Here is a 110,917-nt window from a genome sequence, read left to right on the forward strand (position 1 = left end):
CGGCGGCCTGGGAACCCTGTTCGGCCCGCGGGTCGGGCTGGCCGTCGTGATGCTTCTCTGGCTCAGCGCCCCGCTCATCGCCGCGTCCTCGCGACTGCGGCAGTGGCGGGACATCCCCACTTTGGAGTGACTACATGACTGAGACGATCGACATCGTCATGACGACCATCGGTTCCGGGTCGTTCCTCAAGCACTTCACCGACACCCTCGCCGAAGACGGTGCACGGCTCGTCGTCATCCCCGACAGGAAGACGCCCGCCGCGTTCTACGAGGCCTGCGAACAGGCGCGCGGCCGGGGCGCCCGGATCGTCTCCCCCGACGTGGCGGAGCAGGACCAATTCCTCGCGAAGCTCGGCGTGCCCGACCTGATTCCCTACGACTCCGACAACCGCCGCAACATCGGCTACCTGTTGTCGTACCTGAACGGCAGCGCCTTCGCCGTGTCCATGGACGACGACAACCTGCCGATCGACAGCCCGTTCCTCGACGAGCACCGCGTCGTCCTGCGGGGCCCCGTGCGGCAGCGCACCGTCTCCGCCGACAACGGCTGGTTCAACGCCTGCGACCTGCTGACCGTCGACCCCTGCCGCGTCTTCCCGCGCGGCTTCCCCTACGGCCCCCGGGAGGCCGCCACCCAGGTCACCCATGCCGAGGAGGTGGCCGACGTGCGCGTCAACGCCGGGCTGTGGCTGGACGACCCCGACGTGGACGCGGTGACCCGCCTCGCGGTCCGGCCCAGGGTCACCGCCTACAACGGCGAGGCCGCCGTGCTGGCCAAGAACACCTGGTGCCCCGTCAATTCGCAGAACACCGCGGTGCACCATGACGCCCTGCCCGCGTACTACTTCCTGCGCATGGGCCAGCCCATCGGCGGCGCGGCGGTCGAGCGCTTCGGTGACATCTTCAGCGGGTACTTCGTCGCCGCCTGCGCCAAGCACCTGGGGCACGCGGTGCGGTTCGGCGGGCCCGTGGTCAACCACGAGCGCAACGAGCACGACCTGCTCGACGACCTCGCCATCGAACTGCCCGCGATCCGCTTCATGGACGAACTCCTCGAATGGCTGCGGGAGTTCACCCAGGAGGGCAGCGACTACATCGAGGCGTACGAATCGCTCAGCCACGGCCTCCAGGACTTCGCCGAGCAGGCCCGGGGCCCCGCCTGGACACAGGAGGCGCGGGCGTTCGTGCACCGCAGCGCCCACCTCATGCGCACCTGGCTGACCGCGGTCCGCCGCATCAACGGCGGCTGACGACAGCGGCCGACGCCGAAGACCGGGGACGGGGGTCGGCGACGGGGGCCGGCAACGGGGCCGAAAAGACATGGGTCCGGCGCGGGACGTCTCCTCGTCCGCGCCGGACCCGGGACCCGTGCCGGGTCGCCCCGGCGGCAGCTTCAGCCCGTCAGCCCTGTCAGCCCGGTCAGCCCTTCGCCAGGATGGCGTCGACCGTCTCGTCCAGCGTCAGCTTCGAGCTGTCGACCCACTCGCCCTCGCCCGCGAGTTCGTCCCGCATCGCCTCGTCGAGGAACGACCAGTCGTCCGCGAGGACCTTGTCCCGGTCGGTGAGCCGCCGGGTGACGACGTCCATCGACGGGGCGAGCACGATCAGACGCAGCGGAAGGTCCTTCAGGTGCTCCAGGTAGAACTCGAGGTGCGCGCGCCGCACGACGACGTCGTCGATGACCGGCACGACACCCGCGGCGTGGAAGCTGCGCGCCAGGACGGCTGCGTTGCGTGCGCGCAGGAGCAGCTGGCGGTCCGCCTCCAGGTCCTCCTCCGGCTTGGGCAGGTGGTTCCCCGACACGATCAGGTCCTGCAAGTGGTCGCCCTCGATGTGCGCGCCGAGCGGGAACCGGCGGGCCAGAGCGTCCGACACGGAACTCTTCCCGGACCCCGGAATGCCGACGACGAGGAATACGTGCGGGGCCGGTTCGGTATCGACGACCTGGCCCTGGAACGAGGTTTCCGGCATGCTTCTTCTACTCCTTTTTTCGCCTTGTCGAACGGCGGTCCGATAGGGCCGACGCGGGGATCGTAGCAACTACCAACTACCTGTCCGACCCCATTTACGGATACAGGAAGTGCCTATGCCATTCACCGACTCATTGTCCTCTCCTCCGCCCTGGTTGCTGATGTTTTCAGCCACCGAGCACGCGGGGTTGGTGGCCGCCGCGAAATCGGCCGCCGAATTGCTGACCGACGGTGCCGGGCCCGAATCGGTGGCGCCCCCGCGGCTCCCCGCGGGCGTGCCCGGCGAGGAACGTCTCGCCGTCACCGCCGCGGACCGGGCGGGCCTGGTCGAGGGACTGACCTCGTTCGCCGAGGACATACCGAGCCCGCGGTGGACGACGGGGCGTGCCGACGGCGGCGCGGCGCGCGCCGCCTGGTGCTTCGGCGGTCACGGCAGCCAGTGGGCGGGCATGGGGCGGGAGTTGCTCGACCGGGTGCCCGTCGCGGCCCGGGTCCTCACCGAACTCGATCCGCTGCTGCCCGGAGGCGTCGTCGAACCGCTGCGGAACGCGGCCGTCGGGGAGGCGGGCGGGCCGGACACGACACAGCCCCTGATCTTCGCCGTGCAGGTGGCGACGGCGCACTGGCTCCTGTCGTCGGGGCTGCGGCCGGAGGCGGTGGTGGGGCACAGCCTCGGCGAGGTCGCCGCCGCCCATGTGTCGGGCGCTCTGACGCTGGCCGAGGCGGCCCGGGTGGTCGCCGTGCGTTCCGGTCTCCTCGCCCGGGCGGCGGGCGGCGGGATGATGGCCACGGTCGGTCTCGACCGGCACACCGTCGCGCGGCGCTGCGCCGAGATCCCCGGGACGGTGGTCGTCGCCGCGCACAGCGCGCCCAGGGAGACGGTGGTCACCGGGGAGAGCGAGGCCACGCGGGCGCTGGTGGAGAAGCTGGAGGCCGAGGGCGCGCGGTGCCGGCTGATCAGGATCAACGCCGCGTCGCACAGCCCGTTCGTCGACAGCGTGCTGCCGCGGATGCGCGCCGAGCTGGCCGGGCTCGCCCCCGCCCCGCCCCGCATCCCGTGGATCTCGACGGTCGACGCGGTGCCGGACCCGGACGACACGGCCACCGCGGCCTACTGGACGCGTAACCTCCGCCAGCCCGTCCGGTACACCCAGGCGGTGTCCGCGCTGGCCCGCCGCGGCGTCCGGACGTTCGTGGAGATCGGCCCGCACCCGGTCCTGATCCGGCCGATCCGGGAGACGCTGCGGGCCGAGCACGTGGCCGATCCGCTCGTCGTCGCCTCCGGACTGCGCAACACCTCCGAGCCGTTGACGCTCCAGCGCCTGCTGGGCGCCCTGCACTGCCGGGGTCTCGATATTCCCGACACACCCCGCGAGCCCGAGAGGGCTCCCGCGGCCGTGCACGCCGCGCCCCACGACCGAGGATGAGAGGCGACCATGTCCGCACGTCCACCCGCCCTCGACCGCTCGGCGACCGTGCTCGTGGCAGGCTCGTCCGGTCTCGTGGGCTCGGCGGTGATGCGCCGTCTCGAAGCCCGGGGTTTCACCTCCGTCGTGGGTGCCCGCTCCACGGACGTCGACCTGACCGACGCGCGGGCCGCCCTCGAGTACGTCGCCTCGGTGCGGCCCGCCGTGGTCGTCGACGCGGCCGCACGGGTCGGCGGCATCGCCGCCAACGACGCGGAGCCGGTGGAGTTCCTCAACGACAACCTCCGGATCCAGACGAACCTGTTCGCCGCGGCGCACGCGGCGGACGTGGACCGGCTCCTCTTCCTCGGCTCCTCGTGCATCTACCCGAAGCACGCGCCGCAGCCGATCCCGGAGTCCGCGCTGCTCACCGGCCCGTTGGAGGAGACCAACGACGCCTACGCCATCGCGAAGATCGCCGGCGTGACGGCGGTGCGCTCCTACCGCAGGCAGTACGGGCGCCGCTGGATCTGCGCGATGCCGACCAACGTCTACGGGCCCGGGGACACCTTCCACCCGGCCCGCTCGCATGTGCTCCCCGCGCTGCTCCAGCGATTCCACGAGGCCCGCGTGTCCGGCGCAGAGGAGGTCGTCGTCTGGGGCACCGGTACGCCGCGGCGGGAGTTCATCCACGTCGACGACCTGGCGGCGGCCTGTCTGCACCTGCTGGACCACTACGACGACCCGACTCCGGTCAACGTCGGTGTGGGCGAGGACCTGTCGATAGCCGAGCTGGCCGGGCTCGTGGCCGAGACGGTCGGCTTCACGGGCCGAATCGCATGGGACACGACGAAGCCGGACGGGACGCCCCGCAAGCTGCTCAACGTCTCCCGGCTGCGCGGTACGGGGTGGCGGCCCACGATCGGACTGCCGCAGGGACTGCGGGACACCCATCGCTGGTACGTGGAGAACGTCACCCCCGCGCCGGGCTGACCGCACAGGCCGGCTCGTCGGCTCGCCCCTACGGGACAACGCGCCGCGTGAACCTGCCGTGGTCCATGACGACACCGCGGTGGGAGCGGACTTCGAAGAGCGCCGTCCCGCCGCGGTCCCAGATGTGCACGGTGAGGTCCTGTCCGGGCAGCACCGGCGAGGTGAAGGAGGCGGACATCGTCCCGAACCTGCCGGGCTCGCCGTCGCAGAGCGCGTGCAGCAGGGCCCTTCCCGCGTATCCGAACGTGCAGAGGCCGTGCAGCAGCGGGCGGCGGAACCCGATCCGGGCGGCGACCTCGGGGTCGGAGTGCAGCGGGTTGCGGTCGCCGCTCAGCCGATAGAGGAGGGCCTGGTTGGCGGCCGTGCGGTAGCCGACGACGTGGTCGGGCTCCCCCGCCGGGCGCTCCCACCCCTCCCCGCCCCCGCTCCCCCTCTGTCTCTCCCCCTTCCGCTCCCTCTCCACGACATCCCCCGCGACGTTCCGCGCGGCCTCCTCATCGCCGAAGCCTCCCTCGCGCCGGATCGTCAGTCCGGTGCGCAGCTCGGCGAGCGGCCGACCGGAGTGGGCGTCCACGCAGGAGGATTCGATGACCGCGAGAGCGCTGCGGCCCCGGTCGAGGAGCGCGGTCAGCCGGGAGGTGGTGGTCGCCGCGCCCTCGGCGGGCAGCGGTCCGTGCAGGGTCACGGACTGCTCGGTGTGCAGCATCTGGGACACGTCGAAGTCGCCGAAGGCCGGCTCGGCATCGCGGGAGACGAGGGTGGCGGCGAAGGTCGGCAGGACGGCGGGTGCCGCTCCCTTGGAATTCTCCGTGGTGAACCGCAGCTCGCACGTGGGATCCTCGGCTCCGGCTCCGACACCGAGCGCGTAGAGAGCGGCATCCTGGAATGCCCAATTCCGCGTGCCGGACCCCCACGTCTTTCCGACCATTTCATGGTAAAGCGCCATTTTCAGAACTCACTGACCCCGGCGTCCACGGCCATGGCGTGCGCGGTGATGTGCCGGGACGCGTCCGACACCAGGAACAGCACGGAGTCGGCCACGTCCTGGGCCGAGATACCCGGCACGGGCAGCATGTTGACCAGCATGCCGCGCAGCCGCGGGTCGGCCATGCTCGCCTTGGCGACCTGGGCCAGCATGGGCTTGCCGCCCATCGTGGTGTCGACACCGGTCGGGTGCACGCTGTTCACGCGTATGCCGAACCGCGCGAGCTCGGCGGCGAAGGCCTTCGCCATCCCGCGCACGGCGAACTTGCTGGTGGTGTACGGAATCATGAACGGCTGCACCTTCAGGCCCGCCGACGAGCTCATCAGCACGATGGAGCCGCCGCCCGCCTCCACCAGGTGCGGCGCGGTCGCCATCACGGTGTTCCAGGTACCGCGTACGTTGATGTCCATCGTGTCGCGGAAGATGTCCTCGGTGACCTCGTCCCAGGCGCAGGGGATGCAGATGCCCGCGTTGGCGACGACGGCATCGAGCCGCCCGAGGGTCTTCACGGCTTGTTCCACCGCGTCCCGCAGGACATCGAGTTCACGGACGTCGGCCACCACGGGGACGGCCCGCTGCCCGGTCTCCTCGACCAGGGCCACGGTCTCGTCCAGGTCGGTCCGCTCCGGCGACGCGTAGGCGACGCCGGGCAGGGTCCCGCAGAGGTCGACGGCGATGACGTCAGCGCCCTCGCGCGCCATCCGCAGGACGTGCTCGCGTCCCTGCCCTCGCGCCGCGCCGGTCACCAGAACGGCCTTTCCCCGCATCAGTCCACTCACCGCGTGCGTCCTTTCCCGATAAATTCACAGCCGCGTCCGCTATTGCCGTGTTGCCGGAACCGGAATTCGACGCGCTCCACGGTAGCGAAAGGTCCTTCGTTGTCCACCTTTCCGGAGTCGGACAGACATTTGTCATGACGGGCACAGCCGATAGAATCGGTGCGTCGACACGGCCGCCGTGGCCCGTCGGGCACCGCATTGCACCGATTCTCTTTTTCCTCTCGCCACGGAAGCGCCATCGGGCGAGTTCTCATTCACCGTCATGCCGATGCACGAGGGGGATCGTTGACCGGACAAGCGCCCGTGGCCCACCGGTCCGGCACCGCGCGCCCGTCGCCGCTGCCGGACCGCCTCAGGTCCGCGCTGGACGACGCGCTCCGTCGCCCCGCCGCCCAGCAGCCGCCGTGGCGCGACGCCGCTGCCGTGCGCCGCGTGCGGGCGGTCCTCGAAGGCGTGGCACCGGTGGTGCGCGTCGAGGAGGTCGACCGGCTGCGGGCACGGCTCGCGGCGGTGGCGGGCGGTGCGTCCTTCCTTCTTCAGGGCGGCGACTGCGCCGAGACCTTCGCCGCCACGACCGAGCGGCACATCGAGCGCACCGTCGGCACGCTCTCCCACATGGCGGCGACGCTGACGTCGGCGGGACGGCTGCCGGTGGTGACGCTGGGCCGGCTGGCCGGCCAGTACGCCAAACCCCGCTCGGCCGCCGTGGACGCGCAGGGTCTGCCGAGCTACCGGGGCGACATCGTCAACGCGCCCGAAGCGACCGCCGAGGCCCGCGTCCCCGACCCCGGCCGGATGCTCCGCGCCTACGTCAACTCCAGCGCCACCATGGCCGCGGTGCGTGCCCTGGCCGCCACCGGGGCGCTCGACGCGGGCCAACCCTGCCTGGGCGACGGGGAGTTGTTCACCAGCCACGAAGCCCTGCTCCTGGACTACGAGCGGGCCATGCTCCGGGCGGACGCCCGCGTCCCGGACGAGCCGGCGCTCTACGACCTCTCGGCGCACTTCCTGTGGATCGGCGAGCGCACCCGGCAGCCGGACGGCGCGCACATCGCGTTCGCCGAGCTCCTGGCCAACCCGGTCGGACTGAAGCTGGGCCCGACGGCCACACCGGAGCAGGCCATCGAGTACGTGGAGCGGCTCGATCCGCACCACGAGCCCGGCAGGCTGACCCTCATCAGCAGGATGGGCAGCGACCGGGTGCGGGAGGCGCTGCCGCCCATCGTGGAGAAGGTCACCGCGTCCGGGCACACGGTGGTCTGGCAGTGCGACCCGATGCACGGCAACACCGAGCAGTCCGGCGCCTTCAAGACCCGGCACTTCGACCGCATCGTGGAGGAAGTGCGGGGGTTCTTCGCGGTGCACCGGGCGCTGGGCACCCACCCGGGCGGCCTCCACCTCGAACTCACCGGCGGCGACGTGACCGAGTGCCTCGGAGGTGCGCAGGGCATAGCGGGAGCCGATCTGCGCCACCGCTACGAGACGGCCTGCGACCCGCGCCTCAACGGCGCCCAGTCTCTTGAGCTCGCCGCCGTGGTCGCCGAGTTGCTGCGCCGGCACAGGTAACGGGCCGGCGAGCCGGGCGGCGGGTCGCCGACGCGGCCCCGCCCCGGGCTGGACGCCGAGGCGATGCGACCGCAACGCGAGGTGACCAGGATCGCTTCACACGGTGCACACATATGGGCACCGCGATCTTTACCCAACGGTTTATTACTGGATCAATTCCCAGTTGAGAGACGCTTATTACTCAACCTTTGGCAGAATTTTGCTCTGTCATCCCACCGTAATGCGATGGCAAAGTGGAGGACACGACAGCCGTACAGGCTGACCGGGGCGCCAGGGTGCCGCCGTCACGGCGGGCCGTGCCGCCCCACTGTCACCATCGACCCGACCACACCGCGTCCCGGCACCGCCGAAGCGACGCAGGAGGCAGGCCACCTTGAAGTCACTGATAGCCAACGCCCGTTCGTTCGCCACGACGCACGTGGCCGACCCCCGGAACGCAGCGGCCTTCCAGGCCCTCGGCGCCGGGCAGTCACCGGAAGCCCTGTTCGTCACATGCTCCGACTCACGCGTCGTCCCGTCCCTGATCACCGGAGCACGCCCGGGCGAACTCTTCGAACTCCGCACGGCGGGCAACATCGTCCCGCCCTACCCCGCCCGCGACACACACCCTGACAGCGGCCCCGCGAGCGAGGCCGCCACCATCGAGTACGCGGTGTGCGTCCTCGGCGTCCGCGACATCGTCATCTGCGGACACTCCCACTGCGGCGCGGTGGGCGCGCTGGTGCGGCGCGAGGACCTGTCGGCCGTGCCCGCGGTGCGCGACTGGCTGGAGCACTCCGTCGCCCCCGACGACGCCCTGCGGTCCCTCGCGCCGGCCTCGGGGGACGTGGCGGAAGCCGTGCAGACCCATGTGCTCGCCCAGGTCGAGAGGTTGCGGGCGTACCCCTGCGTACAGGAGCGCGTCGCCGACGGCTCACTCACACTGCACGCCTGGTACTACGAAGTCCACACGGGCACCGTCTTCGCCCACCGGCCGTCGGACACCGGCCGGCCGTCGTTCAGTCCCCTGTGAGTGGCGCCGCTCTTCCCTGACCGGCCCACCCACACGACAGGACCCCCACCCTCATGTCCTCGCTTCCCCACCCTTCCTCCCCCCTCCGCTCGCCCTTCAGCGCCCTGCGCGAACCGGGCGTGCTGCGTCGGGACGTACTCGCCTCACTCGTCGTCTTCCTCGTCGCCCTGCCCCTGTGCGTCGGCGTGGCGGTCGCCTCCGGTGTGCCGGCCGAACTCGGCCTCGTCACCGGCATCGTCGGCGGAATCGTCGTCGGCTGCCTGCCGGGCAGCGCCTTGCAGGTGAGCGGGCCCGCCGCCGGACTCACCGTGCTGGTCTTCGAAGCCGTGCGCGAGTTCGGGCTCAGCATGCTGGGCGCCATCGTGCTCCTCACCGGAGCGCTCCAGATCGTCCTCGGCCTGCTCCGCTGCGGCCGCTGGTTCCGCGCGATATCCGTCTCCGTCGTGCAGGGCATGCTGGCGGGCATCGGCCTCGTGCTGATCTTCGGCCAGCTGTACACGATGGCCGGTGCGGAGCAGCCGCGCTCCGGCCTCGACAAGATCACCGGTGTGCCCGGGCTGCTCGCCGACACCGTGCAGGACACCACGGCGCTGACCGCCGCCGCCCTCGGCATCGGCACCATCGCCGTCCTGGTCCTGTGGCCGAAGCTGCCCGCCACCGCACGCGTGGTGCCCGCCCCACTGGCCGCCGTCGCCCTCGCCACCGCCGTCACCGCCGGCTTCGGCCTCGACGTGGCCAACGTGTCGGTGCGCGGCATGGTCGACGCCATCCAGCCGCCCGGCCTCGGCGACCTGGCGGACCTGGGCACCGTCGCCGTGCTCGGCACCGTCCTCGCGTTCACCCTGATCGCGTCCGCCGAGTCGCTGTTCAGCGCGGCGGCCGTGGACCGCATGCACGACGGGCCGCGCACGCAGTACGACAAGGAGCTCGTCGCCCAGGGCGTCGGCAACACGGTGTGCGGGGTGCTCGGCGCCCTGCCGATGACCGCGGTCATCGTCCGCAGCTCCGCCAACGTCCAGGCGGGCGCCCGCACCCCGCTCTCCCGCATCCTGCACGGCGTGTGGCTCCTGCTGTTCGCGGTGCTCCTGCCCGCCGCGCTCGGCATCATCCCGCTGGCGGCGCTCGCCGGTGTCCTGGTGCACGCGGGCTGCAAGCTGATCCCCTTCAAGGAGATCGTCCCGCTCGCCCGCGCCCACCGCGGCGAGGCCGTCGTCCTCTCCGTCACGGCGATCGCCATCGTGGTGACCAACATGTTCGAGGGCGTGGTGCTCGGCCTGGTGCTCGCCGTGGTCAAGTCCGCCTGGGAGACCTCCCACATCCACCTGGACGTGAGGGAGCTGACCGACGGCAGGATGGTGGTGACCCTCACCGGGAACGCCACGTTCCTGCGGCTCCCCCGCATCCTGGAGACGCTGGAGGCCCTGCCGCAGGACCGGCCCATCGAGCTGGATCTGACAGGCGTCCGGCACCTGGACCACGCCTGCCGCACGACGCTGGAGAACTGGGCGCTGCGCCACAACGACAGCGGTACGGAAGCCGTCCGGATGACGACACGCCCGGTGGCCGAGGCCGGGGCCTGACGCTCCGCGCACTCCGCCTTCCCCTCACCTTTCCCCCTGCTCCGGGCGGCGAGCGCGGCATGCCCGCCGCCCGGTGTCCCACCCCCTCGGCACAGCGTGCCGGTCAACCATGGAGGTAGCACCGTGGAACAGCTCATCAAGCGCATGACGGAGGAGTCCGTGTGGCAGAAGTGGGTCGCCGCCAACTCCGCCCAGGGCGCCACGCCCGGCGCGAAGGAGGGCTGCATCAGCGCGACGCCGAAGAGCGGCTGCATCAGCGCCACCGGCAAGACCGGCTGTATCTCCTGACGCAGTGACCCGGCGGGGCGGTGGCGGCGGCACCGGCCGCGGCCACCGCCCCGCCCCTCGCTGCCACACCCCTCGCTCCCTCGCCCCCCGGACCGGCCACCCGTCGGCCGCCGCCCGCCCCTGCCCCGTACCGGAGCCCCCTTGAATCGCCTGCCGAGCGCCGACGTCCTGGACCAGGTCCGGGACATCCCCCTCTACCGCGCGTCCGTCGAGCGCGGCGACTTCCCGATCCTGGAGAAGCCGGAGATCGCCCGGGACTTCCCGGCCAACTGGATGACTCCCCGACTGGAGAAGGCCCTGGAGGCCGGCGAGGCGGAGTTCGTGCTGTCCACCGGCACCAATCACGCCCGCATGCAGCTCATCCGGCCGCCGTACTTCCTGCTCCGCTCCTACTACCGGCTGTGGAGCGAACACCCCGACCTCGGCCCTCTCTGGGACGAGGGCGCCCGGCGGATCTCGCTGACCACCGTCCTCGCCACCGAGCACGTGGCGCGCGTCAACGCCCGCAAGCCGGGGGCCACGCCGGGCGAACGCTGGCTGGACGACCGGACGTTGTACCTCAACCGGCGCATGGACCCGGCGGGCTGGGACCGTGCCGAGGTGGAGCGCATGCTCACCGAGATCCGCGAGGTGAGCGCCGCGCACCCGCGGGGTGCGTACCTCCTGGACTGCTCCGGCTACCACCTCGCGCATCTGGTCGCGAAGGTCGACGCATGGGGTCTGTGGGACCGGTTCCCGCGGCCCGCCGGCATCGTCCACGCCTACGAGTACACGCCGCTGAACGTCCGCGCGTATCTGCGCGCCCACTTCGACTGCCCGATCGTCGACCTCTTCGGCAGCACGGAGCTCGGCTACCTCTTCTACAGCGCCGAGGGCGGCCGCTACCGCCCCTATCTGCACGACATGAGCGTGGAGCTGATCCCGGTGGAGCCGGGCAGCATGATCCACAGCCTCATCGTCACCAGCGTCCGCAATCCGTACATGCCGCTGGTCCGCTACCGGTCCGGCGACTGCGTCCGCACCCGGGACGGCAGCACGGACCCGGAGCGGATCGTCTCCTTCTGCGGCCGCGAGAAGGAACTGCTGCCGACGCCCGGCGGCCCCGTCGCGCAGGCCGACCTCGACGCGCGGGTCACGGCCGCCGCACCCCGGGTCTTCCTGCACCAGCTGCTCCTGACGGGCGAGGACCGGTGCCTGCTGCGGTGCACGACCTTCGACGAGAAGCCGCTCTCCCCCACCGAGGAAGCCGAACTCACCGCATCCGTAGGAGAGTTGACGGGCCGCACCTGCCGCGTGGAGCACGTGACCCATGTACCCATCGGGCGTTCCGGCAAGTACGCCTGGCTGACCACGCCCTAGCGCCGAACCGACAGGAAACCCCATGCACGCACCCGCGCCGAACGCGACCGCGCCCACCGCCGAGGAGCTGCTCGGCACCGAGCTGCACGACGAGGTGGTCCGGCACTTCGCGGCGAAGCCCGACGCCCCTGCCGCCTCGTACATCAGGCACCAGGTCCGCGAATGTCTCCGCTATCTCTACCTGGTCTCCCGCCACCCCGACCGGCTCGGCGGACTCTTCCTCCCCGTCGAGCAGGACATCGACGAGATCTGGCACTACCTCATCCTCCAGACCCGCGAGTACCGGGAGCTGTGCGAACAGCGCCTGCCCGGCGGCCATTTCATCCACCACCGGAGCGTGTCCTACGACACCTACCAGCAGGCGCCCGGCCGCGAGACGGCCGCCGAGGAGGCGCTGCGGTGGATTCCCCTCTACACCGCCGCGTTCGGCCCGTACGACGAGGACGCCCTGCCGCACTGGACGGTCGTGCGCTTCCTCCACGAGGAGCTGCGGCTGTCCCTCGCGGAGATCGCGTCGTTGGCGGAGGGCTCGGCAGGCTAGGGGTTGTTCCGGCGCGTGATCTGCGAGTGTTGGTGCACGAACCGCCGACCGCGCTCCGAGAGGATCACCTGGTGCAGATCAACGCCCTCATCATCGACGCCGCCGACCCCGAGCGGCTCGCCGCGTTCTGGTCCGAGCTGCTCGACAGGCCGGTCGTGGGCCGCACGGGACCGTACGTGTGGCTGCGCCGGGAGAACGGCCTGGGCGTGGGGATCCAGCGCAGTGACGACCCCAAGCGCGGCAAGAACCGACTGCACTTCGACCTCGCCTCGCCCGACCCGGCCGCCGAACAGCGGCGGGTCGAGGCGCTCGGCGGACGCAGGCTGGAGGAGTACGCCGACGGCGGCTTCCTGGTGATGGCCGACCCCGAGGGCAATGAGTTCTGCATCATCCCGGACGGCCCCTTCGAGCTCGACGACGACGGGCGTACGAACTATCTCGGCTGACCGGGTTCCCGTTCGGCCGCGGGCGGCCGGCGGCCGAGCAGGGCCGTGCCGGGGAGTTCGACGCCGTGGTCGCGCAGCACCACGACCAGGGCCGCGCCCCGCCCAACCCCGTTGGTTCGATCGGGAGTTGGCGTCACAAAGACACTTCACCATCCCCGCCGCCATAGTAATGTGACATTTTACTGACCGGCCTCTGCGCCCCGCCTCGCGCTGCCTCCAGGGAGTCCCCGTGACCGATCCCGGCACCCACCCGTCCGGCACCCGCCCCGCCCCGCCGCTCAACACCGGCAGTCACGACCTGCCCGTCTCCGCCGAGTTGGCCCGCTTCATGGCCGCGTCCTGGGCCCCGTCCCCCCTGCCCGACTCCACCCGGGTCGCCGCGCACGCCGTCACCCCGGCGCGCCGGGCCCGGCTCTCCGCCCGTTTCCCCGGTGAGCGGCTGATCGTCCCTGCGGGTGAGCTCACCGTCCGTTCGAACGACTGCGACCACCGCTTCCGCCCGCACAGCGCGTACGCCTGGCTGACCGGTCTCACCGGGGAGGACCAGGCGGGCGGTGTGCTGGTCATGGAGCCGACGGGGGCGCACGGGCACGAGGCGGTGCTCCATCTGCGGCCGCGCTCCCCGCGCGTCGACGGGGACGAGGAGTTCTACCGGGACCGGCGCCACGGCGAGTTCTGGGTCGGCCGCCGCCCCGACCTCGCCGAGGCGGAGCGGCTCACCGGCATCCGCTGCGCCCACCTGGACACCCTCGGCTCACCGACAGGGCGCAATGCCGCGACCGACCCTGAACTGGCCGCCGCGCTCTCGGAGTTGCGTCTGGTCAAGGACTTCTGGGAGGTCGAGCAGCTGCAACTGGCCGTCGACCACACCACCGCCGGATTCGAGGACGTGGTGCGCGCCCTGCCGCGCGCTCTCGCGCATCCTCGTGGTGAGCGGTGGGTCGAGGGGATATTCGGCCTGCGCGCCCGCGCCGAGGGCAACGGCACCGGTTACGAGACCATCGCGGCCTCCGGCGCCCACGCCTGTGTACTCCACTGGATCCGCAACGACGGGCGGCTGCACCCCGACGACCTCCTGCTCCTGGACGCGGGCGTCGAGACGGACAGCCTCTACACCGCGGACATCACCCGCACCCTGCCGCTCTCCGGCCGCTTCTCCCCCGTCCAGCGCCAGGTGTACGAACTGGTGCTCGCCGCCCAGGAAGCGGGCATCGCGGCCCTGCGCCCCGGCGCCCGCTTCCGTGACTTCCACCGGGCCGCCATGCGGGTCGTCGCCGAAGGTCTCGCGGACTGGGGTGTGCTCAAGGACGCGGAGGGCGATCTGCACCGCCGCTACACCCTGTGCGGCAGCGGCCACATGCTCGGCCTGGACGTCCACGACTGCGCCCGGGCGCGTGCGGAGACCTACCTGGACGGCGTTCTGGAGGAGGGGCAGGTGCTCACCGTGGAGCCCGGCCTCTACCTCCAGCCGGACGACGAGACGCTCCCCGCCGAGCTGCGCGGCATCGGCGTGCGGATCGAGGACGACCTCGTCATCACGGCGGAGGGCGCCCGCCTGCTGTCGGGCGCCCTGCCGCGTACCGTCGCCGGGGTCGAGGAGTGGATGGGCGCTCTGCTCGACGACCACGCCTGACCTGGCCGAGCGGCCGGTCCCGACACCTTCGCGCGGCGCCCGCCGCCGCTATCGGGCGCCGTCGAACGTCCACACGGCTCCGGCGCCCGGCCCCACCACGAGCGTCGACCGGCCGATCCGCTCCTCGTGGCGCTCTGCCACGGGGTGGTTCAGCGAGAACCGGATCTCGCGCAGGCCCGCCTCCGCGCGGCTCGTCGCGTCGAGCCGGATCGTGGTGCCGCCCCGGCCGGCGACGGCGCCGCCGTCGGGCAGCGCCCGGACGACGAACCCGCCGGCCCGCAGCAACGGCACCGTACTGGCGATGTCGCGCGGGGTGGCCGCGAGGCGCAGGGACGTCACGTCCCGCATCAGGTGCTTGCGGTAGTCGTCGTTCAGATAGCGCTCGCGGCCGACGTCGCCCGGGTGGCCGGGCGGCTCGGTCTTGCCGCGCGGGTCGGCGAAGTACTCCGGCCGGTACTCCATCGCCCAGGTGCCGAAGGAGTCGTACTGGTCGGCCTCGATGACGAAGAACCCGTCGAACCACGGCACCGGGACGCCGTCCCCGAAGTCACGCGTCTGAAGGAAGTCGGCCGGGGTGATCCCCTGCTCCCGCACCCGTTCGCGCGCCGTCGCCAGGTCACCCGCGCGCTCGGCGGAGACGGCCATGCCGGTCGCGCCGAACTCACCGTCCCTTCCGGGCAGATCACCCACGCCGAACAGCTCGACATAGGTCTCCCGGCCCATGAGGTAGCGGCCGGTCCAGGTCTGTCCGCCGGAGCCGGTCGTGGTGCGGACCTGGAAGTTCGCGAACTCCCGCAGATAGGCGGAGTGTTCGATGGCGTCCGCGGTCTCCCGGTCCACGACGCCGTAGGCGTGGTTGTAGAAGAGCAGTTGCCGGCCGGGCGAGGGCTTGTCCTCGCCGGGCGGTGCCGCCCGCGCACTCCCCTCGGCCGTCCAGACGAGAGCGGCGGCGAGCGCCACGACGAGGGCCATGAGCATCCGCAACTTCCGGCGCAGCAGCATGCGGACGATCGTAGGCCGAGCGGGACGATCGGGACAGGCTGTCGCGGCCGGATTTCACTCCGGCCCGGCCGGTGGGGTACAGTCGATCATGTGCTCACCGCCGAACAGACGGTGCCGGGCCCGGCGTTGGTGGTCCAAGGAAAGGCGCCCCACTTCCTGTGGGGAGATGCAGGTGCAAGGCCTGCCCAGCGCTCTTGAGAGAAGGCCCCGGCCTCCGGTGACGGAGACCGGGGCCTTCTGCCGTCGGAGCCCTTCTGCCATTGGGCCGTCGTCGGTCACGGGGCGACACTGGTGGCATGTTCTCCGACCGGCTTCCGCCCCCGACCGTCTACGGCCGTCTCCGCGTCGAGCGGCACGACCTCGCACCCGCCCGCTGGCTGGAGCGGCGCACCCTCGGCACCGCCGCGTTCGGCACGGTCGCCGCGGTGTGCGCCCCCGGCTTCGAGGCGTACGCGCGCGTCCTGCATCCGGCGCGGCTCGGCGCGGCGCCGGTGCGGTGGGACCGGGCCGCCGCCGCGTACGGCGCGACGGTCGACGCGGCGACGCGCTGGCACGAGATGATCGGCGCCGACGACCGTCTCCTGTACCGCAACGACGACACCCCGGCCGTCCCGGGCGTCTGGGACGAGCACCCGCACGAGGGCCCGACCCCCGCCGACGTGGCCCGCACCCTGATCCCCGTCCTGGCCCGGCACACCCGCACCCCCGACCGCTGCTGGTACGGACTGTGGGCGGGGTACGGGCACGTCGAATGGGACGACGTGCCCGTCTTCCAGACGCCGGGCCGCGAGGAGATCCTGCTCGCCGGCCCCCTCGACGACGCCGACTCCCCCGCCCCCGGCACCCACGAAGGCGTGCCGGACCTGCCCGACCTGTGGTGGCCCGAGGACCGGTCGTGGTGCGTGGGCGGGGACGTCGGCCTGGTGAGCACGTACGTCGGCGGCTCGGCGGAGTGCGTCGCGGACATCCTCGCGACCGCGGGCCTGGAGGCGTACGAGGTCGACGAGACATCAGCGGTGGACTGAGACCCTGTCTTCCAACTCCTGCCTGCGCACCGGTCAGCGCGGGAGTCTCGCGCGGGACGACCGTGCCGTGGCGACGAGTTCGGCGACCGTGGCCAGCTTGACCCGCGGGCGTCCCGCGCCGCGCCCGCGGGTGACCTCGGCCCGTTCGATGGCTGCCAGACCGCGCGCGTCGACCACATGACGGTTGCGGCGGCGGGCCAGCCGGTGGAAGGCCCTCGGGGTGTGCCGCGGGGCGGGCAGGGTGCCGGCGACCGCGTCGGCCAGGAGCGTGGAGACCGTCTCGGCGGCGCAGGTGCGGTTGGCGCCGATGCCGCCGGTGGGGCCGCGTTTGATCCAGCCCACGACGTAGGTGCCCGGCTGCCCGGCGACCCGGCCGCCCTCATGGGGCACGGTGCCGTCGGTCTCGTCGAAGGGAAGCCCGGCGACGGGCACGCCGCGGTAGCCGATCGCGCGCAGCAGCAGGCCCGCCGGTATCGTGCGCTCCCCCGCTTTGGCGGCGACGCGCACGGCGTCGACCCGGTCCGTGCCGAGCACTTCGACGGGTTCGCAGTGGAAGCGCAGCACGATCCTGCGGCCGGGCGCCGGGAGCCGCTCCCAGTCCTGCCGGGCGCGCGTGACGTCCCGCAGGACCGCCGCCTTGTCCTTCGGCCCCGCCGTGTCGACGGCGGGCGCGATGCGCGGGTCGTGGTCGTCGACGACCAGGTCCACGCCGGGCAGGTGCTTGAGGGCGAGCAGTTCGGACCTGGTGTACGCGGCGTCCTCGGGGCCGCGCCGGGCGAGCAGGACCACTTCGCGCACCTTGCTCGCGCGCAGGGCCCGCAGGGCGTGGTCGGCGATGTCGGTGCGGGCGAGGGTGTCGGGGTCGGCGAGCAGGATCCGCGCCACGTCCAGCGCCACGTTGCCGTTGCCGACGACGACCACGCGCTCCGCCGACAGGTCGATGCCGTCCGGCGCGGCGTCCGGGTGGGCGTTGTACCAGGCGACGAACGCCCTCGCGGAGACGCTGCCGGGCAGCTCCTCGCCGGGGATCGCCAGCCGCCGGTCGGCCGAGGCGCCCACGGCGTAGACGACCGCGTCGTGGTGGTCGGCGATCTCCTCGGGAGTGACGTCGGTGCCCACGTCGAGGCCCAGGTGCAGCCGTACCCTCGGGTGCGCGTGGAAGCGGGCGAAGGTGTCACCGACCTTCTTGGTCGCGGGGTGGTCCGGTGCCACGCCGTAGCGCACGAGGCCGCCGGCCACCGGCAGCCGGTCGATCAGGGTGATCTCGGCGCTGGTGTGGAGCAGCAGGTCCTGCACGGCGTACATGCCGGCGGGGCCGGTGCCGACGACGGCGACCTTCAGCGGTGCGAAGTCCGCGGGCAGGACGCGCGGGAAGGACGGCTCGCCCCAGGCGTGGAAGTTCGGCCCGTCGGGGGCGGGTTCGGCTTCCCCGTCCGCCGCGGCGTCCTCGTAGTAGGCCGCGTTGATCGCGGCGTACTCCTTCTGTGCGGCGGGCAGGCTGTCCACCGGGAAGATCGCGTCGACGGGGCAGGCGTCGGCGCAGGCGCCGCAGGCTATGCACGTCTTCGGGTCGATGTGCAGCATCTCGGTACTGCCGAACGCCCGCTCCTGCGGCGTGGGGTGGATGCAGTTGACCGGGCAGACGGCGACGCAGGTGGCGTCGTTGCAGCAGGTCTGGGTGATCGCGTAGGTCATGTTCGGCGGCTCGCTCGGCTCAGGTGGGTCGGGTCGGCTCAGATGAGGTGGGCACGCTTGTAGAACACCAGGGCCGGCTTGGTGAGCAGGCCGCACGAGGCGAGGAACTCCATGAGGCCCGAACAGCTGGACCGCATCATGGACTTGTGGTGTTCGTTGGCCTTCGCCTCGGCGACCGCCCGCTCCTCGTCGAGCCCCGCGTTCGCGTACACCTCGCGGTTCACCATGCTGGTGACGATGACGTACGACGCGATGGCGATGATGAGGGAGTTGATCTCGCGGCGCACCCGGCCCGCGCCCGCGAGCCGCTTGCGCGTCTGGTCGCGTGCGAACTTCATGTGCCGCGACTCCTCGACGACATGGATGTTGTTGATGGTGCGGACGAACGGCACGACCCGCTCGTCCCGCATCCAGTCGCGCTGCATGACGTCGAGGACCTCTTCGGCGACGAGGATCGCGGCGTACGCGGCCTCGCCGAAGGCGACCGACTTGAAGACCCTGCCGAGTTCGGTGGCCCAGCGTCGCGGCCGGTAGGCGGGGGCGCCGAGCTTCTGGGCGCCGCGGGCGAACATGATGGAGTGTCGGCACTCCTCGGCTATCTCCGTGAGCGCCCACTGTACGTCGGTGCTGGTCGGGTCCTTGGCGTAGACGTCGCGCAGCACCATCTGCTGCAAAATCATCTCGAACCAGATGCCCGTGCTGGCCACCGAGGCGGCCTCCTGCCGGGTCAGCTCCTTGCGCTGCTCCTCGGTCATCTCCCGCCAGTAGGCGGTGCCGTAGAGCGTGCTCCACTCCGGGCTCGCGCCGTGGAAGTTCCGGTCCAGCGGTGTCTCCCAGTCGACCTCGGCGGCAGGGTCGTACGCCAGCACGGCGGCCGAGTCCAACAGCCGCCGGGCGACATCGCCCTCCGGGGAGTGGTCCTGTGTGCTCGGCCGAACAGTGCTGCTTGCCATCGCTGCGGCTCCTTGACTCGGACGTCCGGGCTGCGGGCACGGCGCCTCGTCGCACGGCAGGCCGCGACCCCCTTGTTAGACGGAATGTATAACAAGGGGGTCGGGTGCGCCTACCCTCCGGTAGGCAGCAGATCGGAATGAGCCGGTCCGCCCGGGAGCGGCGCAGGTTCAGCCGGTCGTCGCGGGCCAGCGGATCCGTGTGCTGCACGCGGAGACGACCAGCGCGGACGCGGCGACGGCGGCGAACCCCCAGACGAGACCACTGGCGTTGGCGATGAACCCGATGAGCGGCGGACCCGCGAGCAGGCCCGTCGTCCCCATGGCCGCGACCAGGGTCAGCGAGTCCGAGCCCTGCCCCGCCGCGGCCACATAGACGCACGGGGTGACGGCCGCGATGCCGAGGCCGACACAGGCGAACCCCAGCAGGGCGGGCACCAGGCCGCCGCTGAGCAGCGCGAGGGCCAGGCCCGCCCCGGCGAGCACGCTGCCGGTCAGGACGATGCGGCCGTCGCCCCAGCGGCTGCGCCAGCCGTCGGCGAAGAGGCGGGCGACGACCATCATTCCGGAGACGACGGCGATGCCGAGGGGCGCGAGTTCGGCGGAGGCCTCGGCCACGTCCTCCAGGTAGAGGGCCGACCAGTCGTTCATGGCGCCCTCGGTCACGGTGCCGAACGCCATGGCGGCGCACATCCACAGCGTCATGCGGGACGGGACGGTCCACTTGCCGCGCTTCTTCTCGGCCTCCTCCGCCCCGGCCTCGTTCTTCTCGGCCTCCTCCTTCTCTGCTTTCTCTACGGCGGGTCGGTCGGTCAGCAGGCCTGGCCGCGCCAGCGCCACCAGCAGGAGCAGGAGCGACGCGGCCGCCGCGAAGTGCACGGCGACCGTCGAGGTCACCGTGTTCATGCCGGAGGCGAACAGCGCGGCGAGCAGGGAACCGCCGCTGAACGTCGCATGCAGCCGGGCCATGGCGTTGCGCTCGTACCGGTTCTCCAGCTCGGCGCCCTGGGCGTTCATCGCGACGTTGAGACAGCCGACGAGTACGCCGTCGACGCACATGACCAGCAGGGCCACGGGGTAGTTGGGCGCCGCGGCCAGGGCGACGAGCAGCAGGGCGAGACAGAGCGCCGACAGGAGCGCGAGGCGCCGCGAGCCGAGGCGCCGCATCAGGACGGCCACGATCGGGAACGACACGGCCGCGCCGATGCCGGCGGCCATCAGGAGCACGCCGACCTCCGCCGCGGTCAGGTCGAGGTCCGCCTTGATGGCGGGGATCCGCGCCGCCCATGTCGCGTACTGGAAGCCGAGCGAGCAGAACAACGCCGCGATCGCCAACTGGCCTCGATGGAAAGGATCACGCACGCGGAGCACCCGCCTCAGCCCACATTTCTGTTTCTTCCGGTGCCGGCACGTCGACCGGCACCGCCTTGGACATGTACACGGCTGTCGGGCCGTAGCCGGCCGGGGGCGGGCCCCCTCGGCGGGCGGTGAAGCCGCGGCCCGCCCAGAACGTCTCGCTGCCGCCGACGGCGACCAGGGAGAGCCGCTCGTACCCGTGCGAGCGGGCGGTCGCGGTGAGGCGCCGCAGAAGGTGCCCCGCAAGACCCCGGTGGCGCAGGTGCTCCGCGACGACGATGTCGTGCAGGTGCAGGTTGCGCGAGCGGAGCGCCGTCGTCGGCTCGGGCCCGCCCAGCTCGGGGTAGGCGGACTCCGGGTAGGGCAGGGCCAGCAGGTAGCCCGCGAGGCGCCGTTCCAGGTCGAGCGCGAAGCACGTGTCCGGTGACGCCCGCATCCGGGACTCCAGGGCGGCGCGGCCCTCCGACAGGCCGAGGGGCGCGTAGGCGCGGGACTCCAGCGCCACGATGCCGTCCCAGTCGGTGTCGGCGATGCGGCGTACCCGTATCTCCTCGGTCATGCGGCCTCGCCGTCGATCCAGGTGTACGGGAGCGGGCTGAAGCCGTTGAAGCCCCGCGTCATGTAGCTGGTGGCGTACGCGCCGCAGGAGAGCACCCAGACCGGGTCGCCGGAGGCGAGCCCTGCGGGCACCTGGACGAGGCCGTCCTCGTGGGAGTAGGCGTCGTCGCTGTCGCAGGTGGGGCCCGCGATCACGGCGGGGACGGACTCGGCGTCGGGGTGCGAGGGGAAGACCATGCGGTACTGCAACTGGTCCATCTCGTAGAGGCCGTTGAACTTGCCGCAGCTCAGGTACAGCCAGTACTGGCGCTCCCCGTCGGGCGTGCGGCGCGCGGAGAGCCGGGAGACGTGCGCACGGATGGCGCCGTGGTCGGCGGTGAGGTAGCGCCCCGGTTCGATGACGAAGCCGAGCCGGTGGCCGGGGATCGCGGCCAGGCGCGCCATGCCCTCGCGGATGACGGCGAAGATCTTGTCCAGCGGCGGGTCGAGGGGCCTGCCGTGCTTGTCGCGGTACCCGAGCGCGGGCAGCCCGCCGCCGAGGTTGACGTGGTCCAGGGAGATCCCGCGATCGGCGAGGGCCGCGAGCACGTCGGCGATGCGGTCCAGGGCGCCGTGCCAGGCGTCGGCCGTCATCTGCTGCGAACCGACGTGCACGGACAGACCGGCGGGCGTGAGACCGAGGTCGCGCGCGGTCCCGAGGAGGGTGACGGCGTCCTCGGGCGAGCAGCCGTACTTGTTGCTGAGCCCCCAGAGCGCGCCTTCGCCGGTGGTCGCGAGCCGGCAGAACACCCGGCTGCCCGGCGCGTGTTCGGCGAGCGCCCGCACGTCCTCCAGGCTGTCGGTCGCGAAGTCCCTGATGCCGAGCCGGAACGCGTCGGCGATGTTCCGGTCGGACTTGACGGTGTTGCCGTAATGCATCCTGCCGATCGGCACGCCCGCCGCCAGCGCCTGCTCCACCTCCTTGGGGCTCGCCGCGTCGACTCCGGAGCCGCGCCGTGCCAGGCGGGCGAGGACCTCGTCCACCGGGCAGGCCTTCATCGCGAAGCGGACGGCCACGCCCGGGAGTTCGCGGCACAGAGTGTCGTAGCGTTCCTCGATGCCGGGCAGGTCGAAGACGATCTGGTCCTCGGCGGCCGCCGCGAGGGCGTCGAGGAGCGGGCCGCCGGCGTGCCCCGGCACCGCGCCGGGCACTTCTCGGGCCGGGTGCGTCGTGGTCATGGTCACGCCGGGGTTCCCGCCGTCAGGAGCGGGCCCGTGGCCTTGCTCGCGCGCACGAGGGCGTCCCATGCCTCGGTGAGCAGGGCGAAGTCCTCGATGTCGCCGCGCGCCTCGTCCAGCAGGCGTTCGCGGCGCGTGGCCAGGTGGTCGGCGAACTGCGCGTATCTGCCGCCGAGTCGCCGGTAGGCGGTGTCCAGGCGCTCCAGCCGCCGGACGTTCCCGGTCTGGTCGAGCCCCGCGCTCTCCCGGGCGAACCCGGCGATGACGGAGGCACGGACGTGTCCGCGGTCGTCGAGCAGCGCCTCGCCGGTGGCGGCCATCCGGTCGTAGATGTGGTTGAAGTAGAGCATCGACAGGAAGAACTTGGCGAAGCGCGTCTGGTACGCGAGGAAGCCGGCGTCGGTCCTGCGTTCCGCGGTGTAGTAGTTGACGATGTTGCGGTTGTGCAGGACGCCGGGGAGCGCGGCGTCGTGGACCAGGTGGATGAGGAAGTAGTCGCTGCCGATGGTGTCGGTGGCGGGCGGCAGCGGCACGCGCTCGTGCACGTCGTGGAAGCTGATGTTGCACATGTCGACGCGCATCGGGTCGACCAGGGTGAGCAGCGCGTGGTCGCGCTCGAACGCGGCGGAGCCCGCGCCCCGGAAGGAGTCGTCGACCAGGTCCCGCTTCTCGGCCTCGGTCCAGTGGTCGGGTGCCCAGAGGCTGACCACGTCGTAGTACACGTCGGGGTCGAGGCGGTGGATCTCGCCGATGTCGACGGAGAGCTCCCCCACGAAGGAGCTGCCGACCATGGCCACCCGCTTGTCCGCGTGGCGGGGGTCGAGAGCGCTCTCGGTGACGCCGTGCGCCGCCTGCCTCGCGGGCTTGCCGAGCGACATGAGCTCGTGGTGGACGGGGAGGACGGGCTCGCCGTCGACACTCTGGTAGCGGCTGTCGGAGTCCCTGCGGTGGACGGACTCGCAGCCCAGCGCGGCGGCGATGAGGAAGGCGCGGTTGGTGCAGGCGCCGTAGGAGAGGCCGTCCGGGAGCATCAGGTCGAGGACGAGCTCGGGCTTGGTGACGTCGGCCTCGCCGATCACCCGGCGCAGGAAGTCGCGCTGTGTCGGCTCGTCCAGGTGGTGCACGACGACGCGCGGCACGTCGGGCAGGGCGCGCACGGCCCGGGTGTGTTCGGCGAACGTGGCCGGGTCGGAGGAGTCCAGGATCAGCAGGTGCGCCTCGACGTCGAAGTGCGCGGCCGCGTACGCCGCTTCCTCGCCGATCGCCGCGATGGTCTGCGGGCAGGCCCGGTTGGTGGGGAGCGTCAGGCAGATTCGGCGCATGCTGCTTCCCCGTTCCAGGACTTGAGGCCGAGCAGCTTGGCGCCCAGGTCGTTGAGTGCGGCGGTGCCGTACCGCAGCGACTCGTGCTTGTGGGCGTCGCCGAGGAGCGTGGCGTTCCAGTCCGGTGTGGAGAGGTTGCTCCAGGAGTCGACGCGGGAGCGGCGGAGCTCGTCGTGGGTCTCCAGGGCGGGCATCATCGAGAGGTACTGGACCGCCCGGACGCCGTCCTTCGAGGTGTTGGGGGCCACGCCGTGCGCCAGCAGGCCGTTCCAGATCAGCAGGTCGCCGGCTTCCAGCTCCGGGCGTACGACGGGCATCTCGTCGCGGTCGATCGCGGGGCGGATGGGGTCGCGGCCGTCGGGCTGGAGGGCCTTCCAGCGGTCGAACTGCCGGAACAGCTCGGGGCAGCACTGGAAGCCGCCGTGGTCCTCGCGGGTGTCGTCCAGGGCGATGATGCCCTGCACGCGCTGGGGCAGCACGCCGAGGGTGGTGTCGACGTCCCAGTGGAGGTTGATGTCGAAGCCGCGCTCGGTGGGGGCGATCAGTGAGCGGGAGCGGTTCTTGACGTTGGGCGGGTTGAGGTTGAGGCGGTCCAGGGTCACCCAGAGCTCCTCGCAGTCCCAGACGTCGACGAAGGCGTCGTAGACCCGCTGCGTCTGGCGGCTGTCCCAGATCAGCTGGTGGTGGTAGGCCTCGACGAAGCCGTAGACGTGGAGCTCGCGGTCGAGGTCCGAGCGGAACTCGCGCTCCTCGTACCAGGTCTCCGGGCGGCCGCGGTCCAGTCCCTGGAACTCCCAGGCGAAGTCCAGGAGGTCCTTCGCGGCCTCGGTGGGTATCGCCTGCTTCACGACGACGTAGCCGTACGTCTGCCAGAAGGCGAAGTCCTCCTCGGAGAGCACACGCAGGGGCCGGGTCTTGCGGAGGTCGCGCAACTGTGTCTGCGCCAGGTACGTCTCACCGTCCGAGCTGAAGTACGGGACGTCGGAGGGGGCGCGATGGAGGTAGCGGTCACTCGCTGGCATGTGGTGCTCCAAGGATCGGTTCTTCCGGCGGCAGGTCTCCACGCCGGATCACCAAAATGGACTAGACCAACTCTCCGTGTCAACAATTGAATTGGGCGCCTTGAGGGTCAAAAGGGCGACATTTACCCCCAGTTCATACGCCCGCCATATGAGGATTCGGCAAAGAACCTGCGTCTCAACTCGCGGCTACTGAGCGGTAGTTGGTCCGGACCAGGACGAAAACACGCACCCGCGCGCATTGACGCGGCAGGGCGCCCGGTTCAGGGTGTTGCACACCTCAGCGCGCCCCCAACCTCACGCACCGTGAACGGCTCCCAGCAGAGGAAGGCTCTTCTCATGCGAAGACGCGTCTTTGTCCGTGGTCTTGCCTGTGGTCTGGCGACAACCGGCACGGGGGCCGCCCTCTCCGTGCCCCTGTCCACAACCGCCGCCGCCCGCCCCGCGGCCGCTTCCGGCACCTGGCGGGAGGTCACCGCGCCCGCCGGACAGCCCGCCGCCCACCTCACCTCCGTGGCCGCCGCGGGACCCGGCCTCGCCTGGGCCGTGGGCGAGCAGGGCCGGTACGGCGGGACCCTCGGCACTCCCCTCTCGCTCAGCTGGGACGGCACCGCCTGGTCCCGGAACGACCTCGCCCACCTCACGTACACAGGCGCCCTGCGCGCCGTCGCCGCCGACCCGGCGGGCGGCGCCGCCTGGGCCGTCGGCACCAACGCCGCGGGCCACGACCAGCTCCTCACCTGGGACGGCGCGACCTGGCGCGAGGCCGGCTTCCCCGGGCGCGGCGCGGCGGGGACGCGGCTGACGGACGTCGCGGCAGGGCCCGACGGCCGGTTCTGGGTGTCCGGGCGGTACCAGGACCGTGCCGGGCTGCTGTGCCGCGACGGCACGACATGGCGCTGGTGCGCACCCCTGCCGGACACGGCGGCGCCGACACCCTCCGGCGTGACCGTGACGCCCGGCGGCGAGGTGTGGGTGTTCGGCGACGTCATCGCCCGCTGGGACGGCGCCTGGACGGTCGTGCCGCACCTGCCCGGCATCCGGGCCACGGTCACGGGACTGCTGCCGGTCGCCCACGACGACATCTGGCTGACCGGTTACGCCTTCGGGCCGGGCGGACCTCCCGGCAAGCCGCCCGGCATCAGCCTGGAGCACTGGGACGGCACACAGTGGACCAGCCCCGGCGCGCCCTTCACCGTCGGCCTGCTGAGCGGCATCTCGGGCGACGGCCAGGGCCGCCCCGACCTGATCTCCGGCTGGGACTTCTGGGACCAGAAACGCGCCCACTACCTGCGCTGGAACGGCACGGCCTGGGCGAGCGAACGCGGCCCCGCGACACCTGACGCCTACCTTCCGGCGGCCCTCACCCCGATCCCCGGAACGGGCGGCGGCTACTGGTCGGTGGGTACGACCTCCTTCTCGCCGTACCCACCGGCCAATCTCCGCGTGGAGCGCTTCGGCTAGGGCCTGTCCGCCGGACGGGCCCCGGCCGGCGGCTACTCGTCGATCGCCGCGCCGAACGCCGCTCCCGTCGCGGGCGCCCCGAGCGAGCCCGCGCCGTACGTCCAGGACCCGGCGCCGGTGACACCGCCGGAGCCCGCCGACAGAACCCAGATCACGCCGTCGCCGGCGTTCTCGCCGGGGGCGGCCGCGAGGAGGCCGAAGCGGCCGTCGCGGTTGGGGTCCGAGAGCCGGACCTGGGCGCCCCACTTGTCGCCCTTCTCGGGCGCGCCGGGGATGTCGGCGGAGTCCTGGTCGAAGGATTTCGCGCCGCTCGCCGTCAGCCCGTTGTCCGAGCCGCGCAGCACCCAGACGGCGCCCGCGTCGGCGACCGTGCCGATGTCCTCGCCCGGGGCGCCGATCGCGACGTCCGCGTAGCCGTCGCCGTCCGTGTCCGCGACGGACAGGTCGGCGCCCCAGCCGTCACCGCGCTCGGCGACGCCGGGCACGCCCTCGGCGTCCTGCGTCCACCACTTGGCCTCCTCCCCGAGGCCGTTCGCGGTGCCGTAGCGCACGCCGACCAGGCCGCCGGTCATCGTCTCGCCGCCGTCGTCGGGCGAGTTGGGCTCGCCGGTCACGAGGTCGTCGTAGCCGTCGTTGTTGATGTCGCCGGAGGCCGCCGCGGGGCCGCCGCGCAGGTCGTTCTTGTACGTGAGGCCGTCGGCGCCGCCCGCGAACTGCACGGACCAGCCGTGACCGGGTTCGTCCCCCTCGGTCGTACCGGCGGCGACGAGGTCGGCGTAGCCGTTGTCGTCGTAGTCGCCGGTGGTCAGCGACTTGGCCACGATCTGGCTCGCGTCGGCCGACCTGCCGAGTTGCTCGGTGGCCTGCCTGCGCAGCGGAGTCTCGCCCCTTCCCTGCGGCGCGGGGTCGTAGGCGAAGAGGTCCACGTTGTCCCGGTCGAGGACGGCGAGGAGGTCGCCGGGCGTGGCCGCGGTGAAGTGTGCCGCGGCCAGGCCGAGGCCGAACTGCTGGCCCGCGGCGGCCTCCCCGCTCTGCAACCAGGTGCTGGCGGAGCCGGTGAGTCCGGACTCGGAGCCCCAGAGGACGGCGACGCCACCGGCGTCGACTCCCTCGTCGAGGTCCTCGCCGGGGATGCCGACGATCGCGTCGTCGTAGCCGTCGCCGTCCAGGTCACCGGTGGCGACGGCCTTGCCGAAGTTGTCGCCGGCCTCGGCGGCGCCGGAGACGCCGGCCGTCGACTGGCTGAACCGGGCGACGTTCGTGGTGCCGATGCCTCTGGTCGAGCCGTACTGGACCGTGACGAGGCCGGCTCCCTTGGCCCCGCTCACCGTGGCGCCCGGGGCACCGACCAGGACGTCCTCGTATCCGTCGCCGTTGAAGTCGCTGTTGCGGTCGTTGGCATGCGTGCCGCCGGGGGTACCGGCGAAGGCGGAGGGGGCGGCGGCGATACCGGCCCCGGTCAGCAGAAGGAACGAGGCCGCGGCGAGGGCGGCCGAACGGTTCTTGCGCACGAGCGGCTCCTGTGGAAGAAGGTGGCCGGGCAGGCGCGGGGGGGTCCGGCAAGGGCCCGTTCCTTGTCCGGCGCCCTGTTCGACAGGGGATGCGGCGGAAGGGTTGTACGAGGTGACGATTCCGGTACGGGCGGGTGAACTCGCGGCGCCCGCGCGTCACTTCCAGCCGTACGCGTACGCGGCCACCCACGTGATCTCCAGCTGGGCGCTGCTGCCGGGCGCCGCCCCCGGCCCCTCCAGGGCGCTCTCGTTCTGGAGGACCCAGGAGAGCGGCCGGTCCGGCACGCCCCTCGTGTCGTGCCCCGTCTCGCGCCCGTCGACGAAGAACCGCACATGGCCGGGGGTCCACTCGGTGGAGACGGTGTGCCACTCGGTCCAGTCGTCGGCGCCCGGGTACGAGCCCTGTTCGCCGCCGCCGCAGGGGTGGTGGAAGGCGTTGAGGGAGCCGGTCCACTCGCCTTCGGGGTGGTCCATCTCGCAGCCGCCGCCGTAGTGCAGCCAGGCCGACTTGTAGCCGGGAGCCTGCTTGGTCACCTTGATCCGGGCGCTGTACTTGCCGTACTTCATCTGCATGACGGCGCGTGGTACCACCGCCGACGCGTGTACGGGCCCTCCGTCGGCGGGCCGCCACATGCGGATGCGCATACGGCCGTCGCCGTCGGCCGCAGGGCCCACGCTGACGGTGTCCTCCGGGTGGTAGACGCCGACGACGTCACGGTCCCGGTCGTTCGCCGTGTCGCGCCAGCCCGTGGGGTACGCCCACCAGTTGTCGCGGTAGGAGCCGTCGAGGCCGGCGCAGTACGCGGCGGAGGTGTCGGCGTGGTGGTCGCAGTCGCTGAACGCGCCGAGCGGCACCCGGTCGCCGTTGAAGTCCTCGGCGAGGACCTGCCAGAACGGCCCGCAGTCCCCGCGCGGCAGCGTGCTGCCCGCGGTGCGGCAGGCGTCGGCCGACAGCGGCGCTCCCCCGGCGCCCGGCACGCACAACAGGGCGCCGAGCACCGTCACGCCGAGCGCACCGGACACGACAGGCCGCCCGCGCCGCCGTCCCGCCGCCGCGTGTCTCCCCATCGCACTGCCTCCGCTCCGCGGACACCCCCGAGGAGGGGTCATCCTCGTGCAGCGCGCACCACACCGCCAGGGTCCTGGCGCCTCTCAGCGGGTCCAGGCGGGCGGCGGGGTCCACCGGCGGCCGGGCGGGACCGTGGTGGAGACGCCGTAGTCCTTCTTGAGCTGTTCCGGGATGGCGTAGTGCATCACGCGTCCGCGGGTGAGGGAGGACAGCTCGAAGACGCTGACGAGGTGGCCGATGCGGTCCAGCGCCCAGGCGCCGTACGGGGAGCGGTCCTCGATACTCTCCAGGACGCCGAGGAGGCGGGGCACCGCCCTGACCGCGGTGTCCCAGGGCGTGCGCGGCACCGCGAGCCAGTCGGCGCAGGTGTCTCCGACGAGGAAGCGGATGAGGGCGGAGACGACGGGGTCGAGCAGGGTTCCCGGCACCACTTCCTCGTAGAGGTCGATGAGCTGCCGGGTCAGGTGCGCGCCCTCGTCGGAGGGGCCCATGTGGCGGAGCATGTACAGATCGAGGAACCGGCGGGCCTCGTCGAGCGTCTTGGGCACCGCCTCCTGGTCGACGCCGAGCATCGCGCCGACCACGCGCCAGGCGTAGTAGTAGGCCTCCGCACCCTCCGTCGACATGTGGATGCCGAGGCGGTGCAGGCTGTCCAGCACGAGCATCGAGAAGAACATCTGCCCGCCGATCATGTCCTCCTGACAGATCGGCGTGCCGAGGGCGGCGGTGTCCCACTGGTTCTCGCGCTCCAGGTGGTGGCGGATGGACGCGTGCAGGAGGCGCACCTTCTGGGCCGCGGGGATGAAGCGGCTGCCGCTCTCGAAGGCGTCGGGCTGCATGAGGTGGACGGTGAACTGCCCGGTCTCCGCCATCCGTTTGGAGGGGTACTTCAGTCCGTGCGTGGCGGACAGGAGCTTCGCCACGTGCGGGACGACGTAACAGGCGGGCATGGAGGCGAAGGACAGGGCGGTGGAGATGTGCACGTTGTTGTCGATGAAGAAGAGCCGGGCCTTCTCCATCTCCCCCCAGTCCACCCAGGACGGTGGGACGCGGGTGGCCTCCAGGTACTCCCGCGCCACGTCGGGCAGCCCGTCCGGCAGCGGGGCGCCGGCGGTGGAGACGTACCGCATCAGGGTGTTGAAGGTGCCCACCTGCCCGCGTTCGAAGAGCGTGGCGACGGTGGCGTCGGCGAGTTCGTCCCCGGCCCGGCGCAGGCCGTCCATCGATGCCTCGGTGCAGGTCATGGCAGGGTTCCTCGTCTTCCGTTGCGGGTCAGGACGGACGGAGCGCGGCCGAGCGCGCCAGCGCGGTGAGCGCGGTGTCCGCGTGCGGGGGCAGGACCAGCTCGCGCAGGGCGTCGAGGGCGTCCTCGACCCGCGCGCCGATCATGTCCTCGACGCGGGCGGGCGCCCCGAGCCGGCGCATCACCTCGCGCACCTCTTCGAGGTTCTCGCCGCCGGGGTCCGGCCGGCCGAGGAGAGTGCGCAGCCGCTCCCGCTCGTCGTCGCCCGCGAGGCGCCAGGTCTCCGCGAGGAGGGCCGTGGGCCGGTGGGCGCGCACGTCGTCGGCGTTGGCCTTGCCGGTGATCTCCGGGTCCCCGAACAGGCCCAGCAGGTCGTCCCGCAGCTGGAACGCCTCGCCCAGCGGCAGCCCGTACGCGCGAAAGCCGTCGCGCAGCCGTGTCCCCGCGCCGGCCAGGGCCCCGCCGATGAGCAGGGGCTGCTCGACGGTGTACTTGGCGGTCTTGTAGCGGATCACCTTCAGCGACGCCTCGGTGTCGGGCACGGCTCCGGTGCGCAGGATCTCCAGGCACTCGCCCGCGATGAGCTCCCTGGCCATCACCGTCCACAGCGGTCTGGCCCGGGCCAGATAGGCGGCGGGCAGGCCGCTCGCGGCGAAGAGCTCCCCGGCCAGGGCCATCAGGAGATCACCCACGAGCATCGCCAGTGACCTGGCGGCGGCGTCGCGGCGGGGCCTGCGCCGTACGGCGCCGCGCAGCGCGAGGTGCGCGGTGGGCCGCCCGTGCCGCAGCGGGCTGTCGTCGATGAGGTCGTCGTGCACGACCGCCGCGGCGTGCACCAGTTCCATGGCGGCCGCCGCCCGTGCCAGCGCGTCGCTGTCGGGCTGCCCCACCGCGCGCCAGCCCCAGTAGCAGAACGCCGCCCGCAGCCGCTTGCCGTCCGCGACCGCCGCCTCCAGCTGCTCGGCCACCGGGCCGAGCAGCGGGTCGACCGCCGCGAACCGGTCCGCCTCCTCGGCCACGAAGCGGTGCAGGACGTCGTCGACGCGGGTCTTGAAGCCGGTCGGCTCCCAAAGGTCATACGTCATCGGCGGCCCGTCGGGCCAGGGCGCGCCGGGCCAGGATCTCCAGGTGGGCCGGGGGCACCGTCGCGTACCGGTCGAGCGCGAGGCGCCCGCGGGCCGTGAGCTCGCGCTCGGCGTCCGCGGCAAGCTCGGCGGTGTCGGAGCGGCGCAGCACTCCGCGCACCGCTCCCAGGGCCGAACTCACCGTGCTCACCGCCAGATCGGCCAGTCCGGCCACCAGGAGCACCGCCTGCCCGTCCGGGCCTCCGTGCGGTCGTGTATCCCGAGTCATGCCGTCTCCCCCGCCCCCTCGCGCGTCCGGACGGCGCCGGTCGCCCGCCGTCCCCGTGAGCATCGCGCCGGAACCGGCCCGGGAGCGGCAGAACTCACGATCGGGTGATCACATCGCTCGGCCGTGCGGATCGCGGCCGCGGCGAGCAGGCCATGCGCCCCGCACTCGCCCTTTGCGGTGCTCTTCGCGGGAGGGCACGGATCGGTTGATCGGCTGCGGACGGCGTTCGTGCAAGCCTCCTCCACGTCGTTCTGTCCCTGTCAGGAGCTGATGTGCACGTGACCGTCCCCTCCCTCTTCCGGTCCGGAATGAGGTATCTCTGTCTCCTCGCCGTCGTGGCGGGAAGCGGCCTGCCGGCCATGCCCGCCGCCGCGCACTCCGCCGCGGCCGCCGCGGCGAAGCCGCTGCCCGGCGGGCTCGGCCCGTGTGTGCCGGGCAACTGCCCGAGCGACGGCTACCCGCCGGTCAACAACGGTGCGATCCAGTACCGCGACAACGCCATCAACATGTACGTGGGCGGGGACTTCCTCGTCCGCGGGAGGGCCGCGGAGGCCGAAGGGCGCGTCGTCGTCCTCGGCGACTTCGACCAGGACAAGGTCGCCGGCGCCAGCAGCGTCTACAACATCGGGGAGGCCGGCGTCGGCTCCCGGGTCGCGCCGCCCGTCGGCGCGGACTGGCTCACCACGGGCGGCGGGGTCAGGGTCGCCGCCGGGGAGCGGCTGCTCGCGGAGGACGGTGTGGTGCGCCACGCCGGTGACACCACCGGCCGGATCGTCGCCACCGTGCGCGAGGACGCCGACGCCGCCGCCCCCTACCGCCCGCTGCGGGACGAACTCACCGCCGCCAGCCAGTGTTACGCCCACCCCGAGGGCGGCACGCGCACGCCGACGGGCACGGCCACGCACGCGGGCGGCGAGACCCTGTTCCGGGGCGACGGCACCTCCGCGCTCCAGGTCTTCAACGTGGACTTCGACCTGATGGGCGGCAGCGGCGGCCAGGAGGGCATCCGCTTCGAGGGCATCCCGGACGGCGCCACGGTGCTGGTCAACATCCTCGGGACCAGGCGCACCATCAACACGTACAGCGGGACGATCGACGACAGCAGCGCGTTCAACAAGCTGCGCGGCCGTCTGCTGTGGAACTTCCCCGACGCCACCTCGGTGGAGATCAAGGGCACCGGACAGTTCCAGGGCAGCGTTCTGATCGGCGACCAGGCATCGTCGTCCACCATCAGCATCCCGGGCATCAACGGCCGCTTCTTCACCACGGGCTCGCTCACCCACACCAGTGCGGCGTCGGGTGGCGGCGGCCAGGAATTCCACAACTACCCCTTCGACGGCGACCTGCCCGACTGCTCCGACACGCCCACCACCGGCGAGGTGAAGGTCGTCAAGACCGACGAGGACGACGGGGAGCCGCTCGCGGGCGCCGAGTTCCAGCTGTGGCAGGAGACCAACGGCGTCGACGGGCTACAGACCCGCGGCGACTACCCGGACACGCAGGTCGGCGGCGCGTGCGTCACCGAGGCGCCGGGCGAGTGCGCCCGGACGGTGCCGCTCGGCACGTACTACTGGCGCGAGACCAGGGCACCGCGCGACTACGACCTGCCCTCGCCGAACGTCTTCGGGCCGCTGGAGCTGACCGAGGCCAACGCCTCCGCGGGCGTGTCGGTGACGGCGGAGAACGAGAAGAAGCCCACCGTCGTGGAGGGCGAGGTCACCGTCGTCAAGAAGGACGAGGACACGGGCAGGCGGCTGCCGGGCGCGGTCTTCCAGCTGTGGCGCGAGACCAACGGCAGGCCCGGCCTCCAGCGGACGGGTTCGGACCCGGACACCCCGACCGGCTCGCCCTGCACGACGGACGCCGTCGGCCGCTGCGAGAGGGAGGTCTCCGTCGGTACCTACTACTGGGTCGAGACGAAGGCCCCCGACGGGTACGAGCTGCCCGACCCGGCGGTCTTCGGCCCCCTCGTCCTCACCGCGGCCGACGCCGCGACGGGAGTCTCCGTCGAGGCGCTGAACAGCGTGCGCGACGAACCGGAGGACACCGGCTCGATCACGGTCGTCAAGAAGGACAAGAAGACGGGCAGGCCGCTGCCGGGCGCCGTCTTCCAGCTGTGGCGCGAGACCAACGGCAGGCCCGGTCTCCAGACCTCGGGCGCGGGCCGGGACACGCTCACCGACGGGGGCTGTGCCACGGACGGCCGCGGCCGGTGCGAGTACCAGGGCCTCGACCTCGGCTCGTACTACCTGCGGGAGACCGCCGTTCCCGACGGATACGTCCTGCCGTCGAGGACGGTCAGCGGCCCGCACAGGGTGACGGCGGGCAACGCGGCCGAGGGCGTCACGGTGACGCTCACCAACGAGCGCGGCGGAGGCAAGAAGAAGAAGTGATCCCCGCCGGATGATTCCGGCCGGGACCGCCGGGCACGGGTGGCGTTCAGTCGTCCGTGCCCGGCTTCGTGCCCCAGAGGTAGAGGCGGTCGCCCTTGAGCAGCAGGTCGTAGAGGCGCTTCGCGTCCTCCAGGGCCAGGTTCACGCAGCCGCCCGAGCCCGACGAGAAGAGGTCCGCACTGGTCCCGTGCAGGGCCTGCCCGCCGTTGAAGAACTGCGCGTACGGCATGGGCACGTGATAGATCGTCGAGTAGTGGTAGCTCTTGCGCAGATAGATCCGCTGCCAGCCGTGCCGGGTCTCCAGGCCGTCCCGGCCGCTGCGGATCGGCACCGGATCGAAGACCAGCCTGCGGCCCGCCTGTGCCCACAGGACCTGTCGGGTCAGGTCCACGCACGTGACCCGGTACGGCTTCACTGGACAGCTCCGCCGTTGCGCGGGGTCGCGCCGGACGGAGTCGGCGACGGCGAAGCGGTACGTCCGCAGGTCGGCGCTGCCGTCCGCAGGGCGGATGCCGAGCCGCTGCTGGAGCCGTCGGATGGCCACGCAGTCGGCGGCGGACTGGCGCCCGTCGACCGGCAGCCGCAGCTCGCGTTCCAGCTCGCGCTGGTAGGGGGCGGTGCCCGCGCGGCACGCGGGCTCGACGAGGGTGGCGGGAGCGGGGACGGCGGCGGCGCCGTGCGAGGCGGGTACGGCCAGCGACAGAGCGGCGAGCGACGAGAGGAACCAGCGCATCGCCCCAGCTTCGGGCGGCCCGCCGCCGCGCCCCGCGCGACACGGCCCGACCATCCCACAATTGCTCCGAACAGCCGCCCGGCGACCGTGCCTCGCAACCCTGTTGCAACGTGCCGCGCGGCAGAGTCGCCCCATGGACCGCCAGGAGACGAAGGGCGCCGATGGCAGCACCCCGCGGGTGGAGCTCACCCCCGCCGCCGCACGGCTCGTACGGCGGCTGCGGGAGCTGCACGGGCCGCTGATGTTCCACCAGTCGGGCGGCTGCTGCGACGGCAGCGCACCCATGTGCTTCCCGGACGGCGACTTCCGTACCGGTGATTCCGACGTGTGCCTCGCGTCGTTGACGGTCGACGGGGTGGCCGAGCCCGTAGCGTTCTGGATGTCGAAGAGCCAGTACGAGGTGTGGAGCCACACCCGGCTGATCGTGGACGTGGTGCCGGGAAGAGGCAGCGGCTTCTCCCTGGAGGCGCCGGAGGGCGTACGTTTCCTCATCCGTTCCCGCCTGGCCGGAACGTAGCAACCCGCGTCTGGTGAACTCCCCTGGCTGCTGCGACAGTTACTTCGCTCACTTCGCCGCCCGGCCGACACCAGGAACCAGGGGGATCTGTGGCACGCCAGAAGCAACGCGGTGGACGGTTCAGAACGGTCTGCACCTTCTTCACGACGCTCGGCATGCTGGCCGGTGCGGCTCTCGCGGGAGCGGCACCGGCCGGCGGTGCTTCCGGCGTCGCCGAGCGCGCCGGCGGCAGGATCGCGCCGGGCGTGGAGTACCGGTACTTCGACGTGGCGGGCTCACGCGGCACGGCCCGCGCGCACGTCCTCGACGTGGATCTGCGCGATCCGCGCACGAGCGTCGGGCTGTTGTATCCGGGCAAGGTCGCCGCGCGTGCGCCCGTCTCGGCGCTCGCGGACGGGGCCGGGGCCGTCGGTGGCATCAACGGCGACTTCTTCAACATAAGCGAGACGCAGCACCCGGGTGTCGCGGCGACCGGCGCGCCCGTCGGCCCGGCGATCGCGCGGGGCCGCGCGCTCAAGGCCGCCGTGCCGAACGGGCAGCGCTTCGGCCCCGCGATGCCGCCGGGCGTGACCACCGAGGCCGTGCTCGGCGTGGGCCAGGACCGCAGGGCCCGCCTGGACAGCCTCGCCCTGGAGGGGCAGATCCGCACCCGGGCCTCTCGCCTCCCGCTGGGCGGCCTCAATCAGTACGCGCTGCCGGTGGGTTCCGTCGGCGCCTTCACCACCGACTGGGGCGCCGTCTCGCGCGTGCGCGCGACCTGCGGCACCGACACGAACCGCGGCGCGCCGTGCAGCACCGACACGCATGAGGTGACGGTCCGTGACGGGCGTGTCGTGGCCTCGGCCGGGACGCCGGGCAGCGGCCCGATCGCCCCGGACGAGACGGTCCTGGTCGGCCGGGAGGCGGGCGCGCAGGAGCTGCGGAAGCTGTCGACGGGCGACCGGGTGCACGTCAGGCACCGCCTGGTGGCGGCCGAGTCACGTATGCCGCTGCGCTTCGCGATCGGCGGTTACCCCGTGCTGCGGGGCGGTGTGCCGCTGCCCGGCCTCGACGCCACGACGGCGGCGGTGCGGACGGCGGCGGGGATCTCCGACGACGGGCGTCGGCTGCTGCTGCTCTCGCTCGACGGCTCCCCGGAGTTCCGTGCGGGGCTGACGATCGCCGAGGTGGCCGAGACGCTGCGGGGCCTCGGCGCGCGGGACGGTTTCAGTCTGGACGGCGGCGGCTCCTCCACCCTGGTCTCCGCGACGTCCACCCTGGTCGCGCGGGCCCCGGGCGCCGATGCCGTGACGGTCCGCAACAACCCGAGCGGCGGGGTCGAGCGGCCGGTGCCGAACGGCATCGGCGTGTTCTCCCGGTGATGACGGCCCGTCACTCCGTGTCGCGTACCGCCACGAGCCCGTTGAAGACGCCCACATAGGCCGTCCCATCGGGTCCGAGCGTCACGGGCGCCCAGTTGTTGTCGTAGGCGACGCCCGTGCCGGCGAGCCGCTTCCAGCGGGTGTCGCCGGTGCGGAAGTCGACCGCGGTGAGGTACCAGGCGTCGACGCCGAGGCTGTTGGGCTCCTTCGTGTAGAAGTACAACAGGCCGTTCGCGGTGGAGAGTTTGGGCACGGTGGAGGGGGCGCGCACGCCGCTCTCCCAGGCCGTGTCGCAGCCGCTGCCGTCCTCGCGCACGTCGATCCTGCTGACGCCGCCGACGACGCTGCGGCCGAGGGTGAGCGAGGTGATGTTCTCGTAGCCGTAGTTGTTCTCGACGACGAGGCTGTCGCCCCAGGTGATCAGCGAGTTGTCGGTCGTCGACGCGCCGGACCGGAAGACGGGGACCTTGCAGACGAGCCGTTCGTCGGCCGGCACGTCGGCGCCGCGCCGGTAGACGAGGACGTTCATGCGGTCGTCGGCGTTGTCGGTGATCGCGACATAGTCGCCGTGCTCGCCGAAGAGGTCGGGGGTGGTGCCCGAACCCTGGTTCACCGAGCCGGGTTTGGTGCCGGTGCCGCGGTCGTACGTCTGGCGCCAGAGGGCCTTGGGTGTGCCGTCGGCGGTGGCACGGAAGCTGTACAGGGCGTGGTCGGAGACGATGGAGACGCCGTCCTCCGCGACGGAGAACGAGTTCTGGATCTCCTCGCCGGAGAGGCGGATCGAGCGGATGTCGCCGGACTTCGGGTCGACGGTCCCGACCCGCCCCTGCCGGGTCACCCACCAGATGCGCCCGTCCCAGTCCGGCATCACCGACGTGACGGGGTCGCACTCACCGCTCGGGTAGAGGTAGGTCCAGCTGACACAGTCGTGCGGGACGTGTGCCGTCAGGTCCCACTCCTTGTCGACGACGAAGCGCCAGCCGCCGTCGGGCGTGCGCTCGTGGGCGAGCCGGACGATGTGCTGACGGGAGTCGGCGAGGACGAGCCTGTCCTCGTTGTCGAGGTACGAATAGGCGCCGCCCGACGTGTCCTTGAAGATCTTCGAGAAGTCGAGCCGGGTGATGGCCTCGACGGTCGAGGGCCGCTGCGGCAGCTTGTACTCGGCGAGCGTGTCCAGCGTCCTCGGGTCGAGCAGCTTGACCAGGAAGCCGGTGAACGTGCCGCACACGGTGATGACGCGCCCGTCGCGGTCGAAGGTGACGGTCGCGCACTCGCCGCCCAGCGCCGCCATCTTCTCGCTGTCGACCGCGGGCCGCTTGCCGAGCGGCCCGCTCCAGGGGTACGTGCCGCTGCCCGCCGCGTCGGCGTGCATGCCGCTGCGGCCGTTGGCGGCGAGGTAGGGGTGCTGGGGCGGCGGGGTGCCGGGCAGGGGGCGGGCGTCGGCGGGCGCGCCCTCGTACTGCTCGACGAGCCGGTGCCCGGGGGCTCTGGGTATGTCGTCGGCGTGGGCGGGGACCGCGAGGGAGACGGTCAGCGCCAGGACACCGGCGGGGACGAGGCGGCGCAGTCTGCTGGACATGCGCCGAAGCTAGAGCGCACCCCTTGAAGTGTCCATGAAACAGCGTCAGTTGTTCATGAACCCGAAAGGAACGGCCTGCCGGGGCAGGTCACGGCCGGATGCCGCTGACGATGTGGGCGGTGGCCGTCAGGCCGTCGTGGATGGTCGGGGCCATGCTCGTGCCCGCCAGGTAGAAACCCAGCAGCAGACAGACGACGGCGTGCGACACCTTCAGCGCCCCATTGCGCAGAAAGACCGCCGCAAGGATCACGAGCAGCAGCACGACAGAGATCGAAACAGCCATGCGAAGTACCTCCTCCGCCACGCGGAACCGCGGCTTCCGGCCGTCAGTGTCGCCTAGCGGAGGAGGCGTTCGGGCGTCTGACCTGTGCTCCGAACGGGTGTTACTCGCGCGAAGGTTGATCCGGTCGGATCATCGGCCGTGCGCGTCGAGGAACGCCTCGAGGCCCGCGAGGTCATCGGTGTTGAGGTGGTCGACACCGGCGGCGAGCAGCTCGCCCCAGACCGCGTCGCGCTGCGGGCCCGGCAGGTCGGGCGTCGCCCAGAAGCGGACGCGCTGCCCGCGCGCGTGGGCGGCGGAGACGATGCCGCGCAGCTTGTCGCGCTCGGCGGCGGGCATCGGCCCCACGCCCTGCCAGCTGAAGTTGAGGGACCAGTTGTCGCTGATCAGCGGGATGAGCGAGGCGGGCGCGGTGCCGCCCAGGTCGGCGAGGCGGCCGTCGTAGAAGGCGTGCCGGACGCGCTGCGCGGCCATGGGGGCGCGGGCCGCGCGGTCACCGGAGACGACGGCCGTGATGGCGCCGCGGCGCACCTTCCCGTAGGCGTACGACGTGAACAGGTGCCGGTAGGGCCGCAGTTGGCGGTGGAGTGCGGCGTACGTCGACGCGCCCTCGGTCTTGATGTCGATGAGCAGCTGGAAGGGGGTGCGGTGGTAACCCCGGTACACGGCACCGTGGTTGGCCCGCACGCGCGCCGCCAGGGGCTTCAGGTAGAGCGATTCGAGGGTGCGGGTGGGGTCGAGGTCGACCGGGTCGTGGGCGACGAGGAGCTGCCCGTCGACGAGGAAGATGTCCGCCTCGACGCTGCCGAACCGGTGGTCGAGGGCGTCGAGGAGGGGCCGGGGGTGTTCGTAGTCGTTGTGGGCGTGGGCCCGGACCAGCGGCCGGGGGCGGGGGTGGCGCCCGCTCGCCTGCGCGTGGGCGGGTATCGCGATGCCGCCCGCGAGGGCCGCGCCGAAGGTGGTGAGGGCTCTGCGACGGGTGGTGAGGGCCATGTCTGCCTCCCGGAGGGACGGGTCGGGGCGCGCCGGTGCACGACGCGCGGATACGACGGTGAGCGGAACCTCAGTGAGTATGCGGCTCGGCCCGGGGCAGGAAACCCTGTCCTTACGGGAGTTGGCGGTATGGATGCCGGGGGTTCACGCCGGAGGCGCGAAAGCCTCCGCCCCGGAGCGGCCCGACACCAGTTCGTCCCAGTGCGTGGTGCGGTCGCACCAGCGTTCCAGGAGGATGCGGTCGTGGCCGACGGCCAGGAGGCCGGCGGCGTGTTCGGTGCGGTACTCCTCGACGACGTGGACCAGGGCCGCCGTCGTCGAGGCGTCCAGCATCGCCGTCATCTCGTCGCAGATCAGCCAGCGCGGGCGCAGGATCAGGGCGCGGGCCAGGCAGGCGCGTTGCAGCTGGCCGTCGCTGACCTCGTGCGGGCGGCGGCCGAGCAGGTCCTTGCCGAGGCCGACGCGGGCCGCGAGGTCAGGGACCGCGGCGGCCGCTTCGGAGCCGCGGCCGACCGCCCGCAGTGGTTCCGCGATCAGGTCGGTGAGGGCAAGGCGGGGGTCGGCGGAGAGCCGCGGCTGCTGGAAGACGACGCCGAAGGCCGTGCGCTGTTCGCGGGGGGCGCGGTGGCGCCAGCCGCGGGCGGTCTCGCCGTCGATGACGACCCGGCCCGCGTCGGGGCGGTGCAGCAGCGCGGCGACCCGCGCGAGGGTGGACTTGCCGCAGCCGCTGGGGCCGAGCAGACCCACGGACTCGCCGGGGGCGATGGTGAGGTCGACGTCCCGGACGACGGGGGCGCGCCGGTCGTAGCCGGCGGTGATGGCGCGCAGTTCAAGCACGGGGGGCCTCCAGCACGTCGGCGTGGGGGTGGTGGCAGGCCGCTCCGTCCGTGAGCGCGGGCAGCGCGCCGCACGCCTCGTCGGCCCGGTCGCAGCGGGCCGCGAACGCGCATCCCGCGGGGAGCGCGGACAGCTCGGGCGGCATGCCGGGGACGGGGGTGAAGGCGCGCTCCGGCAGGGCGTTCAGGAGCCCGCGGGCGTAGGGGTGCCGGGGTCCGGGCGTGCCGAAGAAGTCGGTGGCGTCGGCGACTTCGACGACGCGGCTCGCGTACATCACGGCGACGCGGTCGGCGATCCGTTCGGCGGCGGCCAGGTCGTGGGTGATCAGGAGCAGTGCGCGGTCGTCGCCGACGTGCCGGCGCAGTTCGTCGACGGTGCGGTCCACGAGGTCGCGGTCGAGTCCGGTGGTGGGCTCGTCGGCGAGGAGGAGCGGCGCGTCGCCGATGAGGGCGAGTGCGGTGGCGGCGCGCTGGGCGAGGCCGCCGGAGAGCTCGTGGGGGTAGCGGTCGAGGTGGCCGGAGGGGAACGCGGCGCGCTCGGCGGCCGCTTCGGCGGCGGCCCGCAGCTGCGGCTTCCGCACCCCGGCGAGCTCGCGCAGGGTCTCCTCCAGCTGGGAGCGGACGGTGCGCACCGGCGTCAGATGGGCGGCGGGGCTCTGCGGTACGAGTCCGACGCGCCGCCCCCGCACGGTGCGGGCGAGGGTGCGCTCGTCGGCGGTGAGGAGGTCCAGGCCGCCGATGAGGGCGGACCCGGCGGTCTCGGCGTTCTCGGGGAGCAGGCCGAGCAGCGCGGAGGCGAGCACGGACTTGCCGCAGCCGCTCTCGCCGACCAGGGCGAGGCACTCCCCCGCGGCGAGGTCGAAGGTGGCGTCGGTGACGGCGGAGACGTGGGTGCCGCCGCGCATGCGGAATCGTACGGAGAGACCCTGTACGGACAGGACGGGGGCCGTCACAGCATGAGCTCCGATCGGCGCCGGGGATTGATGCGTTCCCGCCAGGCGCCCGCGAGGCCCGCGATCGCCAGGGTGGGCACGATGATGAACAGGCCGGGGAAGAGGGTCGGCCACCAGTCGCCCGCCAGGAGCGAGCCGCGCGCGCTCTGCACGAGCGTGCCGAGGCTCGCCTGGTGGGAGGGGAGGCCGAGGCCGAGGAAGGAGAGCGCGGACTCGTGCCAGATGGCGTGCGGCACCATCAGGACGGCGGCGAGGCCGGCCTGCGGCAGGACGCCGGGCAGCAGGTGGCGCACGGCGACCCGCAGCCGTGAGGCGCCGCCGGAGATCGCCGCGTCGACGTACGGCCGCGAGCGCAGGGACAGCACCTCGGCGCGCACGATGCGGGCGGTGGAGAGCCAGTGGGTGAGCGCCACGGAAACGACGACCGGCCAGACGCCGGGCCGGAACATCGCGACGATGAAGATGCCGAGCAGCAGGTGCGGCACGGACGAGAAGACGTCGACGAGCCGCATCACGATCCGGTCGACCCAGCCTCCGGAGGCGGCGGCGAGGGCGCCGACCGCCGTGCCGATGACAGTGGCGACGACCGCCGCGACGACGCCCACCAGGAGCGAGACGCGCAGGCCGTAGACGCAGCGCAGCAGCAGGTCGCGGCCGACGTCGTCGGTGCCGAAGGGGTGCGCGAGCGACGGCGGCCGCAGCTTCGCGGCCAGGTCGACGGCCTGCTCGTCGAGGTTGACGAGCGGGGGTACGACGAGGACGGCGAGGACGACCGCGGCGACGATCACCGCGGAGGTGCGCACCCGCCACGCGCGCGTGGAGCGGCGCACACCGCCCCGGGAACGCCAGACGATGTCGGTCATCTCAGCCATCGAATCCCATCCTCGGGTCGGCGAGGCCGTACAGGAGGTCGGCCACGAGGTTGCCCAGGAGGACCGCGGCGGTGGCGAGCGCGGTCAGGGCGGCGAGCAGCGGGAAGTCCACGGAGGTCGCCGCCTGCACGGTGGCGGCGGCGATGCCGGGCCAGCTGAAGACGGTCTCCACCAGGAGCGCCCCGGTGATCAGTTCGGGTACGCGGGAGCCGATGAGCGTGAGCACGGGCAGCATGCCGGAGCGCAGCGCGTGTCCGAGCAGAACGGTCCGTTCGGCGAGGCCCCGCGCGCGTGCCCCGCGCACGGGGTCGTCGCCGAGCGCGTCGCCGACGCCTTGGCGCACGTAGAGGACGAACCAGGGCAGCTGCGAGATCGCGAGCACGGCGGCGGGCAGCACGAGGTGGCTCGCGACCTGCCCCGCCGTCACGGTCGAGCTGGCCGTGTCGGTGAGTCCGCCCGAGGGCAGGACGCCCAGCTTCAGCGCGAACAGCCAGACGGCGAGCAGGCCGAGCCAGAACGGCGGCGCGGCTTCGAGGGTGTACGCGAGGGAGGTCACGGCACGGTCGACCCAGCCGCCGGGGCGGCGGGCGGCGAGGACGCCGAGGGCGGTGCCGAGCAGGATGGCGACGAGGAACGCGGTGGCGGCGAGCAGCACGGACCAGCCGATGCGTTCGCCGATGGCGTCCGCGACGGGCTGCCGCAGCGTGCTGGAGTCGCCGAGGTCACCGGTGAGGGCCGAGGTCAGCCACTCCCACCAGCGGGCGGTCAGCGGCCGGTCGACGCCGAGGTTGGCGCGCAGCTGGTCGAGGTTCTCCTGGGAGGCGGTGAGGCCGGCCGTGCCCGCGTACGCCTTGACGGGGTCGAAGGGCGAGGCGGCGGCGATGGCGAAGACGCCGAAGGTGACGACGAGCAGCACGGGCACGGCGAACAGCAGCCGCCGTGCCGCGAGGCGTGCCATGGGCCCCCAGGGGAGGCGACGCCGCGTCGCCGCCCCCGGTGCCTCGGTTATCGCCGGTGTCACTTCTTCGGCTGCCAGTCCTCGACGTTCCACCAGGGCCCGGACGCCAGGCCGTGGTCGTGCGGCTCGACCTGGGTGGTGAGGTCGCCGAACTTCTTGTCGACGACGTAGAGGTGGTCGATGTGGGTGAGGAAGGTGTAGCCCGGGTTCTTCACGAGCTCGCGCTGGATGGTGTCGTACGCGGCCTGGCGCTTCGCGTGGTCGCCGCTCTTGCGGGCGTCCTCCAGGGCCTTGTCGACCTTGGGGTTGTCGTAGTGCGCCATGTTGTTGAAGCCGTCGCCCGCGAGGGAGGACTTCAGGAGCGTGTACTGGTCGAAGTCGGGGTCGGCCGGGGAGCCGCCGCCGGCGAGGACCGCGTCCTTGGGCATGCGGGGCTCGATCACCTCCCACGTGCCGGACTGCACCTCGACCTTGATGCCGAGCTTCTTGGCGTCGGAGGCGTAGGCGAGGGCGTGGTCCTGGCGGAGCTTGTCGCCGGAGAGGTACCAGAGCGGGAACTTCGCCTGGACTCCGTCCTTCTCGCGGATGCCGTCCTTGCCCGGCTTCCACCCGGCGTCGTCGAGGATCTTCTTCGCCTTGGCGGCGTCGAACTTGCGCTCGGTGCCCTTGGTGAACCAGGGGCTGTCCGTCGGGACGGGCCCGTAGGCCTCCTTGCCCTCGCCGTAGAGGATCGAGTCGACCATGGCCTTGCGGTTCACGCCGACGTCGAGGGCGCGGCGGACGGCGGTGTCGCCTGCGACCTTGTTGCCGGTGGGCAGGGTCACGACGCGGTAGTCGAAGGTCTTGGCGGCGTAGGTGTTCTTGCCGCTGTCGCTCTTGTACTTCTTCGCGAGGTTGGGCGGCAGGATCGCGCCGTCGAGCTCACCGGCGTCGAGCCGGGTGGCGCGGATGTCGTCGTCCTTGATGATCGCCATGGTGAAGTTCTTGACCTTCGGCGCGCCGCCCCAGTAGTCGGGGTTGGCCTTGAAGGTCAGCTTCTCGCCCTTGGACCACTTGACCAGCTCGTACGGGCCCGTGCCGACCGGCTTGGTGGTGAAGGCGCCGGTGTTCACGTCCTGCTTGGCCGCGATGTGCTCGGGCGCGATGGGCAGGACGGTCCGCTCGGCGAACGGCGCGTAGGGGTACTTGAGGTGGAAGACGACGGTGTCGTCGCCCTTGGCCTCGACGCTCTTGACGGCGTCCAGCTCGGTCTTGGAGGCGTTGTTCGTCTTCTTGTCGAGGATCGTCTCGTAGGTGAAGACGACGTCCTTGGCCGAGAAGGGCTTGCCGTCGCTGAACTTGACGCCCTTGCGGAGCTTGTACGTGTAGGTCCTGCCGTCGTCGGTGACCTTGGGCAGCTCGGCAGCGAGGGCGGGCTTGAGCTTCATGTCGGCGTCGTGCGTGAGCAGCCCGTCGAAGATCTTCGAGTTGCCGTCCTTGCCGTAGCCGAGGAGCGGGCTGAGGGTCTCGGGCTCGTACGCGATGCCGACGACCGCCGAGTCCTTCGCGCCGCCCGCGCCGCCGCCGTCGCCCGGCGCCGAGCAGGCGGAGGCGGCGACCGCTATGGCGGCCGCCGTCGCCACCGCGCCTGCGCCCCGTATCGATCGGGCCCTCATGCTCCACACCCCTACTGAAGATCAGCTGTTGTTGCGAACAGCTCGCAATTATGCACCACCTCATGGCGGTGTAACCGCGCAGCCCGCACCTGGTAGGTGCGGGCTGCATCAAAAGGGGTGCGCAGGTCAGGGCGCCTGGAGATCGACCAGCTCCGCGAGCGCCTCGCGGTGCGATCCCGCCGTGCCGTAGGCCACCGAGTCCGCCTTGGCGCGCTTCAGGTAGAGGTGGACGGGGTGCTCCCACGTCATGCCGATGCCGCCGTGCAGCTGTAGCGCCTCCTCGGCCGCGCGGACCGCCACCGGGGCGGCGTAGGCCTGGGCGAGGGCGGCCGCCACGTCCGCGTCGGCGCTGCCCGTGGCGAGGGCGTCGGCGGCGTTGCGGGCGGCGGCGCGGACGTTGACGACCTCGGTCCACAGCTGGGCGAGCCGGTGCTTGAGCGCCTGGAAGGAGCCGACAGGACGGTTGAACTGGTGCCGCTCCTTCGTGTGGCGGACCGTCTCCGTCAGGCACCACTCCGCGATGCCCAGCTGTTCCGAGGTGAGCAGGGCGGCCCCGGCCCGCAGGCCCCGCCGTACGGCCGCTGCCGCCTCCGCGTCCCGGGACAGCTCACGCGCGCGTGCCCCGTCGAAGGTCACCGTGGCGAGCGGCCGGGTGAGGTCCAGGGAGGTCCGCGGGGTGACGGTGACGCCGTCCTGCGCCGTGTGGACCGCGTAGAGCCCGCCGTCGGCGGGGACGAGCAGCACGTCGGCGCCGACCGCGTCCGCGATGCCGGTCACCTCCCCGTGCAGGGCACCTTCCTCGTGGCGTACGCCCTTGACGGGGGCGCCAGGAGCGACGGCGAGGCCCACGGCGAGCGCGCCCACGGTGCGCCCCGCGGCGAGCGCGCCGAGCAGCTCGGACGCCTCGCTCCCCCCGCAGCCGAGCAGCGTCTCCGTGGCGACGACGGCACTGGTGAGATAGGGCACGGGCGCCACCGAGCGGCCCAGTTCCTCCAGCACGACGGCCGCTTCGCGGTGCGTGGCGCCCTGGCCGCCGAGCTCCTCGGGGACGAGGAGTCCGGCCAGGCCCATGCCGTCGGCGAGCGCCTTCCACAGCTCGCGGTCGAGCGGTTCGGCGCTCTCGGCGCGCGCGATGACGGTCGCGGCGTCGCACCGGTCGGCGAGCAGGGCCCGCACGGCGGAGCGCAGCGCCTCTTCCTCTTCGGAGTACAGCAGGTCGCTCATCGCGCGAGGTCCTTCCAGGCGACGTCCTTGTCGGTGCGCGGCTCGGCGGGCAGGCCGAGGACGCGCTCGGCGACGATGTTCAGCAGGACCTCGCTGGTCCCGCCCTCGATGCTGTTGCCCTTGGAGCGCAGATAGCGGTAGCCCGCGTCGCGGCCGGTGAAGTCGACGATCTCGGGCCTGCGCATCGTCCAGTCGTCGTACAGCAGGCCTTCCTCGCCGAGGAGTTCGACCTCCAGGCCGCTGATCTCCTGGTTGAGGCGGGCGAAGCCGAGCTTCATGCCGGAGCCCTCGGGCCCCGGCTGGCCCGCGACGAGCTGCTGGCGCAGCCGCTCCCCGGTGATCCTGGCCACCTCCGCGTCGACCCAGAGCTTGAGGAGGCGCTGGTGGAGGTCGTGCGTGCGCAGCTCGGGGCGGTCGCGCCAGGCCTTGGCGACCGGTCCGATCATGCCGCCCTCGCGCGGGATGCGCATGCCGCCGATGGAGACGCGCTCGTTCATGAGGGTGGTCTGGGCGACCTTCCAGCCGTCGCCGACCGCGCCGAGCCGGTGCGCGTCCGGGATGCGCACGTCGGTGAGGAACACCTCGTTGAACTCGGCCTCGCCGGTGATCTGGCGCAGCGGCCGCACCTCGACGCCGGGGTCCGTCATGTCGCACACGAAGTACGTGATGCCCCGGTGCTTGGGCACGTCCGGGTCGGTGCGGGCGATCAGGATGGCCCAGCGGGCGGTGTGGGCGCTGGAGGTCCACACCTTCTGGCCGTTGACCACCCAGTCGCCGGTCGTCCCGTCGCGGACGGCGCGGGTGCCGAGCGCGGCCAGGTCGGAGCCGGCGCCCGGCTCGCTGAAGAGCTGGCACCACACCTCCTCGCCGGTCCACAGCGGGCGCAGGAAGCGCTGCTTCTGCTCCTCGGTGCCGAAGCCGAGGACGGTCGGCGCGGCCATGCCGAGGCCGATGCCGATGCGGCGCGGCTCGTTGTCGGGGGCGCCCGCGGCCTCCAGCTCGGCGTCCACGACGGCTTGCAGGGAGCGCGGCGCGCCGAGTCCGCCGAGGCCCTCGGGGTAGTGCACCCAGGCGAGGCCGGCGTCGAAGCGGGCCTTGAGGAAGTCGGCGCGGTCCGTCGCGGCGGGCGGGTGCGCGGCGAGGAACTCCTGGGTGCGGGTGCGCAGTTCGGCGGCGTCGGTCATGCGGCACCCCCGTGCGGCAGGACGACGACCCGGCCGGTCGTGACGCCGTCGGCGACGCGCTGCACGGCGGACGCGGCGTCGGCCATCGGCACGCGCTCGCTCACCAGCGGCTTGATGGCGCCCTTGGCGGCGAGCTCGGACAGCTCCTCGTGGCAGCGCTGGATCAGGCCCGGGTCCTTGGTCTTGTACAGGCCCCAGTGCAGGCCCACGATCGAGTAGTTCTTCACGAGCGCGTGGTTGAGCGCGGGCGTCGGGATGGAGCCGCCGGCGAAGCCGATGACGACGATCCGGCCCTCGAAGGCCACGCACTTCGCCGACTTGGCGTAGGCGTCGCCGCCCACCGGGTCGTAGATCACGTCGGCGCCGCGGCCACCGGTCGCCTCCTTGACGGCGGCGATCACGTCGTCCGTACGCCGGTCGAGGACGAGGTCGCAGCCGAGTTCGCGCGCGACCGCCGCCTTCTCCGCGCCGCCGACGACGCCGATGACCCTGGCGCCCGCGGCCTTGCCGAGCTGCACCGCGGCGCTGCCGACGCCGCCCGCCGCCGCGTGCACGAGGAGGGTCTCGTCCGCCCGGAGGTGCGCGCGGCGGTGCAGGGCGAACCAGCCGGTCTGGTAGCCGATGTGGAGGGCGGCGGCCTCCGCGTCGTCCAGGGCGTCCGGGGCGGACAGCAGGGCGGCCGCGTCCGCGACGGCGTACTCGGCGAAGCCGCCGTACGGCAGCACGGAGTTGGCGATCACCCGCCGGCCGTCCTCGGTCTCGCCGCAGATCTCCATGCCCGGCGTGAACGGCATGGCGGGCCTGACCTGGTACTGGCCCCGGCAGAGCAGCGCGTCCGGGAAGTTGATGTTCGCGGCGCGGACCTTCAGCAGCACCTGCCCCTCATCGAGCGGAGGGCGGTCCGCCTCGGCGAGGCGCATCACCTCGCCCGGCTCGCCGTTCTCGTGCACTTGCCATGCCTGCATGCGGGGCCTCCACGGGGCTGTCGTAGACCGTGCTCGTCCGCATACTAAGCGGTCGCTTGCCCCAGGGGAACAGTCCGCGGAGCCCTGGATGCCGGACTCTCAGCCCTTACGGGTCGGCCTCGCCCGCACGTGCATGCGCTCCCCCTGCGGCCCGAAGAGGCTGAGGAACTCGGCGCCCCCCTCGCTCGTGGCCCCGAACCAGTGCGGGACCCGCGTGTCGAACTCCGCGGCCTCACCCGGGCCGAGCACCACGTCGTGGTCGCCGAGGATCAGGCGCAGCTTTCCCGACAGCACGTACAGCCACTCGTACCCCTCGTGGGTCTGCGGCTCCGGGGCGGCCGCGGTGCGGGCGGGCTCGACCACCTTGTAGGCCTGGAGGCCGCCGGGCTGCCGGGTCAGCGGCAGCATGGTGCGGCCGTGCCGGACGATCGGCTTGGCCCGCACGCGCGGGTCGCCCACGGGCGGGGCGCCGACCAGCTCGTCCAGGGGCACCTGGTGGGCGCGGGCGATCGGCAGGAGCAGTTCCAGGCTGGGCTTGCGGTGGCCGGACTCCAGGCGGGACAGGGTGCTGACCGAGATGCCGGTGGCGGCGGACAGGCCGGCGAGGGTGGCGCCGCGCTCCTTGCGGATGCGGCGCAGCCGGGGGCCGACCTCGGTGAGGACCTGATCCATCGCTTCGGGCTCTGCCGTCTCTTCGCTCATGGGGAACATCATGCCTCCTCTTGCGGAAACAGCAAAGGCACTTGTCGATATCGCACCACCGGGGTGATGGTCTCAGTGGAGATGGCCACCGCGCCCGAGTACGTGGCGAGAACGTGCCCGGGAGCGTGGCCGAGAACCCGAGCGAGAGGCGGACCGTCATGCGGACGATGGAGAAGATGCCGGACCAGGGCTACGACGTGGTGGTCGTCGGCGGCGGCACGGCGGGGCTGAGCGCGGCGCTCGTGCTCGGCCGGTCCCGCAGGCGGGTCCTGGTGGTCGACGCGGGCGAGCCGCGCAACGCGCCCGCCGCCCACATGCAGGGCTACCTGTCACGCGACGGCATGCCGCCTGCCGAGTTCCTCGCCGAGGGGCGCCGGGAGCTGGAGCGGTACGGGGTGGAGGTCGTGCGGGGCCGCGTGTCGGCCGTGGCGCCGGACGGTGCGGGCGAGTTCGAGGTCGCCCTCGCCGACGGCGGGGCGGTGCACGCGCGCCGGATCGTCATGGCGACGGGCCTCGTGGACGAACTGCCCGCCGTGCCGGGCGTCGCCGAGCGCTGGGGCCGTGACGTGCTGCACTGCCCGTACTGCCACGGCTGGGAGGTGCGGGACCAGCCCTTCGGCGTCCTCGCCGGCGACCCCTTCAACAGCCACCAGGCGCTGCTCGTCACCCAGTGGTCCAAGGACGTGACACTGTTCCTGCACACCGTGCGGGACCTGCCGGACGCGGAGTGGGAACGGCTCGCTGCCGCCGGGGTCCAGGTCGTGGAGGGCGAGGTCGCGGGCCTGGAGGTCGAGGACGACCGGCTGACGGGCGTGCGGCTCGCCGACGGCCGGGTCTTCCCGCGCCGGGTGCTGTTCGTCGCGGCGAAGCCGGTGGCCCGGGAGGGCGGCCTCCTGACCGCACTCGGCGCGGAGTTCAAGGAGACCCCCTTCGGCCCGTACCCGACCGTGGACGAGACCTTCCGCACCACGGTCCCGGGCGTCTGGGCGGTCGGCAACGCCGCGGCCCCCATGGAGCAGGTGATCAACGCGGCGAGCGCCGGCTACCGCGCCGGACTGACGATCAACGCGGAGCTCGTGATGGCGGACATCGACGCAGCGGCCGCCCGCCGCCGGGCGGGGGTCTTCACCCCGGAGGGCGAAGCGGAGGTGGCGCGACTGGTGACGGAAGCACGCACGCACGAGATCGCGGGGGGCTGACGCAGACCGAAGGCACCGCTGTCGTCGATGCACCGGCCGGTGGCCGAATGCCTGTGGTGGTGGCCGGGAGGTGTGGAGCTTTCACGCGGTACGAGGTATCGATGCGCGCATGACGCATGGTGGGGCGGGCGACGAGGCGGAATGGCATGGTGCAAACGGGGCCTTGAGGCCGGGCGATGCGTTGCCCGGCCTCCCTCCGCCTCCCCCCGCGGGAGCGACCGCCCTGCCGCCCGGCACCTACGACGGGAGCGTCGTCCTCGTCACCGGAGGCGGGACCGGCCTCGGCAAGGCCATCGCCGCGGAGTTCGCGCGGCTCGGTGCCGATCTGGTGATCGCGAGCCGCAAGGAGGACCGGCTCAAGGCGGCGAGGGACGAACTGGCGGCGCTGGGCGGGCGCGTGACGACCGCGGTGTGCGACATCCGGGACGCCGACCGCGTCGCGGACGTCTTCGACGCCGCGCAGGAGGCGTACGGCCTGCCGGACGTCCTGGTGAACAACGCCGCCGCCAACTTCCCCGTCCCCGCCGAGGACATGTCGCCGAACGCCTGGCGCGCGGTCGTGGACACCACGCTCACCGGCACGTTTCTGATGACGCGCGAGTTCGGCCGCAGGCATCTGGCCGGGGGCGCCGCCGGCTCGGTCATCGACGTCGGGGCGTCGTACGCCTGGACGGGCGGCCCCGGCTTCGCCCACAGCGCGGCGGCCAAGGCAGGCGTGAAGAGCCTGGTGGAGACCCTGGCCGTGGAGTGGGGTCCGTACGGCATCCAGGTCAACGGCCTGGTGCCGGGCCTGATGCCGCACGACGACATGACCGACGACATCCGCGGCACCCTCGACCGGGCCAGCGACAAGGCCGGCCGTCAGCCCGCCCTCCGCGTCGGCCTGCCCCGCGAGCTGGGCTGGGCGGCCACCTTCCTCGCCTCCCCGTACGCCCGCTTCATCACGGGCCACACGCTGGTGGTCGACGGCGCGAACTGGCAGCGCAGAGCGCTGGTGAACCCACAGGTGGTGCCGGTGCGGGAGCAACTGGGCCTCCCCGCGCCCCCCACTCCCCCTGGCCACCCCACCTCCCCCTGACTCCCCACCTCCCCCTGGCCACCCCACCTCCCCCTGACTCCCCGCCCCCCCTGACTCCCCTATTTCCCCTGACTCCTCTATTTCCCCTCGAACAGAGCCGCCCGCTCAGCCGCCTTCGCGCCGTACCCCTCGCGCGAGTCCTCCGACGTGAGCGTGATCGCCGCGTTCATCGCGACGCGGTCGAGCGCCCCGGCCATCCCCGCGTCGGCGTACGCGTCGATGCCGCGCTTGATGCCCTGGACGGCCAGCGGCGCGTTCGCGGCGATCTCGGCCGCCAGCGCGTGCGCCGTCCGCGCCAACTCACCGATAGGTACGACCTGTTGGAGCAGCCTGAGCCGCTCGGCCGTGGCCGCGTCGATCCTGCGGCCGGTGAGTGCGAGCAGCTTCGCCCAGCCGGCGCCCGCCTCGCGGGCGATGCGCAGGTCGCCGCCCGCGTCCACCGCGACGCCGAGCTGCGCCTCGGGCAGCGCGAACACCGCGTCGTCCGCCGCGATCCGCACGTCCGCCATCAGCGCCAGTTCGAAACCGAAGCCGAGGCAGTACCCCTGGACGGCCGCGACGACCGGCTGCGGCAGCTGAGCGAAGACGCGGAAGCGCTCGTGGACCCAGCGCATCGCCTCGTAGTAGTTGCGGGCGCGCTCGGCGCCGGAGCGGCCCGTGATCGCGCTGCCCGGCGCCGTGATGTCGATGCCCGCGCAGAAGGCCCGGCCCTCGGCGCGCAGCAGCACCGCCCGGATGGAGTCGTCGAACCGGATACGGTCGGCGAACAGGCCCAGTTGGCGCGTGGACTCCCAGCTCCACGCGTTGAGCCTGCGCGGGCGGCAGAGAGTGAGGATGCCGAGCCCGTCCTCGACGTCCAGGCGCAGCCGCTCCTCACCCCGTGGGATGTCCGTGCCGGTGGTGTCGATCATCCACGCCCCCAAAGGCTCGGCCTTTCCCTGACGAGCCGTCAGGTTAAGGGTGCGGGCTCACCGGCTGAAGACCTCGAACCCCACCGCCGGCCTTCCGCCGAAGCGCGGCGCCAGCGCCTGGGCGTTGCCCGTGAGGAACGAACGGCAGTACTTCTCGGGGTCCTCGTCGGTCAACGCCTCGATGTACGTGCGGTGTTCGAGGAGGGAGGCCACCGACCGGTCGAGGCCCGCCGTCGCGTCCGCCGCGTGCGTGGGCGTCGACGAGCCGGCCACCGCGACCCACCGCACGCCGTCCCAGGGCTCAAGGCCCTGCTCCTCGATCAGCTCCGGGAAGATCCAGCGGTTGCCCGCGTCCGCCGCGGCGTCCAGCGTGGCGCGGCCGACCGCCACATGGTCCGGCGTGTTCCAGGCGACGCCGCCCCACGTGTCGCGGTGGTTGAGCGTGATGACCAGCTCGGGGCGGTGTCTGCGGATCGCGGCGGCGATGTCGCGGCGCAGCGCGATGCCGTACTCGACGACGCCGTCCTTGTGGTCGAGGAACTCCACGGCGTCCACGCCGACCACGGCCGCGCTCGCCCGCTGCTCCCGCTCGCGCAGCGGGCCGCAGGTGGCCGGGTCGAGCGTGTCGATGCCGGCCTCGCCGCGGGTCGCCAGGAGGTACGTGACCTCGCGGCCGCCGTCCGTCCAGCCGGCGATCGCCGCCGCGCACCCGTACTCCAGGTCGTCCGGGTGGGCGACGACGGCGAGCGCGCGCCGCCAGTCCTCGGGCATGGGAGTGAGCTGGTCGACGGGGGTGGCTGAATGCTGCGGCTCGGTCATGATGGGCAGCTTAACCCCGGGGTCCGACAACGAGTTGGGCGTCGGTGGGCGCCACCGGCCCGGCCGTGCCTCAGGCCTCGCCGCGTGTCAGCGCGAGGAGCCGGTCGAGCACGCGCGGACCGCTCACCCGCAGCCCGTCGTGCTCGAACTCGTCGGTGACCCAGGTGCGCAGGCCCCGGACGGCGCGGGCGGTGCGCAGGGAGTGCTCCGTGTCGACGTACAGGTCGTCGTGGTAGATCGCCGCCGCCACCGGCACCTCGTTCGCGGCGAGGCGCTCCGTGTCGTACAGGCGGGGCCAGCCGGTGCGCTCGGCGAGCAGGTCGGCGGTCTCGCGCAGCGGGCGCAGCGCGGGGTCGGTGTCGAACATCCAGCGCTGCACGGCCTCCCCGGTGAACAGCAGCGGCGCGTCGCCCGCCAGCGTCTTCTCCGCGTCGAACTGCGGGAACTCGGCGCGTGTCCGCTCGGCCGACCAGGCGGTGGGGCGCTCGCCCTGGGCGTAGATCGCCTCGTGCAGGACCGCGAAGAGCGGGTTGCCGGCGTACGAGAGGGCGGCCTGGACGTTCTCCTGGAAGGCGTCGGAGAGCGCGAATCCGGCCGGTGTGCGCACGAAGGCGTCCTCGATGAGGTAGTGCAGCCGGTGGCTGCCGTCGCCCGCGCCGAGCAGGATGCCGAGGGACTGGAAGGCCTCGACGGTCAGTTTGTAGCCGCCGTTCAGGACGGGCTCGTGCTCGGCGAGGTGGGCGGCGATGCGGCGGGCCCGCTCGACGTCCTGCGGGTAGCGGGCGTAGTGCGCGGCGGTCTTGCGCTCCATGCGCGGGTAGGCGGCGCGGTACACGTCGTCGGCGTGGCCGTCGAGCGTGGGCAGGCCGCCGGTGATCAGTGCGGTGGACAGGCCCTCGGGCGCCGCCGACAGGTAGTGGGTGGCGCAGAAGCCGCCGAAGCTCTGGCCGAGGACGGTCCAGGGGGCGCCGCCCGTCACCTCGGCGCGGATCGCCTCGCAGTCGCGGACGATGGAGTCGGCGCGGAAGTGGGCGAGGTAGTCGGCCTGTTCGCGGGGGCCGCCGCGCAGGGGCAGCGTCTGCCGGTTGGCGGGGGTGGAGCTGCCGGTGCCGCGCTGGTCGAGGAGGAGGACGCGGAAGTCGTCGAGTGCGCGGTCGAGCCACGACTCCCTGCCGTTGAAGCGGGTCGCCCCGAAGCCGGGGCCACCGGTCAGATACACGAGCCAGGGCAGGTCCGCGCCGCCCTTGGACGCCGACACCACTTCGCGCGCGAAGACCTCGATCCGCTCCCCCGCCGGGTCGCCGTGGTCGAGCGGCACGCTGAAGCGGCGGTCGGTGAGGACGACTCCGGGCTGGCGGTACGTGGTGGTCAAGGCTGCTCCTGGACGACGTGGCGGGTACGCGTGTTCGGGGCCCAGTCCAGCACATGGGCCGGGTCCGCGAGACGGGCCCCTCGCTCGCAGGACCGCCCCCGCCGCACTGCGGACAGCGCGGCGGCACGGCCCGTTGGCGGGACGCCGGGGCGCGCGTACGCTGCACCCATCCGATGATCGACTAGGAGGAACCCGCGATGCGTGTCGCCCTGTTCCTGACCTGTGTCAACGACACGCTGTATCCGGACACGGGTCGCGCGGTGGTGAAACTGCTGACCAGGCTGGGAGTCGACGTCGACTTCCCGATGGCGCAGACCTGCTGCGGGCAGGCGCACTACAACACCGGCTACCGCCATCAGACAGAGCCGCTCGCCCGGCATTTCTCCGATGTATTCGGGTCCGACGCGTACGACGCGGTGGTGACGCCGTCGGGGTCGTGCGGGGCGATGGTGCGGGAGCTGTACCCGCGCATGGGCGCGCGGGCCCGCGCCGAGGGCCGTGGCGAAGGGCTCGCGCGCACGCTCGCCCCCGTCGTCCCCAAGACGTACGAGCTGACGGAGTTCCTGGTGGACGTCCTCGGAACCACCGATGTCGGCGCGTACTACCCGCACACGGTCACGTACCACCCGACCTGCCACGGGCTGCGGTCCCTCGGTCTCGGCGACCGGCCGACCCGGCTTCTCCGTGCGGTCAGGGGTCTTGAGCTGGTGGAGCTGCCCGGCGCCGAGGAGTGCTGCGGCTTCGGCGGCACCTTCGCCGTGAAGAACTCCGATGTCTCGGCGGCGATGGGCGCCGACAAGGTGCGCCACGCCGAGTCGACCGGAGCCGAGGTGCTGTGCGCGGCGGACAACTCGTGCCTGATGCACATCGGCGGCACCATGACCCGGCTGCGCACGGCCGTGCGCCCCGTCCACATCGCGGAGATCCTGGCGAGCACGGAAGAGGAGCCCCTGTCATGAGCGGTACGCCCGGCACGTATCTCGGGATGCCGGCCTTCCCGGCGGCCGCGCGCGAGGCGGTGGGGGACACGACGCTGCGCGCCAACCTCCGGCACGCCACCCACACCATCCGCGACAAGCGGGCCCGCGCCGTCGCCGAGCTGGACGACTGGGCCGCGCTGCGCGAGGCGGGCCGGCAGATCAAGGACCACACGCTGCGGCATCTGGACCACTACCTGATCCAGCTGGAGGAGTCCGTCACGGCGGCGGGCGGCACCGTCCGCTGGGCGGCCGACGCCGACGAGGCCAACCGCATCGTGACCCGGCTCGTCCGGGAGACGGGCGAGACCGAGGTCGTCAAGGTCAAGTCGATGGCCACACAGGAGATCGGCCTCAACGAAGCCCTGGCAGCCGAGGGCATCCACGCCTACGAGACCGATCTCGCCGAACTCATCGTGCAGCTCGGCGACGACCGCCCCTCGCACATCCTGGTCCCCGCCATCCACCGCAACCGCGGCGAGATCCGCGACATCTTCGCGCGCCGGATGGGCCGTTGGGGCCGACCGGCCCCCGACGGGCTGACCGACACCCCGGCCGAGCTCGCCGAGGCGGCCCGCCTGCACCTGCGCGAGAAGTTCCTGCGCGCCAAGGTCGGCATCTCCGGGGCGAACTTCATGGTCGCCGAGACCGGCACGATGGTCGTCGTGGAGTCGGAGGGCAACGGCCGGATGTGCCTGACCCTCCCCGAGACGCTGATCTCCGTCGTCGGCATCGAGAAGACCGTCCCGGCCTGGCGCGACCTGGAGGTCTTCCTCCAGATGCTCCCCCGCTCCTCGACGGCCGAGCGCATGAACCCGTACACCTCGATGTGGACCGGCACCGCCGACCAGGACGGCCCCCGCGCCTTCCACCTGGTCCTGCTCGACAACGGCCGCACCGACACCCTCGCCGACGAGGTGGGCCGCCAGGCCCTGCGCTGCATCCGCTGTTCCGCGTGTCTCAACGTGTGCCCGGTGTACGAGCGGGCGGGCGGGCACGCGTACGGCTCGGTCTACCCCGGCCCGATCGGCGCGATCCTCAGCCCGCAGCTCCGGGGCACCGGCAGCGAGATCGACGCCTCCCTGCCGTACGCCTCCTCGCTCTGCGGCGCCTGCTACGAGGTGTGTCCGGTCGCCATCGACATCCCCGAGGTCCTCGTGCACCTGAGGGAGCGGGTCGTACAGGGCGGCGAGGTCACACGGGGCGGCAACAAGGTGACGCTGAAGCCCGCCAAGGGGCACACGGCGGAGCGGGCGGCGATGCGCGCGGCGGGCCTGGCGTTCGCCCGCCCCGGCGCACTGCGCGCGGGCCAGCGTCTCGCGTCGCGCACCCGGCGGCTCCATCCACGCACGCTGCCGGGGCCGGGGCGGGCCTGGAGCGCGACCAGGGACCTGCCGGAGGTCCCGGCGGAGCCGTTCCGCGACTGGTGGCGGCGGACGAACGGAGGAGCGGCGAAGTGAGCAGCAGGGACCGGATCCTGGGCCGGGTGCGCCGCGCCCTGGCCGACGTGCCGAAGGACACCCCCGTCGCGTACGAGGACGCGGTCGGGCGCGGTTATCTGCGCGAGCACGGCAGCCGCGGCACCGCACAGACCGTCGACCTGCTCGCCGAGAACCTCGCGGACTACCGCGCGATCGTGCACCGCACCACCCGCGCGGAGCTCCCGGCGACACTCATGCGGCTGCTCGCCGGGCGCGGTGCGCGGACCGTGCTGGTGCCGCCGGGGCTGCCGCCCGGCTGGCTGGCCGAAGCGGACCCGGTGCGGGTCCACGACCGGGCCGCGAGCACGCCGCAGGAGCTCGACCGGGTCGACAGCGTCGTGACCGGCTGCGCGGTGGCCGTCGCCGAGACCGGCACGATCGTGCTCGACGGCTCCCCGGACCAGGGCCGCCGCCGCATCACCCTGGTGCCGGACCACCACATCTGTGTCGTACGAGTGCCCGACCAGGTCGTCGCCTCCGTGCCCCGGGCGCTCGAACGGCTGGACCCCGCCCGCCCGCTCACCTGGATCTCCGGTCCCTCCGCGACCAGCGACATCGAGCTGGACCGCGTCGAGGGGGTGCACGGTCCGCGCACCCTTGAGGTGGTGCTGATGAGCGGTGAGTGACGGGCGCGGCTAGCGTGAGGACATGATCCGGTTCGAGCAGGTGACGAAGCGTTACCCGGACGGCACGACGGCCGTGGACGACCTCTCCTTCGAGGTCGCCGAGGGCGAACTGGTCACCCTCGTCGGCCCCTCCGGCTGCGGCAAGACCACCACGATGATGATGGTGAACCGGCTCATCGAGCCCACGTCGGGCCGGATCTTCGTGAACGGGGAGGACATCGCCGGCGTCGACCCGGTGCGCCTGCGCCGCCGCATCGGCTACGTCATCCAGCAGGTCGGCCTCTTCCCGCACCGCACGGTCCTCGACAACACGGCGACCGTCCCGGCCCTGATCGGCTGGAAGAAGGCGAAGGCGCGGGCCAGGGCCGCGGAGCTGCTCGACCTGGTGGGCCTGGACCCGAAGACGTACGGCTCCCGCTACCCCGAGCAGCTGTCGGGCGGCCAACGGCAGCGCGTGGGCGTGGCCAGGGCGCTCGCCGCCGATCCGCCGGTGCTCCTGATGGACGAGCCGTTCGGCGCGGTCGACCCGGTGGTGCGGGAGCAGTTGCAGGACGAGTTCCTGCGGATGCAGGCCGCCGTCCGCAAGACGGTGCTGCTCGTCACGCACGACATCGAGGAGGCCGTCCGGCTCGGCGACCGCATCGCGGTGTACGGACAGGGGCGCATCGAACAGTTCGACACGCCGGGGGCGGTGCTCGGGGCGCCCGCGACGCCGTACGTCGCCGAGTTCGTGGGCGCCGACCGGGGGCTGAAACGGCTCTCCGTCACCGAGATCCAGACGGACGACCTGGAGGAGCCGCCGCTCGCCCGCCTCGACGAGCCCGCCGCGCAGGCCGCCGCCCGGCTGCGCGCGGAGGAGGCGCGCTGGGCCGTCGTCCTGGACGCGGCCGGTGATCTGCACGGCTGGGTCGGGGTCGACGAGGTCGCGCTGGCCGGCACCGGCGGCACGGTCGGCGACCTGGCGCACCGGATGAACTCGTGGGTACCGGTCGGCGCCCCGCTCAAGCAGGCGTTCGGCGTGATGCTTCAGCACGACGCGGGCTGGGTCGCCGTGCTGGACGGCGCCCGCTTCCTGGGTGTCCTGACCCCGGCGAAGCTGCACGAGGCGCTGCGGCGCTCGGTGGACGCGGATGCGCAGGGCGTGGCGCGGGACGAGGTGGAGTTCGACTCGGTCGCCGATGCGTAGGCGCTCCGCTGGTGGGGCGGTTTCCTGCCTGCGGGCTGTTTGTGGCTGGTCGCGCAGTTCCCCGCGCCCCTGACGGGGCGCTTACAGCAGGCCCTTGTTCTCCAGATACGTCCGCGCGACGTCCTGTGGCAGGCGGCGCCAGCTGTCCACCTGTTCGTTCATGGCGGCGAGGTCCGCCGTGGTCAGGACGGGGTTGAGGCGGCCGAGCGCGGTCGCGACGCCCTCGCTGCCCGCGCGGGAACGGTTGACCACGGGTACGAGGTAGTCGGCGTTCTGGAGATGCTTGTCGTCCTTGAGGAGCACCAGGCCGAAGTCGTCGAGGGTGGCGTCCGTCGACGTGGTGAGCACCATCTGGTCCTGGCCGCCCTGCACGGCCTTCTTGGCCTGGGTGGTGCCGACGCCCTTGGGGTCGACCCGGGTGATGTCGATGCCGTACACCTTCTTCAAGCCCGGTGCGCAGTACGGGCGTTGTACGCATTCGTCGCCCGCGGCGAGACGGACCTTCAGGCCGGACCTGCCCAGGTCGCTGAGCGTCCTGAGCTTGTGCCGCTCGGCGTACGACGCGGCGACGGCGAAGGCGTTCTGGTCGACGGCCTTGCCGGGGTCGAGGACGGTCAGGCCGCGTGGGGCGGCGAGGCGGCGCAGGGCCTGCATGGTCGCGTCGAGGTCGGGCGAGCCGACGGGCCGCGCGTCGGCGCCGTTCTTCTTGGCGTTGAGCCAGTCCGCGAAGGTCGCCGCGTATTCGGGGACGACGTCGATCTGGCCGGATTCGAGGGCGGGTTCGTAGAGCTCGCGGTTGGCGACGGACAGGATGCGGGTGCCGTATCCCGCCTTCTTCAACAGCAGCGCGTACATCTGGGCGAGGAGGTCGGACTCGGTGAAGCCCGCGGAGCCGACGACGAGGTTCTTGCTGTCGCCCGGCGGCGCGGTGACCTCGCCCCGGTTCTCCAGCGAAGGTCCGGTCGCGCAGCCGCCGAGGAGCAGGAGGGCGGCGGCGCCGCCCGCGATGCCTGTACGCCGCCTCATCCTCCGGTCCTCCCCCGGCTCCGCGCCCACCCCGGCGCGCACCGTTCCGCGACCTCGAAGGCGCCCTCGACGAGCAGCGCGAACACGGCGACGAGGACGGCGCCCGCCACGACCTGCGGGGTGCTCGCCAGGTTGAAGCCCGCCGTGATGATCCTGCCGAGTCCGCCGCCGCCCGCGAGCGCGGCGATGGTGGCGGTGGCCACGAGCTGCACGGCGGCGATGCGGACCCCGCTGAGCACCAGCGGCAGCGCGAGTGGCAGTTCGACGCGCCACAGCATCTGCCGCCCGGTCATCCCCATGCCGCGCGCCGCCTGCACGACGCTGCGGTCGACGCCGCGCATGCCGACGTACGCGTTGGTGAGCAGCGGCGGTACGGCGAACAGCACGAGCGCGACGACGGTCGGCCCGTCGCCCCACTTGCCCAGCGGGGTGAGGAGGAGCAGGACGAGGACCGCGAAGGTCGGCACGGCGCGTCCGACGTTGGAGATGTTAACGGCGAGCGCGCCGCCCTTGCCGAGGTGGCCGAGGACGAGCGCGATCGGCAGGGCGATGAGGCAGCTGAGCAGCAGACAGACGACGGTGAGGACCAGGTGCTGGGTGAGCCGGTGCCAGATGCCGTCGTCGCCGGCCCAGTGCGCGGAGTCACCGAGCCACGCCCAGGCGTCGCCGAGTGTCTTCATGCGCGGCCCGCCCGCGCTCTCTCCCACGGGGTGAGGACGCGCTGCACGCCGAGCAGCAGCACATCGGCGGCGACGGCGATGCCGACGCACAGTACGGACGCGGTGAGGACCTGCGCCTTGAAGTACGTGTTCATGCCCGTGTAGATCAGGTTGCCGAGCCCGCCGAAGCCGACGATCGCGCCGATGGTGACGAGGGAGACCGCGGAGACGGTGGCGATGCGGAGCCCGGCCATGGCGGCGGGCAGGGCGAGCGGGAGTTCCACCGTGAGCAGGAGGCGGATCGGGCCGTACCCCATGCCGCGGGCGGCCTGCCGGGTGTCCTCGGGGACGGCGCGCAGGCCCGCGAGGATGTTTCGCACGAGCAGGGTGAGGGAGTAGAGCACGAGACCCGCGACGACGAGCGACGCGGAGAGCCCGTACACGGGGAGCAGCAGGGAGAACATCGCGAGCGAGGGAATGGTGTAGAGCACGGTGGTGAGCGCGAGGACCGGCCCCGCGGCCCACCCCCAGCGGCGGGCGAGCACGGCCAGCGGCACCGCGACGACGAGCGCGATGAGGACGGAGAGGCCGGTCAGCTGGAGGTGCTGGACGACCGCGTCGAGCAGGATCTGGCGGCGGGTGCTCAGGTACTCACCGCAGATCCACTCGTTGCGCGCGAGGCAGTCGTCGGGAGGCACGGTCACCTGTCCATTCAAGGGGGAGGTGCGGGGTGGCGGCGCGTTGGGCTGACCCGAGCGGGTCAGTCGGGCTTCGGCGCGCTCCGCCAGGGCCGGCCCGGGAACGCGAATGTGAACCCTCAACTCCCTTACGCCGGTGCGGAGTTACTGTTCACAGACGGCTCGCGGCACGTGACAGCGGCGGTCTGACGCCGCATGATGGGTGAGTCATGGAGACTTCGGGACCGACGCCTCGCTATCGGTCGCACGGCGGCCGTGGGCCGGGCGGGCGACTGCGGGAGGGCGCGCGTCCGGTGGAACTGGCGCGGTCTCTCGTCTTCTCCCTGACGAGCGCCCTCCTCGCCGTGGCCGGCTACCACTTCGCCTTCGGCTCGACGGCCTCCTGGGACGTTCGGGCGGTGGCGGCCACCGTCCTGTTCTGCGCCGCGCAGGCCGCCGCCTCACGGTGGCCGGAACCGGCGCGCGGCGCACAGGGCGCGGGCGCCCAGTCCGGTGGCATCCGGCGCGCCGCCCGGCGCGACGGCGGGGGCACCACCGCCCGGCGCGACACCGACCGCGCCGCCCGACGCGACGCGACGCACGACACCCGACGCAAGGCCCCACACGACGCCCGGCGCCACACCAGGCACGTCACCCCGCGCCCCGTCAGCCCCGTAAGCCGCATCAACCACGTCAGGCACACCGCCCGGCGTCGGCCCACCGCGGCCCGCGGCCGTCTGGCGCGGATGCTGCGTCTCCTGTGGACCCTCCTCGCCCGGCTGCTGCGCCCCTTCCGCGCACCGTTGCCCGCCGCGCTGCCGCGGCCGGTACCGGCCCCTCGCGTGGGGCGGCCGGTCCGCGCGCCCTCTCTCCCCCTCCTCCTCGCGGACGCGGTCGTACGGCGGGGTCCGCCCGCACGTACGCCGCTCGCCCTCGTCTGACCGGAGCCGAAACGCGTTGCGCGCGTCACCCGCGTGACCCGCGCCACGTGTGCCGTACGCACCGGCCAACGCGGACGGGAGCGGCCCCGGCACACCTGCCCTCCCACCCCCGACTCCGCACCTTCCACAGCGATTCCGGTGCCGCCGCCCGAGCCCCGCCCGTAGAACGCGCGCCGCGGCGGCGCCAGGAGGGACCTCCATGTCCAAGACCGTCGTCGTCATCGGCGCGGGCCCGTACGGCCTGTCCGCCGCCGCACATCTGCGGGCGCGCGGCCTGCCCGTCCGCGTCTTCGGTGCCCCCGTGGCGAACTGGGCCCGGCGCATGCCCGCCGGCATGCTGCTGAAGACGCCGTCCGCCGCGTCCGCGCTCGCCACCCCGCGCGAGGGCTTCACCCTCCACGACTACTGCCGCGAGGCCGGTGAGCGCAGGCCGGGCGAGCACGACCCGGTGCCCGTCGGGCTCTTCATCCGGTACGGCGGGTGGTTCAGGGAGCGGCTGGTGCCCCGCGTCGAGGACGAGCGGGTGGCGGCGGTCGACCGGGGAGCGGACGGCTTCCGCGTCAAGCTGTCGTCGGGCGAGGTGCTGCGGGCCTGCGCCGTGGTCGTGGCCACGGGCCTCACGGGGTTCGCCCGGCTGCCCGCACCCCTCGCGGCGGCCGTGTCCGGGGCGCCTGCGGCCCTCGGCCGGATCTCGCACAGTTCCCAGCAGACCGATCCGCGCATGTTCGCCGGGCGCAGCGTGACCGTCGTCGGGGCGGGGCAGTCCGCTCTGGAGAGCGCGGCCCTGCTCCACGAGGCGGGCGCCGCCGTCCAGGTGCTGGCCCGCGGCGCGCGCGTACGGTTCGACGCGCCGCCGCCGTCCGGCCCGCGGTGGCGGCCCGACAGCCCGGCAGGCCGGTCCTGGGCGCGGTACGGCCTGACCCGCCACCCGGCCGCCTTCCGCCGGCTGCCCGCGGGCGCCCGGCTCCGGCTGGCCGAGCGGGGGCCGCGGCCGGGCGGGGCGTGGTGGCTCAAGGAGCGGTTCGAGGGCAGAGTGCCCGTCCTCGCGGAGCGGTCGATCACGGCGGCGGACGCGGACGGGGCCGGCGTCACCCTCCACACCACGACACCGGACGGCGGCACGCACACCGTCACGTCCGACCACGTCCTGGCCGCCACCGGCTACCACGTCCACGTCGAGGCACTGGACTTCCTCTCCCCCGAGCTCCGCGCGGACCTCCGGCGGACCGGCGGATTTCCCGCCCTGGACAAGGGGTTCGCCTCCAGCGTGCCGGGCCTGCACTTCACCGGACCACCGGCGGCCGCGAGCTTCGGACCGGCGATGCGCTTCGTCAGCGGCACCTGGTTCGCGGGCCCCCGCCTCACGAGGTCGGTGGCGGCCTGCTGCGACGACTGAGCACGGTCGCCGTGCGCTGGACGTGACCTGCTCACCCGGAGAGGAAGAGAGCGACCAGCCGTTCGATCTGTTCGCGGGGGTCCGGGGTGCCGGCCCAGCCGGTCATGAGGAGGTGGTGGACGGTTCCGACCAGGGCGAGCGCCATCGTGGCGGTGTCGGTGCCCGCCGGGAGGCGGCCGAGCCGGAGCTCGGCGTCCAGGTAGGCGGCGAGCGACTCCTGGATCGCGGCGAAGCCCGGCGCACCCGCGGCCAGCGCGTCACGGATCTGCCGAGAGGTGGTGTGGCTGGTCATGGCCAGGCCGACGACCCCGGGGTCGAGGGAGTCCAGGAGTCCGAGCGCCACTCCGTCGAGGTTCGCGGCCACGGTGTCCCGGCCCGCCCGCCCGGGAAGCCCCTGAGCCGCTGCCGCGGCCCGCGCGAACCGGTCGAGCACCAGCTCGGCGACGAACGCGTCCACCCCGCCGAAGTGCGTGTGCAGCACCCCTTTGGCGCAGCCCGCCTCAGTGGTGACGGCCCGGCTGGTGAGCCCCGCGGCCCCCTCGCGGGCGACGATCCGCTCCGCGGCGTCGAAGAGCCGCTCACGAAGGTCGGGAATCGCGACTCCACGCGGCGACATGACTTCTCCTCAACACCCGTACGCCAGACAGACCCCCATTGCCAGAATGGGCGCTCGCCCATACTGTTTGGGCGAGCGCCCATTCTAACGTCGCCGGGGGGCAGACAGTGCGAAACATCGTCAACACCGAGCAGGCGCAGGCATGGAACGGTTACGAGGGGGACCACTGGGCCCGCAACCAGGACCGCTGGGACGCGGTGAACGAAGGCCTGAACTCCCCTCTCCTCGACGCCGCCGGCATCCACTCGCACGACCGCGTCCTGGACATCGGCTGCGGCGCGGGTCAGACCACCAGGCTGGCCGCACACCGGGCGAGCGGCGGCCACGCGCTGGGGCTCGACCTGTCGGCACCGATGCTGGAGCGGGCCCGCGCCACCGCCCGGCGGGAAGGCATCACCAACGTCTCCTTCGAGCAGGGCGACGCCCAGGTCCACGCGCTTCCACCCGCCGCGTACGACGTCGCGATCAGCCGCTACGGCGTGCTGTTCTTCGCGGACCCGGTGGCGGGCTTCGACAACATCGCCCGTGCACTGCGCCCCGGTGGGCGCGCGGCGTTCCTCTGCGGCGCGTACCCCGAGGAGAACGAGTGGCTCCGGGCCTTCACCGAACTGCGCGACCTCCTCCCCGTCGGAGGCTTCGGCAAGCCCGGCGGTCCTGGCATGTTCTCCCTGGCGGACGCCGACGACACCTGCGAGATCCTCTCCGCCGCCGGATTCGACGACGTCGCGGCAACACGCGTGGAGGCGTACGGAACTTGGGGACGTGACGCCGCCGACGCCGCGCACTTCCTCCTCGACTCCGGCCCAGGACGCCACCTGACAGCCCGGACCACCCCCGAAACCCGCACCCTCGCCCACCACCGCCTGACAGAAACCCTGCGCCCTCACGAGAAGGACAACACCCTGCGCCTGCGCAGCACGGCGTTGCTGGTGACGGCGGTACGCGGGTCGCGGACCGGCGCCGTCGCGTAGCGGCACCTGGTGCGCGGGGCGGCAGGGTGGGGTGCCCGTCGATTCCACGGTGCGCCATCGCTACGATGCGCTGCGATGAGACAGTCGCAGTGGACCGGAGCCGCCCGGCACGCCTTGTGCCGCGTCGCGTCGGCCGCTGCGCTCGTCTCCCTCGTGGCCGCGTTGTTCATGTGTCTCGGACCCGTCACGCCCGAAGGGCATCACCGGGAAGCCGGACGCACGACGGCCACCACCGGGACGCCGGCCGGCTCCGGGGGGTCGGCCGTCACCACCACAGCGCCGTCCTTCGACGATCGCGTGCCGCGCGTGAAGGACGCCGACTGCCCGCGGAATGAACGGCATTGCGCGCCCGCCGGCCACAACGTACGAGCGGTGCTCAGCGCGGGCAGTCCTTCGCTGACGGCTTTCGACCGTCCGGCTCCCTACCCCCAGGCACTTCCGGTGCCCGGCCCCGCGGTCGAGCAGCCCTCGGACCGCGGCTCTCCCGATCTCCAGATGCTCCAGGTGCAGCGGACCTAGGCGGATCCCGGCAGGGCGGCCCGTGTCTTCGGCCTGCCCCGCACAGGCGTCCCCCGACACCGCCACCACCGCCGCGCCCCCGTGCCGCGGCGGGGACAAGGAACACCCATGGCCAAGGCCAAGGCCCACAAGCCGAACAAGAAGGCGGCCGCCGCCGAGCGCAGAGCCCGCCTGGAGGAGATGCGCCGCGCGGAACAGGCGCGCGAGCGCCGGAACCGCATCATCACCGTCACCGTCAGCACAGTGATCGTGGCCTCGCTCATCGGCTTCGGCGCGTACGCCATCAACCGTGCCAACGACAAGGAGGAGCAGAACGCCGCCGCGGCCAAGAAGCCCGTGCGGGGCGAGATGACGTGGGACGCGAAGAAGCTGGGCCGTGACCACGTCACCAAGACGGTCGACTACCCGATGACGCCGCCGGTCGGCGGCGACCACCACCAGGCCTGGATGACCTGCGACGCCACGGTCTACGAGAAGCCGATACCGAACGAGAACGCCGTGCACTCGCTCGAACACGGCGCGGTCTGGGTCACGTACAACGACAAGGCCCCCGCCGCCGACATCAAGAAGCTGAGCGACAAGGTCTCCGGGACGCCGTACAGCTTGATGAGTCCTGTCACCAAGCAGCGGAGCCCCATCATGCTGTCGGCCTGGGGGCATCAGCTGACCGTCGACAGTGCCGCCGACCCGCGGGTCAAGGAGTTCTTCAGCAAGTACGTGCAGGGCCCGCAGACACCGGAACCGGGCGCCGCGTGCACCGGAGGCGTCGACTCCGCGTGAGCTGCCGGCCCGGTGGACCGGGGACCTGTTGACCAGCTGACCTGGATCCGGCCGACGCGCGGAGCTGGTGCCGCGCGCCGGCCGAAGGCCCGCTCAGGTCAGTCAGGTCGCGGCAGGCTGCGCGCCGGCGGCCGGGCGGGTCAGGCGTCCCGCCCGGTGCAGCCCGTGCAGGGAGCCCGCGCAGCCGAGGCCGACGACGAGCAGCGCCAGCCAGGGCAGCGCCGACATCCCAGCCTCCCTGGCGGCGTCGAGGACGGCCCCCGTCAGCAGATTCCCCACGGTGATGCCGACACCGCAGATGGTGTTGTAGAGGCCGTAGTGGGTGGCGACGAGCCGGTCACCCGACAGCTGGACGATGGTGTCCATCTCGAAGGGGTACGTGATCATCGTGCCGAGCGCGAGCAGCAGCGCGGCCAGCATCGGCGGTACGGCGGCGAGCAGCCACCGGCCGACGCCTCCGCCGGGCACCGGCAGCGCCGTCGCGGCGAGAAGCGGCACGAAGGCGCACCCCATGCACAACAGCCCGCGCACCAGGGCCTGTCCGGGCGTCAGCCGTTCCTTGCACCAGGCCGTGACACGCGTCTGTCCGAGGATGGTGGTGAGGCCGGACACCGCGAAGAGCAGCGCGACGGCGACGGTGCCGGACCCGCCGTCGCCGCCGAGCCGCCGCACCTCCAGGGGCAGCGCCAGATAGACCTGGAAGGTCAGGACGTACGAACCGATCATCGCGGTCGAGAAGAGCAGGAAGGCGCGGTTGCGCACGACGCCGCGCCACTGCGCGACGATGCCGTCCCCGGCGGCCGTCCCGCGGTCCGCCGCGTCGTTGCCCCTGCGGGTGGGCAGCGCGCGGATCTGTACGACGCTCAGGAGCGCGAAGATCGCCGCCGCGACCAGGCAGGTGATCCTGAAGTCGACGCCGGTCAGCAGCATTCCGACGAGCGGGCCCAGCAGGATGCCCGCCTGGTAGAAGACGTTGAACAGCGCGAACGCCTCCACGCGGCGCTCCCCCGCGTCGGCGGCGAGATAGGCGCGCGTTGCCGGGTTGAACAGTGCCCCGGCGAACCCGGTGGCCGCCGAGGCGACGAGCAGCGCCGGCACCGAGTCGACGAGGCCGAGCGTGGCGAAGCCGACGGTGCGCAGGACGCATCCGGCGACGATCAGCGGCTTGTAGCCGAACCGGTCGGCGAGGGTGCCGCCGACGAGGAACATGCCCTGCTGGCTGAAGTTGCGTACGCCCAGGACGAGTCCGACGAGCCAGCCGGCGAGGCCGAGTGTGCCGGACAGGTGTTGGGCGAGGTACGGCATCAGCATGTAGAAGCCGAGGTTGATGGTGAACTGGTTGGTGAGGAGCAGCCGGACGCTCCGGTCGTAGGAGCGGAACTGGGTGAGGGTCGCCTTCACCGCGCCTCACCTTCGGCGGCCTCGTGCCCGTTCGGTGCGGCGAGCGGGTCGTGGACGACGGCGCAGCGGGTCCAGCGGCTGACCTCCTTCTCGTCGGGGCTGTCCACGACGTCCGGTTCGGGTGCCGGAGGTCCGTCCAGGAGGCCGTGTTCGGCGCAGTACGCGTCGTCGTAGACGGTCTCCAGGTAGCGCTGCGGCCCGTCGGGGAAGACGCCGACGATACGGGCGTCGCGCGGGAGCGTGCGGGCGAGCCAGCCCGCCACCAGCGCGACGGCGCCGACGCTCCAGCCGCCGGTCGCGTAGTGGGACGTCGCCAACTTCCGGCAGGCCCAGACGGCTTCGGCCGGTGCCACCCAGTGCACTTCGCTGAAGTGCTCGTACGCGACGTTGCGCGGGTAGATGCTCGACCCGAGGCCACGCATGAGGCGGGGGCGGGCCGGCTGGCCGAAGATGGTCGAGCCGACGGTGTCGACGCCGACGAGGCGCAGTTCGGGGTAGAGCTGCCGCAGGACGCGGGAGATGCCGGCGGAGTGCCCGCCGGTGCCGACGCTGCACACCAGTACGTCGATGTGGCCGAGCTGCGCGGCGAGTTCGAGGGCCAGGGGGGTGTAGGCGGCGACGTTGTCGGGGTTGCCGTACTGGTCGGGGCACCACGATCCGGGTTCCGCCGCGAGGAGTTCGGCGACGCGGTCACGACGGGCCTGCTGCCAGCCGCCCGCCGGGTGCGGCTCGGGCACCATGTCGACGGTGGCGCCGTGGGCGGCGAGCAGCCGGGTCATGGACGGTTCGAGTCCGGGGTCGGTGACCAGGGTGACGGGGTGCCCGTGGACCGTACCGGCCAGTGCGAGCCCGAGGCCGAGGGTGCCGCTCGTCGACTCGACGATGCGGTGACCTGGCGCCAACTCGCCGCGTACGCGGGCGCGTTCGACCATGTGGAGCCCGGGGCGGTCCTTGATGCCACCCGGGTTGAACCCTTCCAGCTTCGCCCAGAAGCCGCGGCCCGGCGGGGTGAAGGGCTGGGAGACGTGCAGGACGGGCGTGTTCCCGACCAGGCCGGGGAGGGTGGAGCCGAGAGGGGCAGGGGTGTGAGGGGCAGGGGTGAGAGGGGCGGAATCGTGTGCGACGGGAGAGTGCATCTCTTCGCTTCTTCGCTCTCATTCGAGGGGGGTGGACGCGTACGGAGGGCTCACGACGGCCCCTATATGCGCCATCTGCACAGCGAGTGGAGAGCGGTACGGCCACCGCCCGGCGCCGCCCTCGGGGCGGCTCCACAGGCGCGGAGCACAGAGGCCCCCACGGCGTCCGAGGCCCGTGTCGCGCCGACAGTGAGCGGAGGAAGACGGGTGGACGACTGTGCGGCGGATCCCGCGCCGGAGCCGGGTTCGTGACAGTGGTCGGGCGAAGCGGGCACATCCAACACAGCCGCCACTCCACCGCCTTCGCCCCCGCCTCCGGCTTCGGCTTCGGCTTCGGCTTCGGCTTCGGCGACCGTGTGCCACGCGGTGGGCGCGAGCGGCGCTCGGTGGGCATGGGCTTGCCCACCGGCACACGCGATCACCGCGGCCGATAACAGAACGTACAAGACGTTACGGATGAGCGGCGTGTTACGGGTGAACAGCCGAGGCAGCACGAATCCTCCACGCGGCAGCTGCCCGGCCGGGGCACGGGTGCGGAACGCGTGCCGTCTGCGGCCGGAACGAGGACAGACCGGTCAGGGAACCGGGCAGGCCTAAATGCGCAGAATCGTGGAATCGGCCGAGTGCGCTATCGGGATGACGAAGTCCCGGCCCGCGACGCGCTGGGCGGACGCCGACGCGGGAACGCCGTCCTGCGCCTGCGGGTCGAGCGGGGAGAGGCAGGGCAGATCGACGCCGGGTCCCTGCGGTGGCTGGCCGAGGGCGCACTCCTCGACGGTGTGCTGCTGCGGATGATCGTGCCGAGGGGCTTCCGGCGCCCGGGCGAAAACCGATCCATCATTCGAGGGGGCGACGCCGGGGGAAACCACCGACGCCGTCACGACACCGCGCTCGACGCCCAGATGACGACTCGTGGTCTCCGAACTGGCCACGTGTGTGAACACCAGTCCGAACAGAAAGAGACCCAGCCCCACGACCCGCCACAGAACCACCGCCGAGCGGCTCCGCCGGGCACCGGAAGGAGACCAGGCCGTCATCACGCCGCGATCCTAGCCCGCCACATCAGCCCCGTCGACCACACCGATTCGGCCGACTGCCCACCGCAGGGAGGCAGATGGATCAGCCCCGCCTCCTACAAATGCCGCGGGCGAAGAGGGAAGGACTCGTCGCTCAGGCAGCCATCAGTCGGTGACGAAGTCCTCCGGGGCGGAGCGGCAGAGGGCGGCGAGGGTGCCGAGTGCCTGGGCGAGGACGTCCGGGCCGGTGGAGGCGAGGCCGAGGCGGACGGCGTTGGGGGCGTGGTTGCCGCCGACGGTGAAGGCGGCGGCGGGCACCACCCCGATGCCGTGCTGCGCGGCGGCGGCGACGAACGTGTCCGCCCGCCACGGGCGAGGCAGTTCCCACCAGCAGTGATAGGAGCGCGGGTCGCTCGTCACGGTGAACCCGGCCAGGTGCCGCGCCGCGATCTCCTGACGTACGGCCGCTTCCCGCTGTTTGGCGGCGACCAGCTTCCGCACGGTGCCGTTCCGCTGCCAGCGGTGGGCGGCCTCCAGCGCGAAACGCATGGGACCCCAACCGCCCGACCGCAGGGAGGCGGCGATCTCGTTCGTCAGCGCGGGCGGCGCCACCACGAAGCCGAGGGTCAGCCCCGGGGCGATGCGCTTGGAGAGGCTGTCGATCAGAACCGTCCGCTCGGCGGCGCAGGCGGCAAGCGGCGGCAGCTCGTCGCGCAGGAACGCCCAGATCGCGTCCTCCACCGCAGTGAGCCCGAGCTTCCCCAAGACCTCGGCCAGGTGCTCGACCCGCTGCTGGGACATGCTGGACGAAAGCGGGTTGTGCAGCCTCGGCTGCACATAGACCGCATGGAGCGGCGCCGCGGCGTGCGCCTCCTCCACGGCCTCCGGGAGCAGCCCGTCGTCGTCCATCGCCAGCGGGACGAGGGTGATGCCGAGCCTGGCGGCCACAGCCTTGATGACGGGATACGTCAGCTCCTCGACGCCGAGACGGCCCCCCGGCGGCACGAGGGCGGCGACGACGGCGGAGAGAGCCTGCCGTCCATTGCCCGCGAAGAGGATGCGAGCGGGGTCGGGGCACCAGCCGCCGCGGGCGAGCGTGTCGGCGGCGGACTCCTGGACGGCCGGGACGCCGGACACGCCCACCGGCCGCAGGGCGGCGCCCAGGACGTCCGGGCGGAGCAGCCCGGCCAGCCCGTCCGCGAGAAGCGCCTCCTGCCCAGGTACCGCGGGGTAGTTGAGCTCCAGGTCGATCCGGCCGGCCGCCGGCTCCGTGAGGGCGGGGGTGAAGGTGCTCGCCGCGGCGGGCGTCGCGCGTACGAACGTACCGCGCCCCACTTCACCGACCGTCAGACCCCGGCGGGCCAGTTCCCGATACACGCGTGTGGCGGTGGAGTTGGCGATCCCGTGGTGCCGCGCGAACGCGCGCTGCGTGGGGAGGCGGTCGCCGGGCCGGAGGGAACCGGACGCGATCTCCTCGGCCACCACGTCCGCGACGGCTTGATAGTCCTTCACGACGCGCATTCTCCCTGCCTCGACGGCGACGTCCAGCGACGTGCGGCAACGTCCCACCTAATCACAGCATTGCTATCGGTGCAATTTACCGCTTGCATCGAGCAAGGCAGCTCCATACGCTCCCCTAGCGGCCGCAAACAGGGCGCGCCCAGCCCAACCCGGCCAGCACACTCCGAGCAATCATCCAATATTGCACCGAGCGTAAGCGAACGAACGAAGGCAAGAGGGGTTCCATGGTCCAGTTGAGCGGGGTCCTCGGCGTGACGATGGTGGCACTCGGCATGGTGCTCACCCCCGGCCCGAACATGATCTACCTCGCGTCCCGCAGCATCACACAGGGCAGGCGCGCCGGCGTGATCTCCCTCGGTGGCGTGGTGCTGGGTTTCGTGGTGTACCTGATCGCCACGAACGTGGGCCTGTCAGTCGTCTTCATCGCGGTACCGGAGCTGTACTTGGCGGTGAAGCTGACCGGCGCCGCCTACCTCGCCTACCTGGCGTGGAACGCCCTGAAGCCGGGCGGCGTAGCGGTCTTCGCCCCCGAAGCGGTGCCGCACGACTCGCCGCGCAGACTCTTCACCATGGGCCTGATGACGAATCTGCTCAACCCGAAGATCGCCATCATGTACCTCTCCCTCATCCCCCAGTTCATCGACCTGGAGCGCGGCCACGTACTCCTCCAAGGCCTCACTCTCGGCGCGGTCCAGATCCTGGTCAGCATCGCGGTCAACCTGACGATCGTGCTCGCCGCCGGAACGATCGCCGGCTTCCTGTCCCGCCGCCCCTCATGGCTGAGGGTCCAGCGGTACGTGATGGGTGCGGCGCTCGGCGCCCTCGCCGTCTCCCTGGCCATCGACACGTCGACCCCCACCGGCCCGAGCTGACACAACAGCGGCGTCTATGACAAATGTGCGCCGTCGGCCGCTGCGGAGTGCCGTGCTGCTTCCCTCAGTGCTTGGAGCAGGGTTCCGAGAGGGCCCTGCTCCGGCACTCCCTCCCGAACTGCCGCGTAGATGAACCTGACCGGCTCCGGACGCCGCACCCCGCACAGGACGACACCGCCACAGCGGTCGGACACCGCGAGGCGAGGAATGAGTGCGACACCGAGCCCGGCTCCGACGAACCCCTGCGCGGTGGCGTAATCCTCGCTTGCCGCCACGAAGTTGGGAGTGAAACCGGCCGCGGCACACGCTGCGAGCATGAGATCGAGGCAGGGTCCGGGCGGTTCACTGCCGACCCATGGCTCGCCGGCCAGGTCGGCGAGGTCGAGTACGCGTTGCGCCGCGAGCGGGTGCCCGGTGGGCAACGCGACGAGGTACTCGTCGTCGAGCAGGTGGGCCAGGCGGATGCCCTGGTGGCTGCTGTCGCGCGGTCCGACGACGATCGCCAAGTCGGCGTCGCCCCGTTCGACCTCCCGCAGTGGCTCTTCGGACTCGTTCAACGTGAGGTCGATCCGCACGCCGGGATGCTCGCGGCGGAGCCGGGTCAGTGCGGGGGCGACCAGCGCGGGGCCGACGGAGGTGAAGTACCGGATGGCCAGCCGTCCCGTTCTCCCGGCCCGCAGATCCGCCAGCGCCGCCTCCGCCTCGGCGATGTCCTTGCTGATGATCGCCGCGTGCCGGGTGAGCAGCCGACCGGCCTCCGTCGGCCGAACGCCGCGTCCCACACGTTCGAGCAGGGCGATGCCCACCTCCTTCTCCAACACCGCCACCTGCTGGCTCACCGCGGACGGGGTGTATCCCAGGTGCGCCGCGGCCGCCGTGACCGAGCCGCTGGTGACCACCGCCCGCAGCACTTGCAGCCGCCTCACATCAAGCATGTAGCTGAGCTTAAGTCACGTGCACAATCTTTTGATTGTGCTTATGGCTTGGGGCCGGGCATCGTTTCCATGCCGATGCCGAGAGAACCCGGGGGGAGAGCAGACGTGAGCGATGCTGCGGGCCGGACGTGGGCCATGGCCCGGGTAGGCGTACTCGCACTGCTGTGGGGGTCGACCTTCCTGTGGATCAAGCTGGCCCTGCAAGCGCTGTCGCCGGTGCAGGTCACCCTCACCCGCTGCCTGCTGGGGGCCGGCACCCTGCTGCTCCTCTGCCTGGCCGCACGCCAGGCCCTCCCCCGTGGTCGCGGTGTCTGGGGCCACGTGTTCATGGCGGCCTTCTGGTGCAACGCACTCCCCTTCGCGCTGTTCAGCATCGGTCAGCAGACCGTCGACTCCGGAGTGGCCGGCGTACTGAACGCGACGACCCCGCTGTGGTCCTTCCTGCTCGGCATCGCCCTCGGCGCCGAGCGCGCGGTTCATCCGCTGCGTGTGGGCGGGCTCCTGCTCGGATTCGGCGGAGTGGTGGTGATCTTCGCTCCATGGCAGGGAACCGGGCACGTCGGATGGGCCGCCCTCGCCATCGTCGCCGCCGCCGCGAGCTACGCCGTCGGCTTCGCCTACATGGGACGCCATCTCGTCGGGCGGGGGCACCGGACGCTGTCGCTCTCCACTGCCCAACTCATCGCCGCCGGCGCACTGACCGCCCTCTGCCTGCCGATCGGGGGGACGACGCCCATCAACCTCCGCCCGGCGACCTTGGCAGCGGTGCTGATCCTTGGGATCTTCGCCACGGGCATCACCTTCCACCTCACCTACCGGATCATCGCCGACGAAGGCGCGACCAACGCCGCGACGGTCGGCTATCTGCTGCCCGTGGTCTCGGTGGGATTGGGAGCCCTCGTGCTCGACGAACCCTTCAGTCTCCGGATCGCCCTCGGGATGCTGGTCGTCCTCATCGGTGTCGGCATGACGCGCCTCGGACGTCCCGGCCACCCTGAACCTCACCGCGAGCGGGCAATAAGTGATCGGGCGACAGGTGAACCGCGCGCGACACTGGTACACCCGCGGTCGCCGACCCACTCCGGTCGCGGGGCCACAGGCCGAGGAGAAACCGCAGAATGAGAACCCTGTATCAGGTCGATGCCTTCACCCGCATACCGTTCACCGGCAATCCAGCCGGTGTGGTGCTGGGCGCGGAGGGCATGACCGACGCCGACATGCTCGCCGTCGCGCGCGAACTCAACAATTCCGAGACCGCCTTCGTCCTCCCGGCGGACGCCGCCGACCACGACGTGCGCGTCCGGTTCTTCACACCTACGACGGAGGTGCCCTCGTGCGGACACGCCACCGTAGGGGCGCACTTCGCCCGGGCGATCGAGTACGGGCTGCCGTCCGGCTCGCTGCGGCAGAAGACCGGCGGCGGGCTGATCCAGCGCGTGCGGATCGACCGGGAAGGGGAACGCGTACGCATCGGCGTTCACCAGGGGGCGGCCGAGTTCGGGCAGACGTGGGACGGCAGGCAGGTGGACCGCCTCCTGCACGCCCTTGGAGCCGCAGCCCACGACCTCGCGGACGACGCGCCCGTCCAGATCGTCTCGACCGGCCACTCCAAGGTGATCGTGCCCCTGCGCGACCGCGCCGCCGTCGACGCCCTACGACCGGACGCGGCCGCGTTGACGGCACTCAGCCACGAGATGGGCAGCAACGGATTCTTCGTCTTCACCCGCGCCACCGGCGACGTCGACCTGCTCACCTGGGCCCGGATGTTCGCACCGGCGATCGGTATCGCCGAGGACCCGGTCACCGGCAACGGACACGGCCCGCTCGGCGCCTACTTGGTACGCCACGGGCTCGCACCGGCACCTGCCGGACGCCTCGACTTCACCGGCCGCCAGGGGGCGGCGATGGGCAGGCCCGGTGATGTCCGGGTACACGTCGAGACGGAGTCCGACGGCCGAGGGCGACTGCTGGTGTCCGTCTCCGGTGACGCGGTGACGGCCTTCCGGGGCGTTCTGTCGTAGCACGGTCCAGCACGGACTAGCAGGGTCCAGCACGGCGTGCGGCGCTGGCGTACGACTCGCGGGCGTCGGGTCGAGCGGCTTCGACGTACACCGTGCGCCTGACCAGACCGAACCGTCCCGTTCGAGGGACCGACCAGGGCCATGGACAGGCCCCGTTGGTCCCGGCAAAGACCTCGCTCAGGCCTGCACCCCGCCGTTGGCGAAGAAGCCGGTCAGGACGGAAACGAGAACCTCCGGGGCGATGTTGTGCTCCTGGCCGGGGAAGACGTGCAGGGCGAAGTTGACGGCCAGTGCGGCGAGTTCCCGCGCCCCGGTGAGCATCTGCGGTGCGCCCGCGTCCCCGCTGCCGACGAGAACGGGCACGGTGACGGACTGCCAGCGGTCAGCGGGCAGCGGCCGGCCCGACATGGTGTCGCCCATGACCCGGCCGTCGTAGGGCAAGGTGCGGGCGGTGGCTTCCATGCCGGCCCAGATGGGGGCCTGGCGCATCCCGGCGACCGCCTCGACGGGCATGCCCACCGCCGCGGTCATGAAGTAGGCGACGGCATCGCCGTACGCCCCCTGCTCCACGAACTCCTCAGGCGGGCGACGTAGTCGGCGGGAGCGGCGGGCGGCTGTCGTCGGTGATGAAGGGCGGTTCGTAGACGGCCAGCCGGGACACGGCGCTGCCCCGGGCCACCGCCTCCAGGGCCAGTACGGCCCCGGAGGACATTCCGAAGACCATCGCCTCGCCGCCCACGCGCCCGATCAGCGCGTCCAGGTCCTCGACCTCGCGCTGCACGTCGTACTCCGGGCTGTCCCCGCTGTCGCCGCGGCCCCGGCCGGACACGCGGGCGAATGGGACGACCTCGCGCAGGCCCTGCGCCCGGACCACCGAATGATTGCCCTCGACCAGCGCGGCCACGGCGCCAGCGAGCGCCACCCGGCCGAGGTCGACCGAGCCGCGTACATCGCTGACGTCCTCGCCATCCTCGAACAGCTCGACCTGCGCCAACTCGTCCTGGCGGAACAGTCCTTGGGCGGCCACACCGCCATGCTCACCGCGGCCGCGCACCCCCACCTGGTGCACGCACTCGTCCTGGTCGAGGCGGGCCCCGGCGGCCCGAACCCGAACGTGCAGAACGAGATCGGCGGATGGCTCGACACATGGCCGACACCGTTCCCGTCCCGGGAAGCCGCCGTCGAATTCCTCGGCGGCGGCGCCGTCGGCGAGGGGTGGGCCAACGGACTGGAGGAACGCGACGACGGCTGGTGGCCGCGCTTCGACCGCGACGTCATGGTGGCCTCACTGACCGAGAACGCCCAGCGCTCCTTCTGGGACGAGTGGTCGAGGATCACATGCCCAGTCCTGACGGTCCTGGGCCAGAACGGCATCATCGGCCCCCCTGAGTCCGAGGGCATGTTCCGACCACAGCCGGGAGCGACGGCAGTGAGCGTGCCGGGCACCGGACATGTACCCGCGGACGCCTCTGACCACCGCCACGGTCGCCCTACGCAGCTCCCTCGACCGGCCCGCCGGGTGGCGGAGTCGAGGACGGCGAGCTCCTGCCCCTGAGAGGCTGCCGACATGAGGAACAGGATTGTGGTCAGCGCCTATGACCCCCAATGGCCCGAGCGGTTCGAAGAGTTGCGGCAGGGGCTGGCCCCTCACGTCGCGGATCTGGCTCTGTCCATCGAGCACGTCGGCAGTACGGCGGTGCCCGGGTGTGCCGCCAAGCCGATCATCGACCTCGACATCGTGGTGGCCGAGGAAGCCGCCGTGCCCGAGCTGATCTCCCGGCTCGCGAGGCAGGGCTACCGGCACGAAGGCGACCTCGGGATTCACGGACGGGAGGCTTTCCAAGCCCCGCCCGCAGCTTCCGAACACCATTTGTACGGCGTGGTCGCGGGTACGAAGCCCCACCTTGATCACGTGCTGCTCCGTGACTACCTGCGGGAGCGGCCCGCTGAAGTCCAGCGCTACAGCGCGCTGAAGGTGACCTTGGCCCAGCGGTTCGCAGCCGACAGCGAGGGCAGGGCGGCTTACTCGGCCTCCAAGAGCGCTCTGATGGAGGAGCTCATCGCAAGGTCCTACGCGGCGCGAGTGGCCGGCACATCGTGAATCCCCTTACGCGAGGCCTCCGTTGCTCATCAGCAGCTGACCGTTGATCCACTCGCCTTCCTTGGAGCACAGGAAGTCCACGAGGTGTGCGGTGTCCTGTGGAGTGCCCAGTCTGCCGAGCGGGGAGCTGCGGATGCAGTGCTCCCGGAGCTCCCCGGGCATCCAGCCGGTGTCCACCGGCCCGGGGTTGATCACGTTGGCGGTCACGCCGAGGTGGGCGAGCTCGTGGGTGGCGGCCAAGGTGATGCGGTCCAGGGCTCCCTTACTCGCTCCGTAGGGCAGGTTGCCGACGGTGTCGTCGCTGGTGAGGCTGATGATCCGGCCGGTTCCGGGTGCCGCGGTGAAGCGGCGCCCGAACTCGCGGATGAGCAGCCAGGTGGCGCGCGCGTTGACGGCGAAGTGCCGGTCGAAGCTCTCCACGGTGGTGTCGAGCAGCCCGGAGTCGACGGACTCGCAGTGACTCATCACCAGCGCGGTGACGCCGCCCGCACGCCGTTCGACCTCGTCGAAGACGCGTGCCGGGGTGTCCGGGTCGGCGAGGTCGGCCTCGATCGCGGTGCTGGCCGCACCGAGCTCGGCCAGCGAGCGGCTGATCGCCTCGGTCGCGCCGGGTTCGCTGCCCCAGCTCATGCGGTCGTCGTAGGGGGCCCAGTGGGTGAAGGCGATGTCCCACCCGGACGCGGCCAGCCGACGGGCGATGCCCGCCCCGATACCGACGGTGCGACCCACCCCGGTCAGCAGGGCCAGCGGGCGGCCGGCGGAAGAGCCTTCTCCGTGCACAGGCTGGTCATGGTCGATGCTCGTCGTCACAGGTCGGAATGGTTCACGCATGACATCGCAGCGTCCATCGATTTTCTGCGACCTCGCCGCAAGCGAGTGGGGCCAGGACACGCCTCCGGCGTCCTCGCCCGTGACCTTCGCTGCCGCAAGGTCGATACTGCCGACAGCGGCCTGCCTGTCAACCTTCACAGGAGACACCCATGAAGATGCTGATCAATGTCGCCGAGACCGTGGTCGCCGACGCGTTGCGTGGGATGGCCGCCGCGCATCCCGAGTTGGTCATCGATGTCGAGAACCGGGTGATCGTGCGCAGGGACGCACCAGTCGAGGGGAAGGTCGCCCTCGTCTCCGGCGGTGGGTCCGGGCATGAGCCGCTGCATGGCGGGTTCGTGGGGCCGGGGATGCTGTCGGCTGCCTGTCCGGGTGAGGTGTTCACCTCGCCGGTGCCGGATCAGATGGTGCGGGCCGCGGCCGCCGTGGACAGTGGTGCCGGTGTGCTGTTCGTCGTGAAGAACTACACGGGTGACGTCCTCAACTTCGACATGGCCGCCGAACTCGCCGAGGACGAGGGCATCCAGGTGGCGAAGGTTCTCGTCGACGACGACGTGGCGGTCACCGACAGCCTGCACACGGCGGGGCGGCGCGGCACCGGCGCGACGCTCTTCGTGGAGAAGATCGCGGGAGCCGCCGCCGACGCGGGCATGCCCCTGGAGCGCGTCGAGGCGATCGCCCGGCGGGTCAACGAGAACACGCGCAGCTTCGGTGTCGCGCTCAGCGCGTGCAGCACGCCCGCCAAGGGCAGTCCTACCTTCGAACTGCCTGCTGGGGAGTTGGAGTTGGGCGTGGGGATTCATGGGGAGCCGGGGCGTGAGCGGCGTCCCATGATGACCTCCCGTGAGATCGCCGATTTCGCCGTCGACGCCGTACTGGAGGATCTCGCGCCGCGCAATCCCGTCCTGCTGCTCGTCAACGGCATGGGGGCCACCCCGTTGCTCGAACTGTACGGCTTCAACGCCGAGGTGCAGCGCGTACTCGTCGAGCGTGGCGTTCCCGTGGCGCGCACCCTCGTCGGCAACTACGTGACCTCGCTGGACATGGCCGGGGCCTCGGTGACGCTGTGCCAGGTCGATGAGGAGCTGCTCGGGCTGTACGACGCGCCGGTGCGCACGCCCGGTCTGCGCTGGGGGGTCTGATGGAGGGGGCGGGAGAGAGGCCGGGAGTCGAACTGAGTGTGTTTCGTGCCGAGTTCTTCGTGCGTTGGCTCATTGCCGCCGCGGCCGCCGTCGACCGTGAGACGGAGCGGCTCACGGACCTGGACTCCTCGATCGGCGACGCCGACCACGGCAGCAATCTGCTGCGCGGCTTCACCGCCGTCGTCGCCGCCCTGGAGGAGGAGGGGCCGGAGACGCCGGGGGCCGTCCTCGTGCTGGCGGGGCGGCAGCTGATCTCGACAGTCGGCGGCGCGTCGGGCCCGCTCTACGGCACGCTGCTGCGCCGCACCGGCAAGGCGCTCGGGGACGCGGCCGAGGTCGACGCGGCGCGGTTCGCCGAGGCCCTGCGCATGGGGGTCGACGCGGTGGCGGCGCTCGGTGGTGCCGCGCCCGGCGACAAGACGATGCTGGACGCCCTCGTCCCCGCCGTCGACGCCCTCGACGGCCCTGACGGCTCGTTCGGCGCGGCGCGCGAGGCAGCCCTGCAAGGTGCCCTGGCCACGACGCCGCTCCAGGCGCGCAAGGGCCGCGCCAGCTATCTGGGCGAGCGCAGCATCGGTCATCAGGACCCGGGCGCCACCTCCTCGGCGCTGCTCTTCGAAGCGCTCGCCGAGACCGCTGCGGGTGACGGTGCACGGGAGGCCGGCCGTGGCTGAGGAAGCGCTGGTCGGCATCGTTCTCGTGTCGCACAGCGGTCCCGTCGCCGAGGCGGTCGCCGCGCTTGCCGCGGGGCTCGCGGGAGGCGGCCTCGCCGCGCCGGTCGCGGCCGCGGGCGGCACCCCCGACGGCGGGCTCGGCACCAGCGTGGAGCTGATCGCGGCGGCGGCCGCGCGGGTGGACCGCGGTGCGGGCGTCGCGGTCCTCGCCGACCTCGGCAGCGCCGTCCTCACCGTGAAGGCGTTGATCGCGGAGGGCGACGAACTCCCGGACAGAGTACGGCTGGTGGACGCCCCGTTCGTGGAGGGTGCGGTGGCGGCTGTGGTGACCGCTTCGGCCGGCGCCGACCTCGCGACGGTCGAGGCGGCAGCGACGGAGGCGTACACCTACCGGAAGGTGTGAGGTGTGCGGCCGGGTGAGGTGCGGCCCGGCGGGGGTGCCCCCGGGGGCCCGGCGAGGTACGGCCTTGGCGGCGGGGGTGCGGCGGGGGTGCGGCGGGGCGCGGCCCGGCGGCGGGGGCAGCCCGTCCCCGTGCGACCCGGCGGGTGCGCCCGGGGTGGGGGGCGGCCCGGCGGGGGTGCAGCCCGGCGGAGGCGCGACCCCACTGGAATGCAGCTCGACGGGCTTCGGCCTGGAGGCGGCCCAGCGCGGTACGGCCCGGTCGCGGAGGCGGCCCGGCGCGGGCACCCGGGTGGGGCGCGGCCCGGTGGGGATGCGCCCCGGCAAGGGCACGACCCGGCGGCGTACGGCCACGCAGTGCGGGCCCGAACCGCACGCGGCCCTCGCACACCCACCACCCCCATATCCCAGTTTGCACCCCCCTGCACCCCCACCCCGACGATCACACCCCCACAACGCACACCCCACCCCTTGATGTGCCCTCGTCAGCCCTGTCAAATAGGTCCGGACCAATGCCGTCGAGTGGAAGGCAGCACCGTGCGACGGATCTCCCGTCTCTCCACCCCTCTGGCCCTGTCCCTGCTGACGGTGACGGCCGCGACCGCGGCCACGCTGAGCGGCTGCGCGTGGGGCGGCGGCGACACCAAGGACACCAGACCCCCGGCGGCGCCCCGCGGCCTCACCGTGCAGGCGGGCAGCTCCACCACCGCCCACGTCATGTGGAACCAGGCCACCGACGACACCGAAGTCACCGGGTACGAGGTCTACCGCGGAGCCAAGAAGGTCAAGGAGGTGCCCGGCCGGGAGCACATGGTGGACGTCGTCGGTCTGCGGCCGTCCGCCACCTACACCTTCACCGTCCGGGCCCGCGACGCCGAGGGGAATGTGAGCGAGGAGAGCAAGGAGCTCACGGTCACCATGCCCGCCGCTGCCGCCGCCGACCACAGACCGCCGACCCGGCCCGGGCGCCTGACCGGCGAGGCCGAGGGCAGCCGGGCGGTGATGCTCTCCTGGAGCAAGTCCTCGGACAACAGGAAGGTGGCCTCGTACGAGATCTTCCAGGGCGGCTCGAAGATCCACAGTGTCGGCGGGGGCCAGACCGCCACCCTGGTCACCGGCTTGCGGCCCGGCACCGGCTACACCTTCACGGTCAAGGCGCGCGACGCCGCCGACAACTTCTCCACCGCGAGCCCCGCGGTCCGCGTCACCACCGCGGCGGGCAAGGGCTCGGGGCGCGGCACCGCGCCCACCGGCTTCCGCGCGGACACCCACCGCGCCGACGGGGCGTACTACATCGATCTGTCCTGGACACCGCCGCGCACCGGCGGCGCCGTGACGGAGTATCAGATCCAGCTGGACGGCCGCACCGCCACCTCGCTCGTCTTCGGCGGCACCGCGCCCCGCGACAAGGCCGAGCACAGCTTCTACATCGGCAGGGAGGCCGGGGAGCGGCACCGGGTTCGGGTCCGGCCCAAGCTGCCGGACGGGACGTGGGGCGGCTACTCCCCCGAGCGGACGGTCACCACCGGCTGAGCCCCCGGCCCCGACCACTCCGACCCGTCCCGACCGACTACCCCTGAACATCAGCCCCGTCGGCGCACCGCGGCGGCCTCCCGCTCGCTCAGCAGCGCCGCCGCGCGCCGGCACCAGTCGCGGGATTCTCGCTCGAAGGCGAGCCCGCGCAGACAGGTCAGATAGGGGCCGACGCGCTCGCCCGTGCGCAGGAACTCGTCCTCGTCCGTGCCTCCCCGCAGCCGTACGAGGAGTTTCTCCAGGACCTCGATCTTCGCGTCGGCGACCGCCGCCCGCTCCGTGAGCTGCTCGATCACCGGCGCGGCGGCGACGCCGTCGACGGCCTGCACCTTGACCAGCAGGTCGTCGCGGATGAAGGACGGCTTCGCGGCCCGTTCGGCGAACCGCTCCATCTCGGCGAGACCCTCGTCGGTGACCTTGAACAGCCGCTTGTTGGGCCGGCCCTCCTGGACGACCTCCCGCCCCGCGATCAGGCCCTCCGTCTCCAGCTTGGCCAGTTCGGCGTAGAGCTGCTGGGGCAGTGCGTGCCAGAAGTTGGCCACGCCGATGTCGAAGCCCTTCGCCAGCTGGTATCCGCTGTACTCGCCGTCCAGCAATGCCGCGAGCACCGCGTGCCGCAGAGCCATCTTCCGGATTCCCTTCCCTCCAGCCGACTTTCACCCCCATCATAGTCAAGGATCTGACTACTCAGATTCGTGACTATGGACAAGTGGACAGCAACTTCCGGAGGAACCATGACGCACCCCACCGCCGCGCGCTTCCGTGCCGTCGTCGAGCAGCGCGATCTCGCCGCGCTCAAGGAGCTGTTCACGCCGGACGTCCGCTTCTACAGCCCGGTGAAGTTCACGCCCTTCGAGGGCCGTCCCATGGTGCTCGGGCTCTTCGGCGTACTGCTGCGGACGTTCGAGGACTTCCGGTACGTCGGTGCGTACTCGGGCGAGGCACAGACCAGCTCCGACGACGGCGAGGCGGAGTCGGACGTGCTTCTCTTCCGCACCACCGTGAACGGGAAGGAGATCCACGGCATCGACCTGCTGCACTTCGACGAGGCGGGGCGGATCAAGGAGTTCACCGTGATGGTGCGCCCGCAGTCCGCGGTGCACACGCTCGGGCAGGCGGTGCACGAGGGGCTGGTCACGGACGGCCTCGTTCCCGCCCCCCGTTGACGCGTCTGCGCCGGACGAAGGATTCCGTCACCTGCCCGGCGGCCGTCCGCATGCGGTCGCCGCGCGCGGCACGTTGGCTCTTCGTCAGGTAGCACGGGTGTTCCCCGACTCTCGGCGGCGCATGGGTTGTACCGCCTCCCGTGTCACCGGAGGGCAGACTCATGCGTATTACTCAGATATGTGTCCGTACCGGCCTGACCGTCGCCGCCGCCGCGCTGCCGCTGATACTGGGTGCTCCTTCGGCGTCGGCGGCCGAGGACCTCACCGTGACCGCCACCGGTTCCACGGTGCGGGCCACCACCGCCGCATGTCCCGACGGCGGTACGGCCTCGCTCATGGGCGCCGCCAACGCCAGCTTCGCCGGCGGCCGGCAGGCGGCGTTGGTCAACGGCAGTGCTTCCTGGCGGAACGTCGGCGCCGGTTCCTACACGGTGCTCGTCTCCTGCAAGGACGGCACGCAGGTCGGACCCCGGACCGTCACCGTCGGCGCCCCGCCGACGGCCTCCTCGACGACCGCGCCCGCGCGGGGCGTCCGCGGAGGGCTCGGGGGCGGTTCCGAGGACCGCGGCACCATCACGCTCGTCACCGGCGGGGCCCTGGTGGCCGCGGCCGCGGGCGGCGGCGTCTGGTACCTGCGCCGCCGCGGAGCCGCCGGCCGCCCCTGACCGGGGGCCACGGCACGGCACCGACGACCGCCGCCCACCCGGCGTGTTCCGGGTGGGCGGCGGTCGCGCGCCGAGGCGCCCTTGCCGAGCCCACCGAACCGCCTTACCGTCCCTCCCAGCCGACAGGGAGGGCGCGTTCATGCCACGACCGCTCAGCGTTCAGCTCTACACCGTGCGCGACCAGCTCGTCGCCGACCGGGAGGGGACGCTGCGCCGCCTCGCCGGTCTGGGGTACGGGGCGGTGGAGGCGTACGACGTCCTCGGCGACCCGGAGGGGCTGCGCCGCGCCCTCGACGACCTCGGGCTCACCGTGTCCGGCACGCACGCCGTGCAGCTGCTCGGCCCGGAGCCGGAGCACGTACTCGACGCGGTGCGGACGCTCGGTACGGATGTCGCGATCGTCCCGGCGGGCATACCGCCCGAGGAGTTCACCTCCCGCGACGGGCTCGCGCGCACGGCCGACCGCCTCAACTCCCTTGCTGCGCTTGCGAGTCGGCACGGTGTACGCATCGGCTACCACAACCACTGGTGGGAGATCGAGCCCCGCTTCGGCGACGACGGGGCGGCCGACGACGGGGCGGCCCCGCACGCCGTCGACGTGCTCGCCGGGCTGCTCGACCCGGACGTCTTCCTGGAGATCGACACCTACTGGGCGGCGGTCGGCGGCGCCGACGTCCCCGGCCTCCTGCGCCGCCTCGGCGACCGGGTACGGGCGCTCCACCTGAAGGACGGGCCCGGCACCAGGGAGGACCCGAACGTGGCGGTCGGCTGCGGCACCATGCCGATGCCGGAGATCCTCGCCGCCGCACCGGACGCCTGGCGGATCGTCGAGTTCGACTCCTGCGCGGGCGACGCGGAAGCCCTCTACGGTGAACTCGCGGCGAGCTACGGCTACCTCACCACCCTGGAGGCGCTGTGACTCCCGCACCCGTCGGCTCGGGCCCGGTCGGCGTCGCCGTCGTCGGCGCGGGCGTCATCAGCGCCGAGTACCTGCGTACGTTGAGCCGGTTCCCGGACGTCCGGGTCGTGGCCGTCGCCGATCTCGACGAGGAGCGGGCGGCCGCCGCGGCCGTCACCCACGGCATACCCGTGTCGGGCGACGTCGCGACGGTGCTCGCGCTGCCGGAGGTCGAGCTCGTCGTCAACCTCACCGTGCCCGCCGCGCACGCGCAGGTGGCGACGGCCGCCCTGCGCGCCGGGAAGCACGTCTACGGCGAGAAGCCGATCACGCTCGCCCCGGGTGAGGCGGAGAAGCTGCTCGCCGAGGCGTCGGAGCGGGGGCTGCTCGTGGGCAACGCGCCGGACACGTTCCTCGGCGCGGGCCTCCAGTCGGCGCTGCGGGCCGTGGCGGCCGGGCACATCGGTGCGCCCGTGGCGGCGACGACCGTGACGCAGAGCCTCGGGCCCGAGGGGTGGCATCCCGATCCGGCGTTCTTCTACCAGCCGGGCGCGGGGCCCCTCTTCGACCTGGGCCCGTACTATCTGACCTCGCTCGTCGCCCTGTTCGGCGGTGTGGAGCAGGTGGCCGCGACGGCGGCACGCGCGCGCGTTGAGCGCGTCGTGGGGTCGGGGCCGAAGGCGGGTCAGGTGTTTCCCGTCGACGTGCCGACGCACGTGTCGTCGCTCATCCGGTTCGCCTCCGGGGTGCGGGCCACCTCGACGTTCAGCTTCGACTCCGCGCTGCCCCGCATCCGGTTCGAGGTCACCGGGACCGAGGGCACCCTCGCGGTGCCCGACCCGAACACGTTCACCGGCCCGCTGAAGCTGCTGCCCAACGGCTCGGACGACTGGCGTGAACTGCCCGTGCGGGGGCGGACCGACGGGCGGGGCCTCGGCGTGGTCGACATGGCGCGCGCCCTGCGGCGGGGCACCGCGCACCGGGCGTCCGGCGCGCTCGCGCTGCACGTCCTTCAGGCGATGACGGCGATGGCGGACTCCGCCGAGCACGCGCGATTCGCCTCCCTGCCCACCCAGGTCGTGCCGCCGCAGCCGCTGCCCGCGGAGTGGGACCCCCGCGAGGCGACGCTGGGGTAGCGGTGCCCCGGGGGCCCTACGGCGCTTCGAGCTCCTCGATGGTCCGCGTGAGCCACTGCGTCCAGAACGTCTCCAGGTCGATGCCCGCCCGCAGCACCGCGTGGCGCAGCCGGTCCTCGACGGCGTCCTTCTCCGGCGGGAAGTCGCGCCGCTCGATCTCCTCGTACTCGGCCAACTGCCGCCGGTGCAGGTCGAGATGGTGGTGCAGGTCGTCCCGGACGCCCGCGACGCCCGCCGCGCCGACGACCGCCGCGGCGCGCAGGCGCAGCAGGAGGGTGTCGCGGAGCGGCTTCGGGTCCTGGCTCTCGGCCGTCCAGCGGGCCAGTTCGGCGCGGCCCGCCGGCAGGACCTCGTACTCCTTCTTCTGCCCCCGTGCCGCCTCCTGCCGCGGCAGCGCCCGGATGGCGCCCTCGCGCTCCAGTCTGCCCAGCTCGCGGTAGATCTGCTGGTGCGTGGCCGACCAGAAGTAGCCGATCGACTTGTCGAACCTGCGGGTCAGTTCGAGGCCCGACGACGGCTTCTCCAGGAGGGCGGTGAGGATCGCGTGCGGGAGTGACATGGGGGCAATCCTAGGGAGGGGCCGCGCGGGCGCGGGGTTCAGAGCGCGGCGGCCAGCTCCGTGCCCTGCTTGATGGCGCGCTTGGCGTCCAGCTCGGCGGCGACGTCCGCGCCCCCGATGAGGTGTGCCGCGACACCGGCCGCGACGAGCTCCTCGTACAGGTCGCGGCGCGGCTCCTGTCCGGAGCAGAGCACGATCGTGTCGACGGGGATCACGGACGACTGTCCGTCGACGGTGATGTGCAGGCCCGCGTCGTCGATCAGGTCGTAGCTGGCGCCCGCGACCATGGCGACGCCGCGGTGGCGCAGTTCGGTGCGGTGGATCCAGCCCGTGGTCTTGCCGAGGCCCTTGCCGACCTTGGACGTCTTGCGCTGCAACAGGTGGACGGTGCGCGGCGGCGTGGGCCGCTCGGGCTTGGTCAGGCCGCCGCGCTCGCGGAAGTCCATGTCGACGCCCCACTGCCGGAAGTACGTGGCCGGGTCCAGGCTCGCCTTCTCGCCGCCGTCGGTGAGGAACTCGGCGACGTCGAAGCCGATGCCGCCCGCGCCGATGATCGCGACGCGCTCCCCCACGGGTGCGCCGTCGCGCAGCACGTCGAGGTAGCCGACGACGCTGGGGTGGTCGATGCCGGGGATGTCGGGGACGCGGGGCGTGACGCCGGCGGCGACGACCACTTCGTCGTACGCCTGTGCCGTGAGCACGTCCGCGGTGATGACGGTGTTCAGCCGGACGTCGACGCCGCGCAGGTCGAGCTGGGTGCGGAAGTAGCGCAGGGTCTCGTCGAACTCCTCCTTGCCGGGGACCTTGCGGGCGACGTTGAGCTGGCCGCCGATCTCGGCCGCCGCGTCGTACAGCGTGACGTCGTGGCCGCGCTCGGCGGCGGAGACGGCGAAAGCGAGGCCGGCGGGGCCCGCGCCGACGACGGCGATGCGCTTCTTGGTGCGGGTGGGCGAGAGCACGAGCTCGGTCTCGTGGCAGGCGCGCGGGTTCACCAGGCAGGAGGTGATCTGGAGGTTGAAGGTGTGGTCGAGGCAGGCCTGGTTGCAGCCGATGCAGGTGTTGATGGCCTCGGGCCGCTCGGCCTGCGCCTTGTTGACGAAGTCCGGGTCGGCGAGGAGCGGGCGGGCCAGCGACACCATGTCGGCGGCGCCGTCGGCGAGCAACTGCTCGGCGATCTCCGGGGTGTTGATGCGGTTGACGGTCACGAGCGGCACGGAGACCTCGCCCATGAGCTTCTTCGTGACGAAGCTGTACGCGCCGCGCGGCACGGACGTGGCGATGGTGGGGATGCGTGCCTCGTGCCAGCCGATGCCGGTGTTGATGATCGTGGCGCCCGCGGCCTCGATCTCCTTGGCGAGGTGGACGACCTCTTCGAGGGTCGAGCCGCCGGGGACGAGGTCCAGCATGGAGAGGCGGTAGATGATGATGAAGTCGGCGCCGACGCGTTCGCGGGTGCGGCGGACGATCTCGACGGGGAAGCGGATGCGGTTCTCGTAGGAACCGCCCCAGCGGTCGGTGCGCCGGTTGGTGGGGGCCGCGATGAACTCGTTGATCAGGTAGCCCTCGGAGCCCATGACCTCGACGCCGTCGTAGCCGGCGAGCTTGGCGAGTTCGGCGGCGCGCACGGAGTCCTCGACGGTCTGCTCGACCTCGTCGTCGGTGAGCTCGCGGGGCACGAAGGGGCTGATGGGCGCTTGGAGGGCGCTGGGCGCGACGAGCTTGTCGTGGTAGGCGTACCGGCCGAAGTGGAGGATCTGCATCGCGATCTTCCCGCCCTCGGCGTGCACGGCGGCGGTGATCGCCGCGTGCTCCTTGGCCTCCGCCTCGGTGGTGAGCTTGGCGCCGCCGTCCCAGGGGCGGCCGAGCTCGTTCGGGGCGATGCCGCCGGTGACGATGAGGCCGACGCCGCCGCGGGCCCGGGTCGCGTAGAACTCCGCCATCCGCTCGAAGCCGTTCGGGGCCTCTTCGAGGCCCACGTGCATGGAGCCCATGAGGACCCGGTTGGGCAGGGTGGTGAAGCCCAGGTCGAGCGGGTTCAGCAGGTTCGGGTAACGGCTCATGCGGCCCCTCCGTACGCGGTGTCTACAGGACAGTTGTAGACGAGACGCGGACGTTGTGCAACTAGTTGCATAACCCTGGCGCATGGAACCGCAGCGGTCGACGCGATGTCCGAATCCCGCCAGCCGCGCCGCCGGGCACCCCCCAGACTGGAGGCAGCACCCGAACGCTTGAGGAGAGTCCGATGACCGTCCACACGACGATCGACAGCCCGCTGGGCGAGCTGCTGCTGGTGGGCGAGGCGTCGGCCACCGCCAAGGGCGGCACCGCGCTGGCCTCGCTCTCCATGCCGGGCCAGAAGGGCGGCGCCGTCGTCCTGGACGGCTGGGTGCGCGACGACGCGGCCTTCGACGTGATCACCGCGCAGCTGCGCTCGTACTTCGCCGGGAGCCTGACCCACTTCGACATCGAGTACGCCGCCGGGGCGGGCACCGCTTTCCAGCGCAAGGTCTGGGACGCGCTCGACGCGGTCCCTTACGGCACCACGACCACCTACGGACGCCTCGCCGAGCGCCTCGGCCTCTCGCGCGCCGCCGTCCGCGCCCTCGGCACCGCCATCGGACGCAACCCGCTCCTCGTCGTCCGCCCCTGCCACCGCGTCATCGGCGCCGACGGCTCCCTGACCGGATACGCGGGCGGCCTGGAGCGCAAGCGGCTGCTCCTCGACCTGGAGGCGGCGTGACCCTCACCGGTCCCCGCCGAGTCCGCTGACCCGCAGCGTGATGTTCAGCCGCCCGGTCAGCCCCAGCGCGGGCGGCGCGGTGCCGGGGAGCACCCTCGGCACCCCGTGGTACGCGAGCCGCGAGGCCCCGCCGAACACCACCAGGTCGCCGCTGCGCAGCTCGACGTCCGTGTACGGCTTCGTGCGCGTCCGGGTGTTGCCGAAGCGGAAGACACCCGTGTCCCCGAGGCTCAGGGACACCACCGCGGCCCCCGACTTCTCGTCGCTGTCGCGGTGCATGCCCATCCGCGCGTCGGCGTCGTAGAAGTTGACGAGGGCGATGTCGTACGCCTCCTCGACGGCGTGACCGGCCGCTTCGGCCGCCCGGCGGCCCAGCTCGGCGAGCCACGGCGGCATCGGCTTCACGGGGGCGCCGTCCCCGTCGACCACGGTGCGCGCGTACCCGTACGGATACCAGTGCCACCCCAGGCACACCTGTCGCGCCGTCATCGCGCCGCCGCCCGGCGTCCTGACCGTGCGCAGCCCGGCGGGTGGCATGGCCCACTCCCGGCACGCCTCCAGGAGCCGCGACTGCTCCCCCGGCGCCAGCCAGTCGGGCAGGTGCACCGCCCCCGGGGCGAGGACGGTGCGGGCCCGCGGAAACAGCTCGTTCAGTACGGCCACGTCCAGTCGGCGACCTCGGGCACGTCCGTGCCGTGCTCGCGGATCCAGGCGTGGTGCCGGGTGCGGGCGTCGGCCATCGCCTGGCGCACCGCCGTCGCGCGCACGGCCAGGCCGGGGACGCGGTCGATGACGTCCATGACGAGGCGGTACCGGTCGAGGTTGTTGCGGACGACCATGTCGAACGGCGTGGTGGTCGTGCCCGCCTCCGTGTAGCCGCGCACGTGCAGGTGGTCGTGGCCGGTGCGGCGGTAGGCGAGGCGGTGGATCAGCCACGGGTAGCCGTGGTAGGCGAAGATCACCGGCTTGTCGCGGGTGAAGAGCGCGTCGCACTCGGAGTCGGCCATGCCGTGCGGGTGCTCCTCGCGGGGCATCAGCCGGGCGATGTCGACGACGTTGACGACGCGCACGGTCAGCTCGGGCAGGTGCTCGCGCAGCAGCGCCGCCGCGGCGAGGACTTCCTGGGTGGGCACGTCACCCGCGCAGGCGAGCACGACGTCGGGTTCCCGGGAGCCGTCGTCGGTCCCCGCCCACTCCCAGACGCCCGCCCCGCGCGCGCAGTGGGCGCGGGCGTCGTCGAGGGAGAGCCAGTCGAAGCAGGGCTGCTTGCCCGCGACGACGACGTTGACGTAGTCCCGGCTGTGCAGGACGTGCTCGGTCACGGAGAGCAGGGTGTTGGCGTCCGGCGGGAGGTAGACGCGTACGACGTGGGGGCTCTTGTTGAGCACGTGGTCGACGAAGCCGGGGTCCTGGTGCGAGAAGCCGTTGTGGTCCTGCCGCCACACGTGCGAGGTCAGCAGGTAGTTCAGGGACGGCACGGGGGCGCGCCAGGGCAGGGTGCGGGAGGTCTTCAGCCACTTGATGTGCTGGTTGACCATCGAGTCGACGATGTGGACGAACGCTTCGTAGCAGGAGAACAGGCCGTGGCGGCCGGTGAGGGTGTACCCCTCCAGCCAGCCTTGGCAGAGGTGCTCGGAGAGGACTTCCATGACGCGGCCGTCGCGGGCGAGGTGCTCGTCCGTGTCGAGGATCCGGGCCTGCCAGGCCTTGCCCGTGGCGTCGTAGAGCGCGCCGAGCCGGTTGGACTCGGTCTCGTCCGGGCCCACGACGCGGAAGTCGCGGCGGTCCGCGGTGTCCGCCATGACCTGCGCGAGCAGTTTGCCGGTGATCCGGGTCGGCTCGTGCAGGGTCGTGCCCGGCTTCTCCACGGCGACGGCGAACTTCTCCAGGGGCGGGACGGGCAGCCGGCGGGTCAGGCGGCCGCCGTTGGCGTACGGGGTGGCACCGAGCCTGCGCTCCCCCTTGGGGACGCAGGCCAGGACCTGCGCGTTGGGGCGGCCGTCCGCGTCGAAGAGCTCCTGCGGGCGGTAGGACTTCAGCCACTTCTCCAGCTGCCGCAGGTGGTCCGGGTTCTCGCGGACCCCGGACAGCGGCACTTGGTGCGCGCGCCAGGTGTTCTCGACGGGCTCCCCGTCGACGGCCTCCGGCCCCGTCCAGCCCTTGGGCGTGCGCAGCACGATCAGCGGCCACCGCGGGCGGCCCTGCACACCTCCGCCGCCGCGGGCGGCCCGCTGGACGGCGGCGATGCGGTCGAGCGCCTGGTCCATGGCCTTGGCCATCGCCTGGTGGACCTTGCGCGGCTCGTCACCGGCGACGTACAGCGGCTCGTGGCCGTACCCCTTGAGGAGCGCGTCGAGTTCGGCCTCGGGGAGGCGGGCGAGCACGGTGGGGTTGGCGATCTTGTAGCCGTTGAGGTGGAGGATCGGCAGGACCGCGCCGTCGTGCGCCGGGTCGTGGAACTTGTTGCAGTGCCAGGAGGCGGCCAGCGGCCCGGTCTCGGCCTCGCCGTCCCCGATCACACAGGCGACCAGCAGATCCGGGTTGTCGAGCGCGGCTCCGTAGGCGTGCGCGAGCGAGTAGCCGAGCTCACCGCCCTCGTGGATCGAACCGGGCGTCTCGGGCGCCACGTGGCTCGGCACACCACCGGGGAACGAGAACTGGCGGAACAGCTTCGCCATGCCCTCCGCGTCCCGCGAGACATCGGGATAGATCTCGCTGTACGAGCCCTCGAGCCAGGAGTTGGCGAGCACGGCGGGCCCGCCGTGGCCCGGCCCCCACACGCACAGGGCGTCCAGATCACGCTCCTGGATGACGCGGTTGAGGTGCGTGTGCACGAAGTTGAGGCCGGGTGAGGTGCCCCAGTGGCCGAGCAGGCGCGGCTTGATGTGCTCGGGCCGCAGCGGCTCGGTCAGCAGGGGGTTGCTCATCAGATAGATCTGGCCGACGGCCAGGTAGTTGGCGGCGCGCCAGTGGGCGTCGAGCGCCGCCAGGTGGTCCTTCGCCACGGGTGCCACAGGTCCTCCTCGCTGGATTCGGGGCATACGGCAAGGTCAGCGTGCCGATCGGGTTCCACGTGAGTGGCGGGTCAGTCGTGCGGGACGCTGGTCGTCGGCGCTTTCGTACGGTTTCCTACGGCGGGTCGGCCGTGCGGAACGGCTGGCTCCGTCTCCAGCACGTCAGCCGCGCGGAGCGGCCGGCTCCGTGTCCAGCACATCAGCCGTGCGGGACGACCGCCACCGGGCAGGCCGCATGGTGGAGCACCGCGTGGCTGACCGGCCCGAGCTGCATGCCGAGCTGGCCCTTGCGGCGGTGGGCGCCGACCACGAGCAGGTCGCAGGCGCGGGCCGCGTCGAGCAGCGCGGTGCGGGCCTGCCCCTCCGGCACGTCGCGGCGCACCGTGAGGGTGGGGTGGGCGCGCAGGGGCGTGCGCAGGGCTTCGGTCAGCTCCTCCTCGGCGCGCCGCTGGTGCGGGTCGGTGACCCCGGCCGCCCGGGGCCGGGCCGGGGCCTCGTGGGCCGGGCAGCGCCAGGCGTGCACGGCGCGCAGGGTGGCGCCGCGCCGCTCCGCCGCCTCGCACGCGAAGGCCACGACGGCCGCCGAGCCGGCGGGCTCCCCCACCCCGACGGTGATCTGCGGCCCGGTCCCCGGGTGCGCGTCGCCTTCGGCGTCGCGCACGACGACGACCGGCGCCGTGGCGCGGGCGGCGACCGCCAGGCTCACCGAGCCGAGCAGCAGCCCGGCGAGCCGTCCCCTGCCCCGGCTGCCGACGACGACCGCCCGGGCCTCGCCGCTCACGCGGATCAGCGCGGCGGCCGGGTCCTCGGGCAGGACCGTGCCGGTCACCTCGACGGCGGCCGTACGCCGGCGGGCGTGCGCCACCGCCCGCTCGACGATGTGGTCCGCCGCGGCCTGTACGGCTTCGCCGCCGATGCCGAAGGAGGGCTCGTGCCCCTCGTACCACTCCCAGCTCGACGCGTGCACGATGTGGAGCGGTGTCTCCCACCGGGCGGCCTCGTCGACGGCCCAGTCCAGGGCCCGCAGGCCGGCCGGTGAACCGTCGACACCCACGATCAGGGGCAGTTCCACGGTCGATCGTCTCCCTCCGCCGCCCCGGACCGCGGCTCGGCCCGGCCGTCGCCCTATGACGCTGCCATCAGGCGCGCCCGCGCGGGAGTGCCGAACAGGCCCGGTGTGCCGAACGGGCCCGGTGTCGGCGGTTCGCCCCTCACCGACCGCCTCACCGCCCGTCCTTCACCGCCCGTCCTTCACCGCCCGCAGGAGGACGAACTTCGGGTCGCTCGCCACGACGTCCGCGTTGCCGAAGAGCTTGCGCAGGCGCACGTGGTAGCCGAGGTGCCGGTTGCCGATGACCCACAGCTCGCCGCCGGGGCGCAGCGCTGCGCGGGCGCCGCCGAACATGCGGCGGGCGGTCGCGTCGGTCGTCGCCTGGTGGCTGTGGAAGGGCGGGTTGTTGAGGACGAGGTCCACCGTCCCCGGCGGTACGGCGGTGAGGGCGTCACCGGCCACGAAGTGCGCCTTGGCGTCGTCGGCGGCGTTGGCGCGGAAGGTGGCCTCGGCGGAGGCGACGGCCTGGAACGACTCGTCGATGAAGGTGACCGTGGCGTCGGGGTCCGCGACGGAGGCGGCGGTGCCGAGCACGCCGTTGCCGCAGCCGAGGTCCACGACGTGGGCGGCGCCGCGGGCGCGCGGCAGGTGCTTGAGGAAGAAGCGGGTGCCGATGTCGAGGCGGTCGGCGCAGAAGATGCCCGCGTGATTGACCACGGTCAGGCCCGCGCCGGCGCCGGAGTCGGCGGGCAGCACGTAGGTGCCGGGCCACGGGCTCTCGCCGGACGCGCGCTCCGGGTCGGGGGTGCTGAAGATGAGGCGTGCCTTCTGCCGGGCCAGCGACGTCCTGGTCGGGCCGACGATCCGCTCGAAGAGCTCCAGCGTCGAGGTGTGGATCTCGGTGACCATGCCGGTGCCGACGACGACCGTGCCCTCGTGCAGGGCGGGCGCGAGCCGGTGCAGCTGGTCCTCCAGGAGCGCGAGGCTCTTCGGTACGCGGACCAGGAGTACGTCGACGCGGGCGGGCGGCGCGTCCCTGGTCGTCAGGAGCCGTGCCGCGTCCTGCGGGTGGCCCGCCCGCGCCAGGTTGGCCCGGGTCGCCTGCTGGGCGAGGAAGGAGTCGGTGATCTGCACCGGCACGCGCGCGTGGCCCGCGAGCACGGTGGTCAGCGCGCCCCACCGGTCACCGACGACGGCCACGGTTCCGGAGAGGTCGACGGGCGCCGCCCCCTCCTCGCCCGCCAGGTGCCGCAGCAGATAGGCGTCGGCCGCCGACCAGGCGCGCAGCTGGTCGCGGGGGTCCTCCGGGAAGCGGGTGAGGTCGTACGCGCCCCATGACGTGCTCAAACGGTTCATCGTGCCCTCAGGCTAACGGAGGGCCCGCAACACTCGTGGCGCAGCCCGGGGGCCGCACCGGCCGGGGGCTGCGGCTGTCACTGGCCCGCCGGAGCCTGCTCGAACCAGGTGGGGCCGTCGGACATCGCATGCTTGATCCGGGACAGCGCGAACTCGTTCAGCGGGGGCAGCGCGTCCACGTCGAACCACCCCACCTCCAGCGACTCGTCGTCGTTGACGCGCGCCTCGCCGCCGACGGCACGGCAGCGCAGGGTGATGTCCATGTACTGGCAGGTGTCGCCGTTGTCGTAGGTGACCGGCTGGAGTGCCTGCACCAGGACCACCCGCTCCGGCACGCAGTGCACGGCCGTCTCCTCGTACACCTCGCGGACCGCGCACTCGGCGGGCTGCTCCCCCGGGTCGGGGATGCCGCCGATCACCGACCACCTGCCGTTGTCGGAGCGCCGCCCGAGCAGCACCCGGCCCTCGTCGTCGAAGACGACGGCGGTGACCCCCGGGAGCCAGAGCAGCTGCTGACCGGCGGCGGCCCGGATGGTGTGGATGAAATCAGGAGTAGCCATGGTCCGAACCCTATCGGCGCGGCACGGCCGCCCCCGGCCGGCCGACAGTTGACTCCGTGCCGGTGCGCCGGGTCCGCGCCGCCCTGGTCACGGCCCAGGCGAGGCCGCCCGCGGCGACCAGCACCAGAACGGCCTCGGGCAGCACGCCGAGGCGGGTGGCGGGGGTCCGCGAGGAGCGCAGCGGCACCTCCTCGACGAGCGAGTCGGCGGTGTACCACGTGGTCTTCGACCGCACCTCGCCGTCCGGCATGATGACCGCGCTGACGCCGCTGGTCACCGGCACCGTGACGGCCCGGCTGTGCTCGACCGCGCGGATCCGGGACATCGCGAGCTGCTGGTAGGTCATCTCGCTGCGGTCGAAGGTGGCGTTGTTGCTGGGCACCGAGATGAGCTGCGCGCCGTGGGTGACGGTGTCGCGCACCGCCCAGTCGAACGCCGCCTCGTAGCAGGTCGCGATGCCCACCTTCGTACCGGCCATGGTGAAGACTCCGGGCTCCGAGCCGCGGCTGAAGTCCTGGCGCACCTTGTCGACGTCGCTGCTGAAGGCGCTGATGAGCGAGCGCAGCGGGATGTACTCGCCGAAGGGCTGGATCTGCCGCTTGTCGTAGGTGTCCGTGGGGCCCTTCCGCGGGTCCCAGAGGATCTGCTCGTTGTAGAGCCTGCCGTCCTTCTTCTCGACGACGCCGCCGACGGAGACGGGCGCCCCGATGGCCTTGACCGCGCCCTCGATCGCGAGGCGCGCGTCGGGGTTGGTGAACGGGTCGATGTCGGAGGAGTTCTCCGGCCACAGGACGAGGTCGGGGCGCTTCACCTTGCCGGCCCGCACCTCTGCGGCGAGGCGTTCGGTCTCGCGCACGTGGTGGTCGAGGACGGCGCGGCGCTGCGCGTTGAAGTCGAGCCCCGCGCGCGGGACGTTGCCCTGGATCGCGGCGACGGTCGCGGTGCCGTCCTCCGCCTCGTCGCTGACGAGCGCCCGCGCCCCGAGGGCGCCGACCACGGGGACGAGCACGCTGAGCGCCGCGACGGCCGCCGCGCCCCGGCGCACGACACGGGTGTCGCGTACGTCGGTGACCTGGCGCACGACCTCGTACAGCCCGAACCCGCACAGGACGACCGCGAACCCGAGCACAGGGGTGCCGCCGAGCGCGGCGAGCGGCAGGAAGACGCCGTCCGCCTGGCCGAAGGCGATCTTCCCCCAGGGGAATCCGTTGAACGGCACACGCGCGCGTGCCGCTTCCCCGGCGATCCACAGGGCGGCCGCCCAGAGCGGGTAGCCGGGCAGCCGCGAGACGGCCGCGATGCCCGCGCCGACGAGGGCGACGAAGACCGCCTCCACCGCCGCGAGCGCCAGCCACGGGCCGGGGCCGACCTCGACGCCGGTCCACACGAGGAGCGGCAGCAGGAAGCCGAGGCCGAAGAGGTAGCCGAGGCCGAGGCCCGCCTTCCAGGTCCGGCCGCGCAGGCACCAGGCGAGGGCCGCGAAGGCCGGGAGCGCCAGCCACCACAGGGTGCGGGGCGGGAAGCTGACGTAGAGCAGCACTCCGGAGAGGGCCGCCACGGCGGCGGGCACGAGCCGGCGCAGGACGCGGACGGCCCGGTGGGCCCGCGGGGTCTGCGGATCGAGCTGCTCCGGCTCGTCGACGGGAGTGGTGGTGGCGGTCACCCGGGGAGTGTACGGCGCGTCACCTGGGCGCCGACAGCTCGGTCGACCGGCGCGACAAGGCCTCGCGCGACACCCTCAGCCGTATCGTTCCCGCACGACCGGTCCCGTACCGCGACGGCAGCCGTCAGCGTGTGGCCGAGTCCTTTTGCCGCTGGCCGGTTCGCGTCACCTGGGCGCCGACAGCTCGGTCGGCCGGGGCGACAAGGCCTCGCGCGACACCCTCAGCCGTATCGTTCCCGCACGACCGGTCCCGTACCGCGGCGGCAGCCGTTAGCGTGTGGCCGAGTCCCCTGCCTCCGGCCCGTTCGCGTCACGGCGGACGCGGCCCGTGTCGGCGGGGGCCCGTCATACACCGGGGGGCGACGGGGTGGGGTCAACGGGGACAGCCATGCCGATCGGTCCGGCGGCGGCGCGGGAGCGCCCTGCCGCGTCCGACGCGACGGGCGGCGCGCTGCTCGGGGCGTGCGCCGCCTGGACGCTGATCACCGCGGGTGTGCACGGCGGAAGCCCGGAGGGCGTGCTCCTCGCGGTCCTCGCCGTGGCCGCGGGCTACGCGGGCGGGCGGATCTGCGGGGCGCTGCTGCCGGTCGCCGCGCCCTGCGCGGGCGCGCTCGCGGGGCTCGGCCTCGCCGTGGCGGCGCCGCGTCTCACGCTCGGTCCGTCCTCTCCCCTGGGCCACACCGGTGCCACGGCCGCCCTGCTGATCCTCTCGGCCGGTGCGGCGTGCTGTGCGGCGTGGGCGGCGCGGACTCCGGTGGCGCGCCTCGTGCTGCGGCTGCTCGCCGTGGGGATCGCCGGTGCCGCGGCGGCGCTCGGCTCACCGGCCGGCTGTGCGGGCTCCGTCGTGGTGCTGCTCTGTTCGCTGGCGGCGGCCCGGCTGCGCGGCAGGACGGTCGGCCTCGCCGGGCTCGCGGGCGCGGCGCTGCTGATCACCGGCGTATCGCTGGCGGTGGCCGACGACGCACTGCCGGGTGGTCTGACGGCGCCCGTCGAGAGCGGCCTCGGCCGGCACCGGGTGCTGCTGTGGCAGGACGCGCTGGTCCTCGCGGAGCGGGAGCCCGCCATGGGGGTGGGCCCCGGCCGGTTCGGCGAGGCCAGCCCGGTGGCCGCCGAGTATCTCCCGGCGGACGGGAAGCCGCATTCGGCGCCGCTGCAACAGGCGTCGGAGCAGGGTTTCGTCGGGGTGGGGCTGCTGGCGGCGGTGTTCTGCTGGCTCCTGTACGCGCTGTGGCGCTCGCCCGGCTCCACGCAGGTCGTGCTCTCGGCGGGCGCGGCCCTGACGGCGCTGACGGCCGTGGCGGCGGTGGGCAACGCGCTGAGCGTGACGACGGTGACGACCGGGGCGGGGCTCCTCGCGGGCATCGCGACGGCCAGGCCCCTGCACGAGGAGGTGCCGGAAGCCGGCCGTCCGGTCAGCCCGCTTTCCCCATGAGGCGCAGCCGGGCCCTGATGGCGCGCACCGCGGACTCCGCGTCGTCCACCGTCACCGTGAACTTGTGGCCGTCGCCCAGACTGAGCACCAGGCCCTCGCCGCGCCTGACCACGACGGCGGTGCCCTTCTCGGGCCGCCAGCGGTATCCCCAGCCGCCCCACTGCCGGGGCGTCACGGCGGGCGCGAACTCCGCGCCGACGACATGGGAGAGCGGGATGAGGCGGCGCGGCAGCCCCAGGTGACCGCAGCGCACCTCAAGGAAGTCCTTGTCGACCTTCACGGCCACATGGACGAAGGCGAGGGTCCCGAAGAGCATCAGAAGGCCGACCGCGATGCAGCCCACGACGGACATGACCAGGGGTGCGATGCCCGAGGTCCAGACGGAGCCGACCGCGAGCCCGATGCCGAGCGCCAGGCAGGCGGCGCCCGCACAGGCCAGCAGCCACTGGGCACGGTTGGTGGCGCGGCCGGTCCAGACCTCGTGCGGGTTGTCGGATGCGGCCCGCTCGTCGTGCTCGCCGTGCTCGTCAGGGGCTGGGTCCTTCATGCCATCGAGCCTACTCAGATTCCGCGGTGAAGCCACCGCGTAGCGGAACGTCACCGACCGCTCACGAGGGCGGCCCCGTCAGAGCGCCGGGCTGGTCTCCGCGAGCATGCGCCCCTCCGCGTAGGTGAGCGCTGTCCGCGGCAGCTGCTCCTCGCGGCCGCTGAGCAGGACGGTGAGGCCGGGGGCGGCCGCCGCGGGACCGGTGGCGGCGGGGTCGGTGCCGGGGCGGGCGCCGATCCTGCGCAGCGCCTGGGCGGCCACCGCACCGGCCGAACCGTGCAGGACCAGGGGCGGCAGACCCGGCTGCTGGACGGCGGCCCGAATACGCTCGGCGACCAGCTCGTAATGGGTGCAGCCCAGGACGACGGCCCTTACATCGCGCGGGGTGAGGGCCGCGGCGGCGGCGATCGTCTCGTCGATGGCCTGCTCGTCCGCGTACTGCACGGCGTCGGCCAGGCCGGGGCAGGGCACCTCGGTGACGTCGACGCCGCGCGCGAACTCCTCGATGAGGCCGCGCTGGTAGGGGCTGCCGGTGGTGGCGGGCGTGGCCCAGATGGCGACGGGTCCGCCCCCCGCGGCCGCGGGCTTGATCGCCGGCACGGTCCCGATCACCGGGATCGCGGGCTCCAGGCGGGCGCGCAGGGTGGGCAGCGCGTGCACGGACGCGGTGTTGCAGGCCACGATGAGGGCGTCCGGCCGGTGTGCGGCGGCGGCCTCGGCGACGGCGACGGCCCGCCCGGTGAGGTCCTCCGCGGTACGGGGTCCCCAGGGCATTCCGTCCGGGTCCGAGGAGAGCACGAGATCGGCGTCGGGTCGCAGGCGGCGCACCGCGGCCGCCGCGGCGAGCAGTCCGATGCCGGAGTCCATGAGCGCGATCTTCACCCGGTCACCATAGTCGATGGGCCCCACAGGCCCCTTCCCGTGGGGCAGACTTCGTCGGATGAGCGCCGTTGCGTGGATCGCCGCCGGATCGCTTGCCGCGTGGCTGTGGCTGCTGTTGGGGCAGGGCTTCTTCTGGCGTACGGACGTGCGTCTGCCACCGCGCCGGGACCCCGCGCGGTGGCCGTCGGTCTGTGTCGTCGTCCCCGCCCGCGACGAGGCCGCGGTGCTGCCGCGGAGCCTGCCCTCGCTCCTCGCGCAGGACTATCCGGGGCGGGCCGAGGTCTTCCTCGTCGACGACGGCAGTTCGGACGGCACGGGGGAGCTGGCCCGCGCGCTGGCCGAGCGGCACGGCGGCCTGCCGCTGACGGTCGACTCCCCCGGCGAGCCGCCCCCGGGCTGGACGGGCAAGCTCTGGGCGGTACGCCACGGCATCGGCCTGGCACGCGCGTGTGGCCCCGAGTACCTGCTGCTCACCGACGCGGACATCGCCCACGAACCGGACAGCCTGCGCCGGCTGGTGGCCGCGGCGGACCACGGGCGCTTCGACCTCGTCTCCCAGATGGCCAGACTGCGGGTGGAGAGCGGCTGGGAGCGCCTGGTGGTCCCGGCGTTCGTCTACTTCTTCGCGCAGCTCTACCCGTTCCGGTGGATCGCCCGGAAGGGCTCGCGGACGGCCGCCGCGGCGGGCGGCTGCGTCCTGTTGCGCACGGACGCAGCCGAGCGCGCCCGGATCCCCGACACCATCCGGCAGGCAGTGATCGACGACGTGGCGCTCGCGCGGGCGGTGAAGCGCGCCGGCGGTCACATCTGGCTGGGTCTCGCGACGCGCGTCGACAGCGTGCGCCCGTATCCGCGCCTCGGCGACCTGTGGCGGATGGTGTCGCGCAGCGCGTACGCGCAGCTGCGGCACAGCCCCCTGCTGCTCGTCGGGACGGTCGCGGGTCTCGCCGTGGTGTATCTCGTCCCGCCGGTGGCGCTGTTCGCGGGTCTCGCCGCGGGGAGCGCGGCGGCGGCCGCGGCCGGCGGTCTCGCCTGGCTGGTGATGACGGCGACGTATCTGCCGATGCTGCGCTACTACCGGCAGCCGCCGGCCCTCGCGCTCCTGCTGCCCGGCACCGCTTTCCTCTACCTCCTGATGACGGTGGATTCGGCGGTGCAGCACTACAGGGGACGTGGCGCCGCATGGAAGGGGCGTACGTACGCACGCCCGGACGCCACCGCTCCGGAGCCCTCGCCCGAGCAGTCCTGAGCGGCTACTTCCTGCCGGGCGTCCAGTTCATGCCCCACCCGTAGGTCTGGTCCATGGTGCGCTGCGGGCTCACGCCGCGCTCCGGCACGAGGTAGCGGGCCTCCCGCTGGACGACGAGGTCGCCGCCGTTGTTGGTGAGCAGGGCCAGCGCGCACACGTTGGAGGCGACCGTGCACTCGTCGAGCGAGAAGTCGATCGGTGCTCCGTGCTGCGGCTGGAGGGTGACCGTGGCGTTGAGGTCGGCGAAGCTGCGGGCGCCTTGGTAGATGGTCACGAAGATGACGATGCGCCGGAAGTCGTTGATGTGGTCGAGGTTGATGGTGAGGTTCTCGCCGGTGGCGACGGCGCCGGTGCGGTCGTCGCCGTCGAGCAGGATGTACGGGGGCTGGTGCAGCGCTCCGAAGGCGTTGCCGAGGGCCTGGACGACGCCCTTGCGACCGTCGGCGAGTTCGTAGAGGGCGCAGAGGTCGAGGTCGAGGTCGGCGTGCATGGCGACGGCCCTGCCCAGCTTGGCGCCCCACCCCTTGAACTGCTTGCGCACCTCCCAGTTGAGGTTCACGCGCATGCCGCCCGAGGTGCCGCCCTGCTTGGTCAGGGAGACGGACGGCGCGTCCTTCGTCAGGGTGACCTTGGTCAGGCGCACGGGTGGGGCGGCAGCCGGAGAAGGTGCGGGCGCGGGAGAGGGTGCCGGGGTCGGAGAGGCCACGGGAGCGGGAGGCGCGGGTGCCGCCTGCTGGGGCTCGTCCACCGAGATGCCGTAATCCGTCGCGAGGCCTTCGAGCCCGCTGCCGTACCCCTGGCCGACGGCGCGGAACTTCCACGCGCCCTGGCGCCGGTAGAGCTCGCCGAGGACGAAGGCGGTCTCCACGGTCGCGTCGGTGCTGTCGTAGCGGGCGAGTTCGGCACCGCCCGCCGCGTCCAGGACGCGGATGTACAGGCCGGGCACCTGGCCGAACGTGCCGCCGTCGGCGGACACGGCGAGCACCACCGTCTCGACGCCGGGCTCCACGCGCGCGAGGTCGACCGTCAGCACATCGACGACACCGGCACCGGACCGCTGCTTGCCCTCGTGCCGCACCGCTCCGGAGGAATGCTCCGGCTGGTTGTAAAAGACGAAGTCCGCGTCCGAGCGCACCTTTCCGGAAGGCGACAGCAGAAGCGCGGACGCGTCGGCGTCCGGCACTCCGGCTCCGGAACCCCACCCCAATTCGATCCGTACCGCGGGTGCCGGTACGGGAACATTCGATCCTTTAGGCATTGTCATGTCCGCCCCCATCGCAAGTCGCCGTCCGGCAGGGCCGCCGTTTCCGTTCACGGCCAACTTATTACCCGGGCCGCTGAGAGACCCACGACGGCGCCGCGCGGCCTTCCCGGCCGACCCCCGGTAACCCGCCAGGAGCTCGGCCTTTACACGATCCGTACGCCGCTCGGCGACCGATTTTCCCAAGTTCGCTCGCATTGGGGGGTCCACGACCACTAGCGACACGTAAAACAACCCTCTTATCGGTCTCCCCAACCAGCACATCAAGGGCTTAACTTATGGAGCATGACCTCCCCCCGCTCCACCTATGGCGGCGGTTACTACTCCGCGCCGTCCTTCCCGGACACCCCGATCTACGACTCCCTCGTCGCAGAGCGGGGCACCCCTCAGATCGCCCCGATCCGGGTCCCTTCCGCGTACGACACGGGTAACCACCTGCCCGCCCTGCCGGCCGCGCTGCCCGCGCTCCCGGCCGCCCCTTCCCATCCCCACCAGGGGTACGGCTACCCGCAGGCCCAGCAGCCCGCACCGCTGCAACAAGCCCCGGCGCCGTACATCCCGCAGCAGGCCGCGGCCCCGCGCGGCTACCCGGGCGCCCAGCCCCAGCGACCGGCGCCCGGTACGGGATACGAGGCGATGCGCCCGGCGGCGCCCCGCCCCGCTCCCGCGGCGTACGAGGATCCGTACAACCGCCCCTACCGCGGGTACTGACCCACGGCGCGGGGGCGCGCTCTGCGAGAAGCCGCCGTCGGGCCACGGGCCCGGCGGCGGCATCCGCATGCCCGCGCCCGGGTGGGGAACCCGCCGCCGGGGCATGCACGTTGAGACGGACGTGGAAGGGGGTGCGGGGCAGTGCGGGCAATCGTGGGCCTCTGGCGGTGGCGGCACAATCCGCTGTGCCGCGGCACCGATCTCGCCGAGGCCTGGCTGGCCCTGGTCGCACTGGTGGCGATCGTCGTCGCCGTCCCGGTCGTCGGCGTGTGCACCACGGATCTGGCGCGGGACGCCCTCCTCGCCTCGGCGCGCCAACAGCGCGCGGAGCGGCACGCCGTCACCGGCACCGTCCTGCGCAAGGTCGAGTCGCCCCCGGTCGACCCCGATCCCGAGACCTCTTCGGCGCGCGACGCGCACAGCCGTGTCCTGGCGCGCTGGCGGGCGCCGGACCACACCGACCGGCAAGGCGTCGTCCTGTCCGCCCTCAAGACCCCGAGCCCCGGTGACCGTTTCTGGCTGTGGACCGACGAGCAGGGCCGGGTCGTCGGCCGCCCGCTGGACGGCGCGACCGCGACGACGCACGCGGTGCTCGCCGGATTCGGCGCCGCCACGGCGAGCGTCGGGATCGTCGAGGGCGCCCGCAGGCTGATCCTCTGGCGCATCGTGCGGGGGCGGCACGCGCGGCTGGACCGGGCGTGGGAGAAGGCCGGCCCGGACTGGGGCCGCACCGGCGCCGGTTCCTGACCGTCGGCCCCGGCCATCGGGTCAACTCCGCCTGCCCGCGCGCGCTACGGTGGACCGGCCGAACTCCTCGGCCCCTTGCGCACTGCCACGACACGCAGTGACACGGCACAGCCCGCAAGGTCCGGCGCACGAACAAGGTGGGGGCAGAGCAACTCCATGGCACAGGGCACGGTCCAGGTGACGCACACCGGCACGTCGCGGTGGCGGCGCCGCACCGGCGAGTACGCATCGCTCGCCGCTGCCTTGGAGGCCGCGAGCGACGGGGACGTACTGACCGTCGCCGCGGGCACCTACCGCGAGAACCTCGTCGTCCAGCGCGCGGTGACGCTGCGCGGCCCCGAGAGCTCCGCAGGCTCGGTGCGCATCGCGCCGTCCGACGGGGTGCCGCTGACCGTCCGCTCCTCCGCGGTCGTGCAGGACCTGCTCATCGAGGGTCAGGACTCGTCCGCGCCCGCGCTGCTCGTCGAGGACGGCGCACCGGAGCTCGTCGGGATCCGGGTGGTGACGCGGTCGGCGGCCGGCCTCGAAGTGCGCGGCGGGGCGCGGCCGACGGTGCGCCGCTGCACCGTCGACAACCCGGGCGGCATCGGCATCGCGGTGCTGGACGGCGGGGGCGGTGTCTTCGAGGAGTGCGAGATCGTCGCGGCGGGCCAGTCCGGTGTGGCGGTGCGCGGCGGCGCCCATCCCCGCCTGGAGCGCTGCCGGGTGCACCACGCCTCGGGCGCGGGCCTCTCGGTGACCGGGGAGCACACGGGTCTGGAGGCCATCGGCTGCGAGGTGTACGAGGTCAAGGGTTCGGGGGTGCAGGTCACCGCGCGGGCCGCGGCGCACCTGACCGACTGCGACGTGCACCGCACCACCTCCGACGGCGTCACGCTCGACACGGACGCCGTGCTCACCCTCGCCGACTGCCGCATCCACGACATCCCGGAGAACGCGATCGACCTGCGGTCGCGCTCCGTCCTCACCCTCACCCGCTCCACGGTGAGCCGGTTCGGCCGCAACGGACTCTCGGTCTGGGACCCCGGCACGCGCGTGGACGCCAACCAGTGCGAGATCCACGACAGTACGGGCGACTATCCGGCGGTCTGGGTCAGTGACGGCGCGACCGCCGTCCTGGAGTCCTGCCGGGTGCACGACGTGCCGGACGCGCTGTTCGTCCTGGACCGCGGCTCGCGCACCGACGTCGTCGACAGCGACCTCTCGCAGGTGCGCAACACCGCCGTGTCGGTGAGCGACGGCGCGACCGCGCAGCTGGACGACTGCCGGATCCGCGAGGCCGCCACGGGCGCCTGGTTCCGCGACCACGGCAGCGGCGGCACCCTCGCCAACTGCACCATCGACTCCGTGCAGACGGGTGTGATCGTCACCAAGGGCGCGGACCCCACCATCGAGCGCTGCACGGTCACTTCGCCCGCCGAGGCCGGTTTCTACGTCTCCGCGGGCGGCCGCGGCACCTTCCATGGCTGCCGGGTCGGCGGCAGCGACGGCTACGGCTTCCACGTCATAGACGGCTGCCGTACGACGCTGAAGAAGTGCCGCACGGAGCGGTGCGCCCGCGGCGGCTTCGAGTTCTCCGAGGAGGGGCCGCTCGTCGAGGAGTGCGCGAGCGACGAGAGCGGCGGCCTGCGCACCCCCGCGCCGGCGGCGCAGCCGGCGCCCGCCGTGCAGACGGCCACGCAGACCGTCGGGCTGCTCGGCTCCCTGCCCGCACAGCAGACCCCGCTACAGACCCCGCAGCCCGCCGCGCCGGCGCCCGGGAAGGCCGCCCGCGCCGCCAAGGAGGTCCTCGGCGAACTGGACGCGCTGGTCGGCCTGGAGAGCGTCAAGCGCGAGGTGCGCGCCCTCACCGACATGATCGAGGTGGGCCGCCGCAGGCAGCTGGCCGGGCTCAAGGCCGCGTCGGTCCGCCGCCATCTGGTCTTCACCGGTTCCCCCGGCACGGGCAAGACGACCGTCGCCCGGCTCTACGGCGAGATCCTCGCCTCGCTCGGCGTCCTGGAGAGCGGCCACCTCGTCGAGGTGTCGCGGGTCGACCTGGTCGGCGAGCACATCGGCTCGACGGCGATCCGCACCCAGGAGGCCTTCGACCGCGCGCGCGGCGGCGTGCTCTTCATCGACGAGGCGTACGCCCTGTCGCCGGAGGACTCCGGGCGTGACTTCGGCCGCGAGGCCATCGACACGCTGGTGAAGCTGATGGAGGACCACCGTGAGGCCGTGGTGGTGATCGTCGCGGGTTACACCGCGGAGATGCAGCGGTTCCTGTCCGTCAACCCCGGTGTGGCGTCCCGCTTCTCACGGACCATCACCTTCAGCGACTACGCCCCCGAGGAGCTGCTGCGGATCGTGGAGCAGCAGGCCGACGAGCATGAGTACCGCCTCGGCACCGGTGCGTCCGAGGCGCTCCTGAAGTACTTCACGGCGCTCCCCAAGGGTCCCGCGTTCGGCAACGGCCGTACCGCGCGGCAGACCTTCGAGGCGATGGTGGAGCGGCACGCGGGGCGGGTCGCCCAGCTCGACGAGCCGAGCACGGACGATCTCACCCTGCTGTATCCGGAGGATCTGCCGGAGCTGGTGTGACCTCCTCGGCGGTCGCGGGCCTCGGGGGCGGCACACAGGGCGTGAGGCGGGCCAACAGCCGCGTCCGTTCCTCGGCGAACGCGGGGTCGGCCTGGTAGTCGCTGTGGCCGAGGATCGGTGCGGGCAGCGGGTGCTCCTCCGTACGGCCGTAGGCGAGGGGGTCCTTGAGGGCGGCGCGGTCGACCTGCGGGCCGCAGTCGCCGTGCAGCTGGATGGGGCCGCCGATGGGGTCGGTGGTGCGGTACAGGTTGCGCCAGCAGTCGACCTCGCGGTGCAGGGAGGACAGGGCCGCGGGGCCGAAGTGGGCGGGGAACCAGCGGCCGTACAGGCGCTCCAGGGGTGAGCCGTAGGTGAGCAGGGCGACGCGCCTGCGGACCGAGGGGCGCAGCTGCCAGGCGGCGGCCGCCGCGAGGACGCTGCCCTGGGAGTGGCCGGAGAGGACGAGGCGGCCTCCCGTGGCGGCGGTGGCGCGCGTCCAACTGGCCATCCGCCAGGTCAGGTCGGGCACCGCGCGCTCGGCGTAGCAGGGCGGCGCGAAGGGGTGGGCCGCGCGCGGCCAGAACGTGCCGACGTCCCAGAGGATGCCGATGGTGCGGCGGGCCGAGGGGTCCTTGTAGGCGCGGCGGCCCCAGGTGATGAAGAGTATGAAGCCGAAGCCGATGAGCCAGGAGCCGAGGGCCTGGGAGGTCTCCGCGGCGCCCTCCAGGATGTTCGGAGCGCCCTGCGCGGCCTTCGCCGGCACCTGGTCCGTCACCCAGGCACCGGTGAGCGCGGCGGTGCCGAGCAGCAGCGTCACGGCGGAGACGATGCCGACGAGGAGGGGCGCGCGGTCGGTGAGGGCGGCACGCGCGCGGGTGCCCGCGATGCGGCGGGTGCGGGTGAGGTCGGTGCGCTCGTCGGGGTAGTCCCGCGCCAGCTGCGCCATCTCGTGGCGCTTGCGCTGCACGGTGCGTACGCCGAACCAGGCGCACAGCACCGCCACGACCACCAGGAGCGGTGGGATCACGGACGCCTGCCAGGTGAGCACCACGGCCGGTCCCGCGATCGAGCCCCGGGTGCCGTCGAGCCAGTCGGACACGCGCTGCGCGCCGCCGCCGGTCATGACGCCGCCGAGGGCGCAGGACAGCATGGCGACGGCGGGTCCGCCGAAGCCGCGGATGGCGGTGCGGGAGTCGGGAGAGGTGCGGTATAGGAGGTGGGCGACCACCGCGAGGCACAGGACCAGGAGGCCCTGGACGAGCGCGATGCCACCGAAGGTGGCGTCGCCCGGCAGCCTGCCCGCGGAGCGCCACTCGGGGCGGGACCAGCCCGCGTACAGCAGGACGAGCACGAGGAGGACGAGCGAGCTCAGGGGCAGCCAGCGCACGAGGGTCCGGTCGAGCTTCCGGTCGAGGCGGTTCTCGGTGCGCCCCCTGCGGCACACGACCCAGACGACGACTCCCCCGCTCAGGACGAGGGTCGCGTCGAGCGCCCAGCCGAGGGCGTCGAGCAGGGCGGGGCCGCCGGGGCGCCGGTCGTGCCGCGCGGCGGCCGTGCCGACCGCGGCGGCGACGGTGAGCAGTCCGGCGGCGGTGTGGGCGGCGCGCAGCCGGGCCACCAGGCGCCGTCCGTACCAGAATCCGGGCCTGCCGAGCGCGGTGCGGCTGGTCTCCTCCTCCGGGTCGGGCTGCTGGGGCAGCGGCTGCTGGGATTCGTACGCGCTCCAGGTGCGGTGGGACAGGTACCAGAGCAGGCCGGTGAGCGCGGCGGGCAGCAGCGCGGCGACGGCGAGCCGGCGGCCGGGCTGGGACCACCAGCCGCCGTGTCCCGCGGCGTCGGTGGCGAGGAAGCCGAGCCAGGAGCGGTCGTCGGCGCACTCGGGGGTGCCCGCGCACTGCCATGCCGTGAGGTCGAGCGCGAGCTCGCAGGCGGCGGCGACGAGCAGCACGGTGAGGGTGAGGCCGATGAGGCGCACCAGAAGGCCGTAGGTACGCACGAGTCGCTTGCGGTGGCGTGAGGTGGGGCGCATCCAGTGGGCGAGGTTGACGACCATGAAGGGCAGCAGCAGGAGCCACAGGGCCCGGGAGCCGTTGCCCGAGGTGAGGTTGCACCAGACGTACGCCTCGGGCACCGGTTTGCCCCGGTAGTCGTCGGGGCGCCGCTCGGCGTCGGCGTCCGCGGTGCGGCGGAACATGGCCGCCGTGTCGTCGCCGGTGATCCGCACGGTGCGCGGGTCGTCGAGCATTCGCTCCGGTGTGGTTCCCCCGACTCCATGGACCAGGAGTTCCAGGGCGGTCTCGTCCTGCGTGGCTCGCTCCACTGTTCCGCTTCCCCCGAGATGCGCGTGGTGAGAGCACAAGGATCTCGGCTCGCGGCCCGCCGCGCACCCCTCGTCACGCAATCTCCCCCTTCCTGGTGAGCTTCCCGGCTGTTACCGGCCGTCGCGGGCGGTTTCCGGTCGTGTGCGGGCCCGCGGGCGATGGCACGGCTGTCGGTCGCGCGTGCGAGGATGAGGCCGTGCGCCGGGTGGGCGCGACGGACGTGACGAGGCAGAAGGGCCGTACCGGGCGTGAGCGACAACCAGAACCTCCTCGCCGAGCAGCGCCGCGCCCTGATCCTCGACGAGGTGCGCCGTCGCGGCGGCGTCCGTGTCAATGAACTCACCCGCAAGCTCGGGGTGTCCGACATGACGGTCCGCCGCGACCTCGACGCGCTGGCCCGCCAGGGCGTGCTCGAGAAGGTCCACGGCGGCGCGGTCCCGGTGGTCGAGGCGAGCACGCACGAGCCGGGGTTCGAGGCCAAGTCGGGCCTGGAGCCGACCGCCAAGGAGGACATCGCGCGGGCCGCGGCGTCCCTGGTGGCGCCCGGCACGGCGATCGCCCTGTCCGGGGGTACGACGACGTTCGCGCTGGCCCACCACCTCCTGGACGTCCCGGATCTGACGGTGGTGACGAACTCGGTGCGGGTGGCGGACGTCTTCCACTCCGCGCAGCGCACCTCCGGGCAGCGGCAGGGCGCGGCGACGGTCGTGCTGACGGGTGGCGTGCGGACCCCTTCGGACTCGCTGGTCGGTCCGGTGGCGGACCAGGCGATCGGGGCGCTCCACTTCGATGTGCTCTTCCTCGGTGTGCACGGCATATCCCTGGAGGCCGGTCTGTCGACGCCGAATCTCGCGGAGGCGGAGACGAACCGGCGCCTGGTGCGGTCGGCGCGGCGCGTGGTGGTGGTCGCGGACCACACCAAGTGGGGGACGGTGGGCCTGAGTTCGTTCGCGACGCTCTCGCAGGTCGACACGTTGGTGACCGATGCGGGGCTGCCCGCGCAGGCGCGCTCGGAGATCTCCGAGCACCTGAACCGGCTGGTGATCACGGGCGAGCGGGCGACGGACGCCGACGCGGGAGACGCCGGAGACGGCGGAGACAGCGGAGACGGCGTCGTGGCGGACCTGGACGACTCCGGGGCCGGCGCAGACATCTGACGACCCGCCAGCTAGGGTGACGGTGCTCGGTCAACCGTCCGTCTGCTGGGGGCAGATTCACATGGCACGCCGACTGAGCCCCGTGGGGCTCGACTTCGTGGACTCCGCTCCGGTGCGTCTGGTCTTCTCGCGTGAGGTCAGCGCGCCTCCCGAGGCGGTCTACCGCGCCCTGGCCGAGGACGTGACGGGCTGGCCCCAGTGGTTCTCCGCGGTCACCCTGTGCCGGCCGACCGGCGGCGGCACCGGCCGCGAGGTCCGCCTCATGGGCGGCACGCGCTTCCAGGAGTCGATCCTCGCCGCCGACGGACCGGAGCGGTACACCTACCGCGTCGACGAGACGAACGCGCCGGGCCTGCGCGCCCTGGTCGAGGAGTGGCGCCTCTCCCCGGCCCGGAGCGAAGTGGCCGGAGCCACCGGCACCCGGGTGCGGTGGACCTTCGCCATGGACGGCACCGCACCCCTGCGCGGCGCCATGAAGCTCGCCCGGCCGGGCCTCGGGCGATCGTTCCGCGACGCCGTCACGGCGCTGGACCGACGGCTCACCGCGGCCGGGGCATAGGCTCCGACTCGGTCGGCGAAGGCCGCTACTCCGGCCACGCCCCCGTGGCCAGCAGCGTGTCGATCGCGAGCGTGTACGGCGCGATGTCCAGGCCCTGTTCGGCCAGCCACGCATCCGAGTAGTACTTGTCCAGATAGCGGTCGCCGGGGTCGCAGATCAAGGTCACGACGCTGCCCGTGCTCCCCGCGGCCACCATCTCCGCGACAATCTTCAAGGCGCTCCACAGGCCCGTGCCGGTCGAGCCGCCCGCCTTGCGGCCGATGGCCCGTTCCAGGGCGCGCACCGCGGCGACGGACGCCGCGTCCGGCACCTTCATCATGCGGTCGATCGCGCCGGGCACGAAGCTCGGCTCCATGCGGGGCCTGCCGATCCCCTCGATGCGGGAGCCGCAGTCGCTCGTGGCGTCCGGGTCGCTCTTCGTCCAGCCGTCGAAGAAACAGGAGTTCTCCGGGTCGGCGACGCAGATGCGGGTGTCGTGCTGCATGTAGTGGACGTAGCGCGCGATGGTGGCCGAGGTGCCGCCGGTGCCCGCCGTGGCGACGATCCACGCGGGCTCCGGGTAGCGCTCCAGCCTGAGCTGCTGGTAGATCGATTCGGCGATGTTGTTGTTGCCCCGCCAGTCGGTGGCCCGCTCCGCGTAGGTGAACTGGTCCATGTAGTGCCCGCCCGTCTCGACGGCGAGGGCCGCGGACTCCGCGTACATCGTGCGCGGGTCGTCCACGAAGTGGCACCGGCCGCCGTGGAACTCGATGAGACGGATCTTCTCGGCGCTTGTCGTGCGCGGCATCACCGCGATGAAGGGCACCCCGATCAGCTTCGCGAAGTACGCCTCGGAGACGGCCGTGGACCCGCTGGACGCCTCGATGACCGGGCGGTCCGGCCGGATCCAGCCGTTGCACAGGCCGTACAGGAACAGCGAGCGGGCGAGGCGGTGCTTGAGGCTGCCCGTCGGGTGCGTCGACTCGTCCTTGAGGTACAGGTCGATGCCCCACTGCTCGGGCAGCGGGAAGCGCAGCAGGTGCGTGTCGGCCGACCGGTTCGCGTCCGCCTGGACCTTGCGGACGGCTTCTTTGAGCCAGGAACGGTACGTTTCGTCGCTGTGGTCGACGTCGAGTGTTGGCATCGGCCCGTCGGCTCGAAACTGCTGTGGGGTGCTCACGGCGGGGCTCCTTCGCGTCGTGCCGGACGCGATTCGACGCGGCCGTACACCTCGATCTTAAACACCCGCCACACGCTCCTCACCTGCATAAACACACCTTTGAGCACCTCAAAGGCACAGCTGGCGCAGCCTCGGGGGGAGCGCGCGGAGCGCCACCGCG

At 72.6% G+C, this 110,917-nt stretch carries 106 protein-coding genes (1 of these 106 running past the window's edge); 49 read left to right on the forward strand and 57 right to left on the reverse strand.

Annotated features, from left to right (window positions below; genetic code table 11):
• Together ACZ4Z4_RS24205 and ACZ4Z4_RS24210 are read left to right on the forward strand one after the other, a co-directional pair.
• On the forward strand, positions 1-130 hold the 3' portion of the coding sequence (locus tag ACZ4Z4_RS24205) for an MFS transporter (protein WP_468330852.1). It extends 1,121 nt beyond the left edge of the window; only the last 130 of its 1,251 coding nucleotides appear in the window; its start codon lies beyond the left edge, outside the window; the stop codon is at positions 128-130.
• A 4-nt stretch (positions 131-134) separates the two neighbouring features.
• Positions 135-1,250, forward strand: coding sequence for a hypothetical protein (locus tag ACZ4Z4_RS24210; protein WP_468330855.1), 1,116 nt, complete (start codon positions 135-137; stop codon positions 1,248-1,250).
• Positions 1,251-1,419: 169 nt separating this feature from the next.
• Here ACZ4Z4_RS24210 and ACZ4Z4_RS24215 read toward each other — a convergent pair whose 3' ends face one another.
• Positions 1,420-1,971, reverse strand: coding sequence for an AAA family ATPase (locus ACZ4Z4_RS24215; protein WP_468330857.1), 552 nt, complete (start codon positions 1,969-1,971; stop codon positions 1,420-1,422).
• Positions 1,972-2,131: 160 nt separating this feature from the next.
• Between ACZ4Z4_RS24215 and ACZ4Z4_RS24220 the strand changes: the two genes are divergently transcribed.
• Positions 2,132-3,397: an acyltransferase domain-containing protein gene (locus tag ACZ4Z4_RS24220; RefSeq protein ID WP_468330860.1), complete on the forward strand. Its 1,266-nt coding sequence runs from the start codon at positions 2,132-2,134 to the stop codon at positions 3,395-3,397.
• Between the two features lie 9 nt (positions 3,398-3,406).
• Positions 3,407-4,369 (forward strand): GDP-L-fucose synthase family protein, encoded by a 963-nt coding sequence (locus tag ACZ4Z4_RS24225; protein WP_468330863.1) that lies wholly within the window; start codon positions 3,407-3,409, stop codon positions 4,367-4,369.
• Between the two features lie 28 nt (positions 4,370-4,397).
• Here ACZ4Z4_RS24225 and ACZ4Z4_RS24230 read toward each other — a convergent pair whose 3' ends face one another.
• Positions 4,398-5,315 (reverse strand): MaoC/PaaZ C-terminal domain-containing protein, encoded by a 918-nt coding sequence (locus ACZ4Z4_RS24230; protein WP_468330866.1) that lies wholly within the window; start codon positions 5,313-5,315, stop codon positions 4,398-4,400.
• Positions 5,316-5,317: 2 nt separating this feature from the next.
• A complete protein-coding gene (locus tag ACZ4Z4_RS24235; RefSeq protein WP_468330869.1) occupies positions 5,318-6,133 on the reverse strand; it encodes a mycofactocin-coupled SDR family oxidoreductase in 816 nt (271 codons plus the stop codon).
• A 285-nt stretch (positions 6,134-6,418) separates the two neighbouring features.
• On the opposite strand from ACZ4Z4_RS24235, the gene ACZ4Z4_RS24240 reads away from it, so the two are divergent.
• The 8 genes from ACZ4Z4_RS24240 (at position 6,419) to ACZ4Z4_RS24275 (ending at position 14,558) form a co-directional block, all read left to right on the forward strand.
• Entirely contained in the window at positions 6,419-7,699 is a 1,281-nt protein-coding gene (locus ACZ4Z4_RS24240) for a 3-deoxy-7-phosphoheptulonate synthase (protein WP_468330872.1), read from the forward strand.
• Between the two features lie 373 nt (positions 7,700-8,072).
• Positions 8,073-8,711, forward strand: coding sequence for a carbonic anhydrase (locus ACZ4Z4_RS24245; RefSeq protein ID WP_468330875.1), 639 nt, complete (start codon positions 8,073-8,075; stop codon positions 8,709-8,711).
• 53 nt (positions 8,712-8,764) lie between these two features.
• Positions 8,765-10,291: a SulP family inorganic anion transporter gene (locus ACZ4Z4_RS24250; protein ID WP_468330878.1), complete on the forward strand. Its 1,527-nt coding sequence runs from the start codon at positions 8,765-8,767 to the stop codon at positions 10,289-10,291.
• A gap of 123 nt (positions 10,292-10,414) precedes the next feature.
• Positions 10,415-10,579 (forward strand): hypothetical protein, encoded by a 165-nt coding sequence (locus tag ACZ4Z4_RS24255; protein WP_362989897.1) that lies wholly within the window; start codon positions 10,415-10,417, stop codon positions 10,577-10,579.
• A 141-nt stretch (positions 10,580-10,720) separates the two neighbouring features.
• On the forward strand, positions 10,721-11,938 hold the full coding sequence (locus ACZ4Z4_RS24260; RefSeq protein WP_468330882.1) for a phenylacetate--CoA ligase family protein: 1,218 nt from the start codon (positions 10,721-10,723) through the stop codon (positions 11,936-11,938).
• A gap of 22 nt (positions 11,939-11,960) precedes the next feature.
• Positions 11,961-12,479 (forward strand): glycine-rich domain-containing protein, encoded by a 519-nt coding sequence (locus ACZ4Z4_RS24265; protein ID WP_468330885.1) that lies wholly within the window; start codon positions 11,961-11,963, stop codon positions 12,477-12,479.
• 71 nt (positions 12,480-12,550) lie between these two features.
• Positions 12,551-12,925, forward strand: a complete 375-nt coding sequence (locus tag ACZ4Z4_RS24270) for a VOC family protein (RefSeq protein ID WP_468330888.1) — start codon at positions 12,551-12,553, stop codon at positions 12,923-12,925.
• A 229-nt stretch (positions 12,926-13,154) separates the two neighbouring features.
• A complete protein-coding gene (locus ACZ4Z4_RS24275) occupies positions 13,155-14,558 on the forward strand; it encodes an aminopeptidase P family protein (protein WP_468330891.1) in 1,404 nt (467 codons plus the stop codon).
• Positions 14,559-14,606: 48 nt separating this feature from the next.
• Here the strand turns inward: ACZ4Z4_RS24275 and ACZ4Z4_RS24280 are convergent, their stop codons facing one another.
• On the reverse strand, positions 14,607-15,536 hold the full coding sequence (locus ACZ4Z4_RS24280) for a DUF5829 family protein (protein WP_468331476.1): 930 nt from the start codon (positions 15,534-15,536) through the stop codon (positions 14,607-14,609).
• Between the two features lie 320 nt (positions 15,537-15,856).
• Here ACZ4Z4_RS24280 and ACZ4Z4_RS24285 point away from each other — a divergent pair, with 320 nt between their 5' ends.
• Positions 15,857-16,585, forward strand: coding sequence for a hypothetical protein (locus tag ACZ4Z4_RS24285; protein ID WP_468330894.1), 729 nt, complete (start codon positions 15,857-15,859; stop codon positions 16,583-16,585).
• Between the two features lie 33 nt (positions 16,586-16,618).
• Here the strand turns inward: ACZ4Z4_RS24285 and ACZ4Z4_RS24290 are convergent, their stop codons facing one another.
• From ACZ4Z4_RS24290 to ACZ4Z4_RS24320, 7 genes are all read right to left on the reverse strand, one after another.
• Entirely contained in the window at positions 16,619-18,280 is a 1,662-nt protein-coding gene (locus tag ACZ4Z4_RS24290) for an FAD-dependent oxidoreductase (protein ID WP_468330897.1), read from the reverse strand.
• A 38-nt stretch (positions 18,281-18,318) separates the two neighbouring features.
• Positions 18,319-19,233, reverse strand: a complete 915-nt coding sequence (locus ACZ4Z4_RS24295; protein WP_468330900.1) for an AurF N-oxygenase family protein — start codon at positions 19,231-19,233, stop codon at positions 18,319-18,321.
• A gap of 168 nt (positions 19,234-19,401) precedes the next feature.
• Complete coding sequence (locus ACZ4Z4_RS24300) at positions 19,402-20,601, reverse strand: MFS transporter (protein ID WP_468330903.1); 1,200 nt, start codon at positions 20,599-20,601, stop codon at positions 19,402-19,404.
• Complete coding sequence (locus ACZ4Z4_RS24305) at positions 20,585-21,145, reverse strand: GNAT family N-acetyltransferase (RefSeq protein ID WP_468330906.1); 561 nt, start codon at positions 21,143-21,145, stop codon at positions 20,585-20,587. Before ACZ4Z4_RS24305 ends, ACZ4Z4_RS24300 begins: the two co-directional genes overlap by 17 nt.
• The gene (locus tag ACZ4Z4_RS24310) at positions 21,142-22,362 is read right to left on the reverse strand and encodes a type III PLP-dependent enzyme (protein ID WP_468331479.1); all 1,221 of its coding nucleotides are present in this window, start codon (positions 22,360-22,362) and stop codon (positions 21,142-21,144) included. Before ACZ4Z4_RS24310 ends, ACZ4Z4_RS24305 begins: the two co-directional genes overlap by 4 nt.
• Positions 22,363-22,364: 2 nt before the next feature.
• On the reverse strand, positions 22,365-23,684 hold the full coding sequence (locus tag ACZ4Z4_RS24315) for a DUF6271 family protein (RefSeq protein WP_468330909.1): 1,320 nt from the start codon (positions 23,682-23,684) through the stop codon (positions 22,365-22,367).
• On the reverse strand, positions 23,666-24,706 hold the full coding sequence (locus ACZ4Z4_RS24320) for a phytanoyl-CoA dioxygenase family protein (RefSeq protein ID WP_468330911.1): 1,041 nt from the start codon (positions 24,704-24,706) through the stop codon (positions 23,666-23,668). Before ACZ4Z4_RS24320 ends, ACZ4Z4_RS24315 begins: the two co-directional genes overlap by 19 nt.
• A gap of 408 nt (positions 24,707-25,114) precedes the next feature.
• Here ACZ4Z4_RS24320 and ACZ4Z4_RS24325 point away from each other — a divergent pair, with 408 nt between their 5' ends.
• On the forward strand, positions 25,115-26,167 hold the full coding sequence (locus tag ACZ4Z4_RS24325) for an NHL repeat-containing protein (RefSeq protein ID WP_468330914.1): 1,053 nt from the start codon (positions 25,115-25,117) through the stop codon (positions 26,165-26,167).
• Between the two features lie 32 nt (positions 26,168-26,199).
• On the opposite strand, the gene ACZ4Z4_RS24330 is transcribed toward ACZ4Z4_RS24325, so the two are convergent.
• The 5 genes from ACZ4Z4_RS24330 to ACZ4Z4_RS24350 all read right to left on the reverse strand — a co-directional run bounded on the left by ACZ4Z4_RS24330 (position 26,200) and on the right by ACZ4Z4_RS24350 (position 31,343).
• Positions 26,200-27,678, reverse strand: a complete 1,479-nt coding sequence (locus ACZ4Z4_RS24330; protein WP_468330917.1) for an esterase — start codon at positions 27,676-27,678, stop codon at positions 26,200-26,202.
• Between the two features lie 156 nt (positions 27,679-27,834).
• Positions 27,835-28,746: a glycoside hydrolase family 16 protein gene (locus ACZ4Z4_RS24335; protein WP_468330920.1), complete on the reverse strand. Its 912-nt coding sequence runs from the start codon at positions 28,744-28,746 to the stop codon at positions 27,835-27,837.
• Positions 28,747-28,830: 84 nt separating this feature from the next.
• Positions 28,831-29,991 (reverse strand): oxygenase MpaB family protein, encoded by a 1,161-nt coding sequence (locus ACZ4Z4_RS24340; RefSeq protein ID WP_468330923.1) that lies wholly within the window; start codon positions 29,989-29,991, stop codon positions 28,831-28,833.
• A gap of 28 nt (positions 29,992-30,019) precedes the next feature.
• A complete protein-coding gene (locus tag ACZ4Z4_RS24345) occupies positions 30,020-31,075 on the reverse strand; it encodes a polyprenyl synthetase family protein (protein WP_468330926.1) in 1,056 nt (351 codons plus the stop codon).
• Positions 31,065-31,343 carry a polyprenyl synthetase gene (locus ACZ4Z4_RS24350; protein WP_468330929.1) on the reverse strand — a complete coding sequence of 93 codons (279 nt, stop codon included), beginning with the start codon at positions 31,341-31,343 and terminating at the stop codon, positions 31,065-31,067. The genes ACZ4Z4_RS24345 and ACZ4Z4_RS24350 overlap by 11 nt, the downstream gene beginning before the upstream one ends.
• 278 nt (positions 31,344-31,621) lie before the next feature.
• Between ACZ4Z4_RS24350 and ACZ4Z4_RS24355 the strand changes: the two genes are divergently transcribed.
• Positions 31,622-33,736, forward strand: a complete 2,115-nt coding sequence (locus tag ACZ4Z4_RS24355) for a choice-of-anchor A family protein (RefSeq protein WP_468330932.1) — start codon at positions 31,622-31,624, stop codon at positions 33,734-33,736.
• 46 nt (positions 33,737-33,782) lie between these two features.
• On the opposite strand, the gene ACZ4Z4_RS24360 is transcribed toward ACZ4Z4_RS24355, so the two are convergent.
• Positions 33,783-34,469, reverse strand: coding sequence for a L,D-transpeptidase (locus ACZ4Z4_RS24360; protein WP_468330935.1), 687 nt, complete (start codon positions 34,467-34,469; stop codon positions 33,783-33,785).
• 133 nt (positions 34,470-34,602) lie between these two features.
• Here ACZ4Z4_RS24360 and ACZ4Z4_RS24365 point away from each other — a divergent pair, with 133 nt between their 5' ends.
• Both ACZ4Z4_RS24365 and ACZ4Z4_RS24370 read left to right on the forward strand, forming a co-directional pair.
• The gene (locus tag ACZ4Z4_RS24365; protein WP_468330938.1) at positions 34,603-34,986 is read left to right on the forward strand and encodes a DUF779 domain-containing protein; all 384 of its coding nucleotides are present in this window, start codon (positions 34,603-34,605) and stop codon (positions 34,984-34,986) included.
• A 155-nt stretch (positions 34,987-35,141) separates the two neighbouring features.
• Positions 35,142-36,347 carry a phosphodiester glycosidase family protein gene (locus ACZ4Z4_RS24370; RefSeq protein ID WP_468331482.1) on the forward strand — a complete coding sequence of 402 codons (1,206 nt, stop codon included), beginning with the start codon at positions 35,142-35,144 and terminating at the stop codon, positions 36,345-36,347.
• 10 nt (positions 36,348-36,357) lie between these two features.
• On the opposite strand, the gene ACZ4Z4_RS24375 is transcribed toward ACZ4Z4_RS24370, so the two are convergent.
• The 12 genes from ACZ4Z4_RS24375 to ACZ4Z4_RS24430 form a co-directional block, all read right to left on the reverse strand.
• On the reverse strand, positions 36,358-37,926 hold the full coding sequence (locus ACZ4Z4_RS24375) for a hypothetical protein (protein WP_468330941.1): 1,569 nt from the start codon (positions 37,924-37,926) through the stop codon (positions 36,358-36,360).
• An 88-nt stretch (positions 37,927-38,014) separates the two neighbouring features.
• Positions 38,015-38,209 carry a hypothetical protein gene (locus tag ACZ4Z4_RS24380; protein WP_468330944.1) on the reverse strand — a complete coding sequence of 65 codons (195 nt, stop codon included), beginning with the start codon at positions 38,207-38,209 and terminating at the stop codon, positions 38,015-38,017.
• A gap of 129 nt (positions 38,210-38,338) precedes the next feature.
• Positions 38,339-39,199 (reverse strand): phosphatidylinositol-specific phospholipase C/glycerophosphodiester phosphodiesterase family protein, encoded by an 861-nt coding sequence (locus ACZ4Z4_RS24385; RefSeq protein ID WP_468330947.1) that lies wholly within the window; start codon positions 39,197-39,199, stop codon positions 38,339-38,341.
• Positions 39,200-39,343: 144 nt separating this feature from the next.
• Complete coding sequence (locus ACZ4Z4_RS24390) at positions 39,344-40,036, reverse strand: ABC transporter ATP-binding protein (protein ID WP_468330950.1); 693 nt, start codon at positions 40,034-40,036, stop codon at positions 39,344-39,346.
• Positions 40,029-40,940, reverse strand: a complete 912-nt coding sequence (locus tag ACZ4Z4_RS24395) for an ABC transporter ATP-binding protein (protein ID WP_468331485.1) — start codon at positions 40,938-40,940, stop codon at positions 40,029-40,031. Before ACZ4Z4_RS24395 ends, ACZ4Z4_RS24390 begins: the two co-directional genes overlap by 8 nt.
• 44 nt (positions 40,941-40,984) lie before the next feature.
• Entirely contained in the window at positions 40,985-41,851 is an 867-nt protein-coding gene (locus tag ACZ4Z4_RS24400) for an ABC transporter permease (protein WP_468331488.1), read from the reverse strand.
• A gap of 1 nt (position 41,852) precedes the next feature.
• Complete coding sequence (locus ACZ4Z4_RS24405; protein WP_468330953.1) at positions 41,853-42,818, reverse strand: ABC transporter permease; 966 nt, start codon at positions 42,816-42,818, stop codon at positions 41,853-41,855.
• Between the two features lie 59 nt (positions 42,819-42,877).
• Positions 42,878-44,473 (reverse strand): ABC transporter substrate-binding protein, encoded by a 1,596-nt coding sequence (locus tag ACZ4Z4_RS24410; RefSeq protein ID WP_468330956.1) that lies wholly within the window; start codon positions 44,471-44,473, stop codon positions 42,878-42,880.
• A 126-nt stretch (positions 44,474-44,599) separates the two neighbouring features.
• Positions 44,600-45,697, reverse strand: coding sequence for an acyl-CoA dehydrogenase family protein (locus ACZ4Z4_RS24415; RefSeq protein ID WP_468330958.1), 1,098 nt, complete (start codon positions 45,695-45,697; stop codon positions 44,600-44,602).
• On the reverse strand, positions 45,694-46,881 hold the full coding sequence (locus tag ACZ4Z4_RS24420; RefSeq protein ID WP_468330961.1) for an acyl-CoA dehydrogenase family protein: 1,188 nt from the start codon (positions 46,879-46,881) through the stop codon (positions 45,694-45,696). The genes ACZ4Z4_RS24415 and ACZ4Z4_RS24420 overlap by 4 nt, the downstream gene beginning before the upstream one ends.
• Positions 46,878-47,846 carry an NADPH:quinone oxidoreductase family protein gene (locus ACZ4Z4_RS24425; RefSeq protein WP_468330964.1) on the reverse strand — a complete coding sequence of 323 codons (969 nt, stop codon included), beginning with the start codon at positions 47,844-47,846 and terminating at the stop codon, positions 46,878-46,880. The genes ACZ4Z4_RS24420 and ACZ4Z4_RS24425 overlap by 4 nt, the downstream gene beginning before the upstream one ends.
• A gap of 99 nt (positions 47,847-47,945) precedes the next feature.
• On the reverse strand, positions 47,946-48,548 hold the full coding sequence (locus ACZ4Z4_RS24430) for a helix-turn-helix domain-containing protein (protein WP_468330967.1): 603 nt from the start codon (positions 48,546-48,548) through the stop codon (positions 47,946-47,948).
• 176 nt (positions 48,549-48,724) lie between these two features.
• Here ACZ4Z4_RS24430 and ACZ4Z4_RS24435 point away from each other — a divergent pair, with 176 nt between their 5' ends.
• Positions 48,725-49,747: an NAD(P)/FAD-dependent oxidoreductase gene (locus tag ACZ4Z4_RS24435; RefSeq protein WP_468331491.1), complete on the forward strand. Its 1,023-nt coding sequence runs from the start codon at positions 48,725-48,727 to the stop codon at positions 49,745-49,747.
• 181 nt (positions 49,748-49,928) lie between these two features.
• Positions 49,929-50,825 (forward strand): SDR family oxidoreductase, encoded by an 897-nt coding sequence (locus ACZ4Z4_RS24440; RefSeq protein ID WP_468330969.1) that lies wholly within the window; start codon positions 49,929-49,931, stop codon positions 50,823-50,825.
• A gap of 77 nt (positions 50,826-50,902) precedes the next feature.
• Here ACZ4Z4_RS24440 and ACZ4Z4_RS24445 read toward each other — a convergent pair whose 3' ends face one another.
• From ACZ4Z4_RS24445 to ACZ4Z4_RS24455, 3 genes are all read right to left on the reverse strand, one after another.
• Entirely contained in the window at positions 50,903-51,736 is an 834-nt protein-coding gene (locus ACZ4Z4_RS24445) for an enoyl-CoA hydratase/isomerase family protein (RefSeq protein ID WP_468330972.1), read from the reverse strand.
• 57 nt (positions 51,737-51,793) lie between these two features.
• Positions 51,794-52,555 (reverse strand): PIG-L deacetylase family protein, encoded by a 762-nt coding sequence (locus tag ACZ4Z4_RS24450; RefSeq protein WP_468330974.1) that lies wholly within the window; start codon positions 52,553-52,555, stop codon positions 51,794-51,796.
• A 70-nt stretch (positions 52,556-52,625) separates the two neighbouring features.
• On the reverse strand, positions 52,626-53,927 hold the full coding sequence (locus ACZ4Z4_RS24455; RefSeq protein WP_468330976.1) for an alpha/beta fold hydrolase: 1,302 nt from the start codon (positions 53,925-53,927) through the stop codon (positions 52,626-52,628).
• A 197-nt stretch (positions 53,928-54,124) separates the two neighbouring features.
• On the opposite strand from ACZ4Z4_RS24455, the gene ACZ4Z4_RS24460 reads away from it, so the two are divergent.
• From ACZ4Z4_RS24460 to ACZ4Z4_RS24475, 4 genes are read left to right on the forward strand one after another with little or no spacing between them, the layout of a single operon-like run.
• Positions 54,125-54,886, forward strand: a complete 762-nt coding sequence (locus ACZ4Z4_RS24460; RefSeq protein ID WP_468330978.1) for a (Fe-S)-binding protein — start codon at positions 54,125-54,127, stop codon at positions 54,884-54,886.
• A complete protein-coding gene (locus ACZ4Z4_RS24465) occupies positions 54,883-56,364 on the forward strand; it encodes a LutB/LldF family L-lactate oxidation iron-sulfur protein (RefSeq protein ID WP_468330980.1) in 1,482 nt (493 codons plus the stop codon). Before ACZ4Z4_RS24460 ends, ACZ4Z4_RS24465 begins: the two co-directional genes overlap by 4 nt.
• Positions 56,361-57,011, forward strand: coding sequence for a LutC/YkgG family protein (locus ACZ4Z4_RS24470; RefSeq protein ID WP_468330981.1), 651 nt, complete (start codon positions 56,361-56,363; stop codon positions 57,009-57,011). The genes ACZ4Z4_RS24465 and ACZ4Z4_RS24470 overlap by 4 nt, the downstream gene beginning before the upstream one ends.
• Before the next feature lie 22 nt (positions 57,012-57,033).
• The gene (locus ACZ4Z4_RS24475; protein ID WP_468330983.1) at positions 57,034-58,197 is read left to right on the forward strand and encodes an ABC transporter ATP-binding protein; all 1,164 of its coding nucleotides are present in this window, start codon (positions 57,034-57,036) and stop codon (positions 58,195-58,197) included.
• Between the two features lie 81 nt (positions 58,198-58,278).
• Here ACZ4Z4_RS24475 and ACZ4Z4_RS24480 read toward each other — a convergent pair whose 3' ends face one another.
• Genes ACZ4Z4_RS24480 through ACZ4Z4_RS24490 form a run of 3 tightly spaced genes read right to left on the reverse strand, consistent with a single transcriptional unit; the run spans position 58,279 to position 60,586 of the window.
• Positions 58,279-59,223 (reverse strand): ABC transporter substrate-binding protein, encoded by a 945-nt coding sequence (locus tag ACZ4Z4_RS24480; RefSeq protein ID WP_468330985.1) that lies wholly within the window; start codon positions 59,221-59,223, stop codon positions 58,279-58,281.
• On the reverse strand, positions 59,220-59,903 hold the full coding sequence (locus ACZ4Z4_RS24485) for an ABC transporter permease (RefSeq protein WP_468330988.1): 684 nt from the start codon (positions 59,901-59,903) through the stop codon (positions 59,220-59,222). Before ACZ4Z4_RS24485 ends, ACZ4Z4_RS24480 begins: the two co-directional genes overlap by 4 nt.
• Positions 59,900-60,586 carry an ABC transporter permease gene (locus ACZ4Z4_RS24490; RefSeq protein ID WP_468330991.1) on the reverse strand — a complete coding sequence of 229 codons (687 nt, stop codon included), beginning with the start codon at positions 60,584-60,586 and terminating at the stop codon, positions 59,900-59,902. Before ACZ4Z4_RS24490 ends, ACZ4Z4_RS24485 begins: the two co-directional genes overlap by 4 nt.
• A gap of 287 nt (positions 60,587-60,873) precedes the next feature.
• Between ACZ4Z4_RS24490 and ACZ4Z4_RS24495 the strand changes: the two genes are divergently transcribed.
• Positions 60,874-61,500, forward strand: coding sequence for a hypothetical protein (locus tag ACZ4Z4_RS24495; protein ID WP_468330995.1), 627 nt, complete (start codon positions 60,874-60,876; stop codon positions 61,498-61,500).
• Between the two features lie 199 nt (positions 61,501-61,699).
• Complete coding sequence (locus tag ACZ4Z4_RS24500) at positions 61,700-62,896, forward strand: NAD(P)-binding domain-containing protein (RefSeq protein WP_468330998.1); 1,197 nt, start codon at positions 61,700-61,702, stop codon at positions 62,894-62,896.
• A 31-nt stretch (positions 62,897-62,927) separates the two neighbouring features.
• Here the strand turns inward: ACZ4Z4_RS24500 and ACZ4Z4_RS24505 are convergent, their stop codons facing one another.
• On the reverse strand, positions 62,928-63,512 hold the full coding sequence (locus ACZ4Z4_RS24505; RefSeq protein ID WP_468331001.1) for a TetR/AcrR family transcriptional regulator: 585 nt from the start codon (positions 63,510-63,512) through the stop codon (positions 62,928-62,930).
• Positions 63,513-63,619: 107 nt separating this feature from the next.
• Here ACZ4Z4_RS24505 and ACZ4Z4_RS24510 point away from each other — a divergent pair, with 107 nt between their 5' ends.
• From ACZ4Z4_RS24510 to ACZ4Z4_RS24520, 3 genes are all read left to right on the forward strand, one after another.
• A complete protein-coding gene (locus ACZ4Z4_RS24510) occupies positions 63,620-64,483 on the forward strand; it encodes a class I SAM-dependent methyltransferase (RefSeq protein WP_468331004.1) in 864 nt (287 codons plus the stop codon).
• A gap of 75 nt (positions 64,484-64,558) precedes the next feature.
• Complete coding sequence (locus ACZ4Z4_RS24515; RefSeq protein WP_468331007.1) at positions 64,559-65,002, forward strand: hypothetical protein; 444 nt, start codon at positions 64,559-64,561, stop codon at positions 65,000-65,002.
• 108 nt (positions 65,003-65,110) lie between these two features.
• Entirely contained in the window at positions 65,111-65,782 is a 672-nt protein-coding gene (locus ACZ4Z4_RS24520; protein ID WP_468331010.1) for a DUF3105 domain-containing protein, read from the forward strand.
• Positions 65,783-65,884: 102 nt separating this feature from the next.
• On the opposite strand, the gene ACZ4Z4_RS24525 is transcribed toward ACZ4Z4_RS24520, so the two are convergent.
• The 4 genes from ACZ4Z4_RS24525 to ACZ4Z4_RS24540 all read right to left on the reverse strand — a co-directional run bounded on the left by ACZ4Z4_RS24525 (position 65,885) and on the right by ACZ4Z4_RS24540 (position 70,847).
• Positions 65,885-67,183 (reverse strand): MDR family MFS transporter, encoded by a 1,299-nt coding sequence (locus ACZ4Z4_RS24525; protein WP_468331013.1) that lies wholly within the window; start codon positions 67,181-67,183, stop codon positions 65,885-65,887.
• A complete protein-coding gene (locus tag ACZ4Z4_RS24530) occupies positions 67,180-68,319 on the reverse strand; it encodes a PLP-dependent cysteine synthase family protein (RefSeq protein WP_468331016.1) in 1,140 nt (379 codons plus the stop codon). Before ACZ4Z4_RS24530 ends, ACZ4Z4_RS24525 begins: the two co-directional genes overlap by 4 nt.
• A 593-nt stretch (positions 68,320-68,912) precedes the next feature.
• Complete coding sequence (locus tag ACZ4Z4_RS24535) at positions 68,913-69,359, reverse strand: hypothetical protein (protein ID WP_468331019.1); 447 nt, start codon at positions 69,357-69,359, stop codon at positions 68,913-68,915.
• A gap of 141 nt (positions 69,360-69,500) precedes the next feature.
• Positions 69,501-70,847, reverse strand: coding sequence for an aminotransferase-like domain-containing protein (locus ACZ4Z4_RS24540; protein ID WP_468331022.1), 1,347 nt, complete (start codon positions 70,845-70,847; stop codon positions 69,501-69,503).
• Between the two features lie 233 nt (positions 70,848-71,080).
• On the opposite strand from ACZ4Z4_RS24540, the gene ACZ4Z4_RS24545 reads away from it, so the two are divergent.
• On the forward strand, positions 71,081-71,728 hold the full coding sequence (locus ACZ4Z4_RS24545; RefSeq protein ID WP_468331025.1) for a LysE family translocator: 648 nt from the start codon (positions 71,081-71,083) through the stop codon (positions 71,726-71,728).
• Positions 71,729-71,742: 14 nt separating this feature from the next.
• Here the strand turns inward: ACZ4Z4_RS24545 and ACZ4Z4_RS24550 are convergent, their stop codons facing one another.
• Positions 71,743-72,663, reverse strand: coding sequence for a LysR family transcriptional regulator (locus ACZ4Z4_RS24550; RefSeq protein ID WP_468331028.1), 921 nt, complete (start codon positions 72,661-72,663; stop codon positions 71,743-71,745).
• Between the two features lie 135 nt (positions 72,664-72,798).
• Here ACZ4Z4_RS24550 and ACZ4Z4_RS24555 point away from each other — a divergent pair, with 135 nt between their 5' ends.
• Together ACZ4Z4_RS24555 and ACZ4Z4_RS24560 are read left to right on the forward strand one after the other, a co-directional pair.
• A complete protein-coding gene (locus ACZ4Z4_RS24555) occupies positions 72,799-73,785 on the forward strand; it encodes a DMT family transporter (protein ID WP_468331494.1) in 987 nt (328 codons plus the stop codon).
• Positions 73,782-74,684, forward strand: coding sequence for a PhzF family phenazine biosynthesis isomerase (locus ACZ4Z4_RS24560; RefSeq protein ID WP_468331031.1), 903 nt, complete (start codon positions 73,782-73,784; stop codon positions 74,682-74,684). Before ACZ4Z4_RS24555 ends, ACZ4Z4_RS24560 begins: the two co-directional genes overlap by 4 nt.
• A gap of 177 nt (positions 74,685-74,861) precedes the next feature.
• On the opposite strand, the gene ACZ4Z4_RS24565 is transcribed toward ACZ4Z4_RS24560, so the two are convergent.
• The gene (locus tag ACZ4Z4_RS24565; protein WP_468331034.1) at positions 74,862-75,254 is read right to left on the reverse strand and encodes a hypothetical protein; all 393 of its coding nucleotides are present in this window, start codon (positions 75,252-75,254) and stop codon (positions 74,862-74,864) included.
• A 205-nt stretch (positions 75,255-75,459) separates the two neighbouring features.
• Here ACZ4Z4_RS24565 and ACZ4Z4_RS24570 point away from each other — a divergent pair, with 205 nt between their 5' ends.
• Positions 75,460-76,239: an alpha/beta fold hydrolase gene (locus ACZ4Z4_RS24570; protein WP_468331497.1), complete on the forward strand. Its 780-nt coding sequence runs from the start codon at positions 75,460-75,462 to the stop codon at positions 76,237-76,239.
• Between the two features lie 12 nt (positions 76,240-76,251).
• Positions 76,252-76,785, forward strand: a complete 534-nt coding sequence (locus ACZ4Z4_RS24575) for a GrpB family protein (protein WP_468331037.1) — start codon at positions 76,252-76,254, stop codon at positions 76,783-76,785.
• A gap of 6 nt (positions 76,786-76,791) precedes the next feature.
• Here the strand turns inward: ACZ4Z4_RS24575 and ACZ4Z4_RS24580 are convergent, their stop codons facing one another.
• Positions 76,792-77,595, reverse strand: a complete 804-nt coding sequence (locus ACZ4Z4_RS24580) for an SDR family oxidoreductase (protein WP_468331040.1) — start codon at positions 77,593-77,595, stop codon at positions 76,792-76,794.
• Between the two features lie 170 nt (positions 77,596-77,765).
• Between ACZ4Z4_RS24580 and dhaK the strand changes: the two genes are divergently transcribed.
• From dhaK to ACZ4Z4_RS24600, 4 genes are all read left to right on the forward strand, one after another.
• A complete protein-coding gene (dhaK, locus tag ACZ4Z4_RS24585) occupies positions 77,766-78,758 on the forward strand; it encodes a dihydroxyacetone kinase subunit DhaK (RefSeq protein WP_468331043.1) in 993 nt (330 codons plus the stop codon).
• Between the two features lie 38 nt (positions 78,759-78,796).
• Positions 78,797-79,432: a dihydroxyacetone kinase subunit DhaL gene (gene dhaL / locus ACZ4Z4_RS24590; protein WP_468331046.1), complete on the forward strand. Its 636-nt coding sequence runs from the start codon at positions 78,797-78,799 to the stop codon at positions 79,430-79,432.
• Positions 79,425-79,835: a PTS-dependent dihydroxyacetone kinase phosphotransferase subunit DhaM gene (locus ACZ4Z4_RS24595; RefSeq protein WP_468331049.1), complete on the forward strand. Its 411-nt coding sequence runs from the start codon at positions 79,425-79,427 to the stop codon at positions 79,833-79,835. The genes dhaL and ACZ4Z4_RS24595 overlap by 8 nt, the downstream gene beginning before the upstream one ends.
• 543 nt (positions 79,836-80,378) lie before the next feature.
• The gene (locus ACZ4Z4_RS24600; protein WP_468331500.1) at positions 80,379-81,365 is read left to right on the forward strand and encodes a fibronectin type III domain-containing protein; all 987 of its coding nucleotides are present in this window, start codon (positions 80,379-80,381) and stop codon (positions 81,363-81,365) included.
• A gap of 50 nt (positions 81,366-81,415) precedes the next feature.
• Here the strand turns inward: ACZ4Z4_RS24600 and ACZ4Z4_RS24605 are convergent, their stop codons facing one another.
• Positions 81,416-81,991 (reverse strand): PadR family transcriptional regulator, encoded by a 576-nt coding sequence (locus ACZ4Z4_RS24605; protein WP_468331052.1) that lies wholly within the window; start codon positions 81,989-81,991, stop codon positions 81,416-81,418.
• Positions 81,992-82,099: 108 nt separating this feature from the next.
• Here ACZ4Z4_RS24605 and ACZ4Z4_RS24610 point away from each other — a divergent pair, with 108 nt between their 5' ends.
• The 4 genes from ACZ4Z4_RS24610 to ACZ4Z4_RS24625 all read left to right on the forward strand — a co-directional run bounded on the left by ACZ4Z4_RS24610 (position 82,100) and on the right by ACZ4Z4_RS24625 (position 85,230).
• Positions 82,100-82,531, forward strand: a complete 432-nt coding sequence (locus ACZ4Z4_RS24610) for a nuclear transport factor 2 family protein (RefSeq protein ID WP_468331055.1) — start codon at positions 82,100-82,102, stop codon at positions 82,529-82,531.
• 161 nt (positions 82,532-82,692) lie between these two features.
• Positions 82,693-83,196, forward strand: a complete 504-nt coding sequence (locus ACZ4Z4_RS24615) for a hypothetical protein (protein ID WP_468331058.1) — start codon at positions 82,693-82,695, stop codon at positions 83,194-83,196.
• Between the two features lie 139 nt (positions 83,197-83,335).
• Positions 83,336-84,115 (forward strand): sugar phosphate isomerase/epimerase family protein, encoded by a 780-nt coding sequence (locus tag ACZ4Z4_RS24620; RefSeq protein WP_468331061.1) that lies wholly within the window; start codon positions 83,336-83,338, stop codon positions 84,113-84,115.
• A complete protein-coding gene (locus ACZ4Z4_RS24625; protein WP_468331064.1) occupies positions 84,112-85,230 on the forward strand; it encodes a Gfo/Idh/MocA family protein in 1,119 nt (372 codons plus the stop codon). Before ACZ4Z4_RS24620 ends, ACZ4Z4_RS24625 begins: the two co-directional genes overlap by 4 nt.
• A 16-nt stretch (positions 85,231-85,246) precedes the next feature.
• Here ACZ4Z4_RS24625 and ACZ4Z4_RS24630 read toward each other — a convergent pair whose 3' ends face one another.
• Both ACZ4Z4_RS24630 and ACZ4Z4_RS24635 read right to left on the reverse strand, forming a co-directional pair.
• Positions 85,247-85,789 carry a PadR family transcriptional regulator gene (locus ACZ4Z4_RS24630; protein ID WP_468331067.1) on the reverse strand — a complete coding sequence of 181 codons (543 nt, stop codon included), beginning with the start codon at positions 85,787-85,789 and terminating at the stop codon, positions 85,247-85,249.
• Between the two features lie 38 nt (positions 85,790-85,827).
• On the reverse strand, positions 85,828-87,849 hold the full coding sequence (locus ACZ4Z4_RS24635; protein WP_468331070.1) for an oxidoreductase: 2,022 nt from the start codon (positions 87,847-87,849) through the stop codon (positions 85,828-85,830).
• Positions 87,850-88,031: 182 nt separating this feature from the next.
• On the opposite strand from ACZ4Z4_RS24635, the gene ACZ4Z4_RS24640 reads away from it, so the two are divergent.
• Positions 88,032-88,529 carry a methylated-DNA--[protein]-cysteine S-methyltransferase gene (locus tag ACZ4Z4_RS24640; RefSeq protein ID WP_468331073.1) on the forward strand — a complete coding sequence of 166 codons (498 nt, stop codon included), beginning with the start codon at positions 88,032-88,034 and terminating at the stop codon, positions 88,527-88,529.
• 3 nt (positions 88,530-88,532) lie between these two features.
• Here ACZ4Z4_RS24640 and ACZ4Z4_RS24645 read toward each other — a convergent pair whose 3' ends face one another.
• The 6 genes from ACZ4Z4_RS24645 to lnt all read right to left on the reverse strand — a co-directional run bounded on the left by ACZ4Z4_RS24645 (position 88,533) and on the right by lnt (position 96,173).
• Entirely contained in the window at positions 88,533-89,192 is a 660-nt protein-coding gene (locus ACZ4Z4_RS24645; protein ID WP_468331076.1) for an alpha-ketoglutarate-dependent dioxygenase AlkB family protein, read from the reverse strand.
• Positions 89,180-91,570, reverse strand: coding sequence for a phosphoketolase family protein (locus tag ACZ4Z4_RS24650; RefSeq protein ID WP_468331079.1), 2,391 nt, complete (start codon positions 91,568-91,570; stop codon positions 89,180-89,182). The genes ACZ4Z4_RS24645 and ACZ4Z4_RS24650 overlap by 13 nt, the downstream gene beginning before the upstream one ends.
• A 172-nt stretch (positions 91,571-91,742) precedes the next feature.
• On the reverse strand, positions 91,743-92,615 hold the full coding sequence (locus ACZ4Z4_RS24655) for a universal stress protein (protein ID WP_468331082.1): 873 nt from the start codon (positions 92,613-92,615) through the stop codon (positions 91,743-91,745).
• Between the two features lie 165 nt (positions 92,616-92,780).
• Entirely contained in the window at positions 92,781-93,950 is a 1,170-nt protein-coding gene (locus ACZ4Z4_RS24660) for a methyltransferase (RefSeq protein WP_468331087.1), read from the reverse strand.
• A 77-nt stretch (positions 93,951-94,027) separates the two neighbouring features.
• Positions 94,028-94,510, reverse strand: a complete 483-nt coding sequence (locus ACZ4Z4_RS24665; protein ID WP_468331092.1) for an NUDIX hydrolase — start codon at positions 94,508-94,510, stop codon at positions 94,028-94,030.
• Positions 94,511-94,520: 10 nt separating this feature from the next.
• Positions 94,521-96,173, reverse strand: a complete 1,653-nt coding sequence (gene lnt, locus ACZ4Z4_RS24670) for an apolipoprotein N-acyltransferase (protein ID WP_468331095.1) — start codon at positions 96,171-96,173, stop codon at positions 94,521-94,523.
• 388 nt (positions 96,174-96,561) lie between these two features.
• Between lnt and ACZ4Z4_RS24675 the strand changes: the two genes are divergently transcribed.
• Positions 96,562-97,605, forward strand: a complete 1,044-nt coding sequence (locus ACZ4Z4_RS24675) for an O-antigen ligase family protein (protein ID WP_468331098.1) — start codon at positions 96,562-96,564, stop codon at positions 97,603-97,605.
• On the opposite strand, the gene ACZ4Z4_RS24680 is transcribed toward ACZ4Z4_RS24675, so the two are convergent.
• Both ACZ4Z4_RS24680 and ACZ4Z4_RS24685 read right to left on the reverse strand, forming a co-directional pair.
• Positions 97,586-98,152: a hypothetical protein gene (locus ACZ4Z4_RS24680; RefSeq protein ID WP_468331101.1), complete on the reverse strand. Its 567-nt coding sequence runs from the start codon at positions 98,150-98,152 to the stop codon at positions 97,586-97,588. The genes ACZ4Z4_RS24675 and ACZ4Z4_RS24680 overlap by 20 nt on opposite strands.
• A 78-nt stretch (positions 98,153-98,230) precedes the next feature.
• Positions 98,231-99,034, reverse strand: a complete 804-nt coding sequence (locus ACZ4Z4_RS24685; protein WP_468331104.1) for a glutamate racemase — start codon at positions 99,032-99,034, stop codon at positions 98,231-98,233.
• Positions 99,035-99,092: 58 nt separating this feature from the next.
• On the opposite strand from ACZ4Z4_RS24685, the gene ACZ4Z4_RS24690 reads away from it, so the two are divergent.
• Positions 99,093-100,283, forward strand: a complete 1,191-nt coding sequence (locus ACZ4Z4_RS24690) for a glycosyltransferase (RefSeq protein ID WP_468331107.1) — start codon at positions 99,093-99,095, stop codon at positions 100,281-100,283.
• A 4-nt stretch (positions 100,284-100,287) separates the two neighbouring features.
• On the opposite strand, the gene ACZ4Z4_RS24695 is transcribed toward ACZ4Z4_RS24690, so the two are convergent.
• Positions 100,288-101,547 (reverse strand): TerD family protein, encoded by a 1,260-nt coding sequence (locus ACZ4Z4_RS24695; RefSeq protein WP_468331110.1) that lies wholly within the window; start codon positions 101,545-101,547, stop codon positions 100,288-100,290.
• A gap of 282 nt (positions 101,548-101,829) precedes the next feature.
• Between ACZ4Z4_RS24695 and ACZ4Z4_RS24700 the strand changes: the two genes are divergently transcribed.
• The 3 genes from ACZ4Z4_RS24700 to ACZ4Z4_RS24710 all read left to right on the forward strand — a co-directional run bounded on the left by ACZ4Z4_RS24700 (position 101,830) and on the right by ACZ4Z4_RS24710 (position 105,582).
• Entirely contained in the window at positions 101,830-102,255 is a 426-nt protein-coding gene (locus ACZ4Z4_RS24700; protein WP_468331113.1) for a DUF6643 family protein, read from the forward strand.
• 141 nt (positions 102,256-102,396) lie between these two features.
• On the forward strand, positions 102,397-103,002 hold the full coding sequence (locus tag ACZ4Z4_RS24705) for an Rv1733c family protein (RefSeq protein WP_468331116.1): 606 nt from the start codon (positions 102,397-102,399) through the stop codon (positions 103,000-103,002).
• Between the two features lie 156 nt (positions 103,003-103,158).
• Complete coding sequence (locus ACZ4Z4_RS24710; RefSeq protein ID WP_468331119.1) at positions 103,159-105,582, forward strand: right-handed parallel beta-helix repeat-containing protein; 2,424 nt, start codon at positions 103,159-103,161, stop codon at positions 105,580-105,582.
• Here the strand turns inward: ACZ4Z4_RS24710 and ACZ4Z4_RS24715 are convergent.
• Positions 105,542-107,806 carry a hypothetical protein gene (locus tag ACZ4Z4_RS24715; RefSeq protein ID WP_468331503.1) on the reverse strand — a complete coding sequence of 755 codons (2,265 nt, stop codon included), beginning with the start codon at positions 107,804-107,806 and terminating at the stop codon, positions 105,542-105,544. The two genes, ACZ4Z4_RS24710 and ACZ4Z4_RS24715, sit on opposite strands and share 41 nt — an antisense overlap.
• A gap of 324 nt (positions 107,807-108,130) precedes the next feature.
• On the opposite strand from ACZ4Z4_RS24715, the gene ACZ4Z4_RS24720 reads away from it, so the two are divergent.
• Positions 108,131-109,039, forward strand: a complete 909-nt coding sequence (locus ACZ4Z4_RS24720) for a DeoR/GlpR family DNA-binding transcription regulator (protein WP_468331122.1) — start codon at positions 108,131-108,133, stop codon at positions 109,037-109,039.
• A gap of 61 nt (positions 109,040-109,100) precedes the next feature.
• Positions 109,101-109,598 carry an SRPBCC family protein gene (locus tag ACZ4Z4_RS24725; protein ID WP_468331125.1) on the forward strand — a complete coding sequence of 166 codons (498 nt, stop codon included), beginning with the start codon at positions 109,101-109,103 and terminating at the stop codon, positions 109,596-109,598.
• 25 nt (positions 109,599-109,623) lie between these two features.
• Here ACZ4Z4_RS24725 and cds1 read toward each other — a convergent pair whose 3' ends face one another.
• Positions 109,624-110,721 carry an L-cysteine desulfhydrase Cds1 gene (cds1, locus tag ACZ4Z4_RS24730; RefSeq protein ID WP_468331506.1) on the reverse strand — a complete coding sequence of 366 codons (1,098 nt, stop codon included), beginning with the start codon at positions 110,719-110,721 and terminating at the stop codon, positions 109,624-109,626.
• Between the last annotated feature and the right edge of the window lie 196 nt (positions 110,722-110,917).

Source organism: Streptomyces sp. NPDC030245 (assembly GCF_055572995.1).

What these genes read in the sequence shown, in the direction of transcription:
- ACZ4Z4_RS24210 (WP_468330855.1), top strand. Translation starts at nt 135, where the DNA reads ATGACTGAGACGATCGACATCGTCATGACGACCATCGGTTCCGGGTCG.
- ACZ4Z4_RS24215 (WP_468330857.1), bottom strand. Translation starts at nt 1,971, where the DNA reads ATGCCGGAAACCTCGTTCCAGGGCCAGGTCGTCGATACCGAACCGGCC.
- ACZ4Z4_RS24220 (WP_468330860.1), top strand. Translation starts at nt 2,132, where the DNA reads ATGTTTTCAGCCACCGAGCACGCGGGGTTGGTGGCCGCCGCGAAATCG.
- ACZ4Z4_RS24225 (WP_468330863.1), top strand. Translation starts at nt 3,407, where the DNA reads ATGTCCGCACGTCCACCCGCCCTCGACCGCTCGGCGACCGTGCTCGTG.
- ACZ4Z4_RS24230 (WP_468330866.1), bottom strand. Translation starts at nt 5,315, where the DNA reads ATGGCGCTTTACCATGAAATGGTCGGAAAGACGTGGGGGTCCGGCACG.
- ACZ4Z4_RS24250 (WP_468330878.1), top strand. Translation starts at nt 8,765, where the DNA reads ATGTCCTCGCTTCCCCACCCTTCCTCCCCCCTCCGCTCGCCCTTCAGC.
- ACZ4Z4_RS24265 (WP_468330885.1), top strand. Translation starts at nt 11,961, where the DNA reads ATGCACGCACCCGCGCCGAACGCGACCGCGCCCACCGCCGAGGAGCTG.
- ACZ4Z4_RS24280 (WP_468331476.1), bottom strand. Translation starts at nt 15,536, where the DNA reads ATGCTCATGGCCCTCGTCGTGGCGCTCGCCGCCGCTCTCGTCTGGACG.
- ACZ4Z4_RS24285 (WP_468330894.1), top strand. Translation starts at nt 15,857, where the DNA reads ATGTTCTCCGACCGGCTTCCGCCCCCGACCGTCTACGGCCGTCTCCGC.
- ACZ4Z4_RS24290 (WP_468330897.1), bottom strand. Translation starts at nt 18,280, where the DNA reads ATGACCTACGCGATCACCCAGACCTGCTGCAACGACGCCACCTGCGTC.
- ACZ4Z4_RS24295 (WP_468330900.1), bottom strand. Translation starts at nt 19,233, where the DNA reads ATGGCAAGCAGCACTGTTCGGCCGAGCACACAGGACCACTCCCCGGAG.
- ACZ4Z4_RS24305 (WP_468330906.1), bottom strand. Translation starts at nt 21,145, where the DNA reads ATGACCGAGGAGATACGGGTACGCCGCATCGCCGACACCGACTGGGAC.
- ACZ4Z4_RS24310 (WP_468331479.1), bottom strand. Translation starts at nt 22,362, where the DNA reads ATGACCACGACGCACCCGGCCCGAGAAGTGCCCGGCGCGGTGCCGGGG.
- ACZ4Z4_RS24315 (WP_468330909.1), bottom strand. Translation starts at nt 23,684, where the DNA reads ATGCGCCGAATCTGCCTGACGCTCCCCACCAACCGGGCCTGCCCGCAG.
- ACZ4Z4_RS24320 (WP_468330911.1), bottom strand. Translation starts at nt 24,706, where the DNA reads ATGCCAGCGAGTGACCGCTACCTCCATCGCGCCCCCTCCGACGTCCCG.
- ACZ4Z4_RS24335 (WP_468330920.1), bottom strand. Translation starts at nt 28,746, where the DNA reads ATGGGGAGACACGCGGCGGCGGGACGGCGGCGCGGGCGGCCTGTCGTG.
- ACZ4Z4_RS24340 (WP_468330923.1), bottom strand. Translation starts at nt 29,991, where the DNA reads ATGACCTGCACCGAGGCATCGATGGACGGCCTGCGCCGGGCCGGGGAC.
- ACZ4Z4_RS24345 (WP_468330926.1), bottom strand. Translation starts at nt 31,075, where the DNA reads ATGACGTATGACCTTTGGGAGCCGACCGGCTTCAAGACCCGCGTCGAC.
- ACZ4Z4_RS24350 (WP_468330929.1), bottom strand. Translation starts at nt 31,343, where the DNA reads ATGACTCGGGATACACGACCGCACGGAGGCCCGGACGGGCAGGCGGTG.
- ACZ4Z4_RS24360 (WP_468330935.1), bottom strand. Translation starts at nt 34,469, where the DNA reads ATGCGCTGGTTCCTCTCGTCGCTCGCCGCTCTGTCGCTGGCCGTACCC.
- ACZ4Z4_RS24365 (WP_468330938.1), top strand. Translation starts at nt 34,603, where the DNA reads ATGGACCGCCAGGAGACGAAGGGCGCCGATGGCAGCACCCCGCGGGTG.
- ACZ4Z4_RS24370 (WP_468331482.1), top strand. Translation starts at nt 35,142, where the DNA reads ATGCTGGCCGGTGCGGCTCTCGCGGGAGCGGCACCGGCCGGCGGTGCT.
- ACZ4Z4_RS24375 (WP_468330941.1), bottom strand. Translation starts at nt 37,926, where the DNA reads ATGTCCAGCAGACTGCGCCGCCTCGTCCCCGCCGGTGTCCTGGCGCTG.
- ACZ4Z4_RS24380 (WP_468330944.1), bottom strand. Translation starts at nt 38,209, where the DNA reads ATGGCTGTTTCGATCTCTGTCGTGCTGCTGCTCGTGATCCTTGCGGCG.
- ACZ4Z4_RS24385 (WP_468330947.1), bottom strand. Translation starts at nt 39,199, where the DNA reads ATGGCCCTCACCACCCGTCGCAGAGCCCTCACCACCTTCGGCGCGGCC.
- ACZ4Z4_RS24395 (WP_468331485.1), bottom strand. Translation starts at nt 40,940, where the DNA reads ATGCGCGGCGGCACCCACGTCTCCGCCGTCACCGACGCCACCTTCGAC.
- ACZ4Z4_RS24400 (WP_468331488.1), bottom strand. Translation starts at nt 41,851, where the DNA reads ATGACCGACATCGTCTGGCGTTCCCGGGGCGGTGTGCGCCGCTCCACG.
- ACZ4Z4_RS24405 (WP_468330953.1), bottom strand. Translation starts at nt 42,818, where the DNA reads ATGGCACGCCTCGCGGCACGGCGGCTGCTGTTCGCCGTGCCCGTGCTG.
- ACZ4Z4_RS24410 (WP_468330956.1), bottom strand. Translation starts at nt 44,473, where the DNA reads ATGAGGGCCCGATCGATACGGGGCGCAGGCGCGGTGGCGACGGCGGCC.
- ACZ4Z4_RS24415 (WP_468330958.1), bottom strand. Translation starts at nt 45,697, where the DNA reads ATGAGCGACCTGCTGTACTCCGAAGAGGAAGAGGCGCTGCGCTCCGCC.
- ACZ4Z4_RS24420 (WP_468330961.1), bottom strand. Translation starts at nt 46,881, where the DNA reads ATGACCGACGCCGCCGAACTGCGCACCCGCACCCAGGAGTTCCTCGCC.
- ACZ4Z4_RS24425 (WP_468330964.1), bottom strand. Translation starts at nt 47,846, where the DNA reads ATGCAGGCATGGCAAGTGCACGAGAACGGCGAGCCGGGCGAGGTGATG.
- ACZ4Z4_RS24430 (WP_468330967.1), bottom strand. Translation starts at nt 48,548, where the DNA reads ATGAGCGAAGAGACGGCAGAGCCCGAAGCGATGGATCAGGTCCTCACC.
- ACZ4Z4_RS24435 (WP_468331491.1), top strand. Translation starts at nt 48,725, where the DNA reads ATGCCGGACCAGGGCTACGACGTGGTGGTCGTCGGCGGCGGCACGGCG.
- ACZ4Z4_RS24445 (WP_468330972.1), bottom strand. Translation starts at nt 51,736, where the DNA reads ATGATCGACACCACCGGCACGGACATCCCACGGGGTGAGGAGCGGCTG.
- ACZ4Z4_RS24450 (WP_468330974.1), bottom strand. Translation starts at nt 52,555, where the DNA reads ATGACCGAGCCGCAGCATTCAGCCACCCCCGTCGACCAGCTCACTCCC.
- ACZ4Z4_RS24460 (WP_468330978.1), top strand. Translation starts at nt 54,125, where the DNA reads ATGCGTGTCGCCCTGTTCCTGACCTGTGTCAACGACACGCTGTATCCG.
- ACZ4Z4_RS24465 (WP_468330980.1), top strand. Translation starts at nt 54,883, where the DNA reads ATGAGCGGTACGCCCGGCACGTATCTCGGGATGCCGGCCTTCCCGGCG.
- ACZ4Z4_RS24475 (WP_468330983.1), top strand. Translation starts at nt 57,034, where the DNA reads ATGATCCGGTTCGAGCAGGTGACGAAGCGTTACCCGGACGGCACGACG.
- ACZ4Z4_RS24480 (WP_468330985.1), bottom strand. Translation starts at nt 59,223, where the DNA reads ATGAGGCGGCGTACAGGCATCGCGGGCGGCGCCGCCGCCCTCCTGCTC.
- ACZ4Z4_RS24485 (WP_468330988.1), bottom strand. Translation starts at nt 59,903, where the DNA reads ATGAAGACACTCGGCGACGCCTGGGCGTGGCTCGGTGACTCCGCGCAC.
- ACZ4Z4_RS24500 (WP_468330998.1), top strand. Translation starts at nt 61,700, where the DNA reads ATGTCCAAGACCGTCGTCGTCATCGGCGCGGGCCCGTACGGCCTGTCC.
- ACZ4Z4_RS24505 (WP_468331001.1), bottom strand. Translation starts at nt 63,512, where the DNA reads ATGTCGCCGCGTGGAGTCGCGATTCCCGACCTTCGTGAGCGGCTCTTC.
- ACZ4Z4_RS24515 (WP_468331007.1), top strand. Translation starts at nt 64,559, where the DNA reads ATGAGACAGTCGCAGTGGACCGGAGCCGCCCGGCACGCCTTGTGCCGC.
- ACZ4Z4_RS24520 (WP_468331010.1), top strand. Translation starts at nt 65,111, where the DNA reads ATGGCCAAGGCCAAGGCCCACAAGCCGAACAAGAAGGCGGCCGCCGCC.
- ACZ4Z4_RS24530 (WP_468331016.1), bottom strand. Translation starts at nt 68,319, where the DNA reads ATGCACTCTCCCGTCGCACACGATTCCGCCCCTCTCACCCCTGCCCCT.
- ACZ4Z4_RS24545 (WP_468331025.1), top strand. Translation starts at nt 71,081, where the DNA reads ATGGTCCAGTTGAGCGGGGTCCTCGGCGTGACGATGGTGGCACTCGGC.
- ACZ4Z4_RS24550 (WP_468331028.1), bottom strand. Translation starts at nt 72,663, where the DNA reads ATGCTTGATGTGAGGCGGCTGCAAGTGCTGCGGGCGGTGGTCACCAGC.
- ACZ4Z4_RS24555 (WP_468331494.1), top strand. Translation starts at nt 72,799, where the DNA reads ATGGCCCGGGTAGGCGTACTCGCACTGCTGTGGGGGTCGACCTTCCTG.
- ACZ4Z4_RS24560 (WP_468331031.1), top strand. Translation starts at nt 73,782, where the DNA reads ATGAGAACCCTGTATCAGGTCGATGCCTTCACCCGCATACCGTTCACC.
- ACZ4Z4_RS24575 (WP_468331037.1), top strand. Translation starts at nt 76,252, where the DNA reads ATGAGGAACAGGATTGTGGTCAGCGCCTATGACCCCCAATGGCCCGAG.
- dhaK (WP_468331043.1), top strand. Translation starts at nt 77,766, where the DNA reads ATGAAGATGCTGATCAATGTCGCCGAGACCGTGGTCGCCGACGCGTTG.
- ACZ4Z4_RS24605 (WP_468331052.1), bottom strand. Translation starts at nt 81,991, where the DNA reads ATGGCTCTGCGGCACGCGGTGCTCGCGGCATTGCTGGACGGCGAGTAC.
- ACZ4Z4_RS24610 (WP_468331055.1), top strand. Translation starts at nt 82,100, where the DNA reads ATGACGCACCCCACCGCCGCGCGCTTCCGTGCCGTCGTCGAGCAGCGC.
- ACZ4Z4_RS24615 (WP_468331058.1), top strand. Translation starts at nt 82,693, where the DNA reads ATGCGTATTACTCAGATATGTGTCCGTACCGGCCTGACCGTCGCCGCC.
- ACZ4Z4_RS24620 (WP_468331061.1), top strand. Translation starts at nt 83,336, where the DNA reads ATGCCACGACCGCTCAGCGTTCAGCTCTACACCGTGCGCGACCAGCTC.
- ACZ4Z4_RS24630 (WP_468331067.1), bottom strand. Translation starts at nt 85,789, where the DNA reads ATGTCACTCCCGCACGCGATCCTCACCGCCCTCCTGGAGAAGCCGTCG.
- ACZ4Z4_RS24635 (WP_468331070.1), bottom strand. Translation starts at nt 87,849, where the DNA reads ATGAGCCGTTACCCGAACCTGCTGAACCCGCTCGACCTGGGCTTCACC.
- ACZ4Z4_RS24640 (WP_468331073.1), top strand. Translation starts at nt 88,032, where the DNA reads ATGACCGTCCACACGACGATCGACAGCCCGCTGGGCGAGCTGCTGCTG.
- ACZ4Z4_RS24650 (WP_468331079.1), bottom strand. Translation starts at nt 91,570, where the DNA reads ATGCCCCGAATCCAGCGAGGAGGACCTGTGGCACCCGTGGCGAAGGAC.
- ACZ4Z4_RS24660 (WP_468331087.1), bottom strand. Translation starts at nt 93,950, where the DNA reads ATGAACCGTTTGAGCACGTCATGGGGCGCGTACGACCTCACCCGCTTC.
- ACZ4Z4_RS24665 (WP_468331092.1), bottom strand. Translation starts at nt 94,510, where the DNA reads ATGGCTACTCCTGATTTCATCCACACCATCCGGGCCGCCGCCGGTCAG.
- ACZ4Z4_RS24675 (WP_468331098.1), top strand. Translation starts at nt 96,562, where the DNA reads ATGCCGATCGGTCCGGCGGCGGCGCGGGAGCGCCCTGCCGCGTCCGAC.
- ACZ4Z4_RS24680 (WP_468331101.1), bottom strand. Translation starts at nt 98,152, where the DNA reads ATGAAGGACCCAGCCCCTGACGAGCACGGCGAGCACGACGAGCGGGCC.
- ACZ4Z4_RS24690 (WP_468331107.1), top strand. Translation starts at nt 99,093, where the DNA reads ATGAGCGCCGTTGCGTGGATCGCCGCCGGATCGCTTGCCGCGTGGCTG.
- ACZ4Z4_RS24695 (WP_468331110.1), bottom strand. Translation starts at nt 101,547, where the DNA reads ATGACAATGCCTAAAGGATCGAATGTTCCCGTACCGGCACCCGCGGTA.
- ACZ4Z4_RS24700 (WP_468331113.1), top strand. Translation starts at nt 101,830, where the DNA reads ATGACCTCCCCCCGCTCCACCTATGGCGGCGGTTACTACTCCGCGCCG.
- ACZ4Z4_RS24710 (WP_468331119.1), top strand. Translation starts at nt 103,159, where the DNA reads ATGGCACAGGGCACGGTCCAGGTGACGCACACCGGCACGTCGCGGTGG.
- ACZ4Z4_RS24715 (WP_468331503.1), bottom strand. Translation starts at nt 107,806, where the DNA reads ATGCTCGACGACCCGCGCACCGTGCGGATCACCGGCGACGACACGGCG.
- ACZ4Z4_RS24725 (WP_468331125.1), top strand. Translation starts at nt 109,101, where the DNA reads ATGGCACGCCGACTGAGCCCCGTGGGGCTCGACTTCGTGGACTCCGCT.
- cds1 (WP_468331506.1), bottom strand. Translation starts at nt 110,721, where the DNA reads ATGCCAACACTCGACGTCGACCACAGCGACGAAACGTACCGTTCCTGG.